The organism is Alteromonas sp. ABH4_453 (assembly GCF_056160665.1).
Map to the genome: position 1 here is coordinate 288,357 of NZ_JBSWXP010000004.1, position 115,343 is coordinate 403,699.

The window sequence follows — 115,343 nt, forward strand, 5'->3', positions numbered from 1 at the left end:
AACTCGAAAGTGCTTTGCTTCCTCTAAGGAATTGACGTGCATAGTCTCTTTTCGCTTTAAGCGGATAAGCGAAGCTTGCATATGATTAACTGAAGAAAGCCACGTAAAATCACTTTCTCTGTTTGATGTTTTTAATAGAGATAAAAGTACAAGGTTGGGATTGTCTCGGGTTTCTTGTAATGCACGCGCCCACGGCAAATGTTCTAACGAACTACTAAATGGCAGTAAAGGCTGAAGTGCGTTAGCGAGGTCTACGTTGACGCCCTGTGCTTTTCCATTCTCGTCAATCCAGTAATAGGGCGGCGTAACCTCGCTCAAAAAGTAGACATGGTTCGAAGAACCAAAGGTAGATGAACTTGCAATCAGCAACAAAAAAATCCAGATACTACGAAACATAACTACTGTTGAGAACCTACAGAAATAACACCAATTGAGGGTTTTAGATAAGGAAAAGCTAATGCGCAGTATATCCGTTTTATAGGCAAATAATACTGATATTTGCCTATAAAATGCTCAGTTCGAGATATTGATAGCCGATATGTGTTTATTCCACAACAGGGTGTAACTGTTCGATATCAGGTACAACTGTGAGTTTTAAATCAAGGGCTTTCCAATAGTGGCTTTCACGCAGTAGATCAGCAGAAATAATGGGTTTCTCATCTAACCAGCCTTCTGGAAAGGTAATGGTAAGTTCGTTCTTTTCTACATTTATAACGAGGTCAGGTACAAAACCCTCTTGGCGTTTAATATTGAGTAGCACACCCAAACGCAGTAAGGCGATTAAGTGCTTAACTGACTGCTGATCGAAAAGATTAAACGTAGGCAGTTCATTGATGCGAATCTTCTTTCTATGGAACCGTACGAGTGTAGCTAGCAGTAACTGCTGTTCCTGCGTAAACCCAGGCATATCCACATTGCCAAGAATATAAGCGCTATGTTTTTGTATACCTCGTGAGTTAATTTGCATGCCGACTTCATGAAGCAATGCGGCCCAGCCAAGCATGCTTTTAAAGTCGCGGCCTTTAAGTTTCCATGCTTTTTCAACATCACTGAAAAGTGAGAGGGTTGTGTTAAGCACCATAGTGGCTTGGGATGTATCTACATCGTAGCGCGTTGCCAAACTACTCGCCGTTCTGCCGCGAATATCAGCGTGATGAAGCTCATCTTCCATCTGATAAAGCACGCCTTCACGCAATGCGGCAGGCGAGTACACCAAGCCTTCAATTTCTAGTGCTTTGAATACGGCGATAAGAATAGCAAGGCCGCCCGCGATAACCACGCGGCGATCTTCACTTAAATCTGGGAAACTTAATTTGTCGATATGGCCGGCGCTTATGAACTGCTTCATCAAATTGCGTAAGCTTTTAAGCGTTACTGGGATATCGTGACCGTTGGGTCTGTCTTGCTGGCAAAGAGTAGACAGTGAGCGAATGGTACCAGACGTACCTATACACTGAACCCATCCTAGCCTGCGATATTTATTGTCAATTAACTCAAGCTCTTGCTGTGCGGCGGTTATAGCGCGATTGAACGCTTTGGACTTTAGCTCACCGTCAGGGAAAAATCGTTTGGTATAGCTAACGCAGCCCATTTGAAGGCTTCGGCAAAGTAGGGGGGTAAAGCCTTTACCAATAACAAATTCGGTAGAACCACCGCCTATATCAATAACCAATTGTTGACCGTCTGCGTGGTTGGTATGAGCAACGCCTGAATAAATAAGTCGGGCTTCTTCTACACCTGAAATGACCTCGATAGGGTAGGGGAGGATGTCTTTTGCTGCGCTGATAAAATCGCGGGCGTTACGCGCTCTGCGCAACGTGTGGGTGGCGACAATTCTCACCGAGTCGGGCTCAAAACCTTTTAGGCTTTCCGCTACCACTTTAAGCATAGCAAGCCCACGCTCCATCGCTTCATCAGACAAAATATCGTCGTCGTTTAGACCTTCTGCCAAACGAACTTTTTGTTTCACTCTATGCAAAATCTGCACAGACCCAGCAACAATACGTGCTACTACTAAATGAAAACTATTCGAGCCAATATCGAGTGCTGCGACTTTATTAACATCGCGGGTTTCCACACCATTAAAAACTGATTCATGCTGGGTCATGTACTGATTAACTATCCTACAAAGTGTCTTCTAGCTTCTTCAAATAGTCATAAATTTCTATCTGCGAGCGAAGTTTTTTACGATTTCCCCTGGGAACGTACTTGTTGCTCTGATCCTTGTCAATCACTCGCGCCTTCAGGGTGTCTTTAAATTGTAGCTCCATTATATCAACAATGCGCTGTTGAAGACCTTTATCATACACTGGGCAACCTACTTCAATGCGGTTGTCCATGTTGCGGGTCATCCAATCTGCAGATGATATGTACACTTTTCTATCGCCGCCGCCTTCAAAAATCATTACGCGAGGGTGTTCAAGGAACCGATCGACAATAGAGATAATTTCGATGTTTTCGCTTATTCCTTTTAACCCTGTGTTAAGCGAACACATACCGCGCACTATACCGCGGATCTTAACGCCAGCCTGGCTGGCTCGGTACAAATCATCAATCAGTTCTTTATCAACAAGGTTGTTAATTTTGAAGGTGATTTGAGCCTTTTGACCTTGGTTGAGGTGCTGAATTTCTTGGCGAATTAGCGACTGAATTTTTGTTCTCGCGTTTAACGGCGATATTTGTAGGTGCTGGAATTTATAACGTCTATAAGGGTATTGAATAAGATCGAATACCGCCACCCCTTCATTGGCCAATTCTTGATTGCGAGTAAATAAGCTGTAGTCGGTATAAATTTTCGCGGTTTTCTCGTTGAAGTTACCGGTACCGAAATGCGCATAATTAACCAAACTTCCCCGTTCTTCACGGGTCACAATACACAACTTAGAGTGAATTTTAAGGGTAGGCACGCCAAGTACAACGCGTATACCTGCATCGGTCATGCGCTTAGACCATTCAATGTTGGCTTCTTCGTCAAAACGGGCGCGAAGCTCTACGACTACGGTTACTTTTTTTCCGTTATCTACCGCGTCAATCAACGAGTTTACAATGCGAGAATTACTAGCAACACGATAAATATTGATGCGTATAGCTTTTACATTTGGGTCGAAAGCCGCCTGTCGAACGAATTCGGTGAAGTGCAGGAAGCGATGATACGGGTAATATAGCAGTATATCCCGTGCAGTAATTGCATCAAATACCGTGTTGTATTGAGAGAACGCTTTGCTGTCGATGGCCGGCAGTGGCGTGTGCTCTAAATATTCTCGACCCACATTGGGGAAGCCAATGAAGTCTTTAAAGTTACGGTAGTGTCCCGCAGCGTGCATGGTATCAAGTTTGGTTATTTTGAGACGTTTACGAAGGTCTGACTGCATATCTTCTGGCATGTCAGTGTCGTAGATCACGCGTACAGGCTCTGCAATAAGGCGCTGTTTCATACTTTCTGACATTTTCTCAACGAAACTTTCGTCAATTTCTTCGTTAATCGAATACTCTGCGTCACGGGTCATTTTGAATGAAAAGGCTTCGATTTCGTCAAACTTTACGAAACCGCGGAAGATATCTTCAATACACAACTGAATCATGTCATCGAGCATAACGATGCTTTTTTTCTTACGGCTTTTTTGCGGTGGGATAAGCATAAAGCGCGACATTTCAGAAGTAGGAACTTGAATAACGGCGAACTTCGGGTTGCGTTCTTTTCTGCGTAGCGCAACGTACAAATAAACGGAGTTACCATTTAAGCGGCTTAACAGATCTGTTTTCTTATCAATAAGAATAGGCGCAATATGACGCAGTGCCTTGTTGATAAAATAATTGCGTACCCACTGCTTTTGATAATCGTCTAAGTCATCTTTGCGTAGGATATGGATGTTGTATCGAGCAAGGGATTTGACAACATCCTTGTGTATTTGATCGAACTTTTCAGAAAGATGCACTACTTTCTTTTGAATTTGTGCCATCAAGTTTATCAGGCGCTCGGCTTCTTCTTCGTTTCCATCGTTTTGTGCAATAGTGATAAGGCGCTTAACATCCGCAGCACGTACCCGATAGAATTCATCAAGATTATTAGAATAAATACCAAGAAAGCGAATGCGTTCTATAGCAGGGTTATTTTTATCTGCGGCTTCTTGAAGTACACGTTCGTTAAACGCAAGCCAGCTTAATTCCTTGGGATAATATAAAACGTCGTTATCCATAATGTCTCAATTCACGCTCATAAAAATGGTCAAAGACTGCCATCAGTCAGTGACACTACTGTGACAACTCGTATTCTGGTATTAAAACCTATTCAATACGATGCGGTGATCCCTTTACCTTTCAATGGTATGGGCTTTGTTTCGAGACACTGCCACGCTTGCTGGTGCGCACTTGAAATTAAGCCCATAACCTTACTATTATCGCTTCGCAGTAATATCGACCACCAAATCGTTAGCTAATGACTCCAGTGAGTCTTGCAGTGCGCCGTCGTCAAAATCTTCTGGCACCGCGATCTCTGCTTTTGCTTTGAAGATTAGACTTCCCCAGTTAGGCGCGCTTTCACAATGTGAAGCAAAGGTGACAATATTCAAGTTGAACTGGTTTAGAACAGAAGTAAGCTCTTGAACAATGCCGGTTTTGTCATTGCCCATCACATCAACCGTCAACTTGGTAGTGTTATTGCTGTCATTACTAGCAACCGCTACTGACTGCACTGACAAATCTTTAATGGCGTCTAATGCATCAATTAAGCTTTGTTTGTTGTTATCGGTAACGTGAACTTCAACAAAGCCGGTGAACATACCAGCCATATGCGCAAAACTCGACCCTTGCCAATTGCCTTCATGTTTGTACACACACTTAGCTAGTGCATCTACCAAACCAGGCTTGTCTTTACCCATGATGCTGATAACCAATGATTGCATGCGGTGCTCCTTATTGGGCGTGTAGAGAAAAACTTTGATCGTCTTCCTGTTGGGTAATACCATAGGCGCAGAGTGGGTTGCGCATAGGTAATGCTATAAAATTTCACTTGCTATTAGCATAACAAAACTTACACTGCTCACCAGTGCAATTTAGGGTTATTCTTCTTAAAAATGAAGAATTTCGAGAATAAGAATTACTAAACAGCCCCATGACTTTCGACAGCAACAGCACAAACAAAAAACGCCAGCGAAGCGATAGGTGGTCACGTTATGTCGTGACCGGCTTTGGCGGCCTTGTTTTGTTAACTCTGGTTATTCTTATTACCCACCTTATTAGCCAAGCTCTACCGTTGGCCTATACTCCTAGCTTAAATCATCTGTTGAGCTTGAAAACGTCTGATAATGAAAAAATTATCAGCGCAGGCGACATCATTAACAGTCAGCCAATGTTGGTTAGAAAGTCTGACTGTCGATTGGGGTTAAAGTTGCTTCAAGGCAATGCTTTAGTAAGCAATCACGATTACATTCGTCCTTGCGAGCATAGTTTGTCGAGCTACAGCGTGATGGGAGAGAATTATATTGTTGATGTCTCTCCCAATGCACAAGTAAGGGTTTTACCGGTTAGGTCATTCAATGTGACAGATGGCGGCGCAAAAGTTACCGCTACAAGTACGCCACAAGCTGAATTGTCGAACACTATAACCTTTGCGCTTCCTAAAGAGGAATGGGAAAAACGCACCAGCTGGAGTATGGCACTGTCTTCAAAATGGGCGGTAGTTTCTATCGTACAGGGCAATAATGTATTTATTCGTTGGGTAAATCGGCGTAGTCCTACGCAAGTGGTGGATAAGCGGTTTCATAATATAGACAGGCTCGTATTGTTACCCGGCAGCCAGAGCCTGTTGCTCCAAGTGAATGATACCCTTTTCCTCAATAGGCTCACGGATGAAGGGGCGTCATTACTTCCTGTAGCAGAAGATATCGCCATGTCATTAAATGAAAAGATTGTGTTTCCTCTTGCTAAAGACCGCACATTCTTCTTAATGAACAGTGAAACACAGGCGCTTACTCGCTGGGTTTTGAGCAAGAGCGATAAAGGCCTCACCTTTGAAAAAACCTACCAAGTAGCGCTACCAGGAGAGAAAGTTAGGGATGTGGCAGAACATGCCAGTATGAACTTAGTGGCTGTACTGACCGATAAGGCAAGGGTGTTATTGGTTAACCGTGTGTCTGGCGATGTGGTGGCGTCACAACAGATAGAGCGCTCGGCTGAGAATATTATTTGGTACGGCAATAAGCTGTACGGCTATTCAGAAAGTACCCTATCGGTATGGGAAGGTAAGCACCTAAGTGGCATTACTACATGGGCCTCTTTATTTGAACCTCAGCACTACGAAGGATATGAAAAAGAAGAAACCGTATGGCAAACTACCAGTGCGTCAGATTTTCAAGAAGCCAAATTTAGTTTAACTCCGCTATTGATCGGCAGTATCAAAGCATCACTTTTAGCGCTGCTTATTGCTATTCCGGTTGCTATTGGCGCGGCGATTTACACTGCGTTTTTCGCCAAAAGCCGATTGCGCAATTTCGTTAAACCGGCTATCGAGCTTTTAGAAGCTATACCCAGCGTGCTAATCGGCTTCATTGCTGCCATTTGGTTGTCGCCGAAAGCCGAGCAGTTTTTGTTTTCTTTTGCTTTTTTCCTTATCGTTATTCCTTTTGTGCTTATTCTTGTTGCCTTAGTTCAGCGCCCTGTTGCAGAGTATTTACCAAAGAAGTTACGACATGGTGCAGAGCTACTTTTTGCTATAAGCGGTGTGTTTGTTTTAGGTTTCATAAGTGTGGAATATGCGCCTTCACTCATTTTTTCGGTTATGGGGGTAGACGGATTTACTTTGCTTGCTGCAGAGTCCGATAGCCCCATAGGAAAAACCACAATAGTGGTTGCGTTAGCCTTAGGCGTGGCCATATCACCTAGTATCTATTCCCTCGCTGAGGATGCGATTAACGGCGTTCCAAGTGATTTAAAACACGCCTCTTTTGCTTTAGGCGCCACACGACTACAGACCTTACTTCATGTTGTTCTTCATGTTGCACTACCGGGTATTGTTGCAGCGATTATGCTAGGTTTCGGCCGCGCGTTTGGTGAAACCATGATTGTTCTTATGGTGACGGGAAATACGCCGATCTCCAGCTGGGGACTTATAGAGGGTTTGCGAGCACTTACTGCTAACTTGGCTATAGAACTTCCAGAGGCTGATGTATCATCAGCGCATTATCAAATTCTATTTTTCACCGCGTGTATTTTGTTCCTGTTTACCTTTTTGGTAAACACCATGGCAGAGCTATTGCGACAACGCATAAGACGTAGAGCATACTATGGTTAATCAAACGATGTTTGGATTAAGTGCGGTTCAGCGGCAATCATTAGTCATTAGCTTAACGGCTTTCTTCACCAGCCTGTTGCTTATTGCGCTAGTTAGCGTTCTCATACTTATTAGTTTTCGCGGTACGGCATATTTTTGGCCAGAACCTATCTACACGGTCACAGGCAAGCACCAAGACGGCAGAAAGTTTTCTGTACTCGCTAACGTGTTCGATAACTCGGCAAATGAAGATGTCATCCTTAAGTATTCCGACACACTGCATCCTTATGGTTTTCAAGTTGAGGTCTCCCGAGAGGAGATAGATATCACGCAACTAGCGAGAGAAAGTGCAGAGATTAAGCTATTAGACGGCAGGCGTGTGTTAGCAATTCCTGAATATCTCGTTGTGCCTTCTTCACCACCTCAGCCTCTTAGCAAAATTGATGCGGTGCTAGAGGAAGTGGCTCAAATAAGTGCCCAAATCGAAGATTTAAATACGCGGCATCTTGCACCTATTCACGAAGCGCTATCTCAGTTCGATAAACGCAACGTTGTCGCCGATGCGCCGGCCAGAGAGCGCTTAGTCGCCTCGTTCAAAGAATACCAAAAGCGAGTAGAAGCGCTAGAGGCAACACGGGCCGAATATACTTTATTGGTAAGCTTTGCAGACGGGGCGTCGTTTGTGATCCCTATTTCCAGTATTCAAGATGTCGATTTCGTCAGTCGTTTGAGCACCTTTGAAAAATGGAAAGTGGTGTTTTCAGAGATTGGCGTATTCCTTACCGATTCCCCTAAACAAGCAAACACCTCTGGTGGCGTTTTCCCAGCTTTATTTGGCACCGTGCTTATGGTGTTTTTAATGACAATCATCGTAACGCCATTTGGTGTATTGGCCGCTATTTATTTAAGCGAGTATGCACCTAACACAGCGTTTACAACCATTATTCGCGTTAGTGTAAGCAACATGGCGGGGGTACCTTCTATAGTTTACGGCGTATTTGGACTTGGTTTCTTTGTTTACACCCTAGGCGGCAGTATTGACGAGCTATTATTTAGTGAAACACTGCCAGCGCCAACCATGGGAAGTCCAGGGGTATTCTGGGCTGCGTTGACCATGGCGATTTTAACGCTCCCCGTGGTTATTGTTGCCACTGAAGAGGGCTTGCGCCGAGTGCCAGAAGGGTTAAAAGCCGGCAGTTACGCATTGGGGGCAACCAAAATTGAGACTATAGTGCGCACCGTATTGCCCATAGCGTCACCCGGTATTATGACTGGTGTAATTCTCGCCATTGCGCGGGCAGCAGGTGAAGTTGCGCCACTCATGCTGGTTGGTGCGGTTAAGTTTGCGCCAACGTTGCCAATAGACGGAGAATTTCCTTATCTCCACCTCGATAGGCAGTTTATGCACTTGGGCGTGCTTATATACGACGGTGCGTTTCACAGCCAGACCGATGGAAAAAGTGCAAGTATGATGTTTGCTGCTTGTTTGCTTTTACTCGTTGTGGTGTTTGTACTAAATATTCTGGCAGTTTTACTAAGAACGCGTCTGCGCAAGCGCTACCTTAAAGGATAAGGCAGGTTTTGTAACATGTTGAAGTTGTTTGAACACAATACGTTAAACGTTAACGACATTAGTGAAGCACAAACCGCGGTAGAGGTGAAAAACCTTAACCTATGGTTTGGTAGTAAGCATGTGTTAAATGACATCAGCATGCGAATACCTAAAAACAAAATAACGGCGCTAATCGGGCAAAGTGGCTGCGGCAAATCAACGCTCATCAGCTGTTTCAATCGTCTGAACGATTTGTATGACGGTTGCAAATATAATGGTGAAATTATTATTGATGGCCGAAACATCAATGGCCGCAAAGTAAACGTGTCTCGTCTTAGAACAAATGTGGGTATGGTCTTTCAACGTCCGAATCCCTTTCCTATGAGCATTTATGAAAACGTGTGTTATGGGCTAAAGCTGCAGGGCGTGAAGGTTCGCAGACACTTAGACGATGCTGTTGAAAGCGCATTAAAACAAGCGGCACTTTGGGATGAGGTAAAAGATCGCCTGTTTGAATCTGCCCATGTTTTATCTGGCGGTCAGCAGCAGCGCTTGGTTATTGCAAGAGCACTGGCGTTGAAGCCCGACATTCTGCTTCTTGATGAACCCACCTCAGCCCTTGATCCATTAACCACACTTTTCATCGAAGAGCTTATGGAGGCATTAAAGAAACAATGCACCATTATTATCGTGACGCACAACATGCAGCAAGCGGCTCGGGTAAGCGACTATACCGCCTTTTTCCATCAGGGTAGGCTGATAGAATATGCTGATAGCGACACGCTGTTTACTATGCCAGAGAAGAAACAAACCGAAGACTACATAACGGGGCGTTATGGATAACCAAGCTGTGGACACGTGTCCCAACGTGGACTTACGCCGTAACGCTATAATTTGTTTTGGCGTTGCTGCGTGTTACAAGCGCGTAGCAATGGGCGTTGGCTCCTTGTATTGCCGTTATCCATTCAGCTTGAGCCGTGAGGGGGAATCACTATGCGACAGGTAGCGTTAAATACGCATATCTCGGGTACGTTTAATATCGAGTTGGAAAACTTGCGTAACTCGGTATTAACCATGGGAGGTGAAGTTGAACAGCAGCTGGTCGATACCTTAAAAGCAGTGAAGCACAATCACGCTGCTTTGGCTGAAAAAGTGGTGTTGAACGACCTGAAAATTAACTCCATGGAAATTCAAATTGATGAAGAGTGCTTACGCATTATTGCAAAACGCCATCCCACTGCTAGCGATCTGCGTTTAATTATGACGATTTCCAAAGCCATTACCGATATTGAACGTATGGGCGATGAAATAGAGCGTATCGCCAAGCTGGTAACGCGCAATAAGTTACCTAGCTCAGATACAATCAAAAGCAGTATGCTGCTTATTGGTGAGAGGGTTGCCGCCATGATGCGCGGCACATTTGACGCTTTTGCCCGTCAGGATGAAGCAGCAGCACTAGAGGTGTACGATCAAGACAACCGCATTGACAGTGAATACAAGCGCCTGCTGTCGTATACCACCTCTGAAATGCAAAAAAGTACCGACGATATGCAGGATTGGCTAGATGTATTGTGGGCAATGCGCTCGCTAGAGCGAATCGGTGATAGATGTAAAAACGTGTGTGAGTATGTTGTTTACCTTACTCGCGGTACAGATGTTAGGCACAGGCCCCTGGAAAATATGCAGCAAAAATTGGAAGATTTGACGTAATCCTGTCCAAATGGTCAGTGCGATTTTGCGTATTAATACCCCAACATGGATGTTTGTGAAATTTATTTGTCATAAAACTGAAATATTTGGTGGATTTATCATCGCATTCAAATAATTCCGTATACTTTTATCGTTTTTCAGTGATTTTCGCTATGGCTTCTAACATGATTACGTTATCATGCGCCGCAGCCAAGAACAGATCGTGCAAAATTTAATCGAACCATATGATAAAACACAATTTGTCTTTAACTTCATTCTCTAGCCTAAGTGGTGAAGAGATCATGCTACTTACTCAAGTAGCGTCCAGCCTAAATCGCGTTTAGATCGGGAGCGATTATCCGTGGAATTTTTTGAAAGTTATGGCCTAATTCTTATAATCCTTGCCGCCGGCGTTGGTTTCGTCATGGCATGGGGTATTGGAGCGAATGACGTTGCCAACGCAATGGGTACGTCAGTAGGTTCTAAAGCTTTAACCATTAAACAAGCCATTATCATTGCAATGATATTTGAGTTTGCTGGCGCCTACCTAGCTGGTGGCGAAGTAACATCTACCATTCGAAAAGGGATTATCGACTCAACCTTCTTTATAGATATACCTGAATACTTAGTATTAGGCATGATTTCGTCACTACTCGCGGCTGGAATCTGGCTAGCAGTAGCGTCATGGTTAGGGTGGCCTGTATCTACAACTCACTCAATTATCGGTGCCATTATCGGCTTTACGGCAACTGGCGTCAGTATGGACGCGGTAGCATGGGATAAAGTCGGCGGTATTGTAGGTAGTTGGGTAGTTACCCCTGCTATATCAGGTATTATTGCTTATCTTATCTTTATGAGCGCGCACAAGCTCATCTTCCAAACTGCCTCTCCGTTTGCCAACGCCAAGCGTTACGTACCCTTCTATATGGCATTAGCTGGCTTTGTGATGTCGCTTGTTACTATCAAGAAGGGCCTTAAGCACGTTGGTTTAGAGTTAAGCGCCGTTAACGGATATCTATTGGCTATTGGTATTGCCGTAGCGTTAGGTTTCTTAGGCAAGTGGTTTATCGGCCGTATGAAGTTCAGCGGTTCGGAAGATGCAGACTTACAAGCGGCTAACGTTGAAAAAGTATTCGCATTGCTGATGGTAGTAACAGCCTGTTGTATGGCATTTGCCCATGGTTCAAATGATGTAGCTAATGCGATTGGCCCTCTTGCGGCTGTAGTAAGTGTCGTTACCAGCGGTGGTGAAATTAACTCAAGCACAACACTTGCTTGGTGGATTTTACCATTAGGTGGGTTAGGTATTGTTGCCGGCCTTGCGTTATTTGGACATCGCGTAATTAAAACCATAGGTCAAGGTATTACGCACTTAACGCCAAGTCGCGGTTTTGCAGCAGAGCTTGCTGCAGCTTGTACGGTGGTTATCGCATCGGGTACAGGTTTACCTATTTCGACTACACAAACACTGGTTGGCGCAGTATTAGGTGTTGGTCTGGCACGTGGCGTATCAGCACTTAACCTAGGCATCGTGAGAAATATCGTCGTATCGTGGATTGTTACTTTGCCTGCGGGCGCAATTCTTTCGATCATCTTCTTCTTTATTCTTAAAGCGTCGTTTGGCGTAGCATAGAACATAGCGCTTCCAAACGTTCGTATTAAGCGAAAAGAAATAAAAAAGGCCGTGCTTTAAGTGAAGCACGGCCTTTTTGTTGTCTTTACTCTTTGTTGTGTCAGCTTGATGTAGTATACCTGCGGCAACACGCCGCGATTACGAACATTTTAACTCTGCTTGGTGGGTAACTATCTATGCGGACTGGTATAACAGCCTAATCAATAGAGATAGGTGTTTCAAAGCCACGGGGTTTAACACCGACCACGGCACACTTTAGCTGATGAATCGTTTCTTCAGCCGTATCACCCATGATATAGCCAGGAACACCTAAACGTGCCACAGTACCCATCACAATAATGTCGGTATCAAGCGATGTGGTAGTAGCTGCAATTTCTCTTCTAGGATAACCGTGAACAATGTGTTTCTGAGGCTTTAAGTACTCTAATACGTTGTCATCGAGTTCATTACCCAGTTCTTCAAGCAGCCTGTCTAGTTCAGCTTCACGTTCGGCATGAATTTTAGCAAGATCAGTTTCCATTCTATCGTTATCGACAGTAATAAAACCGTCTCTGGCGATATTTTCAGGAACCGCATCAAAAACGTGAACAATGTGTAGCTGTGCAAACTCTAGCAGAGCTATCTGGCTAGCGTGACGCAAAATGTCGCGGTTAAGGTCGCGTCTAATTGATACTTCATGCTGAGGGTAGTGATAATTCAAATCCAGCGCGGCCACGACGTTTTTGTACTGACTGCGAGGCTTGTGATTAATGATCCAAACCGGGCAGGGGCACTTGCGGAACAAGCGCATATCTAAGCTTCCGAATAACTTATCTAGAAAGCTTTCTTCAGCGCGTTTAATCACTAAGTCGATATTATTCTTCTGTACGTAGCGTACAACATCAATAAGTGGTTGTCCGACCGTTACCGCGGTAGATACAGGATAGTGTTTGCCCCAGCTTTCCGCTTGTTCTTTTAACCAGTGCTGGGCTTGGGTTTCCATGGTTTGCTGAGAATCAACGTAAGAGAAAGACTCCATGACCATACTGGCGTTGGGCGGCAAAGATTCTAGCGAAAGCATAACGGTAAGAGAAGCTTGATGTGCTTTGGCGATATGCAGTGCTTGGGCAACCGTATCATCTTGTCGGTGAGAATCGCTCAATACACACAAAATGTTTTTATAATGTCCTTTCATACTGCCCTCAATGGTTTATCGCTCTATTAGCTAGATCATTCAAAAGCGAGTCTTACTTCGCTGAAAAAATGTGACGGTTATTGCGGTTTAATTTAATCCTAACGCTACTTGTGGGGGCTTTCCAGCAAGAAACACCAATTTCTTAAAAGCTTCTTATAGTTTGTAAAGTAAAAGGCAAGCTCACCTTCTTTTAGAGCCTGCTTGATATATATGGATGCAGATGAAACAAGGTAGTATTGGTTAACTAAGCGCTACAACTCTAGGCGCTATTTAATCTTTATGTTAGATTAATCCAATATTTTTTAATCCCTTTTTAAATAATTGTGAGATGCCCATGAAATGGCCTAATCTTAAGCACCTGCACTATTTAGTGACGCTACATCAAGAGCAACATTTTCACCGTGCTGCCCAGCGCTGTAACGTAAGTCAGTCAACTTTGAGTACGGCCATTCAGAACCTTGAAGAGCACTTCGGAAGCCAACTTCTTGAGCGTGAACATAAAACCTTTGTGTTTACGTCTTTGGGACTAGATATTGTTGAACGCAGTAAAGTGCTGCTACAAGAAGCCAATGAACTGGTGGAGTACGCGCAAAATGCGGGTAACTGGCAACGAGGTACATTAAAGTTAGGTGTTATTCCTACCATCGCGCCGTTTCTTTTTGAAGGCATGATGGGGGCGTTTTCTGCGTTTCTGCCCGAGATCAACTTGGAGATGCAGGAAGACACAACGGAGAAGTTACTACAGCAATTGACCGACGGCAGATTAGATTTACTGATCTTAGCGCTGCCAATGGAAACTCCTGGGTGTAAACAAAGGGTCTTGGGGCACGACCCGTTTCATCTGATAGCTCACGAGGATATAGCCGAAAAATTGCCTAATCCTGTGGATATTTCAACCTTGCCTAAAAAGAGTATCTTTTTACTTCAGCAAGAACACTGTATGACCGGCCACGCAGTGAGTGCGTGTAACCTTCAGCATAGTGACCAAATTAGCAGCGTGGCAGCAAGCAGTCTCCATACATTGGTGCAACTAGCGAACAGTAAAATGGGCTACACCTTCTTACCTGAACTTGCGATAAACCAATCTATTCTTGAACACACTGGCCTTAAGAGCTTCCCCGCTGAAGAGCAGGGGTTTCGTGAGATTGGCTTAGTATGGCGTTCGGGCACTACACGTATGCAGCTGTTTCGTCGTATAGGTGAAATTATCTCGCCCCTGCTGCCCATTCCCACACTAAAATAATCTTGGCGCAGAGCGCGCTACCTTTCGTATTTAGCTAAAGCGGTTGAACTCTTGTGCTCAGCCGCTTTTTTATTGCCGACATCAATTATTGTCTTGGTTGTCCCTAAAAAGAGTTCCCCATCCTCTATCTATGCGGATTGGTATGAAGCACAGTTTCAGCGAACTTACTCCTTAACTGGCAATTTATTTATCAAATAAACAAACTTTTTTGCAAAGCTTATCGACTTAATGGTTAAGTAAAAAACAAAGCGTAAAAACGGGGAATGGCGTGTTTAAAAAACGAGATGAAAAACTCGTGGAACAGGCATTAAAGGGTAATAAAAAAGCGTGGTTTACGCTTATATCTCGCTACGAAACCGCTATGTATCAATACGGTATTCGAATGACAGGGAATAGCCATGATGCAGCAGATTTGATGCAGGAGATTTTTATCTCTGTGTTTCGCAGTCTTGCCTGTTTTAAAGGTAAGGGCAGTTTTAAAAGTTGGCTCTATCGCATTGCCCACTGTCGCTGCGTTGAACTATATCGCAAGCGAAAGCCGCATTCTGACATTGACGATATACAGGCCCCACTTTGCAGTGCGCCATGCCCTGAAATGCAGCTTTATAGCGATAGAGAGAGTAGAGCGTTAACGCAGGCTATGCAGACCTTACCTTTGGGCCAAAAGGCGGTGGTGGAATTGAAATTCTTCGGCCATTTCACGTTCGAAGAAATTGCACAGCAAATGGATATTTCAGTAAATACCGCTAAGTCGCGACTTTACGCAGCCTTAGCAAAGTTGAAGTTGGAGTTGGAATAATGACCTTATATGAAAAAGAAGCCTTATTCTCAGCTTATCTGGACAACTCGCTTGATAGCGAGCAGGAAAAGCAGTTTAACGCGTTGTGTGATTCAGATGCTGAGTTCGCGCAAGCGGTAGAAAATAGCGTTCGTTTGAACAGCGCAAGTTCAAGCTTCGTTGCTCCGGCGCTTCCCCAGTGGGACAAAGAACAGACCTTTTTTAAAAAAGATGAACCACGTTCGCTGTCGTCTTGGTTTAGCTTGCCGTCGTGTGCCATGGCCATGTCGGCGTGTGCGCTATTAGCCGTACTCACCGGTGCAAAGCTGTCGTATAGCGATAACGGTATAGCGCTTACGTTTTCAAACAAAAGCGCCAACACAGTGGATGAAATGGTTGAGCAGCGCGTTACGCAAGAAGTTGCTAAAGCTTTAGGTGAGCAACGTGATTTCTATCAACAAGCAAACCAAACACTGTTCAAAGAATACGCTCAGGCGCTATCTACACAGCAGCAACAAAGTAGTGCAGAGCTTACTAAGTACTTATTAGCGTCGAGTAGAGAAGAACGCAAACACGACTTTGCTGAGCTTATTAAATTTATCAACGAGCAGCGTATTGATGATCAAAGATTCTATGCACGCCAATTTACGCGTCTACAGGATGAAATCGATGACATTGAAATAGGCTACAGCGCGGTAAATTTACCTAACAGCCGCTCTGAAGTGCCATTAACCATGCCGTATGAAACAAACAATCCACAGTCGTCGCTAGATGATTAATGTAATTAGGTGAAATTATGAAACGTTTATTAACTGCTTTACTACTTTGCTCTGCTGCTGGTGGTCTTGCGAACGCACAAAGTGCGCAAAAGTATGACACGCTATCGAATGAATTAGAAATAATGTCAGGGGTACTCAAAACGTCCTTACGACAAAATGCCGCGACAGATTCTTGGAGAGTGAGTCAAATTGAAACTAGCTATCTTGCGGGGCAGGGGGCAGTATTTACTTTTTCGGTGAGAGGGCAAAGTGGTAACTGGGTGCGAGAGATAGAAACACTGGTAGAAGGTTTGGTTGGTGCTGTGCCACCCGCTCCGTCAGCACCACCAGTCCCGTCTGTAAATTCGTTTAGTGATGTAGATGACATAGTGTTTGAAGCAGCCAGAGAGTGGGAAGCTTACGCAGAAGAAACCAGCCATCGTTTTTCTCAGGCGTTTGCTGACAACAACAGTCGCTTACGGGACCTACGTAACATGCAGCGTGAACTTGCTTGGGAAGCAAGAGAAGTAGAACGTGAATTGCGAGATATTACCTTTGAATTGCGTCACGCAGACGAGGCGCGAAAAAAAGAATTACTCGCGCAAAAAGAGCAGTCTGGAGAGCAGCTTAAGCAATTAGAAGCGAAAGAAAAAAGCATGAAGGACGAGCTCAAAGCAATTGAGAAAGAGCAGACTAAACAAATGGAGGCGCGAAAAGCACAGCAGCAGCAAGCTTATAAAACGTTTCTGGCTGGTTTTGAGTCGGGCATGAGCGAGACCCTATGCCGATTTGGCTCAGGCTTACGTGGTCTGCCGGAAAATGAACACATCAGCATGGTGCTAAAAGATTTCGAAATGGGCGAAAGTCGAGAGCGCAAGGATCGGATCTACGTATTCACTCGTGCTGATATAGTGCGCTGTGTGCAAGAAAAAATTGATGCGAATAAACTTCTTACCAACGCTAACATTTATCAATTTTAAACAAAAAGATAGGGCGCTGTAGGTAACAGTTAGCCTAAACGCTTTGATTGATTAAAACATATCGCGCGCCTAGATTGACTAAATTGTTAAGAAGGGTGCGTTTTTTATCGCCTAGATTTTAGGCGCAATATGCCCCAATTCTGCAGCCCATGTGAGCTCGGATCTTACTAAGTTATTCGCCGCGTTTGCGCCAAAGCTATGCAGCGCATTATAGGCGCTATTAGATGGTATTCGACAATAGTGGCAAAGTGCGTAGAACAATAAACTACAGCGATGCTGTGAGCCATCGCAGTGCAAATATATCTTCGCTCCCTCCGTCAGCATTTGAGACAGTTCATGAAGATATTGATGAAGGTGTACATCTTCGGTGGGGGACTCTGACGACGGGTGTAAAAAGGGAACCCATAACCATTCTAACCCAGCCGCATTCGAGCTATCGCGAATAACCGGTGCTTGTTCTTCACTGGTTTGTACCGTTGCAATATGGGTAACGCCCAGTGACTTAAGCCGTTTAAAATCACTTTCTACGGGCTTTTTCCCCAAGCATATTTGACCTGCGCGTAGTGAAAACCACGCGATATTCGGGTTTGCTGTTGTACTGTGCTCTTTTTTCTCAGCGTCTCGCATAGCTGCGTTATCTAAAACCTCTTGTTAAACGACGAAATAATAAATAGAAAAGTAATGGCAACTGCATCCACCAATTACGAATAAGTGCCAGATTGCGTGCGTATATTTTACCTTTTTTGCCACGTAAAAGCACACGCCTACGCTGAAACACAGCCCACCTGCTACCAATAACCATAGTCCAGCACCTGGCAGAGCGATATAGAGTGGGTAAATAAGGCCTAGAGCAATCCAGCCCATTAATAAATAGGTCATTACTGACACCTTTGGAAACCTGTGCTGAGCGATAAGTTTAAATGCGACGCCACCTAGCGCTAAGCTCCAAATAATTGCGGTCATGGTAATGCCTAATATGCCGCCAATTGAAACTAACAGTAAGGGTGTGTAAGTACCTGCTATCAATAAATATATTGCACTATGGTCGAATAACTTAAGCCAGCCCTTAGCCTTTTGATGCGAAATTGCATGGTAAAGCGTAGAACTTAAAAATACGAGAATGAGGGTAGAGCCGTAAATGGCGGCGGTGGTTAATGCGAGCGTATCGTCAGCGCGGTACAACATAAATATTAAACCCACGATGGCCGCAATAAAGCCAATGCCGTGAGTAATACTATTCAGCCACTCTTCTAAAACGGAGTAAGCTTTGGCAGTAATAGCTTTTGTTTGTTCCTTTACGTCTGTCATCACGTCGCCTTTTTTGTAATCAGTAGAAATATGCACACCTCTTGTCTTTCTATTGGCATATCTATTTTGACAATTATAGCGCACACTTGTTCGCTCAATGTGAGAATATTAACAGAAAACGTTAATAGCCTGATGACGATAAGATTACAAAGGGATTTACAAATCTGTACTTTCGAAGCAGCCGCCCAATTTGTCCAGAAGACATTTTAATGTTTGGCTTTCTTCTGTACTCATACCGTTGAACTTGCAAAGCATTTGCGCGGGTACTTCTTCTGCTATGGCTTTCTGCTCCTTACCCATATTTGTTAGTTGAACGCGCTTAACGCGTTTGTCGGCTTTATCTTTAGTGACAACTAAAAAGCCTTTGTCCTCTAATTTTTTAAGAATCAGCGACATAGCACCACCGTCTATGGCCGTTCTCTCTAAAAGCTCGGCAATAGTAATGTCGTCATCTTCCCAAAGCGCCATTAAAGTCACATATTGAGGATAGGTGATATCCAGCGCTTTAAGAAGGGGGCGGTAAGCACGAGTGAATGCATTCGACAGCGTATAAAAACGGTGGCAAAGCTGATTTTCCAACTTTAATAATTCTGACATAACACTTAACCCTTATTGACACTACTTTTTGAATGCGATTTATATTTTGCATACAAAGTACTTGATCCGCAACTTGGTTCGGTGCTAATTTATTTTGCATGCAAAGTAAATGGTCATTTCACAATTAGGAGAGCAATTATGCATAAACTTCAACAAGTCGTTTATACCGGAACAGCAACAGCAACCGGCGGTCGAGAAGGTACAGCAAAATCAAGTGATGGTAAGCTAGACCTTAAACTCTCTACACCCAAAGAGTTGGGCGGTGCAGGTGGAGAAGGGACGAACCCTGAACAAATGTTCGCAGCGGGCTATTCAGCGTGCTTTATCGGTGCGTTAAAGCATGTGGCTGCATCGCAAAAAATTAAGCTGGCCGATGACATTAATGTAACTGGCAACGTTGCAATTGGACCTATTGAACAAGGCTTTGCTATTGCTGTAAAACTGACGGTAGATTTGGGCGATATGGACAAAGCACAAGCACAAAGCTTAGTCGAGACTGCTCATCAGGTATGCCCATATTCAAACGCGACCCGCGGTAACATTGAAGTAGATATTAGTCTTGCTTAATTAAACGGCAAACGAGTCAGCGGTTAACGCAGTTAGTTAATGCCCTCGTCAGACAGCAACGCCTTCGTCAGATGGCGTTGCTGTCCTGTACTTATTCATGTTAACCCTTACTGCTTTTCGAAATATAGCGCAGTTACAACGCAGCTCTTCGAATTAGAGTCGCCAGTCATATAACAGATTGATACACTGAGATCGTATCAATCATCCTTTAGGAAGTTATATGAAAAAATACGGATTACTGGCTACATTCGTATGCGCGCCTGTTTTGTTCGCATGCAGCGACAACAGCAATGTAGACGCAGCCAAGACAGACAAAGATCAAGCCGTCAGCGTAGGCTCGACTTCAGACACCGAAGCACAAAATGTTGCAGTAGCAAACCAATCTGATGCAGCTATTGCCTCTGGCGTAGATTATCATTCTTTCGCGAACCCAAATGAGGTTCGGGTAACCCATCTAAGCCTAAACCTAACTGCAAACTTTGAGACCAAGCAGCTTGTTGGCGACGTAACGCTTGATGTAAAGCGTGAAAAGCCCGACAACAATACCTTGGTGTTAGATACGCGCGCTTTAAATATTCAAAGCGTTACGGTTGATGGTGAAAGCGTGCCCTTTGAAATGGGGGAGATTGACCCTGATTTAGGTACACCGCTTACGATTACACTACCTAGTACCGCAAACGCAGTAACGGTTGCGTATTCAACCTCACCTGAAGCGTCTGGCGTACAATGGTTAACACCAGCGCAAACGGCGGGTAAAAAGCACCCGTTCCTGTTTACCCAAGCGCAAGCGGTTCACGCGCGAAGCTTTATTCCGCTTCAAGACTCACCGCAAGTGCGCGTAACCTATGACGCGACAATAAAAACGCCTAAAGCACTGCTTGCAGTGATGAGTGCGTCAAACGATCCTACCACCGAGCGAGACGGAGAATATGAGTTCACCATGCCACAGCCTATCCCATCGTATCTTATTGCGTTGGCCATAGGTGATTTGGAGTTTAAATCCATGGGCGAGCGAACCGGGGTATATGCTGAGCCAGCGCTACTTGAAAGTGCAGCTAGAGAATTTGAAGACACTGAGGCGATGTTAGAAGTAACAGAAGAAACCTATGGGCCCTACCAGTGGGACCGTTACGATCTTCTCATTCTGCCGCCGTCGTTTCCTTTTGGCGGTATGGAAAACCCTCGTTTGTCGTTTATCACACCTACAGTTATAGCAGGTGATAAAAGCTTAGTGTCGTTAATTGCTCATGAACTTGCGCACAGCTGGTCTGGTAACACAGTAACAAACGCGACATGGCGGGATCTGTGGTTAAACGAGGGCTTCACAACCTACTTAACTTACCGGATTATGGAAATGATCTATGGTCACGACCGTTTCAAAAAAGAAGCTGTGCTGGGTTATCAAGATCTAGAGAATGATATTGCAGCTTTAGATGAGAATGATGAGATCCTTGCTATCGATCTTCGTGGTCGTAATCCGGACGATGTTTTCTCAAACATACCATACGAAAAAGGCGCACTGTTCTTACGTGAAATTGAACAAAAGATTGGTCGAGAGAACTTCGACGCGTTCTTGATGCAATACTTCAAAGACTTTGCCTTTAAGAGCATTACTACCGACACCTTTATCGCCTATTTAGACGACACGTTATTGAAGCAGTACCCAGATAAGCTAGACGCAGAGCGAATTCATACTTGGATCTTTGAACCTGGTATTCCAAAAGGCGCACCGCAGCCAGAATCTGATGCCTTCACTAAAATTGATGAAACACGAAGCGCTTGGCTTTCTGGCGACGTGAAAGCAGCGGATATTGAAACCACGCAGTGGACAGTGCACGAGTGGCTATATTTTCTTAACAACATGCCTGAATCGTTAAGCAAAGCACAGCTGGCAGAGCTAGATTCAGCGTTTTCGCTTACCTCGACGAAAAACAATGAAATTGCTCACAGCTGGTTGATGATTGCAGTAGAGAGTAACTATCAGCCTGCTTTTGATCGTTTGTATAGCTACTTGGTGTCAATAGGTCGTAATAAGCTTGTTAAGCCGCTTTATCGCGAGCTATCAAAAACACCTGAAGGCAAGGCGTTTGCTAAACGCGCATTTGAAGAAGCCAAATCGGGCTACCACCCACTTACGGTGAAAGCGAATGAAGGCTATGTGAATTAATCATCAGTCGTTCTGTTAAGTTAGTAACAATTAAAGCAGCGCATTAGGCGCTGCTTTCTTATTTATAGCAAGAGCAATACTTATACATAAAAAATTGAACGATTGTTCAAAAGGGCGATCTTAAAGTTAGGACAAGCGTACTAACGTTTACCTAGTGTCGTTTACCTAGTGTCGTTTACCTAGTGTAATTCAAGTGTAGCTGAGCAGCTTACTTGCTAGCCGCACGCTGAAGGATTTGAATTAATCGTTAAGGAGTTTTTATGTATACACAAAAGATGCACCCAGCTACTACTTTTCCTGAAGTAAAGGCAACGCTATCAACTGGCGAAACTATATCGCTGGCAGACAAGGGCGACGGATGTGACTGGAAAATGGTGGTGGTATACCGTGGTAAGCACTGCCCGATTTGTACCAAATACTTAAACAAACTTGAAGATTTTACGGGTCGACTACGCGAGCTTAATATTGATGTTGTTGCAGTAAGCGGCGACAGTAAAGCTCAGCTTGAAAAGCATTTGGACGATTTATCGATAAACTTTCCCATTGCGTACGGATTGTCACAAAGTGATATGGAAAAGCTAGGGTTATATATTTCTGAGCCGCGTTCAGAAAAAGAAACGGATCATAACTTTGCTGAGCCTGCCTTGTTTGTGCTTAATGGAGATAATGAAATTCATATTGCTGAAATTGCTAACGCGCCTTTTGTTCGCCCTGATTTAGAGCAGCTTGTATCTGGTCTAGAGTTTATTCGAAACCCAGAGAATAACTACCCTATACGTGGCACGTTTAAAGGTTAGGATTAACGAGTCAATAATATTAATATGCCGTAAAAAGTAAGGCTCTAGTGTTTACTAGAGCCTTTTTTATTTACGTGCTAAAAAAAACTATAGCTACTTATGAAGTTAGTGTTAGCTTCTAATTTTCTAGAGCTCACTCGTTTTTAGCAGATATTGAAAAAGCAATGGGGGCCATTTGCTTTCTAAAGTCACTTAGTGCATCTAAAGGTAGCTCAACATCAATTTGTACACTGCTTCCATAGTTGCAGTTGGCAACCTTACCTTTAGCTTGTTCCACCAAATGACGTACGAACTGTTCGTGTTTGAAATCAATGTCTACACTAAGCGGTTCTAGCTTTACCTCTTGTCTTACTTCAAGAGCATCAATGGCTTGCTGAGCTGCAGCAGAATACGCTCGAACCAGCCCTCCAGCCCCTAATTTAACCCCGCCAAAATACCGCGTAACAATAATCATAATGTCGCCGATATCTTTGTGCTGGAGTACATTTAATATGGGTTTACCGGCAGTGCCGCTAGGCTCGCCGTCATCAGCCATCGCCGCGCTACTTGGCGAGTTAGGGTTGCCAAAAACATAAGCCCAGCAATGGTGTCTGGCGTCGGGATACCGTTGTTTCACACTATCTAAAAGCGCCATTGCACTTTCACGAGAATTTGCAAAGCCGGCACAAGCAATGAATTTGCTTTTCTTAATTTCGTACAGGGTTTCAACCTGTTTAGCTGGAACGGGATAAGTCATCAGCGCATTGTAAGCTAAGACAATTTTTTATTTAAGCCAAATAAGGTAAGCAGTGTGTTTTATCGCTAAATAAAACGAAATTTTCGACGGCGATAGGCTCAGATAGAACGCAGTGGTCAAAAATACTACTATTTGGCGAATTATCTTGAAAGGTCGTATTTTGTTTACCGTTCTAGCGGGTGATTATTTCTGAATTTGAAGTTAAGTTTCTGAATTTAAATAGTTTTGTAAAGTTGGCGCAGTGATTGTAATAGTAAATATGAGTGTGGCCAAGGCGTTACGCCACAACAACGTAACTTCGTCCCAATAAGGAAATCATGCTATGAAATCACGTATTACTGCTATCGCTATTGTTGCTCTTACCTCTGTGTTCACTGGAAGTGCTTTAGCTTCTGTAGAATTTAATACTACCGACGATTCGGTCACCTCTAACCTTTGCGTTGCGGCCGCTACCGGGAACAAGTGGAAGCTACATGAACAAATTAAAGAATCTGCGCTAGATAAAAAGTACGTAGCACAGGACATGACGTGTAACGGGCTATCGGTCGCAGCGTTTGTTGATCAATATGGCAAGAACGGGGACAGCATCAAGAAGTACCTGAATATTCAACAGCAGCAGATTGCTAGCGTGGTGCACACAAAATAACCCCCACAATTAAACGGTGCTAGGCTTGTACGTATGCGTACACGAAAAATCGTTTGTGTGAAAAAAGCGGGTTAAAAAAAGGGCTGTTGATGATACAACAGCCCTTTTTCCTAATTAAACATGACTGCTAGCGTAGAATACCTGATACAGTTTCAGATACATTCAATGCGCCTTTTTGAATTTCATCAATTATGCTTTGAACTTGTGCAATTTGCTGACTGTTTTGGTCTACGCTATCTTTTACGCCTGACATTTTCTTCGTCGACTTGTCAGCAAGCTTCCTGTTCTCTGCCACTACACTTTCAATTTCCACAGTCGAATCGCTGGTACGTTGCGCTAGCTGCCTCACTTCATCGGCTACAACGGCAAATCCTCTACCTTGATCGCCAGCTCGTGCTGCTTCAATGGCAGCGTTTAGTGCTAACAGGTTAGTTTGCTCAGCAATACCACTAATGGTTGTCACAATAGTTTCAATCTTAAGTGACTGTTCACTGAGTTCATGCATTAGCTGGTTGGTTTCTTCAACTTCCAAAAGAGCAGCGTCGAAAGTTTCTACGCTTCGCTGCAAAGAAGAGGCACCATCTGCAGCAATTTGTGAAGTCTCTTCAGCGGTTGACACTGCTAATTCAGCTGCTTGAGCAATGGCATCTTTCTCATTCACTGCGTCGGTTATATTGGATGCAAATTTAATCACTTTCACTACTCGACCAGATGCGTCGAAAACGGGATTGTATGTTGCTTCTAACCACAGTGCATTACCGTTTGAATCTACGCGCTCAAACTGACCCGAAGAGAAATTACCCCGAGCAAGGTTATCCCAAAAATTGGGGTTCTCTTGGTAGAACTTATCGCGGCAGAACATGCGGTGGTGTTTACCTTGAATGTCAGTCAAACTGTATTTGACTGTGGCCGTGAAGTTGTCATTCGCTGTGATAATAGTGCCGTCTGGCTCGAATTCGATAACCGCCATCGATTTGTTTAACGCATCAGTGACTGCTTTACCTTCAAAATACGCCGTTTCGTGTTCAGTAATATCGTGATAGATGGCGTGTATTTCCACGCTACCGTTTCTATTAACAGTAACATAACTTGCCTTAAGCCATTTGGTTTCACCTAGCGCTGATTTTCTTGCAACCGTTCCGCTGAAACTGCCACCATTGACGAGCTGTTGCCAAAACGTTTTGTATTGGGGTTCAGCTTCAACCCCTTCAACTCGCATCGTGGCATGAGAAAACGATGCTACTGTGGAGTTTGGATAATTCAAAATGGAAAGTAATGCTGAAGAGGCATAGGTGCACTGTCCATCAGTATTGTAGATGGCATAAGCCGTATTATTTTTAAACGCATCCAGCGTACCAAGCAAACCTTGACTCTCGTCCCTAAGAGCCGATATGTCATTATTGTATCGAGAGCTTGATACAAACATAATGTCTCCTTAAGTTACATGCATATTTTTGAACGCGCGCAGTATAGATGCTCTTTGTTGAAGAAATATTTCGTTTAAACATTTAGCGGATTTCACGAGCTAGGTATTATCCATTGGGCTTAATTCCGCCAAGAATGGTTGTATTTTTATTACAGTGCAGTAACTATCCGCAGTGAACAAGAATTAATAAAACTGATAAGACCACCTGATGCCATTAGAACGATTTATTCCCTTTCGTAAGCATGATGTCGCTACTTTATGTGAGGGGTTACTTTCTTACGATTCCGAAGGTTTGCGGACTCTCTCTACGCTGTTATTCAGCCGTATACACTACCAGTACCACGAACAACTAGAAGCGCTGAAAAATACCTATAGCCATTTCGATCCAAATAAGGACACTCGTGAATTGCAGCCTTCGGATGAAAGCGTACGTAAGCAGAGCCAAAGAGCCTTTGCCAAGGGTTTTGCTAGCCTCTTAAACGCTGCTAATTTTGAGAAAGTCACAGATGATGATTTGGAAGCTGCGCTGAATGAGGAATCCTTGTTCAAGGTGCGTCTCGCGGTAAGTTTCGATGACTTTGAAGATGTGGTGTTTTATCGACGGGGCGAGTCGGTAAAAACGGAAACCGTACGTACGTTTTTCGCGTTACGAAAAAAGCAGGTGTCGTTTACCAATTACGACAAAGTAGCCGTTTATATTACTTTTAAAGATGAGGCTTACTTCAAAAGTAAGGGCCAAACACCGGTAACCTTTAAACCTGGCTCAACCATAGTAAAGCTTTTTCAAAATGTACCTAAAGCAGACTTGGAAATGCTGTTTCCAAACAGTGAAGTCAAAATGCGTCCGCTAGATAAGTTGATTATTAGTGCGTCGGCTGCAATAGGTGGCACCGTGGTACTAGTGACTAAGTTAGGTGCGTCCTTACTTCTCATGGCGTCTTTTCTGGCCTTTTGGCTGGGCTTTAAAGACGACGAAGTGGAACTGACCAAGCAAAGCCTAATAACTTTTGGTATCGGCATGGGGGTATTCGGTAGTTTTATCTTTAAAGAATGGACGAAGTTTAAAAACCGAAAAATTCGGTTTATGAAAGCCTTGTCTGACAATCTGTATTTTAAGAATTTGGACAATAATGCAGGCGTATTTCATACGTTAATTGACGCGGCAGAGGAAGAAGACTGCAAAGAGGCTTTGTTAGCCTATACGTTCTTGCTTAAATGTAGTGAAGTGTCTGTAGAAGGTGATGCTGCATTCTGCACTCAGCGCACAGAGCGGGAAATTGCCGCGGGCGGGATGACACTAGCAACCCTAGATAGTGTAATAGAAAATTACTTTTCAGAAGAGCTTGATTGTGCGCTCGATTTCGACGTTACTGACGCTATTACTAAGCTGGTGAACATGGAACTAGTCGAACAAAACGGCGATGTTTTTGTAGCGCGTGCGCTTAACGATGCTGTGAAGATACTTGATGACTACTGGGATAATATTTATCAGCCTATTTGATTGTTTCTTGTACCGTCTAGTAGATTGTCCAAGCTAGGTTTTACCGTATGGTATCCTTTGCGAGGCCTTTGATTTTAAATAATCGAGGCTAAGGAGAAAAATAAGACCGGCAACGTAAGTTCCAAGCCATTGTCATAAAACCACAAAATCTCTATAGTTGCTGTACGGTGCGTTGATCAACATCGACACTCCATAACAGCAGCGCTATTTCGCCGAATGCGTTTCTCTATCTCCAATGCAACAAGCCTGGTTCACTTCTACATGAAAATATTGCATACGTCTGACTGGCACTTAGGTCAGAGTTTTTTTACGAAAAGTCGCAAAAACGAACATGCCGCTTTTCTTAAATGGCTTCTTCAACAAGTAGAAGCGCATCAAATAGATGCGATTATTGTCGCAGGTGATGTGTTTGACACGGGCACGCCGCCTAGCTACGCCAGAGAGCTCTACCATGCGTTTATCGGTGAATTGCAAGTCATGCAGTGCTCATTGGTGGTGCTGGGGGGAAATCACGATTCAGTGTCGGTATTGAACGAAAGTAAGGCGCTACTGAAATACTTAAATAGCCACGTAATTGCCAGTACATATGGCGATTTAAGTGAACAAGTCATTACGCTTAACGATCGCAAGGGGCAGCTCAGTGCCGTACTGTGTGCCGTACCCTTTATTCGCCCACGTGATGTACTTGTCAGTGAAGCAGGGCAAAGCGCCACTGACAAACGTCAAGCGCTGGGCTATGCGATAAAACAGCATTACGGGGCACTTTATAATGAAGCCCTGTCACTGCGTGCTTCAATTGAAGAAAAACAAGCAGAGCAGGGCAGTAAAAATAGCGCTGCCATTCCTATTATTGCTACAGGGCACTTAACCGCTTTAGGCGTGAGTCAGTCAGAAAGTGTGCGTGATATCTACATTGGCACCCTTGAAGGCTTTGACGCCAAAGGGTTTCCGCCCGCCGATTACATTGCACTTGGGCATATTCACAGGCCACAGAAAGTCGCAAAGACAGAACACATTCGCTATTCAGGCTCACCCATACCGCTAAGTTTTGATGAACTAAACACACAAAAGCAAGTGGTGTTGGTAACGTTTGAATCTGAAAGCACAACGCCAACTATCTCAACGCTTGCGGTACCGCGCTTTCAGGCCATGGAAGTAATAAAAGGCGATTTACAAGCGATTGAGGCGGCCATTAATAAAAGCGAAGCCGTCACCTTGGCTTCTCAAGCAGATGAAGCCCTTAGCGAGGTTAATAAACCCCTTAGCGATGTGGATAAACCCCTTAGCGCAACGGATAACGCCATTAGCTCTAAAGACCCAGTGTGGTTATGCATTGAAGTTGAAACACAAGACTATCTGACTGATCTACAGCAGCGTATTCAGGGCTTGTTAGAAGGGAAAAACGCTGAAATTCTTCAGCTAAAACGCAAGCGTAGGCGCACAGTAAATAGCTTAACGGAAAAGCAAAACGTCCAGCTTAGCGAATTGTCGGTAAAGGATGTATTTGAAGCGCGCTTGGCACTGGAGAGCATAGAAGATAATCCAACGGGTGAGTCGGCACAAGAAACTCTTCTAGATGACGACCAAAGCACCCGAGCAATGCAAGAAGCCGGTTCAGAGAAAAGTGCTCCACGCATAAACCGGATAAGGCAGCTGTTCAATGAAGCAGTAGAGCAAGTGCACACCAATTATGAAGATGCTGAAGTACCAGTAGAGACCTCATTGGCAAACACAACAGAAAATAAAGGCGAGTAATACAATGAGAATATTGACCTTACGCCTTAAAAATCTAAACGCCTTAAAAGGGGAATGGAAGATAGATTTCACCCAGTCGCCGTTTATCGACAATGGCCTGTTTGCCATAACTGGCCCAACAGGGGCAGGTAAAACCACGCTACTTGATGCCATTTGTTTAGCGCTTTATCACCAAACCCCTCGCTTGGGGCCAATTTCAACGTCTAACAACGACATCATGACCCGCGGCACAGCGGAGTGTTTGGCGGAGGTTGAGTTTGATATTAAGGGGAAAGCATACCGTGCGTTTTGGAGTATGCGTCGGGCCAGAGGGAAAGTTGACGGTAACCTGCAAAGTGCCGATGTTGAGCTGGCCGAAGTTGAAAGTGGCAAGGTATTGGCTACCCAAGTTAGGCCGAAAAGCGAAGAGATTGAAAAGCTGACTGGCCTTAATTTTGCCCGTTTCACCAAGTCTATGATGCTGTCGCAAGGGGATTTTGCTGCGTTTTTAAATGCTAACGAGGCCGACCGAGCCGAGCTGCTTGAAGAATTAACCGGCACCGAAATTTACGGGCAGATATCACAGGCGGTACATCAGCAATTTAGTGACGCTAAACAAAAGAAAAAAGAGTTTGCGATAAAGCTGGAAGGCGTAACCTTACTTAGCGACGAGCAAATCACCCAGCTTGAAGAAGAGCAAGCACACACCAAGAGCCAAGTCGCAACGTCTAACCAAACACTTGTTCAGTTACAAAAGCAACAGCAGTGGCAACAAGCGTTTAACGCCAATGAGCTAACTATAAAAGAGGCCAGTGAAGCGCAGCAGAGCGCGAATAATGCCATCAATGAGGCGAAGCATCAGCTTGAACTTCTAACCCAAAGTGAACCGGCAGAAAAGCTTCGCCTGCCATTTTTACAAAGAAACGGGCTTCAGCAAGAGGTAACCCGTTATCAAGGCAGGCTCGATGAGAAGGTAGCTCAACTTCCGGATTTAAAAACGCAAAAAGAAAAGCTTAGCCTGGAAGTGTCCAACGCTGAACAAGCGCTAGTTCTTACAAAGCAACAAAGCAGTGAGCTTGAAAAGCGCATAAATGAGCAGGTAGTTCCGCTAGATAACCAAATAGCGCAGCTCACTACTGAACAGCAAAAAGCAAACGAAAACGCGGCACGTTTAAGGCAGTCAATAAACGCGTTAACATTGAAGCGCACAGAAATCGAAAACGCCTCGGCAGATAACAAGAACAAGCTAGGTGAACTGGAAACTTACTTACGTGAACACCATTTACTTAGCGGTATAGCGGAGTTTATCAGCGGCTGGAGTGAAACGGCGCGTTATATTGAACAAGATCAGAAGCAATTAGATACACTGACACAAAGCGTAAAGAATGATCGTCAGGCGCTTTCATCCCTAGATGAAGCTATCGCAAAAACCAATGAGACGTTAAACACCTTAACGCAGACCTTCGATGCCAAAAACGCGCTAGTTGCCGAGTGCGAAAAGGCGCTTAATGCCGCGCTATCTGATTCGCCCGCTGAAGCTAATGGTGCTGGCACCACAAGCAAAAATAGTCTTCAGCAAGAGCGCGATACCAGGCTTCATCATTGGGATAACGTATTGCAGATAGGGCATATTCAACAGCAATATTTGGCACTAGAGCAAGACAAAGTATCGCTGAGTGCGCAGAGGGAAGACTTAGCGAAGCAACTAGCGCAGCAGCAATCTGACCGCCAAACCTTGGTTGATGCTTACAAGCAAACTCGTAGTAATTTAAAAGATATAGAAGCGCTTATCGCCCTGGATGCTGAAGTGGCGCACCTGCGCGCACAGTTAAAAAGTGGCGAGCCATGCCCTGTTTGTGGGGCTAACGAACACACCACGTCTAGCGTAGCGATTGATGTACCTGAAACTATCCAAAAGCGAGATAGCTTAAAGCAGCAGTTAGATGATATTGAGCAGCAAGGGGCGCGGGCAAAAGAAAGCGTTACACACACTGAATTCACTCTTGCTCAGGTTAATAAGCAGCTAGATCACGCAAGCGGGCAACGAGATACGCTGTTAGAAAAGTGGCAGCAGATTTCAAGCGTACTTAGCGCTGATATATCGAGCTTTGAAAAGGTCGACATTAATACTTCGCAAAGCGTCGCCCAATTTACCCAGGAGTTTAAAACTCGTCTCGATGATATTAGTGCCCAATTAACTCGTTTAGAAGAGTGCGAGCAAGCTCTAAATGCTGCTTTGCAGGCTAAAAATGAAGCGCAACAGGCATTACAAGGCAAGCAGTCAGAACTTGCAGTTTCTCTGCAGCAGCGCGAAACCTTGGAAAAGCAATTCATCGAACGCAATGTAGAGCTAGAGAGCAAAACACAAGGGGTTAATAATAGTACTTTAGCGCTCAGCGAAACTATGACGGCGCACGGTGCTGACATTCACAACCTGTCTATTGATGGAATTACCACGTGGTTAAATGAAAAAGCCGAAGCGCTTAAAACCTATAAACACAACCATCAGCTACACGCCAAACTTAAAGATGAGTTGCAAGAGGTAAACAGCACCTTGCTTGTGGTTAGTCGTGATATCGAAAGCGCTGAGAATCAGCTAAAGGATGTATCTGAAGAGCTTGTGCAGCTAGATAATAGTTTAAAGGCGCTGCGAGACTCGCGCACAACAGTATTCCCTGAAGGCAATATTGCTGAAACAAGGAATAAGGCAAACGCCGCCCAAGAAATGGCTGAGCGAAATGAAAATGAATGCAAATCTCGCCTACAACAAACGGACACTATTTTGTCTCGTTTAGAAGCCGAAATTGCCCAGCTTGATGAACAAATGCGCGAAAAAGAGCAGGCACTTTCAGAGGCAACAGAGCACTTTAACCGCCAGTTGGCGAGCAGCCCATTTGCCGACGAGCACGCATTCAGCAATGCACTTTTAGACGAAGAGACCCGCAACGCCTTGCTTGAACTGCAAAAGCGATTAACTCAGCAAAAGCAACAAGCGGACTTAAAGCTAGAAAACGCGCTAGCTACCGAACAATCGCTAAAAGCCCATGCTAATGCAGTGCAGTGGCAGAGTGAGTTAGAAGAGCACGGTGCTCAGTGGCTCGATTCGAAAATCACTCAGCAAGCTCAGCAGCGTGACACGCTGTTATCGTCTTTAGGGCAAATTGAACAGCAGCTAAGCGCTAACAACCAAGCCCGCGAAAGGCAGCAGCAGCTTGTGGATGAGATGGCCGCGTACGAGGCCTATTACGACGATATTACTTACCTGCACTCGTTAATTGGTTCGGCAAGCGGCGACAAATTCAGACGTTTTGCTCAAGGGCTTACTTTAGACAATTTAGTGCAGCTTGCTAATCAGCAGCTTGATAAATTACACGGTCGCTATCAGCTAATTCGAAAAGAAAACGAAGGGTTGGGTTTAAGTGTATTAGACACCTGGCAAGGTGATGTAGTGCGAGATACCAAAACCCTGTCTGGCGGAGAAAGTTTCTTAGTAAGCCTAGCGCTGGCATTAGCTTTATCTGACTTGGTCAGTCACAAGACCAGTATTGATTCGCTGTTTTTGGATGAAGGCTTTGGCACCCTAGATGCTGAAACTTTGGATGTGGCGCTTGATGCCCTAGATAACTTAAATGCCAGCGGAAAAATGATTGGTGTGATAAGCCATATTGAAGCCATGAAAGAGCGTATTCCTACTCAGCTTAAAGTGATCAAACGCAACGGTGTGGGGTTAAGTGCACTAGAAAAACCTTATGCGGTGGGGTGAACTCACCGCTTAGGAATTAGTAGTTAAAACGTTTGCTTACAAGTATGTGCTTGGTAAATGATCGCAAGATCATGGTTTTATGATACTTTATCGTTATTAAAAGTAGATATGGACATCATAAACCGTGAAGCGATTTGCAATCCTCCCTCTTCTTGCCTCTTTCAGTACTTTCGGTAGCACCTTTCAGTGTGAAGGTGAGTTTGAGTGGCTAAAAAGCACGTTTGAAAACAACGATGCCGGTTTTCAATATACCGTAGAGAATAAAGGGCTGGACCTTTATTCCGCCCACAGTAGTGCGATTTTGGCGCGAGTACAAAGCGCGAAAAGCGAAGCGCAATGCCACACAGTGCTTAGCGATTGGCTTACGTTTTTTCGCAAAGGGCATATTGGTCTTGCGCTAAACACAAATGGCTCAGAGGAAGCGGTACGCGAATCGGTAGTGCATGATTTCGACTTATCGGCATTTAAACAACATTTGAAAAGTCAACGTGACGAAACTCTTGAGGGGATTTGGCAATTCTCAAACTATACGGTTGCGTTAAAAAAAGAAGGTAATGTCCATAAAGCTTATATCGTTGAAAGTACCAACCCTTCATGGAAGGCGGGACAAGTAAAGTTCATCGTTAACGACCCTGAAGACAACAATACTTCAAAAGTGACGTTTTTTATGGGCGATCACTCCGCCCGACAAATCGATACCATGACGCTCTTAGGTAACAATGAGGTGGTGTTGGGCAATAGCTTTATTGTTATGTCGCGAGAGGAACCGCGACAAGAATCGTCGCCTGAAATAACGCGCTATGTGCACCTGCTAAGTACAAACACTCCGCTATTTGAGAAAATTTCACAAGACACAGTGTTAGTTCGCATACCGGCTTTCGATCATGCCTTCAAAAAAGACATCGACGCGCTTATCGCTAAGCACCTAGACACAATTTTAAAAACTGAAAACCTCATTATCGACATCCGAGGAAACGGTGGTGGTAGTGACGTAAGCTATGCGTCTTTACTCCCTATTTTATACACCAATCCTATTCGCACTGTAGGCATGGAATACCTATCTACCGAGCTTAACAACTCTAGAATGCTTGGCTTTTTGGAAAACCCTCATTTTAGTGAAGAAGAAAAGCAGTGGGCAAAAGACGGGTACGACATTCTTCAGCAACATATCGGCAGCTACATCAATATTGAAGAAGACATAACGGTGGAGACATTCGATAAAATTGAACCCTTGCCGAAGAGTATTGGCGTACTTGTTGATTCAAGTAATGGCAGCACCGCTGAGCAGTTCTTACTGGCGGCTAAACAAAGCAAAAAAGTAAAGTTGTTTGGGCAAACCACCGCAGGTGTACTCGATATTTCTAACATGTATCAAACTGATTCGCCGAGCGGTACTTTTACTTTGTACTACAGCCTGACTAAAAGTTTACGTATTCCGCATATGGCCATTGATGGGGTAGGCATTCAGCCAGACTATTATATTGATGGAGAACTTCCTCTTTACCAGTGGACGTCTTATACGCAAAAGATACTTGAAGGCATGTAAACCCTTATAAACGGCAAGCATACGGTTATTTGCGAGTAACTAAGACCAAACTGGTTCATTTGTGTAACGTTATCCTTTATGGTGCGTCGTCAAAATAATAATGGACCAACATTTATGGATTCATCGTCACGCCCCAGCCTGTTTCAGCGCTACATGAATGGCAGTTTGGTACTGCAAATTATCATTGGTATCGTATGCGGTATTGCGATAGCGAGTTTTTCACCTTCAGCTGCTCAATCAGCAGGGCTATTGGGTAACTTATTTGTAAAAGCCTTAAAAGCAATTGCTCCTTTATTGGTTTTTGTTTTGGTCATGGCATCCATTGCCAACCATAAGCAAAACGAGCAAACCTTTATCAAACCCGTGCTTGTGCTTTATTTGTTGGGCACACTACTGGCCGCAATCACCGCCGTGCTGGCAAGCTTTGCTTTTCCTACAAGCTTAAGCTTAGTGACTTCAGAAGTTAGCCAAACTGCACCGAAAGGTGTATCGGAAGTGCTTACCACCTTGCTTTATAACATGGTGGATAACCCGGTGAATGCATTAGTAAATGGAAACTACATCGGTATTCTTACTTGGGCTGTAGGTCTAGGCTTAGGTTTACGTCATGCTAGCGAGGCAACGAAAGCCCTGCTGCAAAATATGGCAGATAGCGTAACAACGGTAGTGAGTTTTGTTATCAGGCTTGCGCCATTTGGTATTTTCGGTTTGGTAGCCAACACTATTGCTACAACAGGCTTTGAAGCTTTGCTTGGCTATTCCCATTTATTAACGGTACTCATTGGCGCAATGCTATTTATCGCACTTGTGACCAACCCCTTGTTAGTATTTCTGGCAACCAAAAAGAACCCTTATCCTTTGGTGTTTAAATGCCTGAAAGAAAGCGGCATTACGGCATTCTTTACTCGTAGTTCGGCGGCGAATATTCCGGTAAACATGGCGCTGTGTAAACGCTTAAAGCTTGATGAGGACACCTACTCGGTATCCATTCCGTTAGGCGCCACCATTAATATGACTGGGGCTGCGATCACAATTACCGTGTTGACGCTAGCTGCGGTTAATACTTTGGGAATTGCTGTAGATTTCCCTACTGCCGTATTGTTAAGTGTTATCGCTGCGGTGTCAGCATGCGGAAGTTCAGGTGTTGCTGGGGGGTCGTTATTGCTTATTCCGCTTGCCTGTAGTCTGTTTAATATACCCAATGAAGTGGCTATGCAGGTGGTTGCGGTGGGCTTTATTGTTGGCGTACTGCAAGACTCTGCTGAAACAGCATTAAATAGCTCCACCGATGTCTTGTTTACCGCCGCTGCGTGTGAAAGGGCAGGCGGCCAATAAACATAAAAGCGTCATACGTTAAAGCGTTAACTCGTTAAGTGTGCGTGCTTATTGCATCTACTGCTTCAAAAATTAGCCGTGCAGCCAGCTTTGCTGTGCGGCTATCAATATCATAATTGGGGTTCATTTCCGCAACGTCACACAGTCTCCATCGGTATCCATAAGTACTTTGGTGCTGTGCTAAAAAGTGCAGCGTGTTAATAACAAGCGTGGGGGAAATCCCCAACGCACTGGGCGCGCTAACGCCAGGTGCCTGTGCTGCTGGAAATGCATCTAAACATACGGTGACGTAAAGCTCATCGATGTCTTTTAGCATCGGCGATAGTAGCTCATCTATTCGCTGCATACACAGTGATTCATCATTTAACGCCACATCGGTTAAATAGCGCGTGTTGGACGTATTGGCAAAGTTAAACAGCGCTGGTGTATTGGCTGCTTTCGATACGCCCAAACAAGCATAATGAAACGGTGTACCGTGTAACTGGCAGTGATCATACACTTGCCTGAACGGCGTACCAGAGCTGGTGTTTGGTGAAGGCTTTCTTAAATCAAAATGGGCGTCGAAATTAATAATACCAATGCGGGCACTTTTCGACTTAGCATTGAAAACCCCTTGATAGCTACCCCATGCAATTTCATGTCCCCCTCCCAGCCCAATGACCAATCCATCATTTTGCTTGAGCGCATAACAAATGGCGTCGGCATATTGGGTTTGTGCCTGGGCTAAGTTCTCTTTAGCGGTAACATTCCCTAAGTCAGCCAATGCTGCGCTTGGCCAGTGCCAGGGTAAGTTTGAAAGGGCCTGGCGAATAGCGTTTGGACCAGCAGCTGCACCTACGCGGCCTTTGTTAAATGCCACACCTAAATCACTCTCAAAACCAACAAGGGTAACGGAGTTGGCTAATGAATTATCTTCGCCCACTTCAAGTTCGTTAACTTTTTGATGCCAACGCAAACCATCAATTCCGTCTTCACTATCTACTCTGCCTTGCCACTTAAACATGTTTCCCCTCCTTGTACACAGCAATAGGGCGATGGCCATTAATGCAGTAGGCAAGTTCTGCGGGCGTTTCGATATCCCATAAGGTGAGGTCTGCCAGCTTCCCTATGTCGATAATACCTCGGTCGTTTAGCCCGAGTGCGCTAGCCGCGTGCATCGTAGCGCCGCGTAGCGCTTCTTCTGGGGTTAACTGAAACAACACGCAACTCATATTCATCGCGGTAAGGATTGAGGCTAGCGGTGAACTACCTGGGTTAAAGTCAGTGGCTAAGGCCATGGGCACATCGTGTGCCCTAAGGGCGTCTATCGGCGGCTTTTGCACTTCACTTAAATAATAAAATGCGCCCGGTAAAAGCACAGCAACCGTGCCACTTTGAGCAAGTAAGGGAATATCGCTGTCAGCTAAGTATTCGATATGATCTACAGATAGTGCGCCGTACTTTGCTGCTAGCACTGCGCCTTTGCTGTCGCTAAGCTGCTCTACATGAGCTTTAATGGGTAAACCGTGCTGCCGTGCGCAGCTAAACACGCGCTCCGTTTGTGATGTTGAAAAACCAATAGTTTCACAAAATACATCAACGGCATCAGCCAAGTTTTGCGAAGCAATATGAGGAAGTGCCTCGTTGCAAATGAAATCGATATACCCGTCTGAGTCCTCAGCAAATTCATTGGGCAGGGCGTGAGCACCTAAATAAGTGGTTTGAATGCTAACAGGAAGGTGTTGTTCAAGTGATTTAGCCACGCGTAACATGCGCACTTCAGTGTCTAAATCCAGCCCGTAACCTGATTTAACTTCAATGGTAGTAACACCTTCTTCGCACAGTCGCTTTGCTCGCTTTATCGCGGTATTAAGCAAAGCGCGCTCATTAGCACATCGCGTTTTTTCCACTGTACCCTTAATGCCGCCGCCTCGCTGGGCTATGTCAACGTAACTTACGCCCTGCAAACGCATCTCAAATTCTTCGGCGCGGTTACCTCCGTACACCAAATGGGTATGGCAATCGATAAAGCCTGGTAATAGCCATGGGAGCTTGGCTTTTGCATCATCATCTTCTTTTTTTGCAACAAGGGAAGCGGCATCTATTACGTTTTGGGCCTGCTTAAACACTTCGCTCAGTGAGTGGTCGCAAGAAATTAATGCAGCAATTTTGCCGTCTTTTATAGCAATGGCGTGTGAAGGCAATTCGCCATAAGGCAACCCATTGTCTTGCATAGATGCAATGCGAACGTTGTAAATAAGCGTGTCGTACTGATAACCCATATTGCGCTCCACCTTAAGTCACCTATTGCCTAGCTCTTTGCCTACTTCTGCCCAGTGCCTTCACTGAAACAATGTGCAGATTTTAAAAGTCAGTGTACTTGTGCATACTTGTATATACAAGTATGCTGTTAGCATATTATTAACAATTTAGTTGTGAATGGCCACGATATGCAACCTAGATACAGGGTAATTAAAACAGCAATTTTGGATGCCATCGAAAACGGTGTAATGAAGCCAGGTACTCAAGTGCCTTCAGAAAACCAACTTGCCCAGCAGCACGGTGTAAGCCGAATGACTGCTAGAAGAGCGTTAAGTGAAATGGTGGACGAGGGCATTTTAATGCGCAGCCAAGGGATTGGCACGTTTGTGTCAGATAGTCGCCCTATGAGTTCAATGCTTGAAATTAAAAGCATTCGCGATGAAATAGAGCAGCGGGGGCATAGATACACTAACGAGATATTGGTGCTGGAAACTGCGCCTGCCAGTGATGCTATTTCACAACGCCTAGCCGTTGATGTAGGAGAGCTTGTATTTCACAGCATTATTGTGCATTGCGAGAACAACTTGCCTGTTCAGTATGAAGATCGGTGGGTTAACCCAGCTTGGATTGACGACTACCTAGATAAAGACTTTAAAGCGCAAACTGCAAACTTTTATCTAAACCAAGTCGCGCCTCTCTCTCAGGCGGACCATAGTGTTGAAGCTGTAATTGTTGAAAAAGATATTGCACAAGCGTTACTGATAAAGCCTAAAGAGCCCTGCCTAAAGATTACTCGGCGAACATTTTCTCGTGGAGCGGGGAAAGCAACTGATGCAAGTGCTGTGGTTAGCCACGCCGTGCTGCTCCACCCTGGCAGTAGATACCGACTGGGAGGGCACTTGGAGTTTTAAGTGTAAACGCGCCTAAGACGCTAATTCTAAAGGCGCTTTTTATAAAGATACTGATTCTTATAACACTAATATTTCAGTAAAAGAAAAAGATGCCTAGGAGAAGTTTATGAAACGCCTCGACCCTACAAGAGAAATTCGTGCCCCAAGAGGAAATACGTTAAACGCAAAGAGTTGGCAAACCGAAGCGCCGCTTCGCATGTTAATGAATAACCTAGATCCAGAAGTGGCGGAACATCCACAAAACTTGGTAGTTTACGGCGGCATTGGGCGAGCGGCCCGAGACTGGGCGTCATACGACAAAATTGTTGAAGTGCTTAAGCGCTTAAATACTGACGAAACATTGCTTATCCAGTCAGGCAAGCCGGTTGGCGTATTTCCAACCCATGAAAACGCACCTCGCGTGTTAATTGCTAATTCTAACCTTGTTCCGCACTGGGCTAACTGGGAGCACTTTAACGCGCTGGATAAAGAAGGCTTGATGATGTACGGGCAAATGACGGCAGGGTCGTGGATATACATAGGCTCGCAAGGCATTGTGCAAGGCACGTATGAAACCTTTGTGAGCGTGGCAAAAACACATTTTGAAGGAAGCGCTGAAGGACGTTGGATTTTAACAGGCGGCTTAGGCGGTATGGGTGGGGCACAGCCCCTTGCGGCTACTATGGCCGGCTTTTCAATGGTGGCAGTGGAAGTTGATGAAACCCGCATAGATTTCAGAATACGAACGGGCTATCTGAACAAAAAAGCACATTCGTTAGAAGAAGCTATGGGCTTGTTAGATGAGGCTAAGCAAGACGGGAAACCAGTTTCAATAGGCTTGCTCGGCAATGCTGCTGAGGTATTTCCCGATATGCTTGAAAAAGGGATTATTCCTGATGTGGTAACCGATCAAACCAGTGCCCACGACCCGCTTAATGGCTATTTGCCTGTAGGTTGGACATTGGATCAAGCCGAAGCACAACGCAAGAAAGATGAAGCTTGCGTGATTAAAAAAGCGAAGCAGTCGATGGCGCTGCAAGTTAAAGCCATGCTGGGTTTTCAAAAAGCCGGCGCGGCAACGCTCGACTATGGCAACAATATTAGGCAGATGGCGCTGGAAGAAGGCATTGAACATGCTTTTGATTTTCCAGGGTTTGTCCCCGCTTATATTCGACCGCTTTTCTGTCAAGGTATTGGTCCCTTTAGATGGGCTGCTTTATCTGGCGACCCAGAAGATATCTATAAAACGGACGCTAAAGTTAAAGAGCTTATACCCGATAACCCGCATCTACATAACTGGCTAGATATGGCCAAGGAACGCATTCAGTTTCAGGGCCTGCCTGCGCGTATTTGCTGGGTTGGACTAGGTGAAAGACAAAAGCTTGGGCTTGCCTTTAACGAAATGGTGCGCAGTGGTGAGCTAAGCGCACCAGTAGTGATTGGTCGAGATCATCTAGACTCTGGCTCGGTCGCTTCCCCAAATAGAGAAACCGAGGCCATGCTGGATGGTTCTGATGCGGTTTCGGACTGGCCTTTACTAAACGCGTTATTAAACACTGCGGGTGGCGCAACCTGGGTGAGCCTTCATCATGGTGGCGGTGTAGGAATGGGCTTCAGCCAGCATTCGGGTGTAGTGATTGTTTGTGACGGCACGGACGAAGCGGCTGAGCGTATTGCTCGGGTTCTTCATAACGACCCTGCAACGGGCGTAATGCGTCATGCAGATGCAGGCTACGACACTGCAAAAGACTGTGCTACCAAGCACAACTTGGATCTTCCCATGGTCAATAACGCGACTAATAACCAAATCCCCGGTGGAACAAGCACACATTCAAGCTCGAACAAAAGCTTTGGGGGGGAGAAATAGTCATGTCGCATTCGTCTTTTTTTACTGAAAACGGTGGTGTTAAGCAGCTGAATCTTGTGCCAGGTACATTGACGTTAGATCAGTTACGGGAAATACATCGAAGTCACGTTCATTTATCGTTAGATGAAAGCGCAATACCCGCTATAAACGCTGCGGAGCAAGCAGTGCTTAATGTCATTAAAGAAAACCGTACTGTTTATGGTATCAATACCGGCTTTGGATTATTGGCTAATACACGTATTAACGTTGATGAATTAGAGTTATTACAGCGCAGTATTGTGCTATCGCATGCGGCCGGCACGGGCGATTTTATGCAAGAAGACACTGTGCGCCTACTTATGCTGTTAAAAATTAACTCGCTGGCCCGCGGTTATTCGGGAATCCGTTTAAGCGTAATAGAAGCGCTCATTACCTTGTTTAACGCACAGGTTTACCCCGCTATTCCTGAAAAAGGGTCGGTAGGGGCTAGTGGAGACTTAGCGCCTTTAGCACATATGAGTGTAGTGCTTTTAGGAGAAGGGGAAGCTTTCTACAAAGGTGAACGTATAAGTGCGGCTAAAGCATTAGAAATAGCGGGCATGGAGCCAATTGCGCTGGCACCTAAAGAAGGCTTAGCACTATTAAACGGTACACAGGCATCAACAGCGTTTGCACTTCAGGGGCTATTTTACACTGAAAATGCGCTTCACAGTGCTATCGGTATTGGCGCGCTCACGGTTGAAGCAGCGTTAGGTTCTCGCGTGCCCTTCGACGCGCGCATTCACGAGGTGCGCGGCCATAAAAGCCAATGCGATGTAGCCTCGGCTTTTAGAGCATTGCTAGATACTTCAGAGATTGGCAACTCACATCAACGATGTGAAAAAGTACAAGATCCGTATTCGCTGCGCTGCCAGCCACAGGTAATGGGCGCTTGTTTACAGCAAATGCGCTACGCCCAAGACATTTTAGTGACGGAAGCTAATGGCGTTAGCGATAACCCGTTAGTTTTTGTAGAAAGCGGCGATAGTTCAAGTGCTGGCGAAGCGACCGATGGCGATATTTTATCTGGCGGAAACTTCCATGCAGAAACGGTGGCGATGGCCTCAGACATGTTGGCTATCGCGCTGTCTGAGATTGGTGCGTTGTCAGAGCGCAGAATGTCGCTAATGATAGATACTCACTTAAGCGGTCTACCGCCATTTCTAGTTGAAAACGGTGGGGTAAACTCAGGGTTTATGATCGCACAGGTTACCTGTGCGGCACTTGCTAGTGAAAATAAAACCCTTGCGCACCCTGCTTCTATTGATTCTTTGCCAACGTCTGCAAACCAAGAAGACCATGTTTCTATGGCTACCTTCGCAGCCAGACGTTTAAGAGATATTTTCGATAACGTGGCAGGTATATTGGCCATTGAGTGGTTAGCGGCCTGCCAAGGTTTAGATTTTAGAAAGCCGCTTGCAACAAGCGAAAAGCTGCAGGTGCTGATGCAGCTATTAAGAGAGCAAGTGCCGTTTTACGATAAAGACCGCTATTTTGCCCCAGACATAGAAAAAGCCAAGCAACTGATTAAGCGATGCGACCTTATGGATAAAACGCAGTTAAACCTGTTAGGCTAGTATGATCCAGGCTTGGTGTTTCGAGTAAACACTTGTAGATCATAAATAGAGTAGAGGTGGGAATGATATGCAAACAAATGGACGTTGGTTAATTTCAAATGAGGCTCGTACTTCTATGAATCGTACTTCGATGAAACGCGCTGTGAAGAAGGGCACTTTTGTAAAAAGCACTGTGCTGGGTTTATTCGCCGCGTTGGTGTTTACGTTGGCAGGCTGTAGCGACAGCGAAGTGGGCGATGTGTCTCTTGGTCTTTTCACCACAAAAGACATTAAAATTGATGCGCTTCAAGACCCTGTTGTCACTGGCGTCACTTGTCATATTTCAAGTATAGAAGCGAACTTAGATTTGTCAGACCCGTCAGACAGTTCTATTGCGTGCAGGCAAACCGGCCCCATCACTGCCGAGATGCTAGACGTTATCGATAAGTCAGATTCTGGTGAAGTGATTTTTAAAAAATCAAAGAGCGTGTTTTTTAAGAATATGAAGCTTCGACGAATTTATGATGCTGACTCAAAAACGCTGATTTACTTGTCGTACAGCACGAAAGAAACATCGGGCAGTTACAAGCATAGCTTATCTACCGTTCCCCTGTGGGAAACACTAGCGTTTAAGAAGTCCGCGTAGGCGCGCAAGCTCACGCAGATGCTAAACCAGAAAATCAAAAATGCCCTCTAATTCGAGGGCATTTTTTGTGCTTTTTACCAGTATTGGTCCCAATTGGTTTCCGCCACTTTTGCGCACGATATGTTTAACGGCAAAGCTTCGCTTTTGCGAGTTTGGGCATATCTTTCACTTAAACTATTAGAAAAAGCGCGTATAAACCAGCATGGCACTCAGTGCTGTATCATCGTCTGTCAGCGGGCTATCGCTAATGCTATCGTCAAAGAATGTGGCGCCAACCTCTAAGCGGGTCATGCCACCCAAAAATTGGCGGGTGGAAACAGCAACGTGAACCTCAGTGTTAAGTGCGCTATCGCCATTATATGCGCTTCGCAACGCTGTGGCTTCCTCGGGGCGTACACCGTAATAATAGTCGACATAGTTGGCGTCTTGGTAGTTAACGCCTACCGATGGCTCTATCATGAAGTTATTTACTCTAAACTGTTTGCCTATTCGAGCAGATGCCTGGTAGCCATCGAACTTACCAAGAATGTCCGCGTTGGTTGACAATGAATACACCCAGCTTCCGGTATTATAATTGAGGCCAACGCCAGCCGCGTAACTAAAGTCTCTGTCTTCCATACCAGTAAACACAGCGCTGTCATCTTCTTCGTAACCTGCAAATACCGGCACAAGCTGGGCATCAAGGGTAAAGCCCTTTTCTCTAAATAGTTCGTAGCCTATGAATGGCCCGTAAACCCGAAGCTTTTCACCGGTGTAGCCAACAATAGGAATAGGCACAATGCGGTTATCAAAATTGGTATACACATCTTGGGATGCGGCGACACCAAAACCCCACATCCAGCCTTGGGGCTGTTGTGATCCCGTTGGTTGTTGTGCAGTGACAGTGGAAGAGAATGCGAGTAATGTTGATAGGCTAGCTACGCCTAAACGCTTTAGTAGAGTCATCAATAAATTTCCTTTTTTATCACAATACAGCCTAAGCTTCCGGTTCGATCATTATTGCTCGTGCTCTTTACGCTTACCTATTCAAATGTGTAATTTAAAAGGGCGATATCTTTCTCAAAGTGGGTGGAGACTAGATCAATTAACGCACTATTATAGTAACGGCGGTAATCATCTCTGTTGTTTGCTTTTCGTCTGTGAGGCAGCGCTATATTGGGTAGTGCCAACTTATTGCAAATGTGCTCAAAATCGCGGTCTAATTGCTCATAACGCCCGATAAAATCAGTAAGCAACTGCCCATGAAGGTCGATAAGGTAATCCGTTTGCAGCTGAAGCGATGTGTCTATGTGGTACTGATAAGGGCGCGAATTATCAAATTTCCATTTCATAAAGCTTTCAAAATCATCATAACCTTGCATGACAGCAGGACGCTCTCGTTTAATGTGATGATAAGAGCTTACCTGTAAATCCCAAGGGTTTCGTACCACTGCAAATTTAAATAGCTGATTAAAGTACGCTTCGGGCAACATTTCTTTTGCAGCAATAATGCGTGAGTGTCTAGGAAAACGGCTTCCGATTTTGTGTTCGGTCAATTGGCTCATTTTACTACAAATAAACTGAGGTACAGAATAACGATGGCCCCACCGATATTTACTGAGGGCGGCGCGAACACTGGTTCCACCGGTTTTGGCAATATGTACAAACAAGAATTGCTTACTATGAGATAACAGCACTGACTTCCCCGATTCGTAAAATGATATGCAGGTGATTTACGCGATGAAAATTTTCCTAACCTCAACTCAGTATGAGGAATGTTTATTACAGTGAGATTTAACGCAATATTGAAAGTTTAATAGTAAGTGATATTGCAGCTCTCATAGAAATCGAGCGTGATATAGTTAGCCTCGACCACTTGTAGAGAAGGGAAGTAAGGTTGTATTACCTTTAGCGCCATTTTATGCAAAACCAGAAGAGTATAAATTTAGTATTAAGCTTGATAGCTTTTAAATAAGGAAGTGATATGAAATTCGTGACAAGGCTTGGTGCGCTGGTTGCTGTATCAATGCTTGCAGCAGGATGTGTAACACAAAAAGGTATGGACTCAACTGATAGTATGCCTACCGAATCGAATGTCGAAACAACAAGTTCAGTTGCTAAAACAGACAGCGAAGCGTTGAAGCAAGGCGTTAATACTTCAGGGCAAGAAAGCGAAAACGCAGCCGAAACTGCTAAAAAAGCGACAGAATTACCCAAGCAGAAAGTAGGGATTTTCATTAATGCTAATGAGTCTCCCTCGCACACTCATATTGGTACTACCAAGTTTAATAACTTCACGAAAGAGTATGCATACGACTGGCAACTAGCCTCTACGTTTTTTACCAAACTAAAGACAGCGATCGAACAATCAAATCGCTTTGAAGTGGTTGACGTAACGCCAAAAGTAAAAGGTGCGTGGCAGCTAGACTTCGTGGTGAAGCAGAATGATAACTGGTCTTTTAACGAAAACCAAAACGCCCTTAGAAAGTCGCTGCTAGCTGACGGTGTTTCAAGGATCATTGTCGTCCAAGAGGCACCTACGGTAGCCATTACCGAATGCGGTACATATGGCTGCTCAGAACATGAAAGCAAAGGCGTTGGTTTATTTACACGAAGTTTTTTAGGAACCGATCATTACGTCGCGTCTGCTAGTTTTGATATAAGCTTTGAGCGCTTAGATAAACCTGTAGACATTGCAGCGCAACCCGAATTTAGCGAATTACAAGATGACGCTACGAAGAACGCGCGCATTGAAGAATTTGTTACACCTGAAAACTTCGATGAGTTTACAGAAAACGAGTTAGCGCCTATCAAAAAATCAATTATTAGTTACTTCGACCGTGTAGCTGAAACGGTGGCCAACTACTTATCAAATCAGTAAACCTAGCAAAATGTAAACTGGGCACTAAATCAAGTGCCCTTTTTTATGGTTTCCAATAAACCTAAAGGGGACGAAGGTAACGATTTTTGTATTTCTGCCTATCTGCAATTGCCTGATGAAGGTTCATTTCACCGATGGTCAAAAGGCGATATTTTAGAGTTTTTTTGTGAAAGAGGCTTATGGCAAGTTATTGGGCGATAGCTCGTCAATTCTGGCTCGTGAAGTACTGAAAATGGAAGTACAAAACACATTGTTTTTGAAGAAAACTTATGCGATTTTATCGTGATTCCTATCCATACGTTGAGAGTTAATAGAACTGAATTGGGATAGGGTGAGCTAACTGGGTTTAAAAATATAATAAAAAAGATGCAAAGGAATAAAGATGAAATTGCCGTTTAAGTTGTTTTCAATAGTTCTTATGGCCATTGTTGTGGCTGGGTGTGCGTCAACGTACGTGCCACCTACAACAGGTTATAAAGCCCCTGAAAAAAGTAAGATTGGAGTTTTGGTTGTCGCTAAAGAGAACCCTAGCCATACCCATGTTGGTACGACGATATTTAATAATTTCAGCAAAGAGTATGAATACGATTGGCAGCTTAAAAAAAGCATTTTCAAAATTTTTGAGGATAAAATTGAGAGCGGAACGACATATGATGTTGTAGACATATCAAACCTTGTTTCTGAGAGCGATACGCTTACCTTTGTTGATGTAGTGAATAAAGAATGGGTATTTAACGAAAAGAGCGCGAGCACTAGAGAAAAGCTTTTAGCTCAAGGCATAACAGCAGTTGTTATAATTAAAGAGACATCCACTTTAGCAGCAATGGAGTGTGGCATGTATGGCTGCTCAGAACATTACAGCCAAGGTTATGGACTCTTTACTAGAAGCTTTTTGGGCCTAGATAACTACATGGCCTCAGCTAGCTTTGCCATTTCCATAGAAACCATTGATAAGCCAGTGGATATCACGCGATTAGAGCATGTAAAAGAAACTCAAACATATTTGGCGAAACACAAGCCATTAGAAGATTTTGCCGATCCCGCTGACTTTGAGAATATGACTGAAGAAGAGTTAGCCCCAGTGAAAGCTGCTCTTATTGAGTATTTCGATAACCTAGCGGGTATGACTCGACAGTTTTTAGTAGGAAACGAAGAAGTTTAAGGTCAATAAAGCATTAACCTAAATGCGATAAAAAATACGTAAATATTAAGGTAGAAAAAAAGGGGCGTTGAACGCCCCTTTTAACATTACTTAAGCGTTTTCTTTATGCGCCAAAAACTCTTCGTAGTTTCCATCGAAGTGATTCAGTTTCTTGTCTTTAATTTCGATGATTTGCGTCGCCAGTGACGAAACGAATTCACGGTCGTGACTAACGAAAATAACCGTACCGTCAAACTTGTACAGTGCATTGTTCAAGGCTTCAATCGACTCCATGTCCATGTGGTTAGTGGGTTCATCCATTACTAAAACGTTGATGTCTTGAAGCATTAGCTTTCCGAACAGCAAACGGTTTTTCTCACCACCAGAACATACCTGCACGCGCTTGTTGAAATCGTCAGATGTAAATAGCAAACGTCCTAACATACCTTTTATTTGCAGGTCATCGTGTTTGGGGCTACGCCATTGGCTCATCCACTCAAACATAGTGATATCTTCGGCAAAGTATTTAGCGTTATCCTGCGGAATGTAACCAATCGCAGCGTTTTCAGCCCACTTATAGCTACCTGCGGTAGGTTCAATGTCATTAACCAAACACTTCAAAAGTGTGGTTTTGCCAGCGCCGTTCTCACCAATAATCGCCAAGCGCTGACCTGCTTCTAATAGCAAGTTCGCATTGTCGAATAACGGAAGATCTGGGTAGCTATGGCCTAAGTCTTCAAGTGTAATAGCAAGTCGGTGAAGTTTCTTATGCTGGTTAAACACAATATAAGGCTTACGACGGCTAGACGCTTTTACCTCAGCCAATTCAATTTTCTCAAGACGGCGGGCACGCGAAGTGGCTTGTTTCGCTTTCGATGCATTGGCAGAGAATCGCGCTACGAAGCTCTGTAGTTCTTCAATTTCCGCTGACTTCTTGGCATTCTCTGCATGAAGCTGTTCTTGAACTAGCATGGCAGCTTGAATGTAGTCGTCGTAGTTACCCGGATAAACGCGCAGTTCACCGTAGTCGATATCGGCCATGTGGGTGCATACAGAATTTAGGAAGTGTCTGTCGTGCGAAATAATAAGCATGGTCGACTTACGTTTGTTAAGCTCTTCAGCAAGCCAACTGATAGTGTAAATATCCAAGTTGTTAGTTGGTTCGTCTAGAAGCAGAATATCAGGCTCGGCAAATAGGGCTTGGGCTAAAAGTACACGTACTTTTTTACCTGGGGCCACTTCCTTCATCAAACCGAAGTGATAGTCTTCATCAATGCCTGCAGATGTAAGTATTTCGCCAGCGCGTGCTTCAGCTGTATAGCCATCCATTTCGGCAAACTGGGTTTCTAAGTCTGCTACGCGCATACCATCTTCTTCGCTCATTTCAGCCTTGCTGTAAATAGCGTCGCGTTCTTGCTTAACTTCCCATAGTTCTCGGTCACCCATGATCACGGTATCAACCACACTGTATTCTTCGAAGGCAAATTGATCCTGACTTAAGATACCTAGCTTTGTGCCAGGCGCCATAGAAACGTTGCCCGACGAAGGGGTAAGTTTACCGCTTAGAATTTTCATAAAGGTAGACTTGCCACAACCGTTTGCGCCAATCAGGCCGTATCGGTTGCCGTTGCCGAATTTTGCGGAAATATTTTCAAATAATGGCTTAGAGCCAAACTGCATTGTGATATTTGCGGTGGTAATCAAAACAGGTATCCAGGGGTAAAACGATGAGAAGAGATAATAGTGAAAGCGGTTGTCACTTCACTAATATATAAAAGCGCGCGCACTATAAGGAATTGAGGGCTACATGTCGAGGGAATTTTGAACAGTTTTGGCGCTGATGTGCTTTTGGCTAAGCTTATCAAGTATAAACTCGATTGCCTGAGGGCTTTTGAATGAGTTATGTGACGAGTTAACAATTGCTGTGTCTTTTGCCTCAGGTAAATATGCGCTGCTATAACTGACGACAGAGTCAGTTATAGCAGCGCATTTTGTTTCTGACTGGCAATACAAGGTACTGGTTGAGCCAATAATAGAATAGCTCTCGCCTTCTACAGGAATGTCGGCTAACGCTGTCATCAGCGGGTGGTTGGGGCGCAACACTTGGACGCTATCTGGCCCGTAGTTTTGCAAGAAAGGAAGCATAGCAGCGGTTAATCTGCTCACGCCTACTTTTTCGATAAAGTTTTTAAATAGCGCTTTAAAACTAAAAGGGAGTGTGATGAGTGAAGAGCCTAACGATCCTATAAGGCTATTAGCTATTTCTGAGCCTCGGTGTGGAGTGTCGAGAAAAAACACCGTATTCTCTTTATACACAGGATTAAATATAAATATATCTCGCAACATTTCATCGCCTTCAGCAAGTAGCGCTTCTGGAGGCTCTGTGAAAGTAGTATCCCATAACGTGTTATTTGAATGCGTTGAAATCAGCTTTGCGATTACGCCGCCCATACTATGCCCTATCAATACCGCAGATGAAGAAGCGCCTTCCGATGACTCTATCCGCTGGTTTAGCTTGTACAGTAAATTGCGAACTCGCATGGCGTTATAGAAAGGAGGAGGGCCTGATGGGTAGTACACGTGCAATATCTGATAGTGTTGAGATAATTCTTCGTCATTGAAAATAGCCATTGTGAGATACCGCCAAATTAGCGGGTCTGAATTGAGGCCATGAATCATAATAATCGGGGTTTTGACTGAAGAAAGCTCTCCAATACTAAAGACTCCCATTCTCTTTTCAGCGTCTTGTGCATTAATAAATCCTAGCCAGCTGAAATTATGGATGTCGGCATTTTGTAATAGGGAAAGGTAAGCGGCAGCAGGGGAGTACCGCTGTGTGTATGTGTTGTTTCCAACAAGCATTTCGGTAGGCACATCGACATGTTGGGCTTGCAAGGATATGTGAATTCTAAGCCCTTTCAATGCAACCGACTCAACTTGAAGGGAGTAAGGCGAGTAGATACCTTCTAGTGGATAGTTTAGGTCAAGGCTACGGCCATTCTGTGCTTGGTTGCTAATTCGAGCCACTGCAGCACCGCCAAGTTCACCAAATACCTTAGGAGAGAGGCGATCGTCTAAGGCTTCTATTTCTGAAACTAAATCGAGCTCGCTTGGGCCCGAGTAGTTAACCTGAATTAAGTTGTCAGATGTGTGTCTAAGACGGAATAACTTGTTTACTGCGAGGTTATACCCGTCGATCCCTATAGCACGATGCGCATCGGAAAGACTGTCTCTTTTTAACAAGGTAATGTAGCAATCGAGCGCAAGCGCGATATCTAATGTAGTACTTTGCTCGTACGACGTGCACCGAGCAGCCAGTTTTATGTTGTCGAAGTGGCTTAAGTCGGGCAAATAGCCATATCCGTATGCACCGGCCAAATACAAAGGGGATACTTTTTTACGCATAAACTTATCTGAACTGCATGCACTAATACAGCAGACAGTCGCTACCAATACCCAATAAATGAGATTCTGCTTGATGCGCATTTCACCCAAACGCTAAAAAAAGTATTAACCTTTTATAGCGTGTTTTTGTCAAAAATTGCACCTGAAACTTAACTCCATATGGTATGAGGCGTGAAACAAGCGTTTCGAATCCCCCGCTCATTCTACAGATTGCACCTTATTGTTTGTTGCTTCTTTTATATTAGCGGCAAGCAAATAATTCCAGCATAAAGAAAATGTTACATAAAAGTCAGCGCGCGGTGATGCATCGATGCAGAGTTAACGAACAAAGCTTTAATCACCATTTTTCGCATAAAGGTCACTTAAATCGTTATTTTAAAGAGAAAAAATGAAACCTTGTCTATTATGAAAAAAAGGCCTTTTTAGTTGGTCTTAATCTTGCTGTACTTTTCTACTGAAAATAAACCGCAGAGCGCAAATGCGTCTGCTGAATCAGTGCGAAGTTTTATTTCATTCTAGTTTATCGTGAGTTAGGTAACGCAAAAGAAGAATAAAACTGGGCATTTTAAAGAGGGAAACATCATGAAATTTTTGAAAAAAATTGCGATTGGTTGCTTTTCGGCAACGGTTTTAATGTCTGGCAGCGTGCATGCAGAAGCAATTAGCTCAGATTCCGTAATGCAAACTCAAGCCGCTCACTACAATAAGCAGCAGCTAATTGACATGGTTAACCGTTCAGACGTACAGAGCAAATTGGTAAGCTTAGGTGTAGATAGCAACCAAGCTATCGCCAGAATCAACGGCATGACCGACAGCGAAATTGCCCAATTAAATGATGAAATTAATCAAGCGCCAGCGGGTGGCGTTGTGGGCGCAGTGCTTACCGTACTTGCTATTATCGCAATTCTAGACCTAATTGGTGTAACTGACGTTTATCCATTTATTCGTCCAGTGAACAGCTAATTAATGATCAATTCAGTTAAAAAGGCCTGCGCGTTAGCAGGCCTTTCGCTTCTATTTTTGCTTTCAGGCTGTCAGTCCACACCTCAAGCTGACAAGCTGAGGCAAGAGGGACTTGCCTCTTTACCTGAATCTCACACTATTCAATCTGTACCGTTTTTTCCCCAAGAACAGTTTTATTGTGGGCCTACCACACTATCTGAAGTGTTTGGTTACTATGGTGAAAGCACCTCTCCAAATGACATTGCGCCTAAGTTATTCATTCCCAATAAAGAAGGAAGTTTACAACTAGAAATGGTGAGCGCTACCCGACAATTTGGTTTCTTGCCATATACTGAGCGAGGGACACTACTGTCAATAATGTCGTTAGTGAAACACGATATCCCAGTGATTGTTTTTCAAAATCTATCCATTCAACTAATACCCCAGTGGCACTACGCCGTTGTTATCGGGTTCGATAGTGATAAAGGTACGGTTACTTTGCATACGGGCCTTACGCCCAATCACGAAATGTCGCTTGAGCTTTTTGAAAGAACGTGGGGAAGAGGAAATTACTGGTATTTGGCACCAGTCCCTCCTAATGTAACTTCGTCTGAGATGACACCTTTCACTTATGTAAGTGCGGCTTACGACATGCTTAAAGTGGGAGATAAAGTGCGCTCATTGGCGTTTTTGGAAACCGCGTCGCAAACTTGGCCAACGTACTGGTTAAGTTATTTCTTGATTGCTAATCATTACTTAGAGAAAAACGACAGTCAAGCAGTGGCTTGGTTTAAGAAAGGCTATGAAGTGGGGCAGAATCAACATGTTTATGTTAACAACTACGTATTAGCTTTGCGACAAAATAATCTGCAAGTAGAAGCAAATGCTATTTTAAAGCAAGGGCTTGAGCGATTTCCTAACAATGAAGCACTTTTGAAATTGACTGATAAGTAATTTTAAATATCGAGCGAGTTCGCATTTTCTACAATTTATCGGCTACTATTAATTTAGGAAGTAACCGTGAAGGTAGGCAATGTCGAAAAAACTAAGCTCATCAACAATCTCATATCAAAATGGAATAATCTTCAGTCGACTCCATGGCGCTTTCAATGAAAAAAGTGCCGAAGAATATAGTGAAAGTCTGTTTAAATTAGTCGTAGGGCTTAATAAAAAGCCCTTTTCCCTTTTGGCGGACATCAGCCAAGTCGAGGGGGCGACTCCTGAGGCCTTCGACATACTCAAGCGTATTATAAAACGCCTCCCTGAAATGGGGTTAATAGCGAAAGCTTATGTCTATCGAGGACCTGTTATACGCGGAATAATGTTTCAGAGGATCCCCGAACTCAAAAATATGGATTATCTGTTTTTTACGGATATTGAAGATGCTTCTTCATGGTTGTCTTGCGAACATGAACGCAAATCAACTCTTCTTTCTGATGCGTACTAAGCCAGAAATAAGCTAATTGCACGCTCAACTATCTCATTTCTCAAATCTGGTTGGTGCAGTTAACCACTAACGGTAACTAAGCGCTTTGCTAAAGACGTTTAAAACAAAGCCCTAAGTTGTGAGAATTGCACTTTTTGCTAGCGTTAGTTTAATTGCTGGCAGATTGAATAAACATTGTGAGTAAATAACTGGTGTGCCTTTTGCGTCTTCTTTCCCGTATTAACGTATAGCTTATGTTAAAGCGCCATACTTTTTTACGCAGGAGCACCGTCAGTCGTGGATAGCACCCAACTTCTTGAAAATAAGCAAGTACTAGCAATAGCCGGATTAGTCGGTGTTGTTATTGTGCTTTTCATCATCAAGCGCCTTATATTGGTGCGCTTGAAAGCCAAGGCGCGTTCTGAAAGCAGCAGCATGTCTGATATTTACCGCGTGCTAGTTCTATCACTGAATGCCCCGCTGAACTTGCTTATTTGGGTTATCTTCCTGCAATTAGTTAAAAGCATTATTTCAGTTTTTCAGATAGAAGATGAGAGGGCTATTGAGGCGTTAACTATTGTTATTGAGGCAGGTCTTATAATTACCCTGTTTCTTTTTTTCGAGCGCTTTGTTACCTATTCCTTAAGTCGTTATCGCGACCAATCAACCATTGTGAAAAACACCAGCGCTATTGCTGGCGGTGCAGTAAGGGCTGTGTTTGCCGTACTCGCCATTTTAATTATCTTAAGCACAATGGGCGTATCCATAACGCCTATCGTCGCTTCTTTGGGTATTACTTCGCTTGCAGTCGCGCTAGCGCTTCAGCCCACGCTTGAAAATTTCTTTTCTGGCATTCAGTTAGTAATGGATAAGCCCATTCGTATTGGCGACTTTATTGAACTGGATTCGGGGGAGCAAGGGTTTGTTGAGAAAATAGGGTGGCGCTCTACGTGGGTTAGAATGCTGCCTAATAACATTGTAATCATGCCAAACAGTAAGCTTTCAAATTCCAAACTAATTAACTACTACTATCCCGAGCGCGAACTGTCGGTGCCCGTAGAAGTTGGCGTGCACTATAACTCTGATTTAGAGCACGTTGAAAAGGTTTGTTTAGACGTGGCCAATACTATTTTAAAAGAGCACGAGTACGGTGTTAAAACCTATCAACCCTTCGTCATTTTTCACACCTTTGATAATTCCAGCATTAACCTGACCATAATGCTGAGAACCCGTGAATACTTTAATCGCTTCTTCATTAAAAGTGCGTTTATAAAAATGCTGAAAAAGCGGTTTGATGAAGAGGGGATCGTAATACCCTTCCCAATTACCGCGCTCAATGTGGAGCAAGAAGGCGCGGCAAGTGTCTTGTCGTCAGCGCATGTGCACGAAAGGCAAAAAAACTGAAAAAAAGAGATGGCGTCAACGTGACGTTTTGTGAATTGCAAATTCGTTCCGTGTCATTTATCGGTGAGTATTAATAACTGCTGGGCATAAAAAAGCCACGTTTAAAAACGTGGCTTTAAAGCGGTTATGTCTTCTTACTGCTAGAGTATTAGAAAGTGTAGCGCGCTGATACACCTAGTAGGTCTACATCATCAGCGATGACATAAGTAGCGCCAAATGAAAACTGTGGCGTAAAGAAGTAGTCTGCGCCAACTTCAAAGGCAGTATCATCTTCTTCGATATCGATATAGCGAATTGCACCGCGAAGCTCAAATTGTTCTGAAAGCATTGAACGAATACCAGCAGTAATGCCATAGCCATTGTCGTCAGCTGCTGCAGAAGCGAAACCTGCATCCACATCAATATCTACATATTCGTAGGTTAACTCACCAAAGAAATCAGTTGTTGCAGTTAAACCATAGCGGTATCCAACACCTGCAGAAATGTAGTCTAGTTCGCCGTCAACGCCATATTCGTCTTCACTTAGCTGGCCATAGCGTCCTGTAAGGTACACGTTTTCGTTAAGCGATTTAAAACCTTGAATCTGAAAGCCTGTTGGCTCGAAGTCGCCTGCGTCTTCGATATCTGCTTGTACATACCCAGCTTTGATAAAGTCATAAGAAGGCGAAGCTGCGAAAGCATTTAAAGAAAGTGCGCCAAAGATACTGGCGAGAATAGTACGTTTCATTGTATCTAATATCCTTTTAACAATAATCACTTCCAACCACTTTGGAAGTTTCAACATTATGGGGATAGTTTTTAAAAATCAAATGGGAAAGGTGTCTAAGATTGCGAAGAGAGTATCATTTGGTCCAATTAACGGTGACTAAATACTGTTGTTGCATACGTGATTAGTGCTTTTTTAACGTTACGCAAATAATGATACTCGCTAAGCTCAATACGCAAGTCGCTAAGCTAAAAGCGACGGTAGGTTCTAACGTAAGTAGTGTTACCGCGTAAGCACCTATTGCCGCCCCTGTTAAATGGAAAAAACCAGTGAGGGCAGCTAAAAATCCCGCAGATGTTTTTGAGAAACCAAGCATAATTGTAACGCTGCAAGGCATGGCGATTCCGATAAAAAAGAACACCATGTAGCAATAAGCAAGAATGATGGGTAAATCATTGGCGAAACCACAGAAAACGATTAACCCAAAAAGTACGGAGAGCGCGGCAATAAACAAACTTGATTGCTTGAACTTTTGCAGAGGGGACAAAGACACCAAACGAATATTAAGTAAGCTCCCAACAACAAATGACAGCGTAGCCATCAGAGAGTATATGGAGAACAGCGTTTTAGTAAGCCCAAACTGCTGCATAACCATTGATGGCGCGCTTGTAATAAAGCAAAAGACCATGCCATATAAAAGCCCGCTTGCCATGCCTATAGAGACGATTTTTATTATTGTGCTTTTAATAAGAGCTAACGTATCGCTTAAGACATTCTCTGTGGCCGGCAGCATGTATTGAACTAGTTTATGATAAACGGAAGAAAGCAAAATTAAAGCTAAAAGGCCCAACACTAAAACGAAATAAAAAATAGCGGAAATACCGAAGTGCTCTCCAATTAACGTACCGACCAAAGGCGCGATTGATGGCGCGATAGCAAAGGCAATATTGATGAGGGAAAGTGAAGTGTTTAGTTCTTTTTCGTTAAAGATTTGACGCGATAAGCCTCGCGATACCGACACACCAACCCCACCACCTAGGCCTTGAACGACTCTGCCTATTAGAAAAGTCGCTTGATCGCTTGCGAGCGCCACCATAAGCGTACCTGCAATAAATACCAATATTCCAAAGAATAAGAATGTTTGCTTGTTTACATAGTCACACACTATGCCCGATGCTAACTGTGAAAGTGAGAACGCAACTAAAAACACCGCTACGCTTTGTTCGATTATGCTCACCAGACTGCCGTACACAATTGCTAAATCAAAAAAGAAGGGGCTATAGATGCTGGTAGAAACCTGACCTAGAATGGACAAAATAGTGAAGGTAACCGTTAGCGAGTAAAACGCATGGCGCGACATGGTGTGCTTCATCTAATAAGAAACCGCTAAATGGCTAAAGTAATAATAGCCAAAGACTACAGGTGAGGTATTACAGTTTTAATAAAGGGGCTTTTTGGGTTTGAGCAGAAGTGCACAGCAATTGGTATTAATTGGGGGGGGGGGATCAGTTGATGATGCTGGAGAAAGAATGGTGGCCCCACCCTGACTTGAACAGGGGACCTGCCGATTATGAGTCGGATGCTCTAACCAACTGAGCTATGGGGCCATATTAGATGCGCTGCGTCGATTTCATTGCAAATTGCTTTGCATAACAACCACAAGCGAGCGCAAGTATAAGCAGTTTTATTTGCCTTGTCACGTCTCGCTTGTGGCTTTGTGATTTGTTTGCTTTATTTTTGTTCACTCACCTATGAGTTGTGTATTGCTTTCTGCTGTCGAGCACGGCGTAACCGAACTCCAAAAGCAAGTACCAACATGCTCAATAAAGTGGTTGAACCACCCCCGCCAGAACTATTTGAACTATCCTCAACAGGTACACTTGCTACGCTCTCATTTACATTTACTGTAACGGTGTCTTCGGTACTAATGCCAAATTCGTCGGTTGCACTCAATGCAAACGTCAAATTACTTGCAGTAGCTGGGGCTGTGAAAGACATAGTCAGCGTGTCTGAATTTCTGATAGTGACCGTTTCGCCTGCGGTTTGTGTCCATTCTAGGCTTGTAAGTGCACCTTCAGGGTCTTGCGCGCTACCTGTTAGCTCAACGCTTGCTCTTACATCGGTTTCAACATCTGTTCCTGCGTTCACAACGGGGGCTTCGTTGCTCTCATCGTCTTTTATTGTAATGAGAGTTTCAACAACGCCGCCTAATATGTTGGCATCTTGTGCGGTAAGCACTAAACGGAACTGTTCATTTTCTTCTTCCACGCTGTCGTTAATCAGCGTTACTGTCACCGTCTTATCGGCAACATCGCCATCACTCCAAGTCAGCGTGCCGGTTGCAGTCGCGAAATCTTCATCGTTTATTGCAGTGTCGCTTTCCAGTGAATAATTTACGCTAACGCTGCCTTCACTTCCGCCTTGACGAACAATATTTAGGGTAAGCTCAGGATCGGTTTCCAGTACAGCACGTTCAGATACGCTCAATTCAACTTTTCCTTGTTGCGCTGTACCCAGTATTGTTACTTGCGTATAGCCGTTGCCTGAGGCGATACCGCCGCCTTGAGGGTTAAAAAGCCTGACAAAAAACAATTCGTCACTTTCTGTATCAGTATTAGTGCTAACACTTAATGCAATGTTCTTTGTTTCAGAATCATTTGCGCCCCAGGTAAGCTCGCCAGAAGTAAACAAAACATCATCGCTAAGGGCCGAGCCAGCTAATACCTCATAGGCCACCGACATGGCACTGTCGCCGCTTTTATTAACAGGAAGGTTGAATGTTGTACCGGCTTCTGTCTCATAATTATTCTGTGAAAACGCCGCAACAGTCGCCGCGGTAAGCGTATTGTCTTTTAAAACAAACAAACCACGCTGAATATCGCTAACTAAAATATTACCGCTAGGTAAAAATGGATAAACTCCCCAAGCACCATTGAAGTTTGTGCTGTTAAAAGCAGGGTAGGTGTCGAAGAAACCTACTTCTTCAGCTGCGGTAGGGTCGGAAATGTCTAGTACGGTTAAGCCACGTTCGTAATTCGACATGTAATAGCGGTTCCCTCTTACGTAGCCGTTGTGATCGATAGTGCCGTTGTCACTAGTCCAAATACCGGCCAGTACAGGCGCAGTCAGTGATGAAATATCAAAAATCATGACCCGGGTATTTAAGCTAAAGTTGCGCTCGTCCAGTTCATCGTGGACAAACGCGTATTGTTTATCTTCACTAAACCAGCCGCTGTGCGTATAGGCAACCTCGTTGTAGCTAGTATTACTTAGTTCTGACGTACTGTTAGTATTAGTATGGTCCCAAAGGCGCATTGAGTTTTCGTTGAAGTCGAGCATTACGGTACATCCTGATGCGTTGGCATTTACGCAATCAGTTTGAGCTCGTGCATCTGTGATATGCATTGAAGATGCGTCATGTGTGTAGTCTGCTCGGTCAAGTCCATTGGGTATATAAGAAGGTGTGGGTGCTTGAGGCGCGCTTAGCGCATAGGAGCGAAAAGCACCGCCATTACTATCTTGGCCCACCAAATGAAGTTGAGATGTCGCGCCTGTCAGTGGAGTATTTAGCGTGTAGTCTACGTTTGATATATAGATATTGTGTGCACGGTTGTCGTCGGTATTACGTCTAACTAGGCTAACGCGTTCAGGTAAGTTATTTAGGTCTATTATGCTAAACCCTTCAGTTACGCTGTCTGCACTGGCGTAGGCATAGGCCTTAAATCTGCCTGATGTACTATCAAAATACTGATAGACCTTGATGTCGCGCCACGTTGTGCTTTGCCCTGTGATTTCGCCTACTACTTTTGGAGACGTTGGCTCAGTTACATCCACTATAGCGATACTGGCCTGCATGCCAACAATGGCATACTCTCTTCGATTGTTTAAATCTACATGCCCCCAAATATCATTTGCGCCATTAGAAACTGACGAAAGCGCGGCAACTGGGACGTGAGAAAGTAAATCAATATTGCTACATGGATAATTTCCAGCCATTCCATTGTTACAGCTTTCATTTGCGCTTACCGTGGTGTTCAGCTCCATATGTTGTGCGGCTAATGAAGTAAGTGGGGAAGCGGCTTTACCGTCAACAATTGTGTCGAACCCTTTATCATAAAGAGGTTTTGATAAAAAGGCAGGTACGTTAAAAAGTAAGGTTTTGTGTAAAGCGGGTTTTTGCGCTTGAAAGTGATCGTTACGAGAAAACCCGCCAAGCACGGGTAGAAGACTGTCGTTTAGCACTTGTGCTTGCTGCGTGTTGTCGAAATAATACTGACCTTCAGCGACGAGAATTTTATCGCCTTTATTGGCCTGCCTCGCTGCGTATGTCAAGGTTTTGCAGGGTCTGAAACGGTTGTCACACTTTCCTGTGTCAATGCCGCTTTCGGCAACAAAGCGCGCTTTGTCGTGGTCGGTATGAGCGTGCACAGCTTGACTCACAATCGCTAAAAGCAGCACTATTGGCGTAATTTGCAATGCATTCATCTTGTCGTCCGAGCAAGTGTTAAAAATCGCTGGTTTGTTTAAAAAACTACCAGATAATTAAAGGAAGTACATAAATAAATGAAAATGCCTTTTCGCATGTGTGTCATGCCTTCGTTACTCTTGGCGGTTTTGGTATCGATAACTGGGTGTGATGTAGTAAGTTTCAAAGGACGGGAGCCCGGTGAGATCCCGTTTAAATTGGTTGGGGTAGATACTGGGGCTTGTCCCATGATTATGAGTATTGGGCAGCAGCGCTGGAATGTTGATTATTTTGGCTTTTACCTCAGTAAGCCTGAAGTACGTATTGATGGAAAGTGGCAGCGGGTAAAGTTTAAACAAACCCAATGGCAAACGCCGAATGAAGCGTTGTTAAAATTTCATAACAAGTGCAGCAACCCCGATGATGCTAATAGCAAAATTGTGCTGGATGTGTCTGAGGAGTTATTGAAATTATCAACGAATTTGCGTTTTACCATGGGACTTCCCTTCGACGTTAATCATGCTAATCCACTTACACAGCCTTCGCCATTAAATGACAGTTCAATGTTTTGGAGTTGGCAAAATGGGCATAAATTCTTGAGACTAGATGTGTCTAAAAGTGGCGAAGAAGCGCGAAAATGGTCTTATCATTTAGGCAGTGTTGGCTGTAACTCCGAATCTGCTGTTAGATCACCGGAAAAATCCTGTGCCTTCACCAATCGCGTCGAGTTTATTTTGCCGATGACCCAGCTTGATACGGATTTAGATTTAGAAGTCTCGGTGTCTAACATAGTAGCGCAAGTTGATTTAAACGAAGCAGCAAGCTGCATGTTTGAGTCTCCGGAAACAGAACCTTGTAAAAAACTTATTCAAAATCTTGTACATAGGCCTTGGATTAAGTGGCAGTAAAAGTGCTCCCTCGGCGTTTTAAAACGCGAGCCCCTAATACACGGGAAATGGTGTGTTCACTTTGCATTGTGGTAGGGGGAAGTGCGTGTTCGAAAGCACCCACCCCGTACGAGTGGAATCTGCCAAAGCATATACCTGCGCCAACGGTTCCTGCCGACAACCCAATGACAGTGGAAAGCGTTAAATTGGGGGGCAAGCTGTTTTTTGATACGGCATTAAGCTCGAACAACACGACATCATGTAGTAGCTGCCATGATCCTGAAAATGCCTTCGCAGAATCTAGAAAAGTGTCTGTAGGCGCACATGGCGAAGAACTCAACCGTAACGCGCTGGCGCTTATTAATGTGGCTTACAATGCTTCATTTACGTGGGCGCACAACAACTTAGACAGTATTGAAAAACAACTACTGATCCCGCTCTTTAACGAACACCCCGTGGAAATGGGCGTAACTGGCAATGAAGATGTCATTTTAACGCGCCTTGAGCAAGGCGATTACCCTGCACTATTTAAAGCCGCGTATGGTGACGCAACCCCTAGTGTGAACAACATTGTAAAAGCATTAGCGAGTTATGTAAGAAGCCTAGTGTCTTTTAATAGTGCGTTTGATGCTTATGCTTATCGACAAGAAGACAGCGCACTAACAGCGCAACAACTTGAGGGCCTAAACCTCTTTTTTTCTGAACGCACGGAGTGTTTTCACTGCCATGGAGGCGTGAACTTTACGCAGTCGTCTAAACATAGTTTTCAACCATTTGGTGCGCAACCATTCCATAATACAGGTTTGTACAACGAAGATGGTGCGGGCAGTTACCCGAAGACAGATATGGGGCTGTATAGTGTGACCTTTAACAAGCAGGACATGGGTAAGTTTAGAGCGCCTACCTTGCGAAATATTGCGCTCACGGCACCGTATATGCACGATGGGAGTATAGCCACCCTTGAAGACGTTATTGCGTTTTATGCCCGAGGTGGCAATGAAGCTGAAAGCCCCAACCCCTATCGTAGCCCATTTATTAAAGGCTTCAGTATTTCTGAAAAAGAAAGAGCAGCACTGGTGGCATTTTTACAAAGTTTAACTGACGAAGAGTTTATTGAAAAACACGATTCACGCAAAAATAAGTGATTTATTGCTCATTTTGTGTGTTTTATGTTTATACTTTGCACACAAATATCAACCAAATGCTTATGTGCTGTTTGTTAACATCGTGATAGACTCGACTATTACATTCTTTGTTAATAATTAAAAAAGCAGGTATGCGGTCGCGGAGATGAGAATGACTGAAAAACCGTTTATTACAAGTGGTCGAAACACCATCATTCATAAAATTAGAAAGTTAGATCTTTTGGTTATTAATGGCGATGAAAACCCGCCTATTATTGTAACCTATAAAGGCATTAAGCAATACGAAGGTAAAGTACCTGAGAATAAGCGCGATGCAAAAATGATGGATATGGAACTAGTCGATGTAACGACTAGCGATGTTTTCGGTGACGAAAAAACCTTAGTGTTCATTCAAACGCTAAATGGGAAAGAATATAAGATTGACTACTCGAAAATTGGTACGGGTATGTTTATCAAAATTCACCAAGATAGTATTTTCTAAAAATTCACTTACCTACCACAGGCAGTGATGTTTTTAGGTATCGGGGCTAGGCAATCTGGCCCCAGTTATCTGGTTTTAGCGAGTTAAAGCCGCCAATTAACCGTCCTTCACCTTTAATCTGTACATAACGTTTTTTAAAGATGTTGAACCGACAGATGTCAATTGGGGTTACCTCGGACGCGTTCACACCTCTAATGATCCCTGCTGTTTCTAGTCCTTCTGCGATAAGCTCCGAACAGAACCAACTACTGAAATCCTCTTGATTGTAACTAATGCTGCCAAAAAGCGGGTGCTCATCGATAGCGTCTACCGCAGAGCCGAAAAGCTGCAGAGCGTCGTAGGGCTTGCCTTCTTGCTCTTGCATAAAAGTAAAAAAATCACCTCTGTTTTGTTCGAATATGCTGCGCGATGTACGAGAGAGTGGTAGCCACCAAATATCCCCATCATAAGACGCCACGCGTTCACTCAGGCGATTCGTCATCACGCCTCGTTTGCCCTTATAATACGTAGCTTCCATAACTTGGTTATAGTAAAGAGCTGTTTTACTGTCTTGCATTTTGGTTTGCATGACAACTGCTACATGGGTAACGGCAGAGCGAGTAGTAAGTTTTGTCCAGCGGGAGAATAAGCTGTTTCCGCCAAACGCAATGATATCGCCGGGTTGCATATTCTCTCTTACAAGGTGATACCGTTGCTGCTCTAACATAGTTCTTCCTTGAATTGATGTTAATGGTGTACCGTGTTGTCACGTTTTTAATTTAGGCTAGCCTATACTTTAGCGGCTCTTTGCAATGTGGAACACCCCTGCTTTTCAAGAATGTTGCAAAGTATGTATTAAGCACGACTAATAACCGTTCAGACCGATAGTTAAACCTCGCCTTTTGTGTACTTATCGCAACGTCTCAAATAACCGTACTTTAACGTTTCTGTAGCGTAAATATCATAAACCTAACTTAGCTTATTGGTGCGGCGGCATGTAGAGGTCGTCACCGCGTTGCCTAATATTATCAGAGGAAATTGTTATGTTTACGTTACGCCGTGTTACCCAATTTGCTTTACTAGGAATGACCCTTTCTTTAACCGCTACAAACGCAAACGCTGGTTCTTACCCAAAAGAGCTAGAAGGTAGTTTAATTGCTGTATGCAAAGCAGTTAAAAGCGATAGCCGCTTAAAGTTGCACCGCGCTGTAAAGGCAACGGGTTTAAATATGAGAGATCTTCACGAAGGTCTGGTATGTAACGGACAAGATATGCTGACTTTTGCGACTACTCACAATGCGTCTGAAACCGCTCAGCATATTGCGCGTCGTATCAATGCAAGCCCGAGCATATTGACCGCTAAACGCTAATTTGAGTTTTTGCCCTGGACTTAGGGCTATGTGATGCATAGCCCCTTTTTTTCACCTTTCTTCAGCTATTTCTTTAAACCTCAGCGCAATTCGGCCTAGAAAGTTATAGCACCAAGTAAATTGCAAAGGGAGCGCAGATGATTTCATTAGTATTCTTACAATCTGCATCTAAGCAACAATCACTTTGCAAAATACTGAAGCAGCTAAACGTTTTTAGCCATGTTTTTGGAGCAGAGTCGGTCGGCCATTGTTTAGCTTTGGCTGAAAAGTACCCTCAAGCCATCGGTTTCTATTCGGTTTCAAAGTCGTGCCGTAATCTTGCTTCAAAGTACTGGATGGCGGTAGGCTGCAAGGATGAAGAAGCACTTCTCGCTTTTTCGTACAACGCCTCTGGTTTTATCACACCGCCTTTTAAAGAAGATCAGCTAATACGTGCAATCGGATACGTTAAAAGCCAATTCGACTGTTTTGAGCGTGATTTTCAATTCAACACAATGGTAGAAGGACTATGCAAACAGTACGGTGTATCTAAGCCCGCGTTATTGGCGACACTACGTCAACAGTTAAACAAAACCACTAAGCCTAATATGGTTGGTATTAGAACTGAGAACGGGTGGTGCTGCTTAAATCCCGCAGACATTAAATGGATAGAAGCTGCCGGCGATTATATGTGTGTCTACACGCTGTCTGAAAGCTATGTAGTTCGAACAACACTATGTGAACTGTTGAAACGACTTGGAGAGCAGCACTTTAAGCGCTGTAATCGTTCAGTTGCGGTAAATGCGAAATACGTTACACATTTAGAGCAAAGGCTTAATCAGCAAAGGGTCGTCATACAAGGTGGTGAGTCTTTCAAAATTACTCACAAATATTACTATCAGTTCTGGCAAGTCGAGCAACGCTAAGTACAAATAACACCACAAAATACCCATTTACAGCTCTATACGACCATGGTCCTGCTGGTGGTTGAACTTTCAAATCGCTACACTTGGTGTTTTATATCGTGTAATAAGGACAGATAGTGCGAGATGTAAGCAAGGCGATAGTGGGGGCTATAGTAGTTTTCGCTGCGTATTATCTTGGACTTTTCGCCGTCAGCGCTATGGACTTACCTATACCTGGCGCGCTTGTGGGGCTTTTTCTTCTGCTTGGTATACTTCTTACATTTCCAAAACTTGAAGCACAGACAGCGCGATTTGTTTCCTTCCCTTTAAAGCATATGTCTTTGTTTTTCGTTCCAGCTGTACTGGGCGTATCCATTTATTGGAACGATATTCAGGCTAATGCTTTAGCAATCTTTATTGCTATTTTTGTTACCACATCACTCAGTCTAGGTTTTACTGCTTGGTTTGCCCAGAAGCTATTTTCTAGCAAACTGGATAACAGCTCCGACGCTTCACAAAAAGGCGGGGGTTTTGAATGATTAATGCACTAAATCAGTCGCTTACCTTCAGCGGGGTATTATGGCTTTGCGTTTCTATTATGGGCTATATTATTGCGCTGTGGGTTAATAAAAAATGTAATGGTCATCCGGTTGCACACCCGATTATTTTTACCGCTGCTTTTGTTTCCTTAGGCCTTTATTTTTCCAATACCAGTGTTGTTGCGTATCAGCATGCTGCATCATTATTGCATTGGCTTTTAGGGCCTATAACGGTGGCGCTAGCATTGCCGATTTATCGACAATGGCAGAGATTGAAGCACTATGGGTGGAGGTTAATAGTCAGTATCGGCTTTGGGGGAATCATTGCGCCTATCACTGCATGGTTCACGCTGTTCGCGTTAGATGCACCTATGGCGCTACAAATGACGATGTTAGCCAAGTCAATCACCACACCTCTTGCAATGGAAGCAAGCACCCACATTGGCGGAATACCAGCTCTAGCAGCAGTTTTTGTTATAAGTACTGGCATAGTGGGAGCTATTGTAGCTACAGGTGTTTTCTCAGTATTTAATGTGTGGGAGCGACAGGCCCAAGGCATTGCGTTGGGTACCGTTGCACATGCAGTAGGAACGGCTAAGTCCATTCACATGGGAGAGGACGTCGCAGCTATGGCTACGCTTGGATTGTGCGTAAACGGCATATTCACAGCCCTGGCACTACCGGTATTTTTTAGTATTTTTGTTTGAACTTCGTGCTTTTAAGTTATCCACATATCACCGCTAAATAAGCGATAAGTTAATTGCCAAACACGCTGGCAATATTCCCCAAAAGTGCTATTTCTTAGTGAGGTGTTTCGTATCACCATATACAGGTTATCTGTTTAAAAAAGTCGATAAAGCAATACCGCTGGTTATATCCGAAGAAAAATCAATACTTCAGTTCACAGCGGTTGTGCCGATACAATTGAAATTGCTAGAAATTATCAGCGTTGGCTGGTTGTAAAAGCTAGGTGGTAAAAGAACTTAATGTTTTCAGTACTCGTATGTGACGACTCGTTAGTTGCACGCAAGCAAGTGGCTAAATGCCTCCCACAAGACTGGGACGTGGCCGTACACTTTGCAAAAAATGGCCAAGATGCTCTGACTGCGCTTGCCGATGGCAAAGGCGATCTTTTACTTTTAGATTTGAATATGCCAGTGCTTGACGGGTACGGCACTTTAGAGGCTATTCAACAGCGTGGTCTTAAAACAAAGGTTATTGTTGTGTCTGGTGATATTCAGCCGGAAGCGCATGAGAGAGTAACGTCACTTGGTGCGTTAGACTTTATCCGAAAGCCTGTTGACCCGGCTAAACTTGCCGAGGTTCTTGATAAATACAATATTCTTCACGTCGAAGAAGAAGCGCAAGAGGAGGTGACACCGCTTCACCCTGATATTCGCGATTGTTACCAAGAAATAACCAATATTGCCATGGGGCAAGCGGGCGACCATCTTGCCCGCACCATGGATGTTTTTGTAGAACTCCCCATTCCTAACGTAAACCTTATTGAAGTCTCTGAACTCCACATGATGCTTTCTGACATTGAAAGTCATGAACAAGTCACCGCCGTTTGCCAAGGTTTTTTAGGGCCAGGTGTTAGCGGTGAAGCTCTGTGTATTTTGAGCGATTCAAGCTTTGACGATGTGGCCAAAATTCTCAATGTGGAAGGCGAAGTTGACGACCAATTACAGTTAGAGCTTCTCATGGATGCGGCAAGTATTCTGATTGGAACCTGTTTAACAGGGTTAGCTAACCAAATGGATATTAACTTTAGTCAGGGGCATCCCATTGTGCTTGGTCAGCACCGTGCCATCACTGAAATTATCAGTATGAACCAAATTAAATGGAAGCGTACGCTGGCGATAGAGCTTAGCTATGGTCTTGAAGGTTACAATGTTCAGTGTGATTTAGTTTTGTTGTTTACGGAAGAGTCTATGAAAATGATGAATTCCAAGCTCGCACACTTGTTGGAGGATTTCTGATGAGCCAGCATTTAGATGAGTTACAAGAATTTCATTGGATGATGGACATGTTACAAACGGTAGATGTAGGTATTGTGGTTTTAGATCGCAATTTCACAGTGCAAGTGTGGAATGGCTTTATGGAAAGCCACAGTGGCCTTCTGCCAAGTGAAGTGAGAGACAAAACCTTATTTTCACTGTTTCCCACAATCAAACAAGACTGGTTTATGAAAAAAGCTAAACCTGTCTTCGACCTAAAAACGCGTGCTTTCATGACGTGGGAGCAGCGCCCTTATTTGTTCAAGTTTCCTAATTACCGGCCGATTACAGGTAGTGAGCCGTACATGTATCAAAATATCACGCTATCTCCACTTACGTCAGCAACGGGTAAGGTAGATTTTATAAGCATGATGATTTACGACATGACGGATGTTGCGGTTGGAAAAAAGCAGCTTGAGGCACTCCAGGTTACGATGTCCGAAGAGCAAGAGGCGCGATTAGTCGCTAATAGCGTGAAACGCACCTACTCATAACCGCTATATGTAAAGCAGCCTTTTTGTTAGGCACTTTGCGATTCTATCTACATCAAGTTTTTCTCGCACGGCGTCTTAAATACACGCTAGTAGTGCGACTGGAGTATGTATGCAAATAAGTATGCCCTCATTTTCAAGCTATCTCTCACACACCTTATTGCGCGGGTTAGTCATTCTTTGCGGCGCATTTGTTTTAGCTGCCTGTGGTGGCGGCGGAGGCGGCGATGGTGACGCAAGCGGTGGGGGATCGGGCAACGGTAACTTAGTTATAAATGCAGGCCTAGACGCCACTGTTACCGAAGGGGTAACCTATTCGCTGACTGCTGAGGTGAGTGGCGGCGATGGCACTTATACTTATAACTGGAGTGCGTCTCCTTCGTTAACCATTACTCATGACGACACGAGTTCTTCAGCAGCAAGTTTTGTGGCGCCGCTGGTTAATAGTGCCACTGAATATACGCTTACTGTTTCAGTTAACGACCAAAGCGGCAATACGGCAAGTGATTTTACTGTAATTACGGTCGCACCTGTGAACATTGCCCCGGAAGCGAGTATAGAAGTGCCTGCATGGGACGATTTGCCGGCCAATACATTCCCCGGGGGAGTCGAAATTGTTTTCGACGGAACCGGAAGCAGTGACGCTGATTCAACGTCAACAGCTGGGGAAATAGCTGATTACGTGTGGACTCAAACCAGCGGCACCAACGTGATAACTGGCGTGGAGACAAACCTTTCTACTTTGACTATCGTAACGCCCATTGCCAATGATGCACAGCAGCTTACGTTTCAGTTGGAAGTAACCGACAGTGAAGGGGCAACTGATACAGATTCCGTTACCATCTCTGTGCAATCGGAGACTGAAACACTGCCAGTTGTTGATGCTGGGTTTTCGCAGGGTGTTTTTAGTGGCGAAGTGGTTATTTTAGATGGCGAGGCCACGACGAGTATACCCAGTGCTCTACCACTTACCTACTCTTGGGAGCGCAGTAACAACGTTACGTCCAATAGTGGGGCAAACACAGGAGCCGCAGTTCGCCCAGTAGATGACAGCGATGCACTATCCACATTTGCCATAGCACCTTCGGTACCTTCTTCTACTGTTGTGGCCTATACCCTCACTGTGACTGATGCCAACGGCAACAGCGTTGAAGACACAATCAATGTACGAATACGTCCAATGCCCACGCCACTGTTGAACGATACCGGCTTTTTACAACAAGCTACCAATAACGCGTTAACCGAGGCGCAGCAAAACGACTTTCCTGGGCAGGACGGGCAGCGTGGCGCTGATATTATTGAGCAAAATGGCTTAATAGAAAAGGCTGGACGTGGTAAAGCTGGCTTCGACTTTACCCGTTTAAATGCCAATGGTGACGAACAAGATGCCAGCGCAGATACGTGGTCGTGCGTTCGTGATAATGTGACCGGATTGGTGTGGGAAGTTAAAACTGACGATGGTGCATTTCAAGATAAAGACTACACCTATTCTTGGTACAGCGAAGAGGTAAATGGTGGTTTTGAGGGCGACCAGACAGGCGTGAATGCAACGTGCTTACTGACCAACTGTAATACGTCAGCCTATGTTGAAGCAGTCAATACCCAAGGCTTGTGCGGCTTTTACGATTGGCGGTTACCCACTCACCATGAACTCTTTTCGTTAATGCATTTAGGCATTGCCGACGATGTAGCCATTGATGAAGATTATTTCCCTAACACAGGTGCAGTTTCTACCGAGCCACTATGGTATTGGACATCGGTACCGAGTGCCGATGGGGTTAACAGTGATGATGCACAAAATGCATGGGCGTTGGATTTCGATTCAGGTGTCGATAACTTTCTTAATAAGTCGACAGCTGCGCGTGTTCGTCTTGTAAGAGCGGGGAGATAGTCATGAACAATACAGTTAATAAACCTGTTCTAAACGCCTTGAAAAATGCAGTACTCATTTCACTTAAAATGGTTGCGGCCTCAGCGTTGTTCGCAAGTGCATCGTTTTCAGCTTACGCTCAAGAGTGCTTGTCTGATGGACTAGAAACCACGCCCAACGATAATTTTGAAGCAGTGACTACCAGTACTTTGTTGGATACCACTACAGATTTAGTCTGGAGACGATGTTCCGAAGGACAAACCTGGGATGGCTCGACGTGTAGCGGTGAAGCGGTGAAATATACATGGCAGCAGGCGCTACAACTTGCACAGCAGGCGAGTAACGAAGACCTGCTAGGATGGCGCTTGCCCAACGTTAAAGAGTTGGCCACCTTAGCGGAACGCGACTGCGTACGCCCGGCGATTAATAGCTCGCTTTTCCCAGCTACGCCTCCGGATGATTTTTGGACCTCTACCCCTTCAGCGGACGATCCAGACCGAGCATGGGTTGTTGCGTTCTTTAACGCTAGCCATTCCATTAAAGAAAAAGACCGATTCATATATGTACGTTTGGTGCGCACTTATACCGATGAATAGGTGTAGGTAAAAATTCACATCCTTTCTAATTAGCCTTTCGTCTAATATCCGACGCTTAGACTTTTTATCACCAAAGCACGCTCTATAATGCGTGCTTTGTTGTTTTAGGTCTGAACGTTAAAGATACAGATATTTATCGTTCTCATTAATGATCCATTTACGTGTTGCATAAATTGATCATCTCGACATGTTCAACCTGATTTTTAGCACGTTAGACTCATGATGGCTTTTTATTTCTTAGTAAGCTAGCCACAATGATGGTATGAAAATGATATCGCGCCTTAAGGCTTTTCTCTTCACAATTTGTTTATTCGCTGGACTTTGTACATCGGCGCAAGCTGAATATACGTGCAACATCGATTTTGCCTACGGTATTGCCGTAAATAATGCGCAGCTTCGTGTAATGGATAAAACCCGCACCGTAGTTCAGATTAACGACCAAAACCAGCTGTTTGTAGGCGGACGTTGGCAAACCTTAAGCGAACAAGAACGGCAGTGGCTAAAAGAGTATTCTTCAGGGTTGCACTATGTAGTACCAAAAATGATTATTTTGGCTACCGAAGGTGTCGACTTGGCGATTGGCACTATTGAACACGTGTATTTAGGTTTAGTTGGCAGCGACCACGACAGCTATGAGCGTTTGAATGCTGCTATGAAGCGTGTTCAAAACCGCGTGAAAGATAAATTCAGGCACGCCAGTAACCACTATTTCATTGGCCCCGGATCGCTGGAAAGCGTTGATGAATTCGTTGATAGCGAAATTGAAGCGCAGCTTGAAGAAGCTATTTCGACCTCTGTTGGCGGCATACTATCGGCGATAAGTGGCATAAACACTGGAAGCGGCGAGGTAAACCAAGAGAAAGTAGCAGAAATTACTCGTCAGCTAAATAACGTGGGCGAGGGGTTAGATGTGGGAGACAAGGCCACAACTTTGCGTAAAAAAGCAGAGTGGTTTTGTGAAAAGCTTAAACGTTTAGACGTAGCAGAAGAAAATCTTCGAGCAAATGTACCTGCTTTTGAACCATACAATATTATTACGCTTCACGATAAAAGCGATGATTAAGTATTGATGAAGAAGGGTTGACGTAAGGTCGATTACAGACTGAGTAAAATAAAAAGCCTGCGAGAGCAGGCTTTTTCGATCTAGCTTTTTGGTTGACTCAAAACGGCGAGATTATACGAAACACGACAGCAGAGAGTTAAGATATCTACGTCCTTTAGCGGTTACCTGCCAGTGACTCTCTGAAATAGACAGCAGCCCTTGGTGATGAGCATCAGACAGTGCGCGTTTAACGTCATCCGTTAACTCAGTACCTGTGAAGTCACTAAAATCACTCATCGGGCAAGGCTCAACTAAACGAAACCTGTTCATAAAGAATTCAAAGGGCAGGTCGTCTTTACTTACCAGCGTTTGCGTATCTAAATACGGGCGGCTCATTTCCATGTAGCCTCGAGGATGCTTCACTTTAACGGTACGATGAATAGTGCCATTAGCGGCATCGGTAATCTTTCCGTGGGCACCACAGCCAATGCCTAAGTAGTCGCCAAAGCGCCAGTAGTTCAGGTTATGGCGGCATTGGTGTCCTGCTTTGGCGTAACCTGAAATCTCGTACTGGTGATAGCCTGCACGCTCTAATAGGTTGTGGCCTTTTTCCTGTATTTCCCACAGAATGTCGTCGTCTGGCAGCGCTGGAGGCTTTGAATAAAAAGGCGTGTTTGGCTCGATAGTAAGCTGGTACCACGACAGGTGATAGGGAGCGAGCTCAATACCTTGCTTCAAATCTGCCATGGCATTCTCTACGCTCTGCTCAGGTAGACCATGCATGAGATCTAAATTAAACGTGGGTAGCCCCGCGCTGTGCGCTTGTTTCACCGCATTTTCGGCTTGGCTTTCATTATGAATACGGCCTAGCACCTTTAAATGCTTAGGCTGAAAGCTTTGAATACCTACCGATATTCGGTTTATGCCTGCCTGATAAAAGCCAGCGAACTTACCTGCCTCAACGGTACCTGGGTTGGCTTCCATGGTTATTTCAGCAGTGTCGCTTAAGTTAACCCGCTGTTTAACGCCGTTTAAAATGCCAGCCATGGCCTCGCTTGAAAACAAACTGGGCGTGCCACCGCCTATAAAGATTGTCTCGACAGGGCGGTCGCCAATGCGTTTGGCATCAATGGCTAAATCGTCCAGCAGATGCGCCACATACTCTTTTTCGGGCAAGTCAGACTTAAGCCCGTGAGAGTTAAAATCACAGTACGGACACTTTTGAACACACCAAGGAATGTGGATATAAAGGCTAAGCGGAGGATTACGCAAAAGTCGCTCTCATATTATCAAGCAAAATCGCTAGGGCGTTGCCGCGATGGCTAATGCGGTTCTTTTCGGCTTTCTCCAATTCTGCCGCAGTGCATCCATGAGTTGGCACGTGAAAAACGGGGTCGTAACCAAAACCGTCGTTACCAGAACGAGCAGTTAAAATTTCGCCTTGCCATTTACCTTGGCTAACTAATGGCACTGGGTCTTCCACATGGCGCATAAATACTAGAGTACAGAAGAAATGCGCTTTACGCTGGGTTTCGCCATCTAGGGCAGCTAATAGCTTGTCGATATTGGTATCGTCAGTTGCATCAGCGCCAGCATAGCGGGCTGAATAAATACCGGGTGCACCGCCAAGGGCGTCGACTACTAAGCCTGAGTCGTCAGCAATAGCAGGAAGGCCTGTTACTTGTGCCGCATGACGCGCTTTAATAATGGCATTTTCAACGAATGTTGTGCCTGTTTCAGGCACATCAGATACACCTAATTCTTTTTGCGCCACAACGTCTACACCGTAATCTGCAAACAAAGATGCGAACTCACGCACCTTACCTTGATTACCTGTGGCTAAAACAATTTTTTCTGGGAATTTCATTGTGTACTCTTTTGAACTGACGGTGAGCTAGAGCGGTGGGCTGCGGCTGCGGCCGAAACATTGCCTCCACAAACACGCGGTAAACACATCCATGTGCGCTCCGCTGAGAGGGTTTGTGTCGGCAATGTTCCACCTACATCCTGGCCCACCGCATTAACTCACTTGAATGTTACTGATCGACTATTTTCGCACTCTTTACTTTTTCTTTTTAGGCTTAGCTTTTGCCTTGGCTTTGTCTTTGGCCTTTACTTTTTTCTTTTTAGGGCCAATCTTAGGCGTTTTGTTTTTAGGGCGTAGCTCGTCAATAACGCGAGCTTTAAGTGGTTCGCCCATGTAACGTGCGGTTTTGGCTACCATGTCAAAATCGTGGGCCTCAACCAAAGATATTGCAGTACCCTTGGCACCAGCACGACCGGTTCTGCCAATGCGGTGCACATAAACGTCGGCTTTGCGCGGCATGTCGAAGTTAATAACATGGCTTACGTTGGGTACGTCGATACCACGAGCTGCAACGTCAGTTGCCAATAAGATTGGTACCTCACCACTTTTAAAGCGAGCCATGGCTGCATTACGTTTGTCTTGTGGCATTTCACCCTGTAGCCAGCACACTGGAATGTCTTTCGAGGCTAAGAAGTCCTTAAGCATTTGCAGGCGTTCGCGGGTTTTCACAAACACAACCGTTGACGTCGTCGTTTCTTGCTTCAAAATATTCACCAGCAACGCTTGCTTGTGATTCATGTCGTCAGCAAGGTGATACCACTGATGAATTTTGTTCTTTTCTTTGCGCGACGGATTCGCTTCCACAACTTCAGGGTTGTTAAGAATGTCGTGGGCGAAGGTCTTAACGCCTTTGCCTTCAAGCGTGGCAGAGAACAATAGGTTTTGCTTGCGCCAGCGCGCTTCGGCAGCAATTTGGTTAACTACCGTTGAGAAACCCATATCCAACATGCGGTCAGCTTCATCAAGAATTAAACACTCGATATCTCGGCAATCTGCGGCTTCTTTTTCGATATGCTCAAGCAAGCGACCTGGTGTAGCCACAAGAATATCAAGATTCTTGCTTAAGGTTTCTTTATCGGTACCGTAGTTAATACCACCGGTTATTACGCCGCACACAATTTGTGTGTGCTTTGTTATGGCTAAGGCTTGTTCGTAAACCTGTAGCGCTAACTCGCGGGTAGGTGTTAGGATCAAAATGCGTGTAGCACCAGGCTGTCTGCGCGGGTAATCAAGTAAAAATTGGCACGCAGGCAATAAGAATGCGGCTGTTTTACCGGTACCTGTAGGAGCAGAGGCCAAGATATCTCGTCCATCTAACGCATGCGGGATAACCAGTTCTTGAATGCTAGTTGGAGTTTCAAACCCCATATCGGCAGCTGCGTGACACAGTGCTTCGTCTAATTCGAGTTCTTCGAAAGTCATAGTATAAAAAACGCTCTAAATGAATGGGGCGTATTGTAGCATTGCTATACCAAAACATTGAGAAAAACTGGCGTTAAATTCGCACACCGTAGGTAAATACACATTCTGACGCTAACGGGTTGGTACAGTTGGCGTTAAGTAAGTGCAAGTGCGTTAAATCGAGCTTACTCACTTTATCCTCACTTTCAACCCGTGAAATTTCGAAGTAGTAGTTGGCGTACGGTGAATTGGGTTCTTGAAGCTCTAGGTAAGGAAACTGGCGATACTTCCATTTACCCTTTACGTCTTCTGAAGATATGGGCGTTTGAAGTGTGAGGGTATACGTACCGTCTCTATACAGTGTGAGGCGCTGGCCGTTCCCACATCCATTGGCGATATAGCTATGGATAAGATCTTGGGCAAGGAGGGTTCCGTGGGGGCGATTGCCGTCAGGGAACACGAACAGCGCCAAAGAGTTTTTAGTATACCAATGATTGCCTTGAGTGAGCGATTGGACACGGTTTATAGAGTAACCCGCATGCTCTGCGATGCTAGTGGTATTGTCGATTGCTTCTGGTGATTGTAGCAGCAATGAATAGAGCAACGTATTAGTAGACACGGATGTAGGAAAATCAAAGTCGTTCACTTCAACATTCAAGCCTTGATCCGTTAACTGTTCAGATAGGGCTTGAACTTTGGACGGCTCAAGATATTTGCCATAAAGGTAGACGGTTGGGGGGCTTGCACATCCACTAACTACAAGGGTAAAAGCTAAAGTTATAAGGTACGTTATTATTGTTTTTTTCACTTAAGAATCTCCAAGCCGATGCCAGATTTTTTCATTTAAAAGGGCGAATCGTTTGTTTAAAGCGAAGCGCGCTTTGAAGTTGTTATTTAACGAGCTGCGAACAAGCAACGAATAACTAGCGAGAAACTGTTGCACAAGAACGCACAAATATAGTTGAGGATTACATTTGTAATCTAAATTCGATAATAGCGACATGCTTAAGTTGTGTAAACGAAAACTTGTTAGCAAGAAGGTGGGGCAAAGGCTGTGAGGGACGGTATAAGCATTAGGTATATCACAGTGATGTAACCAGTGCGCGGTAATCCCAGCTTTGAAGCACGCCATTAGAGGAGAGGGTAACAACATCACCATCCTCATTAAGTGTAATAGCGTGAGTGGTGGCTTCGCTTGAGTAGCGCTTAATTTCCCATGAGGCTATCTCCTCGCAGTGTTAGCGTGTCATAGCGTCACCACTGATTTGGGTGATGTTGCTAAGTAGTTTTCTTTCGATCATTGCTTTAGCACAATTATGTATTAATAGAGGCAATAGCGGATAGCTTTGCCCGGTTAAGCGCGTCTTTTATTTCAGGGCCTTTAACGCCCGTGGCAATGATATCTTGCACGTTCACTTGGTTGGCGGCTGATAATGCATTTTCGATGCGCTTTTGTTGATGTTGCCAATCTATGCCCTTGTTATGAGCATAAGGCGCAAAAGCGCTAAGTAATAATGTGAAACGTTCCTCTCTACGCCATGCATCACAGCCATTGAATAAGGCAAGTAAATCGACGGGCGAGTTCTGCGTATTTAATAGAAGATCTTTAAACTTACAGGCAAGGCTGACGATTTCACTAACTTGGTTTTGCACTTTGAGCAGACTGCATAACTGTTTCGCTTCTTCCTCACTGAGGTGAGTGAGCAGGGCAGTAAACCTTGTTATCAGCCTAGCAGTTTCTGAATCGCTGCTTTCAGGTAATGGGGTTTCTAAACCCGTGTCTTTAACAACGCTTTCGTTTTCAGCCTTTTCTAGGTCTACCGCCGTTTTTAACGTTTCCAGAGCAGTATCTATGTTTCTTTCAAGCTCAGTAAACCAGTCATTGAGGCCATGGGCTTGGTTTAATACAGTGAAAAAAACATGCGGTGTTTTCTCTAAAAGACTACGCTTTGTTTCTTGCCATACCCGCTCAGCACTTAGCGTGCTTAACTCGCCGCTTTCGGCCATGGATTGCATAAGTGCCATGGTTTCAGTGGCGATGGTAAACCCTAAATAAGCATAGCGGGTTGCAAACCGAGCAACGCGAAATACGCGTAGAGGATCTTCACTAAAGGCTTCAGATACGTGGCGAAGTACGCGGTTTTCTAAATCTTTTTTACCACCATAGGGGTCGATAAGGTTTCCAAGGTTGTCTTGCGCTATCGCGTTAACGGTAAGGTCCCTGCGTAACAAATCTTCTTCTAACGTCACCGAGCTTGACGCATCGCATACAAAACCGGTGTAACCTTTTCCTGACTTACGTTCTGTACGTGCAAGTGCGTATTCTTCCTGTGTTTTAGGGTGTAAAAAAACAGGGAAGTCTTTGCCTACTTGGGTAAAACCCTGGCTGAGCATTTCTTCTGGCGTGGCGCCCACCACGACATAGTCGCGTTCAACAACTTTTCTGTTCAACAGTGCGTCACGCACTGCGCCACCAACGAGATATATTTGCATGCTCTTCCAACGATTTTTTAGTCAGTAATACTTTTTAGATTGGGAATGCATCGACTTTTGACGTGTAACGAAAATCAACCTTCCCAAGGTAACAGAGGCGCAGTATAGCAATGTTACAAATAAAATTCGTCGCCACATCGTTATGCGCTTTCACTTCAAGGTTGCGTCTGGTAGTTTAATCGTCGTTAAAAATTAAAACAGATAGGCGCTTCAGCAACCATGTATTTGAACTACTTCGGGTTAAATGACAATCCTTTTTCGATTGCGCCTAACCCCGATTATTTGTATATGAGCCCAAGGCACAAAGAGGCTTTGGCCCATTTGACCTTTGGCCTCAGAGAAAGCGGTGGTTTTGTAATGCTCACCGGAGAAGTGGGCACGGGAAAAACAACGGTATCGAGAAAACTGTTGCAGCAGCTACCCGATAATACGCAGGTAGCCATGATTTTGAATCCTACCTTATCCGCCCTTGAACTATTAGCAACGGTATGTGATGAGTTAGGCTTGGCTTATACACCTGAAAAAGTAAGCCTTAAGTACTTCACCGATTTGATTTTGTCTAAGTTAGCAGAGAATCATCAGTCAGGCATGAATACGGTACTAATGGTTGATGAAGCTCAGCATCTGTTGCCTGAAGTGCTAGAACAACTTCGTTTATTGACCAACCTTGAAACAAACCGTGAAAAGCTGTTGAAGGTCGTACTGATTGGTCAGCCTGAATTACAGCAGTTGTTAAAGCGTAACGAATTACGCCAGCTGGCCCAACGCATTACCGCTCGTTATCATCTGCTGCCCTTAACTGCGCCAGAAGTTAGTGCTTACATAGCACATCGCTTAAGCGTGGCCGAAGGTGATATCAGTATTTTTAGTAAGTCTACATTGCGCGCGGTGCATCAAATTACCGGTGGGATTCCAAGGGTAATTAATTTGCTGTGTGACCGAGCGCTAACCTTATCTTTTACTAAGCAGCATGCGGTTGTGCAAAAGCCTATATTCTTGGCTGCGGCCGAGCAAATTCTAGGTGCAGATGTTGTCAGTCAGCGCGTGCAAAGCCAGCGTAAATGGTATCTCGCATCGGCGTTTGTTTTGGCCATCCTATTCGGCTACGGGTTAGGGAGTTTGTATGTCTAATATCGTTGCCATTGAAAATTTAATGCCCGGTATGGTGATTGTTCAAATTACCAAGCAAAATGGGCCGGTTAAAATTAGAAAGTCGGGTTTAGTGACAAGCGACGCCATGGTGCAGGGCTTGTCTGAAATGGGCGTACAAGAGGTAGAAATAGACCCTGAGCAAACCGTGGAAATAGCGCCGGCAGTTCATCATAGAACACAAACCCAAGCTTTGCTTCGGGGCGAGCACGATACAAGCGCCACGTTTGATAAATCCCTTAATGAGCAGTTTAATCGAAGCTTGTTTTTACCCACAGTGGAAGGACTTCCGTCAGCATGGAAGCTTTACACCAAGCAAGCTGCCCTTTTTGCGGTCGTTATTCTTGGCGGTTTATGCATTGGCTTTTCCGCCGCTACGGCAAAACGCTGGTGGCCAATGCTAACTGCACCCGCTGCTGTACCGGTGGCAGACTCTGAAAGCTCAGTTTCACAGGTTGAAGCAAGCGGAGGCGCTTCAGCGCTTACGACCACGCAAAGTAGTAATGAAGCACCAGGCACTTCAAGCAACGAAAGTGAACAGGTATCTTCTAACATTCAGGGAAGTGGGCAAAGCGCAGGTTTAAATGAAACTGCTAACACGGCGGTAAATGCAAACATGAGTAACGGCAATGCAGCTCAGCAAGGCACGCAAGCGAACGCTATGGTAAATAACCAGTCTGTTGGCAACTTAGCTGCAACGCAAAATACTGATTTAGGTGCAGTTCCAAATACAAACCCAATCACAAATACAAACCCAAACACAACAGGTACTCAGAATCGCTACAATAACGATGTGTCCCAACGTTCTGGCGCCGAGCCAAGTAGTGGATATGAGCGTAGCTCTTCAATGGATACAAGACAAACTGAGACTTCAGGGAATTATGAAGGGAAAGTATTAAATGAAGCTGCGTCTCAATCTGACGTATCCGTGTCACCAGAGCTCATGGCCCGTTTTAATGCTGCCGTTGAAGCGCTAGACTCAAAGGCACAAGATAATACACCCGCTGAAGAGCAAACAAGGGTGACGGTTAAAGACGAACTACCCCGTGTAGATCAGCTACCAGTTCGCTTGTTAACACGACTTCCTACCATGAACTTTAGCGCGCATATGTATGCGTCTCGGCCTGCCGATAGATGGGTGAGAGTCAATGGCCGTCAAATAGGAGAGGGCGACTGGATTGCCGATAGAGTGCAGATCGTCAATATTGAAGCACAGCGTGTGGTACTGTCTTTTGAGGATGAACTCTTTACCATGGCGGCATTAACTGACTGGTAGTTGTTTTCATCGCACTCACAGAAAATAGCCACAAATAAGTTAGTGTATGAGACCCGTAAAAAAAGGCCCTGAATCAAGGGCCTCTGTGCAGTGCTTTTCGTTACCGATAATGGAGCAGTAAGGGGCTATAGCGGCATTTGGTTCACAAATACTTCTTTAAAGAATTTAGGTAAGTTCAAACTAAACTCTTCGGGGCGAACGCCTGACACAATCTCATCGTCGTACTGACTTAAATCAACGCGCTTAACTTCATTGAAATGCTGCGACGTAACGCTGTAAAAGGTCATAACGTGAGGGCTTACGGGGTCTTTAGGGTTGATCTTGCTCACAATACCTAATTTGCCGCTCTTTAATCTAACTAAAGACCCAACAGGGTGCACGCCAATACACTGGATAAATTGTTTTACCAATTCTTGGTCTAAGTTATCTGTCGCAGTTAGTCGCTTTAGCGCCTGAGTAGGCGTGATACTGTTTTTGTGAGTACGGTTAGATGTCATGGCATCGTATGCGTCCACAATGGCAGCAATACGCGCGAATTCTGAAATTTCGTCACCAACCAATCCTCTCGGATAGCCGCTTCCGTCAACGCGCTCGTGATGCTCTTCAATGATACGTAGCGATAGGTCAGAAATATCGCCACACTGTTCAACTAGGTCTGCACCAATTTCAACGTGGGTTTTCATCACTTCCCAATCATCACTGGAAAATTCGCCTGTGTTATTGCGAATTTCGTCTGGCAGGGAAGACATCCCGATATCCATCAACAGGGCACCTAAACTCACTTGCTCTGTGGTATCTCTGTCATAGCCAAGAAACTCACAAAAAATACCGCTTAGTACGCTGCAATTAATACTGTGCTCAAGAAGATACTGGTCGGTATCTTTAATCATAGTCAGGCAGCTCAGCGCATCTTTATTGTCGAATACACTTTCGATGAGGCTGTGCGACAGCGACTCCATCGGCGATAAATCTTTCACCGCCCCGTTTTTAAGCGACTTCAAAAAGCTACTTTGTATGGAAAGCGCACTGTCATATAGCTCGCTGGCTTCGGTAATTGAATCACGACCGACAGGTTTAACAACCGGTTTAGTCACTTCAGCCTCTTTTTCTTTATCTGGCTCGGGTGGCACAGCTGTCTCGGGCAGCTTTGACTTCGCAAGGTCTACCTCAACAATGATAATGCCTTTGGACTTAAGACTATTAATAATGGCTTGGGTTTTCACAATGCCTTTAGAACGCATTTTAAGTGAACCTGTTTGTTCAAGTACTTGATTGACGTACATTCCGGGCTGCAAATCATCAATGGGTACCTGTTCTAGCATTATCTCTCCTGTGAGGCACAACGTTGCCATAGCCTTTAATTACAATAGAAACGAATAGTACGATATTCCAGTGAAAAAAGTGAGGAGTTTATTAGCCTTTAGTATAGCTAGAGTCTGCGAGTATTCGATTAATGAATTCGTGAGAGAACGTGTGACGTGTAAATGTGCCGAAAATTAACTGATAGTTCAAATCAGGCGAACGGATATTCTCTATACCCAACGGTAATAGGTATCTTGATGCGGAGTTAGGTTCGAGGTATGGAGGAGAGAATTAAACAGGGTACCATCTCGCGACAGTACCCATGTGTCATATTAGGGCTTTGTTAAGCGCTAAAGCCCCACGCTTTTACAACCACGCAGGCTGTTTATCCTCGAAGGCTTCTATAGCACTTGTGAGTTCAAGCGTTTGACCGATAGCATCTAAGCCTTTAATAAGGTTGTTTTTGTGATGCTCAGCAATATCGAAGCTGAAGCTTGTATCGTTAAAACTTACCGTTTGCGCTGGAAGATCAACGGTGATCTTAGTTGCTGGGTCTGCCTTCACTGCAGCAAACAAAGCGTCCATTTGCTCGCTTGATAATGCCACAGGCACTAGCTGATTATTAATGCAGTTGCCGTAAAAAATATCAGCAAAGCTGGTGGCAATAACCGTTTTAAATCCAAAGTCGGCAAGTGCCCACGGCGCGTGTTCTCGGCTTGAACCACAGCCAAAGTTTTCGCGAGCCAGCAACAGACTTGCACCTTTGTGCTCAGGCTTATTCAGCGCGAACGCTGGGTTTGGCTCTTTCTCTTCTAAATCCAAATAACGCCAGTCGTGAAACAAATGTTTGCCGTAGCCAGCACGCGTTACGCCAGTTAGAAACTGTTTTGGAATAATTTGGTCGGTATCGACATTGGCCTGATCAAGCGGCGCAGCAATGCCTGTGTGTTGTGTAAAACCTTGTTCAGACATAACTTACTCCTGATAATCTCTAACGTCAGCAAAGCGACCGGTAATTGCAGCTGCGGCAGCCATTGCTGGGCTTACTAAGTGAGTACGCGCACCACGGCCTTGACGGCCTTCAAAGTTACGGTTACTGGTAGAGGCACATCTATCGCCTGCCACTAGCTTGTCGTCATTCATACCAAGGCACATAGAGCAACCTGGCAAACGCCACTCAAAGCCAGCATCGATAAAGATTTTATCTAAGCCTTCTGCTTCAGCCTGGCGTTTAACATTGCCTGACCCTGGAACGACAATCGCGGTAATTGAATCGGCGACTTTACCGCGCTTGGCGATTTGTGCCGCTGCGCGCATATCTTCAATACGACCGTTGGTACATGAGCCGATAAATACGTGGTTTACTGCAACGTCGGCAAGCTTTTCACCGGGTTTTAATCCCATATATTCAAGCGCTTTTACTGCGCTCTCTTTTTCAATCGGATCACTGAAGTCTTCAGGGGCAGGTACCGGTGTGTTTACGCCAATAACCTGGCCTGGGTTGGTGCCCCACGTAACCTGAGGAGCGATATCTGCCGCTTCAAGTTCAACCACAGTGTCAAAGGTTGCGCCTTCTTCGGTATAAAGGGTTTTCCAATAAGCGACAGCGTCTTCCCAGTCCTGTCCCTTAGGTGCGTATTCGCGGCCTTCAAGGTAGGCAAATGTTGTTTCATCAGGTGCTACAAGGCCAGCTTTCGCGCCAGCTTCAATACTCATGTTACACACCGTCATGCGCTCTTCCATGCTCAAACCGCGAATAGCTTCACCTGCGTATTCGATGACATGGCCAGTGGCGCCAGCGTGGCCAATTTTGCCGATAATGGCAAGAATGATGTCTTTTGCGGTGATACCGACAGGAAGCTTGCCATTTACGTTGATAAGCATACTTTTCGCGCGGCTTTGCTTTAGCGTTTGCGTTGCCAATACATGCTCTACCTGAGAGGTACCAATACCAAATGCCAGCGCACCAAATGCACCGTGGGTTGCAGTGTGTGAGTCACCACACACCACCGTCATACCAGGCTGAATTAGACCTAATTCCGGGCCCATAACGTGCACAATACCTTGCTTTTGGTGACCCACGGGAAATAGCTGAATGCCGTGTTCTTCACAGTTTTTTGCTAAGGTTTGTAGCTGAAGCGCATTCGCCGGACCACAGGCATCGATTGCCAATGAACGGGTTGAAATGCTGTGATCCATAGTGCCAACAGTGCGATCAGGGCGTCGAACTTTTCGGCCTTTTTCATTAAGGCCTGCAAATGCCTGCGGTGACGTCACTTCATGAATTAGGTGACGGTCGATATAAATTAAGCTGTCTTCACCGATTTGGTCAATAATGTGGGCTTGCCACACTTTGTCATATAAGGTCTTGGCCATGAGGTTGTTTTACTCCTGCGCCATTAATTGTTTAACGATTTCATCGCCTACTTGCGACGTGCTTGCCGCTTGGCTGCGTTTATCGGCAGGTAATAACTCGCCTGTAAGTACACCTGCTTCTAGTGTTGCCACTACCGCCTTTTCAATTGCGTCGGCAGCGTCATTCAAGTTCATGCTGAAACGCAGCATCATGGCGGCCGATAAAATTTGTGCGATAGGGTTAGCAATGCCTTGCCCTGCAATATCTGGGGCCGAACCGCCTGCTGGCTCATAAAGGCCAAAGCCTTCTTCGTTCATGCTTGCCGATGGCAACAAGCCCATAGAGCCCGTCATCATAGCGCATTCATCAGAAACGATATCGCCAAAAAGGTTTGAACACAGCATCACATCGAACTGCGCTGGATTCTTCATTATTTGCATAGTGGCGTTGTCTATATAGATGTGGTCTAGCTCTACATCTGGATAATCTTTTGCTACTTCTTCAGCAATTTCACGCCATAGGCGGCTAGTAACCAGTACATTAGCTTTATCGACTGAGGTAACTTTGCCACGGCGCTTTTGCGCTGCTTCAAATGCTGCAATAGCAATACGGCGAATTTCGCGTTTACTGTAGCGCATAGTGTCATACGCGAATTCTTCTTCGCCTTCACCTTCTCGGCCCTTCGGCTGACCAAAGTAGATACCGCTGGTTAGCTCACGCACAACCAAAACATCTACGCCTGATTTAGCAATGTCTTCGCGAAGGGGAGATAGGCTTTCAAGGCCCGGGTAAATACGAGCAGGGCGTAAGTTGCTGAACAGATCAAAATGGCTGCGAAGGGTAAGCAATGCTGCACGCTCTGGGCGTTGTTCTAGCGGCAAGGTGTCCCACTTAGGGCCACCGATACTGCCAAACAAAATTGCATCGGCTTGCTCGCAGCCCAATAGCGTTTTTGAGGGTAGCGCTTCGCCTTCAGTATCAATGGCGTAGCCACCCACAGGATATGCAGTTCGGTTTAGGGTCACGTTAAACTTCTTTTCAACAGCATCTAAAACCTTATTGGCTTCCTGCATAACTTCTGGGCCGATACCGTCTCCGGCTAATACGGCAATTGAATACTGGCTCATTTATACTCCTGCAACGCGTTCTTGTTGATTTTTTTGCTGATCAATTTGATCGGCTAAATAAGTGTTGTTTAATACGAAGATAAGGGCTTTTACGCCGGCTTCTACAATGTCTGTAGCCAAGCCGATTCCGTGGAAACGACGACCTTTGTAGGTAGCGATTACGCTCACCTGTGCTAGAGCGTCGGCACCTTCACCTTTTGAATCTAATTTGAAGTCGACAACTTCTAAATCTTCGTGACCTAGTATAGACATTATGGCTTTATACGCCGCATCTACAGGGCCATTACCAATGCTTGATTGAGTAATTTCTTCGTCGCCCACTTTCATTTTGACCGTAGCGCTTGGGATTATTTCACGGCCTGAGTTTGCTTGAAGGTAAAGCAACTGGAAGTGTGCTTGGTCGTGCTTTTGCTTATCGAAGAATAATAATGCTTCAAGGTCGTAGTCGTATACTTGACCTTTCTTGTCCGCTAACTTCAAGAAAGCGTCGTAAACGGCCTCTAGGTCGTAGTCTTCCGCTTTATAGCCAAGTTCAGTTAAGCGGTGCTTAATCACATGACGGCCAGAGCGAGACGTTAGGTTTAAATTGTTTTTATTAATACCCACACTTTCAGGGGTCATAATTTCATAGGTATTTTGCGCTTTTAAGACACCGTCTTGGTGAATGCCTGATGAGTGACTAAACGCATTCGCACCTACAATAGCTTTGTTGGCCTGAACCGGCATATTACAAAGCTGGCTAACTAATTTAGAGGTGCGAGAAATTTCGGTTGAGTTGATATTGGTATCAATGCCCAACATGCTCTTACGGGTTTGCAAGATCATCGCGATTTCTTCAAGCGATGCATTACCAGCACGCTCACCAATTCCGTTTATAGTACATTCAACCTGTCTAGCCCCTTGCTCAACAGCTGCTAATGAATTTGCTACCGCTAAGCCCAAGTCGTTGTGACAGTGAACTGAGATTGTCGCTTTGTCGATATTAGGAACACGGTTAAACAATTGCTGGATAATACCGCCGAATTCTGTAGGTGTGGTGTAGCCCACTGTATCCGGGATATTAACGGTAGTTGCACCAGCATTAATCGCAGCTTCTACCATGCGGCATAGATAGTCGATGTGCGTACGACCGGCGTCTTCACAGGAAAATTCAACGTCATCTGTGTATTGACGTGCATGCTTAACCGCCTTCACCGCCATTTCAACAATTTCATCTTGTGACTTGCGAAGCTTGGCACCTACGTGAATCTCTGATGTTGCGATGAAAGTATGAATACGGAATTGTTCTGCGACGCTTAGCGCTTGACCACAGGCATCAATATCGCCTGGCAAAGCACGAGATAGGCCACAAACAACAGAGTTTTTAACCTCTTTCGCAATCATTTGCACAGAGCGGAAGTCACCAGGAGAAGATACGGGGAAACCCGCTTCAATAATATCTACGCCCAAGCGTTCGAGCGCCAGCGCGATCTGTAATTTCTCTTTGGCACTTAGGCTTGCAGGTAAGGCCTGCTCACCGTCTCGCAATGTGGTATCAAAGATCTTCACTTGATTTGTCATGACGCTCTCTCAGTTTAATAGTTAAAAAAAAACCCGTGCTTGGCACGGGTTTTTGTGAAATTAAATCGCTGGTCGCAATCTACCCGTGCAGTCTGGCTGCCATAAGGAGTAGAGATAGAAGAAGGAAACGAATACGCATTTGTTGTTTCTTTGCTGACCAAGTTGATAGCGACAATGTACCCATGTGGCATGAAGAGGTCAACCATTGTTTACAATAATGAGTATATTTTTAGTGTATAAGAGGGTGATTTTAATTATTTAGGATAGTTATCCTAACTTTTATTTGAGGAAAGTTGTTTTTGTCATTTTAATTGCTTTTAAATAGACATTTAAGCGGGTGATTTTTGGTTTTTAGGACAGGAATACTAAATTTTAAGTTTTTCGGGTAGGGTTGATTTTGGTTTTTTATTCATTATTTATGATTTTATATTTTCGTAACGTTATATGTTTGCTCCTCAAACGATAGGGCGGGTTCTGTTTGACTGCGAAAAGATGAGTTATCTACCGAAGCTTTAATTATAACTTTTTTGAATTTTGTCTTGAACATATTGCGAGAGTGCTTAATTTTTGTGTAGCTTCTGGGCTAGACTTTTTTTGAAGTGATAAGCTGTATCAGCTCGTAGTGGCTTGCAGAAAATACTTGGATGTTTTTTCACCAAGATACTTTATTGAAACAGAACGGATGACTGGGTTATTCATGAATTTGATTGATTATAAAAAAACAGTATGGAAATACATTACTATAATGATTTTTTTGATACTGTCTTCCTCTACTAGCGCAAATGAAGACATTACTTGTGTGGAAGTGCTAAGTACGATTCAAGGTTACAGTTTAGGGCACAGTGCGTGTTATAACGCTGATGCATGCTTCCACGCTGGAGTGCTGTTCTCGGATAGCAAATGTGAATTGTATGACCCTACAAAAGCTGTCAGTTTCTTACAAAAAGCCGCAGACATGAATCATGTAAATGCGCAAGATTACCTAGCAAGTTTACTTTCTTCCAACGAAATCCCTCCGGATTATGAACGTGCAGTAGCGCTTTATGAAAAAGCCGCCAATCAAAATCACTTAAGATCTCAATTTGTGTTGGGAGGAATTTATTTAGTTGGCGACTGGGTAGAAAAAGATCTAATAAGATCGGCTTACTGGTATCAAAAGGCCGCAGAACAGGGCCATGCTTCTGCCCAATATTATCTTGGTTTTTTCTATATTCAAGGTGTTGGAGTAGCCAAAGATAATGATAAAGGTATAGCATTATTGCAAAAATCAGCAGCCCAAGGGCATCAAGGAGCAGCAGAACTACTGAATAAATTGGGTATGTAGCAATGGCTTCTTTCGTGGTTTATAAGAAATATGTTTGTCGCAATGAGTGCTAGATTACATGCGCATTTTTCGTAGAATTTTTAATTTTTCAAAAAAACTAACTGTTACGTCCAATTCCGAAGTATTGGTAGAGGATATAAGGGCGACTCTTGCTGAGGTAATGGAACAAAACCAAAATATTGTAGGGCAGAGTTATACGACTTCAGGCTTCAACAATCATGAGTTAGTAAGTGATGCAGTATACTTTGTTTATGATTGCCTCGAAGGTATTAAATTTGAGTATTCAGACGCTGAACTGGTGGCAGCAGTACTCGCTGAAATTCGAAGTAAAAAGCATGTCTTTGAGAGTAGAATCTACGACCCAGATGGCATCATTTCTGGGACGCTAGTAGACATCGAAAATGCCTTGAAGCAAAAATTTAGTCCTAAAGCGTTAGATTAGAAGTGACTACACCAGTATGTGCATATTGACCTTACAAGAGCAGACAGCTGAAACATTTGCCAATGACATGAAAAGCCTTGGCTTTGAATGCAACTTTTCGTTGCATAGCCTTTTGAATGATATTGATGGGATGCTTAATTCTTCTAGGATATCATTGGATGATAAGAGCCCTTCTGGTTATACGTATCTAGCGGGCATTCAGGCATATATTGGCGAGACATTGAAAAGGCTCTATAGCGGTGAGTGGCAAGGTAAATTTATTATTGATACACCCGAGTCCAATTTTTACACGGCCTACTTGAGTTTTGGAGAGTTTAATTTCTATCCTGCGCGTTTTCTCTCTTATCGTTTAGGAAATGGAGAGGCTCTCGAAGGAACATTTAAGGATTATCTCGAGCGAGTTTTACCTAGCATCATCGGCGAAAAAAATCCCCAAATTTCTAGTCCACAAATAAAAGAGATAAAACTAAAACGTATTGCACCTATGGTGCTAGTCGTTCTCTCTTTGTTCGGCGTGTTGACTGCAGCATTCAATGATGTGGGTAAGCAGCAGGCAATTATCAATTGGCCAGAAATTGATGCCTTTAAAGCTGAAATGAATATTTTGTCGGTGCACCCTGATGACGGCTATGTATACAATCGCTTCGTTGTCATGTCTGAAAGAATACCTGAAATTTTAAGTCTACATAGAAAAAGTTCCAATTATGATCCGGATTTTGTAGCTACGCTGAGTACATGGAAAGCGAGTGTCGATACTGCAAGAGCGTTTAATTCTCAGGTGCCTAAAGATTGCGAAACATGGGAGGCAGTATTTAAATTGACTTGGGGGGAAGACGAGGTTTTATGGGATGATGACACAAATAGCCTTTGGGCGTTGGTTTTGCAGTTTTGTGAGGTGTCGCCACCTTTGATAGAGAGATAGACGCATTCTAGCCATTAACACTACTCGATAGGAAGCTCATTATGTCATCGATAACTCTTCATTTTGACTTGACTTACCAAAAGGAAGAGCACGCCCGATTAGTATTTGAAGCATTCAGCCAATGGCCAACTTTGACAATCAGGAAAAAGAAGCCTGATGTAAGGCGGCTTACTATCATAGAACGCAGTATGACATGGATTGGTTATGAGTTTAATCATATATATCGGGAAGTATTTGAAAAACAAAATGTGATTCTAGAAAGGCCACCAAGGAGGGAGCAAAATACTATCTCACTCTTGTTTTATTGTAGCAAAATAAACGGATATCACTTTTTCCATTTATTCTTTGAAGAACTTTCTATGTTACCGGTCACGATAGCTGGATATTTACATAATGATATGGACGGATACACAGAGTCGAAAATCATCACAGTGCTGTAATAATTTTAGGTAAAAAACTTTAGTGCAACTCTAATCTCAACCTAACACCTACCGCTATTGCCACCTTGTTGTCGTACCGAAGTATCTCATTTTCTCAATAAAGTAAACTGTTTCCAGTTTACTTGCGTCGACAAGCGCATTTCTCTGAGCGTGAGCGAACGCGGTGAACGCTTGGATTTAAAACTCCATGCGTGGCCACAGCATGCGGTGGTCATTATCGCTTTTGAAGGCCGCAGCAGTATTTTATTTTGAACTGAAAGTGACGTGGCCTCTTCAAATTCATCGCGCTGTGTAGTTGAAGAAATGCACGCCCCTGTATTAGTAAACCATCCATTTTTGTTCAAATGGAGCTGGGTGTTGTCTTGATTTACCATATCAATGGAATCAAGCTCGATGTGAGAGCCTTCCATATTTAAGACTAAAACCGGTACAACAAGGCCGTACTTAGCGTTCTTTGTATACCATTCTTCTCGTTTTTCTACATCGTCTAGATGATTAATGCCCGGACACTTCGCAGATTGCTTGGCATACCAACTTCCATTATGAGTGTCTGTTTTTAAGGGAGATGGATTAATTGTGTTGCCGTTATCTACCATATATCGAGCAATGGCTTTTACGTGGTACGGAAGGCCGCCCATTCGGCGTCTGAGTAATGACAAGTTTTTTATCTCACTATGAGCGAGAGAGATAATTTCTCTTTCATACAGAGCAGTACATATTTCATTGAATTGAGGGTGGCTTCCGCCGAGTTCACCAGCTTCACTGAAAAAGCCAACTTGGGAGTTGGGTGCAGAGTGGGAAAGTTTGTCGCCTGAAGCCATCGGGATTATCAAATACCTGTCTAAAGTCTTTTAACCCTAGCAAGATTAAGCGCTTGTTGCTACACGGTTTCGTTAAACAATGCGAATAATAGACACAAAAAAGCCGCTATATAAAGCGGCTTTTCATCATTTTCTTAGGCGTAAATTATTGACCTTTGATTTCGCTGCGGCCTTTGTAAGTTGCAGCGTCACCAAGTGCCTCTTCAATGCGCAGAAGTTGGTTGTACTTAGCAACACGGTCAGAACGACATAGTGAGCCCGTCTTAATTTGGCCCGCCGCTGTACCTACTGCTAGGTCAGCAATGGTCGCATCTTCAGTTTCGCCAGAACGGTGAGAGATAACTGCTGTAAAGCCAGCGTCTTTCGCCATCTTAATTGCGTTAAGGGTTTCAGTTAATGAACCAATTTGGTTGAACTTGATAAGGATTGAGTTACCAATACCGTTATCGATACCGCGCTTAAGAATTTTAGTGTTAGTTACAAATAAGTCGTCGCCAACTAGCTGTACTTTGTCACCAATTTTCTTAGTTAGGCTTGCCCAACCGTCCCAGTCGCTTTCGTCTAGTCCATCTTCAATTGATACAATTGGGTACTGTGAAGAAAGGTCTGCAAGATAATCGCCAAACGCTTCTGAATCGAAGCTCTTGTCTTCGCCAGAAAGTACGTATTTGCCTTCTTTGTAGAATTCAGACGCTGCACAGTCTAGTGCTAGCGTAATGTCTTCATTCATCTTGTAGCCGGCATTTTCAACGGCTTCAACGATAACTGCTAGTGCTTCAGCGTTTGAGCTAAGGTTAGGTGCAAAACCACCTTCGTCGCCAACTGCTGTATTAAGGCCTTTAGCAGAAAGTACTTTCTTAAGTGCGTGGAAGATTTCAGCACCCATACGTAGTGCTTCTTTGAAGCTCTTCGCGCCAACTGGCTGTACCATGAACTCTTGAATGTCTACGTTGTTGTCAGCGTGCTCACCACCGTTGATGATGTTCATCATAGGTACTGGCATAGAGTATTGGCCAGATGTACCGTTTAGGTCTGCAATGTGCTCGTAAAGCGCTACGCCTTTTTCCGCCGCAGCCGCTTTAGCTACAGCAAGAGAAACTGCAAGAATTGCGTTTGCGCCAAGGGTCTCTTTGTTTTCTGTGCCATCAAGGTCAATCATGATGCCGTCGATATCAGCTTGTGCTAGTGCATCTTTGCCGATAAGTGCTGGCGCGATGGTATCGTTAACTGCTGCAACTGCCTTTGTTACACCTTTACCTAGGTAACGAGACTTGTCGCCGTCGCGTAGTTCTAGTGCTTCGCGGCTACCAGTAGAGGCACCAGATGGTGCTGCAGCTCGGCCCATTACGCCCGATTCTAAATATACGTCTGCTTCTACAGTAGGGTTTCCGCGTGAATCTAAGATTTCGCGTCCGATAATGCGACTAATTTTCGCCATGTTTTTTCCTCAACAATTGAATGGGGTGCAACGGGAGAGAGCACCCCTTTTATTAGAAATTAGTGATTTTCTTTCTGGTATTTTCCTGCCGCAGCAACGAAACCAGTAAATAGTGGGTGTCCATCCCGAGGAGTTGATGTGAACTCAGGGTGGAATTGGCCCGCAATGAACCATGGATGATCAGGGATTTCCACCACTTCTACAAGTCGCTTGTCAGTGGACAAACCACTTACTTTCAATCCCGCCGCTTCAATTTGGTCGCGCAAGTTGTTGTTCACTTCGTAACGGTGACGGTGACGCTCGTAAATCTCGGCATTGCCGTACATCTCGTGAACTTTCGTGCCTTCGATAAGGTGGCAAAGCTGGCTACCTAAGCGCATAGTGCCGCCCAAGTCAGACGTTTCGGTACGTACTTCAGTGGTACCCGCGGCGTCTAACCACTCGGTAATAAGACCTACAACCGGATAAGGTGTGTCTGGATTAAATTCAGTACTGTTCGCGTTTTCCATGCCGGCAACATTACGTGCGTATTCGATTAGCGCGACTTGCATACCTAAGCAAATACCTAAATAAGGCACTTGGTTTTCACGGGCATAACGGGCAGCAGCAATTTTACCTTCAATACCGCGTTCACCAAAACCGCCAGGTACTAAGATAGCGTCTAACTGCTCTAGAATTTGTGTGCCTTTGCTTTCCACATCTTGCGAGTCGATGTGATGAATGTTCACGGTAAGACGGTTTTTAAGACCGGCATGCTTAAGCGCTTCATTAACCGACTTATAGGCATCAGGCAATTCAACGTACTTGCCAATCATACCGATGTTTACTTCAGCCGTCGGGTTAGACTCTGCGTAAAGTACTTGCTCCCACTCAGATAGGTCTGCTTCGTTGCACTCTAAACCAAAGCGGTCTACAACCAGTTGGTCCATACCTTGCGCTTTAAGTGCAGCAGGAATACGGTAAATGCTGTCTACGTCTTTAAGTGAAATAACAGCTTTATCAGCAACGTTAGTGAACAGCGCGATTTTCGAGCGCTCACTAGCCGGCAATGCACCCACTGAACGGCATACAAGAATATCTGGCTGAATACCAATAGAGCGCAGTTCTTTTACCGAGTGCTGTGTAGGCTTAGTTTTTACTTCGCCTGACGCTGGCATATAAGGTACAAGAGTTAGGTGCATGAACATAGCGCGTTCACGGCCTACTTCGGTACCTAGCTGACGAATTGCTTCCAAGAAAGGTTGTGACTCGATGTCACCTACGGTTCCGCCCACTTCAACAATAGCTACATCATGACCTTCAGCACCTTCAATTACGCGGCGCTTAATTTCATTGGTGATATGAGGGATAACCTGAATAGTTGCACCTAAGTAATCACCGCGACGTTCACGCTTAAGTACTTCCTCATACACACGACCAGTAGTAAAGTTGTTGCGCTTTGTCATGCGGGTGCGAATAAAACGCTCGTAGTGACCAAGATCGAGGTCGGTCTCAGCGCCGTCATCAGTAACAAATACTTCACCATGCTGGATAGGGCTCATAGTGCCCGGGTCGACATTGATGTAAGGGTCGAGTTTTAACATGGTTACGGTGAGACCGCGAGCTTCCAGAATTGCGGCCAGCGATGCTGCAGCAATACCTTTACCTAGCGATGAAACTACACCACCTGTGACGAAAATATAATTTGTCATGCGAAACCTAGAACGTTTGGGTTGTATGGTAAATATAGGCTGAGTTTAGAACAAAACCAGCTACACTTTGGACGGGGCGATAGTATACGCAAAATCATGTGGGCAGACAATCAATTTGCCCACGTGATGCGCAATTTATACGCGCTTAAGCTTAGTTCAAGATTGGCTTAGGCGCTTGAGTGTGTAGATAAGGTCTAGCGCTTGGCGCGGTGATAACTCATCGGGTGATAAGTTTTCAAGAGTTTCTACAACCGGGTGTGGCTTATCAGGGAACAGCATTTCAGCTTGGCCTTTGGTATTTGATGTGTCTTTACCTGGTGCGCTCGGTTGATTTCCGCTTTGCTGTGAACTCTCTGATTCAGATGGCTTTTCACTTAGTTCGCCTTCATCGCTGGTCATAAGGTGTGATGATTCCAACACCGCAAGCTTTTGTTGGGCCGCTTTTATTACCACCTTGGGCACGCCTGCAAGTTGCGCAACCTGTAAACCAAAGCTTTTGCTCGCCGCGCCTTCTGATACGGTATGCATGAAGCGTATGGTATCTTCAAACTCCATCGCGTCTAAGTGCACGTTCACCACGCCACTTTGTGTTTCAGGAAGTTCAGTCAGTTCGAAGTAATGGGTAGCAAAAAGCGTATAAGCATTCAGCTGCTTTGCTAAGTAACTTGCACAGGCCCAAGCTAGTGATAAACCATCATAGGTACTAGTACCACGGCCTATTTCATCCATTAATACCAGCGAGTTTTCTGTGGCATTATTTAGAATGTTCGCCGTTTCTGTCATCTCAACCATAAAGGTTGAGCGACCTGAGGCTAAATCATCTGATGCACCAATACGGGTAAAGATGCGGTCAAGCTTTCCTATATGGGCATTTTCAGCAGGCACAAAGCTACCGATACAAGCTAGTAACGCAATCAGCGCGGTTTGGCGCATATAGGTTGATTTACCGCCCATGTTGGGGCCGGTAATGATTAACATGCGGCGTTCGGTATCTAGCTGAAGTGGGTTAGCAATGAAAGGGTCTTTCATTACGTTTTCAACCACTGGGTGGCGACCAGCGTCATAGGTAAGTGCGCATTCTTGGCTTAGGTTTGGGCGATACCAATCAAGGGAGACTGCACGTTCGGCAAAACAGCACAGCACGTCGAGCTTGGCAAGCGCTGCGGCGGTCTCAATTAAGTTATTTAAGTGTGGAGCAAAGTTGTCGAACAAGGCTTCATAAAGCTGCTTTTCAAGAGCAAGGGCAGCGCCTTGACTGCTTAACACTTTATCTTCGTGCTCTTTAAGTTCTGGCGTTATATAACGTTCAGTGTTTTTAAGGGTTTGTCTTCGAATATATTCAGCAGGCGCTAATGCACTGTTCGCTCGGCTAATTTCAATAAAGAACCCGTGAACCTTGTTGTAGCCCACTTTTAGCGTAGATATACCCGTGCGCTCGCGCTCGCGTTGCTCCATAGCATCTAGGTAGTCGGTAGCACCTTGTGATAGCTTGCGCAACTCATCAAGTTCGGCGTTATATCCCTCGGCAATTACGCCGCCATCCCGTATTACCACTGGCGGGTTATCGATAATAGCATCGTTTAACAGGGCTTGAAGATCAGGGTAAGTGCCAATGGTCTCGCTAATACTTCTGACTTGGCCTGTATCGAATCGAGCTAGAGCATCTTGTAAGTCAGGCAGCGCATTAAATGCATTTTTTAGGCGAGCAAAGTCACGTGGTCTGGCTGAACGAAGGGCTAAGCGCGCCATAATACGTTCTATATCACCAATGTGTTTTAGCGCTAGTCGAATATCTTCAGGGTCATCATTAATAAACGTTTCAACAGCATCTAAGCGGCTGTGCAGTTCATGCTGGTCGGTTAAAGGCGAGTGAATAACGCGCTGTAGCATACGACTACCCATGGCCGTAGTGGTGGTATCCATCACGCTGAATAGGGTATTTTCCTGTCCACCCGACAAATTGTGGGTAAGTTCTAGGTTCCTGCGGGTGGCCGCATCAAGCTGCACACGACTGTCTTGCTGTTCGGTTTGAATGCGTCGAATATGCGGCAGAGCAGTGCGCTGGGTATCCTTTACATATTGTAAAACGCACCCGGCTGCGCCTAAGCCTTTAGTGACGCCCTTAATTCCAAAGCCATCTAACGTTTTGGTTTCAAACTGTGCGTTTAATTGCTCTGTGGCGGTATCAATGTCGTATTCCCATTCAGGACGGCGTCTAAGCCCTTTACGATTTTCAACCAGAGCCAAACTTTCAAACCCTTCAGGGTAGAGGAGTTCTGCTGGGTTAATGCGCTGAATTTCAGCAAGTAAGCTTTCATCGCTGTCGCATTCAAATACAACAAAACGACCGCTAGTGACATCTAGGGTTGCCAGACCATAATGCATACTATGACCGAAAACAGCGGCTAGGATATTGTCGCGGCGTTCTTCTAACAGCGCTTCATCGGTCACTGTACCAGGCGTAACAATACGTTGTACTGCACGTTCAACAGGGCCTTTACTGGTGGCCGGATCGCCAACCTGTTCACAAATGGCAACCGACTCGCCCATCTTGACTAAGCGTGAGAGGTAGCTCTCCACTGCATGATAGGGCACACCCGCCATTGGGATAGGCTCGCCGCCAGATTTCCCTCTTGCTGTTAGTGAGATATCCAGTAATTCCGCAGCTTTTTTGGCATCGTCGTAAAACAACTCATAAAAGTCGCCCATGCGATAAAACAGTAATATATTTGGATGCTGCGCCTTAATAGTCAGGTACTGGCGCATCATAGGAGTATGTGATTCCAAAAAATGCCTCTGCGAATTTGTTGCTGGGTTTAATGCCTGTTAAGGGGAATAAATGATAAACTCACGCCCACTAAGATCAAGCGAAGATCTGATAAAGCACAACAGGTGTAATTAGGTATATTCAAATGAGCACAACATTTTCAACTGATTTGAAAGCAAACGCCACCCCTTTAACGCTTGATAGCGCATTATCTGCGCAAGTTCAGGTGTTAGGCGACGCACTTAGAGCAAAAGGTTGGACTTTGTCTAGCGCAGAATCCTGTACAGGTGGGGGAATTGCTTATGCTTTAACCAGTGTTTCAGGAAGCTCTGACTGGTTTAATCAATCTTGGGTGACGTACTCAAATGATGCGAAAAAAAGCGCTCTGGACGTAACAGAACAGACGTTAAAAGAGTACGGTGCAGTGTCGAAGCAAACGGTAAAAGAAATGGCAGAAGGCGTGCGACGTAATAGCGGTGCGCAGCTAGTTGTGACCGTAAGCGGTATCGCTGGGCCTGGCGGAGGCAGCGAAGCAAAACCGGTGGGCACTGTGTGGTTTGGTTTTTTGTGTGGAGAGCAAGAAGCGCAAATCAAACAGGTTTTCAGCGGCAATCGCGACGAAGTTCGTCAACACGCTATTAGCTTTGCTATTACTCAGTTAATAAAAATGTTGAGTGAAAATTAAAAACACTGGTTGAAACTGTATGCTTGTACAGTATAGAATGTGATCATTATTTGGTAACTTCATACAAAATATGGAAAGTACCAAAACAGAATTTAACCGCAAATCCTAGAGGATACATACGTGGACGATAACAAATCAAAAGCTTTAACCGCCGCAGTTGGCCAAATTGAAAAGCAATTTGGTAAAGGCGCTATCATGCGCTTAGGCGATAACCAAGCCATGGACATTGAAGCGATTTCTACTGGCTCACTTACCATTGATATCGCTCTAGGTATAGGCGGTTTGCCATGTGGACGTGTAGTAGAAATTTACGGTCCTGAATCGTCTGGTAAAACAACGCTTACGCTTCAAGTTATTGCTGAAGCGCAGAAGAAGGGTAAAACCTGTGCGTTCGTAGATGCTGAGCACGCTCTAGACCCAGTTTACGCTGAAAAGCTTGGCGTAAACATCGACGAACTATTGGTATCTCAGCCTGATACTGGTGAGCAAGCGCTAGAAATTTGCGACATGCTAGTACGTTCAGGTGCGGTAGATGTTGTTATCGTTGACTCGGTAGCAGCGCTTACACCTAAAGCTGAAATTGAAGGCGACATGGGTGATTCTCACGTTGGTCTTCAGGCCCGTCTAATGTCACAAGCGTTGCGTAAGCTTACTGCTAACATTAAACGCTCTAATACGCTGTGTATCTTCATTAACCAGATTCGTATGAAGATTGGTGTAATGTTCGGTAACCCAGAAACTACTACTGGTGGTAACGCGCTTAAGTTCTACTCTTCTGTTCGTTTAGACATCCGCCGTATCGGCGCAGTGAAAGAAGGTGACGAGGTAGTAGGTAACGAAACCCGTGTGAAAGTAGTTAAGAACAAAGTCGCGCCTCCGTTTAAGCAGGCCGAGTTTATGATCCGCTACGGTGAAGGTATTAGTAAAGAAGCTGAACTTATCGACCTTGGTGTTAAGCAGAAGCTTGTTGATAAAGCCGGCGCTTGGTACAGCTACAAAGGCGATCGCATTGGTCAAGGTAAAGCAAACGTTATGAAGTTCTTGAAAGAGAACCCTGAGATCGCAAACGAAATTGAAACCAATATCCGCCAAGAACTTTTGCTTTCTAAAACGATGAAAGCGGAGGAAGGGATACCTCAGCAAGAAGACGATGTGCTTCCTGAGTAAAATTAGCGTTTAACCGAATATTAAGAACCCACCGCTTGGTGGGTTTTTTTATGGCTTAGTTAAAGGGTATATTAAGAAATATTTACTAACACTTAATGTACGGCTGAAACTTGTACAACAAATAAAAACAAGGAATGCTGTAATAATTATTTGTAAGTACAGACTACTACGTTGCAATGGCCATCACTGCCAAAGCTAGTTAATACGCTAAAACGACTTTAAACAAATAGAACGGCATAATTTGCGGTTACAGCAAAGCAAGCCTACAACAATAATGAACGGTGCTACTGTTCACACGTGAGAAGAGGGAAGGGAAATGATTGAAATATCAGGCCTTGCTAAGCGTTTTGAGGTGGAGAACCCGAAAAAGCTTAGTGAACAGGAAAAAAAGGACCCGCGACTAAAAGGACGCTATTTCCAATCGGTAAGGGATGTGTCGTTCACTTGCGAAAAAGGACAAGTACTTGGGCTGTTAGGGCCAAATGGAGCAGGCAAAACAACTACACTTCGCATGCTTTCAACAGCACTAAAACCTGATAGCGGACAAGTTATTATTGGTGGTGAAGATGTGCTGTCTAACCCTAATATTGCGCGTAAAAAAATTGGCTTTTTATCTAGTTCCACTGGCCTTTACGGCCGTTTGAGTGGCCGGGAGAATATTAGCTACTTCGGTGAGTTGCACGGTATTCCAAAAAATGTCATTAACGCGCGTATTGAAGAGTTAGCTGACTTACTCGATATGCAAACTTTCCTTGATAGAAGAGCCGAGAATTTCTCGTCAGGGATGAAGCAAAAAGTCTCTATTGCTCGCGCTGTTATACACGAACCTGAACTAGTGGTACTTGATGAACCCACTACCGGCCTTGATATTATGGCAACCAGTACCGTGATGGAATTCATTCAACGCCTTAAGGATAAAGGTACCCCGGTTATTTTCTCTACTCACCATCTTGATGAGGTGCAAACCCTTTGCGACAAGGTGACAGTGATTAACCAAGGTGAAACGGTATTTAACGACTCGCTTGCTGCCTTCAGTGCGCTTTCTGGTGGGCAAATGCATAAGAGCTTCCTACAAACATTATCAATGGATTCTGAGGAGATGGGCAATGTGGTTAATCTTTAAAAAGGAATTCAAAGAGCTATTACGGGATAAGAAAACCATCATATTTATGATTGGTTTACCGCTTTTGCTATTCCCAGCTATTTTTGGTGTCGCGTTCTTCTTCATGAGTTCAGCGGCGGATAAAGCGGAAAATAAAGTACTGAAATACGCGATAGTTGGTGAAGCGTATGCACCAGCAATTGTTCAGTCTTTTAACGGCGCATTAGATAAATTCGAATCGGTTGCGATTGGCGGTGAGACTGACTACGCCAAACTCATCAAAAACGAAACATTAGATTTTGTTTTGGTTATTCCCGAAACCTTTGATAGCGACGTTTTGCGTTCAGGTCAGCATAAAATTGAGCTTTACCTCAACGATGCTGGTTTAAATAAGGTGATGGGGCGTGTGTCCAACATCATTGATGAATATACTGATGCTTTCCAACAAACCGCTTTTGCGCAGCTTAATTTAGATGAAACTCAGCAGGAGGCCTTGCTGAAACCAATCAAAATAGAAAAGCAAAACGTCGCCGACGATCGTGAAGTGTGGGGTGAACGCTTAGGCGGTATGCTACCGTACTTTATCTTTATATTATGCCTTCAAGGTGCTATGGCCCCTGCGGCTGACTTAGGTGCTGGTGAAAAGGAGCGTGGTACATTAGAAACGCTACTTATATCGCCGATGGACCGTCATAAACTGGTACTGGGCAAATTCTTTACTATCGCAACTGCGGGCATAATCACCGCGCTGATTACCGTTTCTTCCATGGCCATATGGGGGCTGGTGTTATCGCAAGGCATGGCCGTTGAGTTTGTGGTTAAGATCATGTCGATGATTGGCCTTGTAGACTTCTTACTGATCTTCCTAATGTTAGTGCCGGTGGTGGCAGTGTTCGCCGCTATTCTGCTATCACTTTCAATTTATGCTCGCTCGTTTAAAGAAGCGCAAAGCTATATGGGGTCACTGATTATGGTGGTTATTTTCCCTGTAATTATAGCCATGATGCCGGGTGTAGAGCTTAAAGGGGGCTGGGTTTGGGTACCGCTGACTAACGTTGCTTTGGCGATGAAAGAGCTGTTCAAAGGTACCATGGATTACTTTGCACTCTTTGGCATATTTACGTCTACCGCAGTGATTGCAACCGGATTGATTTTCTTCTGTATCCATTGGTTTAACAAAGAGAAGGTTCTGTTTAGATAACAAAACTGCTTACCTAGCACCATGAAAATGTTTAGCATCTTTGTAATATGCCCGCTAAAAGCGGGCTTATTCTTTATGGCAGCGAGGTTTTTTATAAGGTGGACAATTTAACACTTGAAGCACAGGTTCAATACGCTTTAGTTTTGTGTTTACTACACTTCAAAGTCGATACGCTTGATAATTCCCTCCCAACCAGGAGGGATTTTTCCTTGAAGGACATAAGAATAGGCGAGTAACTCGGCAATTACATAATACAGCGATTCAGGGATATCTTGCCCCACATCAAGGGTAGCGAGGACTTCGCTTAAGTAAGGGTCTTCGTGAATTAATATCCCGGTTTCTTCAGCCATGGCTATAATGGCTTCCGCCAAATCTCCATAGCCTTTCGCAACCACTTTAGGTGCGTTTTTCTTATCGCCCCCGTCATACTTTAGGCCGATGGCGCGTTTTGTCTTTTGTGAATCAGTCATAAACGCTTTACCTAAACCCTAGTTTCAAAGATTTGATGAGGGCGCGAATTTAATGTGTCCGGCATGTGGCCTCGCTGGTAGCTGGTATTTTCAACAACCAGGCCGAGGGAAGTAAGGCGTTTATGTAAATACGGTAGGGTATCGCCAATACGCTTGAGTACTTCATCGTTCGATGCATATAAGTCTAAAGTAATGGTGCTTTTATCAATTTTTGATTTTGCCAACACTTGTCCGCTGTCACCAATATCCAGTTTCATCGTGATATTCCAAAGAGAACGCTGGCCTGTTTGTGCGTGCTTGTTGCTCTGCCCACCTTGCTCTCGTTTTATCAAGAGTTCTGGCGGACTGTGGTGCTGTGAAAGCGATGGCAAAATGTAATAAAAACTATCTTGTCCTTGAATACGGCTGTCTACATTAGCAATTTTGTTTTGCTGGTGACTACTTAACAGCGTTTTAAGTTGAGAAAGAACCTGTTGTCGGCTGTCTAGCTGGTGGATGTCTTGGCTAAGACGACTTGGTTGAGCGGTTACCCCCATATTCGCCAACGTTTTTGAAACAATAGAGTCGGGCGCGTCTATTTGCGCTTTTAAGTTAGGCTGGCGCTGCAAGGCGCGACCCGCCATTGCCAATTGAACTAAGGCGACTAGCCCTTGAACAAAGCTGGAAGCGTTTACAGGCGAGGTTAAGTTTATAGGTGTGGTAACTAGTGCCTGCGTGGATATCAGCTGCTGTAAGCGTTGCGACAAGCCTTGTTCATTCATATCTAGCGCGAGTTTCTTTGTTCCGCTTTTTACCCCCTCGATAGCAGGTTCGCTCTCGCCAGTTACGCTCTCATTTGTTTTTGCCCCTGCTAAACTGGCGTGACTATCTAAAACCACTGATGGTATCTCTGCGCCTTTACCATGTGCAGCAGCCAGCTGAGCAGCGATGTTGCTCAGTAAGCTATTTGATAAGCCTTTGGCCTGTGAGCTTAACGCTTGTGCGAGAGAGGCAAGTGATACAAGAGAGGATTTACTCCCACCGTCTTTTCCTTGCATGCCATTATTCTCTGCTGAAGCGGTATCTTTCTCTTCAGTCAATATAGCTTTTGCTGTTGTAAGCAGTTGTTCATTAGATGGCTTGGGCGGGCCAATAAACTCGCCGTTGGATACCTTGGTTTGAGAAGGCTTTGCGTTGAGTGCATCAAGGCCTTTTAGGTGCTGCAAAATTTTATCAAAGTGGTGGGCTTCATGTGTCTTGGGCGCACCCTGGCTGGGCAATAATTTTTCATTCTCCACAATAGCTATGAGCTGATTTAGTGCTTGGTTGGTACTGCCTGTTTGACTCAGTAATACTCGAGAAAGTGCAGTGATTGCATTGTGAACATCTGTCCCTTTAAGCGATGTTGGAATTTCAGTTTTAACGTTTGGTGGGGAATACGAGGGTAAGCTAGCACTATTGCCAACGATGGCTTCTAGCCCTTTCGCTGCCGCTTTTGGTAAAGTCGAAAGGTTAAGTTTATTTACCTGTTCCTTTGTCAGAGTCGGGGCTGCAAGGGAAGGGCTCTTGCTCTGAGGTAGATCAATTTGTAATACCGCGCCTTGTTGTGATGTACGAATCGAAAGCTTGTTGTCGGTTAAGGTCAACGCAGAGAGCACTTTTAACGCGTTAGTGTCGGCACCAGAACCTTTTAGCAGCGCGTTAAGTTGAGGCGGGTTACTCAAGTTATGTTCAACGGCTACGCCACCTTGCTTGAGCGAGCTTGAAATAAGCTGTTGTTGTAAGTTGGTACTTACATTTTTATGGGTTATGGCGATCAACTGATTGTGGTTGGCTCGTGGATCTGTGCTTTGATTGGACAAACCTTGAGAAATTTGCAGAGCGATTCCACCGTTGTTTGCTCGGCTTAGCCCTATTACAACCTGTTGTCCAACTAGCTTTTGAAGCGCTGCTTTAGCCGTGCTATCCAGCTTTTCAGTGTTTATGTCTGTTAGGGGAACAACCTCGTTTTTAACCGTGGTGAGCAAGAGTTGCCCGAAGTTTTCACTCTTTGTAGAAATAGACAGCTGACCTTTAAGCGTAACGGCGGCGTTATTTGCAGCAAGCGCTTGTGCCACGGCTTTCAGTAGTTCAGCTTTATCGGGCGCTGACAATGACGCGCTTTGTTGAGACAAACTTGTAGAAAGGAGCATTGCAGACTGAGCGCCTAACAGACTCTGAGAAGCATTTTGAACACTTTTCGCTTCTGGGTTTGAGACCTGGTCAGAGGTATTAGGCAAAAGTGCAAGCTGTGCATTATTAATCGCTTGGTTGGAAAGCTTGGCGCTGACATCTGCGGGCAAGACAGCGTTCAATACTTGCGCCGCCGACGGCGCTAAATTTGACGATGCATTACTCGATGTTATTGATATCGACAGCACTCGTTCAGGCAAGCGTTCAACTATCACTTTCGCGGCATTGTCTAACGCAGCAGCCTGCGACAACGCGGTATTGCCTAGAACAGGCATTGCTCCTCGACTCGCACCTTGAGTAGTGGAATCTGAAGATGATAAAGCGGATGCCAATAGAGATGATAGTGGTGTTGTCATAATTGAGATATCGGCAATGTCGCGCTTTTCCTTACTTATTTGAGTATAGCAAAGCTCTGTTTGGAAGTTTCGTTATTGGGCCTGTCGATGAGATGAAGCAAAAGAATTCATCTTTTAGGCAGCTGGGCAACGCTTACTCACGACGGATGGCTGCCAGGAAAAATGCCTTTGTCATTGAAGTAAATCATATTTAATTGGAATTCGCGACTGCGAAAAAGCGTTCATGTGGTAGACTAGCGCCATTTTTTAGAACCTCTTTTTAAGGTTGGAGTAGCCAAGTAGTGTTAGAGGCGCGCGGATTAACCTGCAGCAAACGAGATAGAACCCTTTTTGAAGGGCTTTCACTGGTTGTCGAACCCGGTGAGTTGCTGTATTTACGCGGTCCTAACGGTGCTGGGAAAACCAGCTTACTTCGCATATTAACTGGGTTGAGTGCACCTGAGTCGGGCGCCGTTTTATATAACGGTGTAAACATTTCCGAAGACAAAACCGGCTATTATCGCGATCTTTTCTATTTGGGGCACAAGAGCGGTACTAACGGCAGCCTTTCAGCCTTGGATAACTTATCGTTTTGGTTAGCCCAACACAGTATATCGATGCAAGAAAATACGCTGTATGACGTTTTAGCAAAAGTGGGACTAGTTGGGCTTGAAGATGTGCCTGTTAGGTATTTGTCGGCCGGTCAACAGCGTCGTGTGGCGCTATCAAGGTTATGGCTTAAGCCAGCAAAGGTGTGGATTCTGGACGAACCGTTCACAGCGCTTGATGTAAAAGGGGTTCACATGCTTGAAAAAAGTATGAATGAGCACGTTGGTCGAGGCGGTCTTATTATTACTACTTCGCATCAACCCCTGTCAGAAACTGCAGGGAAACACCGTGTATTCGATTTGGAGTACCGCTTTTAATGTCACTTTATCAAGGTATTTTTAAACGCGATATGCACATTGCGTTCAAGCAAAAAGCGGAATTGGTGCAGCCACTAATGTTTTTACTAATGGTGGTAACCTTATTTCCTTTAGGTGTAAGCCCGTCTCCCGACACCCTTCAGCGCATTGGGCCAGGGGTAATATGGATTGCGGCGATTTTGTCATCGCTCATGGCGATGGAAAGGCTGTTTCGCGATGACTTTCAAGATGGGTCGCTAGAACAGTATATGCTTTCTGGTATGGCGTTGTCGGCGGTGAGCGCAGTGAAAGTGGCTGCCCATTGGCTGGTTAGCTTCGTGCCGTTATTGCTCTTATCTCCGCTATTAGCCATGTTTTTGAATTTAACGGTCGATATGTATATCGCCCTTGTCTTAACCTTGTTATTGGGCACGCCATTACTGTCCTTAATCGGTGCTATTGCGGTAGGGCTTACCGTTGGATTGCAAAAAGGCGGGGTGTTGTTGGCACTGCTACTTATCCCTGTCTTTATACCGTTACTGATATTTGCCACGTCGGCTGTGGATTCTGCCGCACTGCAATTACCTTATCATGCGCAACTTGCTATTATTGCGGCCATGCTTTTATTGGCTGCGGCATTGGCACCGTTTGCCATCGCGTATTCTTTAAAAGTGAGTCAAAACTAATGTGGAAGTGGTTACACCCCTACGCAAAAACAGAGCGAGCCTACCAGCTTTGTTTAACTTTACAGCCTTGGTTTTGGGTTGGTGCTTTAGTGTGTTTAAGCATTGGTACCGTGTGGGGGCTGGCATTTGCGCCTCAAGATTATCAACAAGGCGATTCATTCAGAATTATTTACATTCACGTACCTAGCGCCATTTTGTCTATGGGCACTTATGTAGCCATGGCGATTGCTGCCTTGGTGGGAATGGTGTGGCAGTGGCGCACTGCCTATATGAGCATGATTGCTATGGCGCCAGTTGGTGCAGTAATGACGTTTGTCGCTCTGTTCACCGGCGCCGCCTGGGGCAAGCCAATGTGGGGCGCTTGGTGGGTGTGGGATGCACGCCTAACTTCAGAGCTTATTCTGCTTTTCTTGTACATGGGCGTGATTGCACTTTACGGTGCGTTTGAAGATAAGCAACAGGCGGGCAAAGCCGCGGGTGTAATGGCGCTTGTAGGCGTAGTAAATATCCCCATTATCCACTACTCGGTAGAGTGGTGGAACACGTTGCACCAAGGTGCGACCATTAGTAAGTTCGACAATCCTTCGATTGCTCCTGAAATGCTGTGGCCGCTGTTAATCAACTTGCTGGGTTTCGCGCTTTTTATCGGCGCGGTAACGACAGTGCGTTTACGTAATGAAATCGTGTTGCGAGAGTTGCACAGACCTTGGGTACAAGCCTTGGCAACAGCGAAAGTGTCGAAACAGACCAATGGCTCACCTAACGTCAATTTAAAAGAGGGCAGTTAACATGCAGTTTGACTCCTTTGCCGATTTTTTAAATATGGGCGGCTATGCATTTTATGTATGGCTTTCGTTTGGCGTTACGTTCTTAGCAATGGGCATTATCGCCATTCAGAGTTTTATTAAGCACAGCACCCTCTTAAAGCAGGTTGTAGTGGAACAAGAGCGCAAAGCGCGAATTAAAAAAGCGCGACAACAACAGCAAGACAGCATGTAGTGTTAATGCGAAAAGTGAACTTAGCATTCATTTGCGTTTTTATCGTTTATTAGTTTTTTCGAAGTGAGAGTTGCATGAACCCGAGACGAAAGCAGCGATTGACCGTAGTAGGAATTATCGGTTTTTTAGTAGTAAGTGCGATTGGATTGATGCTTTACGCTCTAAACGACAGTATTGACCTTTTTTATACGCCCAGCGAAATTATTGAAGGTAAAAACGGCCAGAAACCGCAGGTCGGCCAGCGTCTTCGTATAGGCGGTATGGTGGTACCAGGTAGTGTGAAAAGGGATCAAGAAAGCTTAGCGGTGAGCTTTGACCTTATCGATACTGGCCCAACGGTTACCGTAACCTATACCGGTATCCTGCCTGATTTGTTCCGCGAAGGGCAGGGCATTGTGGCAACAGGGGTACTTACCGGCGATAAAAATATCAAAGCGCAGGAAGTGCTGGCGAAGCACGATGAAGAATACATGCCGCCTGAACTAGCTGAAAAAATGAAGGGTATTAAACACGTTAAACCTGACAATATGCCTTCCTACGAGTCGTCTAACGGCACTGGAGGCAAATAATTTATGGTGCCTGAGATTGGAAATATAGCGCTAACGCTAGCGTTAGTATTGTCTATTTTATTAGCCGTTTATCCTCTATGGGGGGCGCATCGTCAGCATGAAACTTTAATGGCTACAGCCAAGCCATTAGCCATTGGCTTGTTTACGTTTACGCTTATTGCCTATGTGTGCTTGACCTACGCGTTTGTTACCGATGACTTTAGCGTGGCTTACGTTGCGCAGCATTCAAATAGCCGGCTTCCTATCTATTATAAAATTACCGCTGTATGGGGCGGTCATGAAGGCTCATTTCTGCTGTGGGTGCTGATGCTTTCAATTTGGACAGTGGCAGTGGCAATATTCAGTAAGGGGATACCTCTTGCTATGGTCGCTAGAGTACTGTCGGTATTAGGCATGGTAGGCATTGGCTTTTATTTATTTATGCTGCTTACCTCAAACCCGTTTAACAGCATGCTGCCGTTTTTCCCGGTTGACGGACGGGATCTTAACCCACTGCTGCAAGATTTTGGTATGATCATTCATCCGCCTATGCTTTATATGGGCTATGTAGGCTTTTCTGTCGCTTTCGCTTTTGCTATTTCTGCGCTTATTTCGGGTCAGTTAGATTCAACCTGGGCGCGCTGGTCAAGGCCCTGGGTTATCTCAGCGTGGGCGTTTCTCACTGTAGGCATTGCGTTAGGCAGCTGGTGGGCGTATTACGAACTTGGCTGGGGTGGCTGGTGGTTCTGGGATCCAGTAGAAAACGCCTCTTTCATGCCTTGGTTGGTCGGTACTGCGCTAATGCACTCGCTAGCCGTAACCGAAAAGCGAAAGGCGTTTAAGTCGTGGACCGTACTACTTGCTATTGCCGCATTTAGTTTGAGTTTACTTGGCACCTTCTTAGTACGTTCCGGGGTCATAGTTTCGGTGCACTCGTTTGCAAGCGATCCTACCCGAGGCTTATTTATACTGGGAATATTGATTGTACTTAGTGGCTTTGGCTTGCTGCTTTACGCTATGCGTGCAGCTTCACTTAAAAGCCCAGGCCGCTATCAAGCGTTTTCCCGTGAAGTGTTGTTAATGGGTAATAATGTCTTCTTGTGCGCAGCAACATTAGTTGTTCTTCTCGGTACCCTACTGCCACTTGTACATAAAGAGTTAGGTCTAGGCAGTATTTCGGTAGGCGCTCCGTTCTTCAATCAAATGTTCACCTTATTGATTGTGCCATTTGTACTAATGCTAGGTCTTGGCCCGCTTACCCGCTGGAAACAGCAAAAAGCCAGTGAATTACAAAAACAGCTTTTAATCGCTGGCGGTATTGCGCTAAGCGCAGGTGTACTAGTGAACTTTGCCTACGACGAGCCAACTTACATGGGCGTGTTGGGCATGGTCTTAGTGTTTTGGATCCTCGTCACCACAGTGCAAGAGGTCATGCAGCGTTTATCAGCGATGCCTTCAAGTAACTCTGATAATGCATCAGTAATAGCTAAGCTTCGCAAACTTACGCCAAGCCATTGGGGCATGGTGTTAGGGCATGTGGGCTTCGCTATTTGTATCATCGGTATTACTCTTGTTTCAAACTACGAAATGGAGCGGGATGTGCGCATGGACATTGGCGATACGGTTTCTCTAGGTGGTTATGATTTTAACTTCAAAGACGTACGTAAAGTACAAGGCCCGAACTTTGAAGCGGACAAAGGCGTATTCGACGTTTATAAAAACGGCGAACAAATAGCGCATTTAGAGCCTGAGAAACGTTTGTATATTGTTCAGCGTATGCCAATGACAGAAGCGGCTATCCATTCAAACCTAGCACGAGACTTATTTATTGCTATGGGTGAACCGCTAGACAACGGTGCGTGGGCCATTCGTATTTACATTAAACCGTTTGTTATCTGGCTATGGGCTGGCGCAGTAGTAATGGCGATAGGCGGTATTTTCTCCATTAGCGACAAGCGTTATCGTATGGCAAAGGTGAAAAATATTAAGCGAGTGTTTGGTGGCAAAGGTGAAAACGACGCTGAGCAATCTCGAGGTCAAGTATCCACTCCGTCAAATGCATCAGTGAAAGGAGGTGCATAATGAAAAAAGCACCACTCGTTGCTATTCCGTTAGTGTTGTTTTCTTTGCTGGTCATCTTTCTGTTTAAAGGGCTTTTTTCTGACCCTAGAGAGCTAGACTCTCAAGTTCAAGATAAAACATTACCTGCATTCTCACTGCCAGATCTTATGCAGCCAGATATCACCTATACCCCAGAAGATTTAAAAGGAAAGGTGACTATCTTAAATGTATGGGGTGTATGGTGCGTGACCTGCGCTGTCGAAATGCCGTACCTTACTCAGCTAAAGAACGAACAAAACGTTCACATTGTGGGTTTGTATTTCGATCAGGATTTAGACCCAGACTTTGGCACAAAAACACTCAGTCGCGTTCAGCAAGAAGTCACCAACATGCTTAGCCGCTATGGTAACCCTTACGCGTATAATATCTTCGATATTTATCGCGATACGTCGCTCGACCTTGGAGTAACAGGTGCGCCAGAACACTTTGTTATAGACGCTGAAGGCATTATTCGTATGCACCACATAGGCGATATTAACGAGCGTGTTTGGAATTCAAAAGTTGGGCCGCTTTACTATAAGCTAGTTGCCGAAGCGTCTGGCAAAGTTAGTAAAGATAGGAAAGTGGACGTTGATGCTGTAATGAGTGACGCCCCAAGTGTTCAAGGAGGTGAGTGAGGATGTTAGCTAGAAATGCTGCCCATATACCTTGTGGAGCCTATGAGGTTGATTCAGATGTACGTGATGCTGACAATTTAACTTTCAAATTTTCCGTTTTCAAAACGCTAGTGTCTAGTTTTTTTGCCCTTTTGCTGGTAATTGGCCCTTTCTCGGTACACGCCGCGAAAGATAAATTTACCTTCGACACTTCAGCACAACGTGAGAGCTTTCTAAAACTTACCGCTGAACTGCGTTGCCCTATGTGTCAAAACCAGAATATTGCTGATAGCGACGCTATGATTGCGCACGACATGCGCCGAAAAGTATACGCACTATTAAAGCAAGGCAAAACAGAGCAGGAGGTGATTGATTTTATGAAGTCGCGCTATGGCGATTTTGTGCATTATCAACCGCCGGTTACGGCTGCGACCTTGTGGCTTTGGGCTGGTCCTGTCTTGTTTATTTTTATTGCCCTTATTGTGGTGATTCGCCGCAAATCGGTAACACCACCAGAAGATATGGCCGCTAAGTTAGCCAAAGCAGATGAAATGTTGGAGCGAGAAAAAGAATGAGTTGGTCTGAGTTTTATATCATTGTTTCAGGCTTGATCACGCTTGTTCTTTTAATTATCGCTTTCCCATGGTTGCGTAATAAAAACCACGCAAAACAAGACAGTTTAAGCAATACGCAAATTGTTAGGCAGCGCCTTGCCGAACTTGACCGTGAAGTGCAAGAAGGGCTTATTAGCGAGCACGACAAGCGCCAGGCGGTTGATGAGCTTAAACTGGCACTAGTGGATGAAAGTGCATTTCAATCTCATAAAACGGGTAATGCTAAATTGCCGCTGGCAATAGGTGGTCTACTTGCATTGGTATGCGGAGCAATTGTGTACTCGCAAGTTAACCAAATGGAACGTGTTGCTAAAGCCCAGCAGGCTATTGATGCGCTACCCGAATTGAGTCAACAGCTTGCCAGCGGTAATGCGAATAACCTGACACAACAAGACATTGCTAGTCTAGCTCTTGCTATACGTCAGCGTTTGCGAGAAGAGCCCGAAGACGACACCGGTTGGATGTATTTTGGCAGATTAATGCTGAGTATTGGCCAAGAAGTACAGGCCATTGAAGCTATCGATAAAGCAGTGAGCTTGGCGCCGTCTAACGCTGCGAATCGCATTACGCTAGCTCAGGCTTTGATGACCACAGGTGATGTAAACAATCTGGAACGAGCACAATCTATCTTATTAGGCTTGCTTAATGATAACCCTGAGAATGATAATCTCGCGCTTATGATGGCAGTGGTGTCGGCTCAACTTGGTGACCTTGCTAATACCCGCCGTTTTTATCAACAAGTTGAAGGAAAATTACCAGCAGATAGCGACATGGCCCAGCGTTTGGTTGTACGCATAAAAGAACTAGAGGGAAATACCAGCGAAATGGTAGCGTTGCAAAGCTCTAATGCAGAACCTACGGGTAAGACGGATGTACAAGGCGATAACAAGGAGGCCGTTACTGGTTTTACTATCACCGTTAATTTATCCGATAACGCTAAAGAAAACGCGCCTAAAGAAGGCTTTTTAATTGTGTTTGCTCAAGATGCCAGCTCAGATAATAGAATGCCTGCTGCAGTGGTTAAGTTGCCAATAGGTGACTTTCCGGTTTCTGTAACATTAACTACCGAAAACGCTATGATGCCACAGTTTACACTTGCTGCGCTTTCTGATGTAGTGGTTACCGCAAGGCTATCGGAAGATGGCAATGTGGCGGTAGCTCAGGGAGAATGGCAGGGAAGTGTGAATGCAAGCGTTGCTGCCAATCAGCTATCTTCACTAAGCATTATTATTGATAAGGAATTATAAGTATGGACTTGTCTAAATCACTCGCGACCGGGTTGATTATTGCCGCAGGTTTTCTAGGTGGCTGTGCGACCAACAATGCGCTGCCTCAATCGCAGGAGGCTAATTCAAACGCTGCTGTAGTGGACACATCGGACCCACGGGATCCACTTGAACCGGTTAACCGTGAGATTTGGAACTTTAACTGGGATGTGTTGGATGCCTACATCTTGCGCCCTATTACAGTTACCTACGTGACTGTGATGCCTCAGCCTGCGCGAACTGGTTTGGTGAACATCACGGACAACCTACAAGAGCCTGCGAACTTTTTGAATAATATGTTTCAAGGCAAGGTTGATGATGGCTTAGATAGCTTGGCTCGTTTTTTAATTAACACCACAGTAGGGTTAGTTGGCACGTTTGATGTCGCGTCAAAAATTGGCATTGAGCGTAAACGCGAGCAGTTTGGTGAAACTCTAGCTGTATGGGGATTAGATACTGGGCCTTTCTTAATGCTGCCGTTTTTAGGCCCAAGCGATCCGCGAAGCTTTACCGGTGATTATGTTGACGGTTTTGCGTTTCCAATGTCGTTACTTGAAGGCTCTGTAAACTTAGCGCGTATCGGTATTTCGGTACTTGAAACAAGAGCGCAATTACTCGATCAAGAAGCGCAGCTAGAGCAGTCAGTTGACGATTATGCTTTCGTAAAAAATGCTTATTTTGAGAATCTAGAATTCCGCGTTACTGATGGCAAAAGTGGTGACAAAGCGATAGATGAAGAGCAGCTAGATGACTTTGCTGATTTCGAAGCCATGCTGGAAGGCAGCGACTTTGATAGCTATGAAGAAGCGTCAGAGGAAGCTGTCGAAGAGACTACAGATTCAGAAGATGCGCCTGCTTATGACAGTGAGAAAGCTAAGCTAAAAGAAAAAGACTCTAAGTCGAAAGACGGCAATTAGAGAGTAGAGTAATAAATAGGACGAATTCGGGTAAAATTCGGGGGAAGGGGTTATTTAGTATTATCTAATCTCAACCTCAACGTCACCCTAGCTATAATGCTCAAACAAAAAAGCCATGCTCAACAGCATGGCTTTGTTATTCTTGGTATGTGAACAAGCCTATTGGCAGCGTTCAAATAACAAGCTAGTCCTTTGGGTAGCCCATCGGGTTTTGCGACTGCCAGTTCCATGTGTCTGCACACATGTCTTCTAAACCTTTTTCAGCATGCCAGTTGAGCTCTGTAGCAGCTTTAGTCGGATCGGCATAACAGGCTGCCACATCGCCGTTTCTGCGCGGTGCAATCTTATATGATACGGTTTTCCCCGAACCTTTTTCAAAAGCCTTGATCATTTCGATGACTGAATAGCCCTGGCCAGTACCCAGGTTGTATTTGTCCAAGCCCATGTTGAGGTTCAGACGATCGAGCGCTTTTAAGTGACCATTGGCAAGGTCTACAACATGAATGTAGTCGCGAACGCCTGTGCCATCAACGGTATCGTAGTCGTCACCAAACACGCTTAGCTGCTCTAGCTTACCGGTAGCTACCTGAGAGATATAAGGCATTAAGTTGTTCGGAATACCGTTAGGATCTTCGCCAATTTGACCTGACTCATGCGCACCCACTGGGTTAAAGTAGCGAAGTAATACAATGTTCCACTCGTTGTCCGACACGTAAAGATCGCTAAGCATATGTTCAACCATAAGCTTCGACATACCATAAGGATTAGTCGGTTGGCCTGTGGCCATGTCTTCGCGTAGCGGTAGCGATGCTGGGTCGCCGTAAACCGTAGCAGAGGAGCTAAATACAATATTCTTTACATTGTGCTTCTGCATGGCTTTACATAGCGTCAGCGTGCCATACACGTTGTTTTCGTAATACGAAAGGGGCTTTTGTACAGATTCGCCAACGGCTTTTAAGCCCGCAAAGTGAATAACAGCATAAATATTATGCTCGCTAAATATGTCATCTAACACGGCGGTATCGCGAATGTCACCTTGAACAAATGCAACCGACTTACCTGTCAGTGCTTCAACGCGACGCAATGACTCAGCACTTGAATTAGCTAAGTTGTCGAGTACAACAACACCGTAGTTTTGTTCAAGTAACTGTAAAACTGTGTGACTACCTATATAGCCTGCACCACCAGTGACTAAGATGGTCTTCATGCATTCTCCTTGCTCGACGGTTGCGCAATGTATTTAGCGCAGATGGAATATTGAATAGGTTTTACAACCAATGGATAAACTAAAAATACCACAAAAGCCCACAGTAACGAGGTCCAATTTGACGCGGTTTGAAGAATAAACGCAAACACAGGCACGATAACGAGTAACTTTAGAACATTCAGTAAAGTCTTCTCTGGAACAGAGAGCCGCTTTGCTGCTTGGTCGAGCAACTTAACGCGCTCTGTTAAAGGGAGACCTTGTAAGGCAGGAATGTCTCTTGTAGAAAAATAAAACTTCATTGGTTTGCTCTAAGCCTTTATTTCGAAACCTTAAATAAAAAAACCGCCGGAACGTTACGTTGCGGCGGTTATTGTAGGGTAATTGGTCAGCACTTAAAACATGCTAATAATAAATTACGCCTTTTCTTCAATACCTGCTTTTTCCCAGAAACGAGATTTAAAGCTCATTAAACCAATCACGATAGCGATGGCAATGCTAAATAAGGCAATTTGAAGATACAGGTCAGGCATTTGCTCAACCTTCTCTGGATCAAAGTTACCAGAAAGCAAGCCCGCAATGATGTTTCCGATAGAGTAGGTAAGTACAAATACCCCCATCATTTGCCCTGCAAAACGCTTAGGCGAAAGCTTACTTACGGCGCTTAGTGCAACTGGGCTTAAGCAAAGCTCACCAACAGTGTGTAAGAAGTAGGTTGTAACAAGCCACATAGGCGCAACTTTGAGGCCTTGAGCAGCGTATTGTGACGCCATAAACATTACCAAAAAGCCCGATGCCATAATAACGATACCGATAGCACATTTGATGGTGTACGACGGGTCGATCATTCGCTTCGCAAGGTTAATCCAAAGTGCAGCGAAGAAAGGTGACAAAATAATGATAAATAGCGAGTTTGAAAGCTGGAACCATACTGTTGGAATAGCGTCCATCCCGAACCAAGATGTAAGTAGCGAGCCGCTTTCAAGTACGCGGTCAGTGTAGTTCTGCGCAAATAGGTTTAACGAAGAGCCTGCTTGCTCAAAACCAGACCAGAAACACGCTGAAGCAACACATACTAAGAACAGCGCCCACATGCGCTTCTTCTCGTTGTCGCTTAGCTGACCTTTGAAATAAATAAAACCGAAGTAAAGGAAGAAAATGGCGGTAAATACAACGGCAACTTGTTGAGCAAGGGCAACTGGCTCAATAACGATAGTGCCCATGTGCGCAAGCACAATGACCACAACAGCAAGGGCAACCACAGCCCAAACGCCCATCCAGGCGCGCTGTTTAGCGGCACCTTGATATGGGTTTGCAGGAGCAACAGAATCTGACGATAACGAACGGTTGCTAAAGTAATATTGAATTAGGCCGATTGCCATACCAATGGCAGCTGCACCAAATGCGTAGTGCCAGCCCCAGTTTTCCTGTAAATAACCGGTAACTAGGTAGGCAATGAGTGAACCGATGTTAATGCCCATGTAATACAGCGCATAACCACTGTCACGACGGCCATCGTCGTCGCCATATTGCTGGCCAACCATCGCAGAAATGTTAGGTTTTAGTAAGCCAGTACCCGAAGCAACAAGGATAAGACCTACGAAGAAAAGGTTTTGCAAGTCTATGGCGAGTACTACGTGGCCTGCGAAGATGATAATACCGCCGTACCATACGGCGTTCTTACCACCAATCAAGCGGTCAGCTAACCATCCACCTGGTAAGCCTAGGAAATATACCGCACCTGTGTATAGGCCGTAGATTGCGCCAGCCGTCGCAACGGTAAAGCCCAACCCTTGGGTTTGCAAGCTCGCGGTCATGAAAAGCACAAGTAGCGCGCGCATACCGTAGTAACTCATGCGCTCCCACATTTCTGTAAAGAATAGCGTTCTTAGGCCCCCTGGATGGCCAAAAAAGCTCGTATCGTTAGATGATTTCATAATTATATTTTAATTCCATATTGCTTATGGTTGTTATTGTAGAGCACTTATAGGATAGGCTCTTTGATAGTAGTCCGTAAGGCGGATAGCTTCTTATACTAGAGCTTGCTCAAAGACACAAGATTTGGGCGACAAACTTCATTAAAGCATTGTCAATCGACTAAGTCTTGAACGACTTAGTCGATTGAATCGTTTGCTCGCTGAACTGATGGAGGTACTAAAGCTCGCGGATAGTAGCCACTACAATTCTTACGATGCCGTAAATAAGCAGCAATGAGACACCGAAAAGAACCAGGTTATAGATAACCGTTGGGTAAGCATTATCATCGGGAAGTGTAGGTGATTCTACGGTTACCAAGTGTTGCAATTTTTGATATGCCTCTACGCGCGCGTTTTCTAGTGTAATAAGCGATGAAGAGTATGCTTGAATAGCCAACTGAAGCTGAACCTGTAGGTTGCTGTATTGCGCCATAAGCTCACTGACTGACAGAGCTTCACTTTCCCCTTCAGCAGTACTGATTCGCTCCTTTTGCTTTTCTACTTCTTTTTGTAGCGCAGCTATTTCTCGCTTAATGTTAATCACTTCGGGTGCAACGTTAGACATCATGGTCGACATCGTGCTTAACTCAGCTTTTTTCTGAGCAAGAGTCGCTTCCAATGAAAAAGCGATTTGCTGAAACGCTGCACCTTCAGCAGTAGGGTCTAGCACGTTGTATTTAGACTGGAACCCCAGAATTTCTGTTTTTGCTTGTTGAAGTTTTTGCTCAACAATCTCATGTTCACCTTTGGCAAAAGTGAGCTTCGATTTGGCCAAATTATTGTTGATGTTATTTATAAACTCTTCCGCTTTATCAACAATAGCTTGGTTGATTATTTGGGCGTATTCAGCGTCGAAAGCACGGGTACGCAGGCTAATTACGGAAGACGCTGAATCAACGCTTACCTCAATATGGTCTAAGTAAAACTGGTAAAAGTCTTCTTGCTTATGAGAAGACGACAGGCCGCTAAACATGTCGGCTTTGCCTGACATATAGTGTTCTCGAAGCCCAATCGTGCCATCCAGATACTTAATCATATCGGCAGATTGAATATAAGCTTCTACAAGCTGACTTTCTGTGCCGCCTGATGCACCAGAAACACCAGCAGCCATCAATAGGGAAGATGGGTCAAAGCTGCTGCCGCCATCGCTTGATTTAACGATAAGTTGGCTTTTACTTTCGTATTGTGGCGCAGCCCACAAAACCAGATAGGCGGCGTAAAGTACCCATGGAAGTACAAGCAAAAGCATTTTGTGTTTGCTTAGAAGGGCATTGAGCTGTGTAAGAGATTTTTCCACTGTGATTCGAACCTATTTAAGTGATTTCTTATTGTCTGCATCCTGCGTATAAACGTCGATGCCTTCTTCAAGATCGTGATAATAAGTGAGTCTGCCATCATCAATGATGACGGCAGAGGTACAGAACTCCCGAATTTGGTCAAGTTCATGGCTTACCATAATAACGCCGGCCTGCTCGCTTTTTTCCTTAAGCGATAAACGTGCTTTTTTTCTGAAAAGCGGATCGCCTACCGATGTCGCTTCATCGATAAGGTAAATATCGAAATTAATATTCATGCAGCACGCAAACACCAATTTGGCACGCATGCCCGACGAGTAGGTGCGAACGGGAAGATCAAAGCGTTTACCTAACTCAGCGAACTGTTGTACCTTTTCTTCGTATTCTGGGAGGGATTTAACGTTATTGATCCGTCCGACAAAGCGCGTGTTTTCACGCCCGGTCATTTGCGGGTGCACACCGGTTTGCAGAGCCACTGGCCACGACATAGATTTGTTTGTTAAAACGCGGCCTTTGTCAGGGTATTCACTCTTAGCTAGCATGCGGAAAAGAGTTGACTTACCTGCGCCATTTTTACCTAGAATTGCGACGTTATTCTCGGTTGGGAAGTCAAAATTTAGAT

The 115,343-nt window shown here is 44.6% G+C and carries 102 protein-coding genes and 1 tRNA gene (2 of these 103 cut by a window edge); 61 read left to right on the forward strand and 42 right to left on the reverse strand.

Annotated features, from left to right (window positions below):
* The 4 genes from ACXAGV_RS10000 to ACXAGV_RS10015 all read right to left on the reverse strand — a co-directional run.
* Positions 1-396, reverse strand: the 5' portion of a protein-coding gene (locus tag ACXAGV_RS10000) for a substrate-binding periplasmic protein (RefSeq protein WP_474873122.1). Its footprint begins 372 nt before the window's first position; the window shows 396 of its 768 coding nt (coding positions 1-396); its start codon is at positions 394-396; the stop codon falls past the left edge of the window.
* Positions 397-544: 148 nt separating this feature from the next.
* A complete protein-coding gene (gene ppx, locus ACXAGV_RS10005; RefSeq protein ID WP_474873123.1) occupies positions 545-2,107 on the reverse strand; it encodes an exopolyphosphatase in 1,563 nt (520 codons plus the stop codon).
* Positions 2,108-2,123: 16 nt separating this feature from the next.
* The gene (gene ppk1, locus ACXAGV_RS10010; protein WP_474873124.1) at positions 2,124-4,196 is read right to left on the reverse strand and encodes a polyphosphate kinase 1; all 2,073 of its coding nucleotides are present in this window, start codon (positions 4,194-4,196) and stop codon (positions 2,124-2,126) included.
* Between the two features lie 198 nt (positions 4,197-4,394).
* Positions 4,395-4,901, reverse strand: coding sequence for a glycine cleavage system transcriptional repressor (locus ACXAGV_RS10015; protein ID WP_474827624.1), 507 nt, complete (start codon positions 4,899-4,901; stop codon positions 4,395-4,397).
* A gap of 209 nt (positions 4,902-5,110) precedes the next feature.
* On the opposite strand from ACXAGV_RS10015, the gene ACXAGV_RS10020 reads away from it, so the two are divergent.
* The 5 genes from ACXAGV_RS10020 (at position 5,111) to ACXAGV_RS10040 (ending at position 12,141) form a co-directional block, all read left to right on the forward strand.
* Positions 5,111-7,288 carry an ABC transporter permease subunit gene (locus ACXAGV_RS10020; protein WP_474873125.1) on the forward strand — a complete coding sequence of 726 codons (2,178 nt, stop codon included), beginning with the start codon at positions 5,111-5,113 and terminating at the stop codon, positions 7,286-7,288.
* Entirely contained in the window at positions 7,281-8,840 is a 1,560-nt protein-coding gene (pstA, locus tag ACXAGV_RS10025) for a phosphate ABC transporter permease PstA (RefSeq protein ID WP_474873126.1), read from the forward strand. The genes ACXAGV_RS10020 and pstA overlap by 8 nt, the downstream gene beginning before the upstream one ends.
* A 15-nt stretch (positions 8,841-8,855) precedes the next feature.
* Positions 8,856-9,662: a phosphate ABC transporter ATP-binding protein PstB gene (gene pstB / locus ACXAGV_RS10030; RefSeq protein WP_474873127.1), complete on the forward strand. Its 807-nt coding sequence runs from the start codon at positions 8,856-8,858 to the stop codon at positions 9,660-9,662.
* Positions 9,663-9,812: 150 nt separating this feature from the next.
* A complete protein-coding gene (gene phoU / locus ACXAGV_RS10035) occupies positions 9,813-10,529 on the forward strand; it encodes a phosphate signaling complex protein PhoU (RefSeq protein WP_474873128.1) in 717 nt (238 codons plus the stop codon).
* A gap of 340 nt (positions 10,530-10,869) precedes the next feature.
* Positions 10,870-12,141: an inorganic phosphate transporter gene (locus tag ACXAGV_RS10040; protein ID WP_474827616.1), complete on the forward strand. Its 1,272-nt coding sequence runs from the start codon at positions 10,870-10,872 to the stop codon at positions 12,139-12,141.
* Between the two features lie 196 nt (positions 12,142-12,337).
* Here ACXAGV_RS10040 and ACXAGV_RS10045 read toward each other — a convergent pair whose 3' ends face one another.
* Positions 12,338-13,315, reverse strand: coding sequence for a universal stress protein (locus tag ACXAGV_RS10045; RefSeq protein WP_474873129.1), 978 nt, complete (start codon positions 13,313-13,315; stop codon positions 12,338-12,340).
* A 334-nt stretch (positions 13,316-13,649) separates the two neighbouring features.
* Here ACXAGV_RS10045 and ACXAGV_RS10050 point away from each other — a divergent pair, with 334 nt between their 5' ends.
* From ACXAGV_RS10050 to ACXAGV_RS10065, 4 genes are all read left to right on the forward strand, one after another.
* Entirely contained in the window at positions 13,650-14,558 is a 909-nt protein-coding gene (locus ACXAGV_RS10050; RefSeq protein WP_474873130.1) for a LysR substrate-binding domain-containing protein, read from the forward strand.
* Positions 14,559-14,826: 268 nt separating this feature from the next.
* Entirely contained in the window at positions 14,827-15,357 is a 531-nt protein-coding gene (locus ACXAGV_RS10055) for an RNA polymerase sigma factor (protein WP_474827608.1), read from the forward strand.
* Positions 15,357-16,115: a hypothetical protein gene (locus ACXAGV_RS10060; RefSeq protein WP_474873131.1), complete on the forward strand. Its 759-nt coding sequence runs from the start codon at positions 15,357-15,359 to the stop codon at positions 16,113-16,115. Before ACXAGV_RS10055 ends, ACXAGV_RS10060 begins: the two co-directional genes overlap by 1 nt.
* Positions 16,116-16,132: 17 nt before the next feature.
* Entirely contained in the window at positions 16,133-17,074 is a 942-nt protein-coding gene (locus ACXAGV_RS10065; protein ID WP_474873132.1) for a hypothetical protein, read from the forward strand.
* Between the two features lie 111 nt (positions 17,075-17,185).
* Here the strand turns inward: ACXAGV_RS10065 and ACXAGV_RS10070 are convergent, their stop codons facing one another.
* From ACXAGV_RS10070 to ACXAGV_RS10080, 3 genes are all read right to left on the reverse strand, one after another.
* Positions 17,186-17,701, reverse strand: a complete 516-nt coding sequence (locus ACXAGV_RS10070) for a protein-tyrosine phosphatase family protein (RefSeq protein WP_474873133.1) — start codon at positions 17,699-17,701, stop codon at positions 17,186-17,188.
* A 24-nt stretch (positions 17,702-17,725) separates the two neighbouring features.
* Positions 17,726-18,382 (reverse strand): PAQR family membrane homeostasis protein TrhA, encoded by a 657-nt coding sequence (gene trhA, locus ACXAGV_RS10075; RefSeq protein WP_474873254.1) that lies wholly within the window; start codon positions 18,380-18,382, stop codon positions 17,726-17,728.
* A 156-nt stretch (positions 18,383-18,538) separates the two neighbouring features.
* Positions 18,539-18,979 carry a MarR family winged helix-turn-helix transcriptional regulator gene (locus ACXAGV_RS10080; protein WP_474873134.1) on the reverse strand — a complete coding sequence of 147 codons (441 nt, stop codon included), beginning with the start codon at positions 18,977-18,979 and terminating at the stop codon, positions 18,539-18,541.
* Between the two features lie 138 nt (positions 18,980-19,117).
* Here ACXAGV_RS10080 and ACXAGV_RS10085 point away from each other — a divergent pair, with 138 nt between their 5' ends.
* From ACXAGV_RS10085 to ACXAGV_RS10095, 3 genes are all read left to right on the forward strand, one after another.
* Positions 19,118-19,546 (forward strand): organic hydroperoxide resistance protein, encoded by a 429-nt coding sequence (locus ACXAGV_RS10085; protein WP_474873135.1) that lies wholly within the window; start codon positions 19,118-19,120, stop codon positions 19,544-19,546.
* 220 nt (positions 19,547-19,766) lie between these two features.
* A complete protein-coding gene (locus ACXAGV_RS10090) occupies positions 19,767-21,713 on the forward strand; it encodes a M1 family metallopeptidase (RefSeq protein WP_474873136.1) in 1,947 nt (648 codons plus the stop codon).
* Positions 21,714-21,973: 260 nt separating this feature from the next.
* Positions 21,974-22,510: a redoxin domain-containing protein gene (locus ACXAGV_RS10095; RefSeq protein ID WP_474806446.1), complete on the forward strand. Its 537-nt coding sequence runs from the start codon at positions 21,974-21,976 to the stop codon at positions 22,508-22,510.
* 133 nt (positions 22,511-22,643) lie between these two features.
* On the opposite strand, the gene ACXAGV_RS10100 is transcribed toward ACXAGV_RS10095, so the two are convergent.
* Positions 22,644-23,246 (reverse strand): YigZ family protein, encoded by a 603-nt coding sequence (locus ACXAGV_RS10100; RefSeq protein ID WP_474873137.1) that lies wholly within the window; start codon positions 23,244-23,246, stop codon positions 22,644-22,646.
* 322 nt (positions 23,247-23,568) lie between these two features.
* Between ACXAGV_RS10100 and ACXAGV_RS10105 the strand changes: the two genes are divergently transcribed.
* Entirely contained in the window at positions 23,569-23,892 is a 324-nt protein-coding gene (locus tag ACXAGV_RS10105) for a DUF3718 domain-containing protein (protein ID WP_474873138.1), read from the forward strand.
* Positions 23,893-24,019: 127 nt separating this feature from the next.
* On the opposite strand, the gene ACXAGV_RS10110 is transcribed toward ACXAGV_RS10105, so the two are convergent.
* On the reverse strand, positions 24,020-25,318 hold the full coding sequence (locus ACXAGV_RS10110; protein ID WP_474873139.1) for a methyl-accepting chemotaxis protein: 1,299 nt from the start codon (positions 25,316-25,318) through the stop codon (positions 24,020-24,022).
* A 208-nt stretch (positions 25,319-25,526) separates the two neighbouring features.
* Between ACXAGV_RS10110 and ACXAGV_RS10115 the strand changes: the two genes are divergently transcribed.
* The 5 genes from ACXAGV_RS10115 (at position 25,527) to sstT (ending at position 35,197) form a co-directional block, all read left to right on the forward strand.
* Positions 25,527-26,819, forward strand: coding sequence for a TMEM143 family protein (locus ACXAGV_RS10115; protein ID WP_474873140.1), 1,293 nt, complete (start codon positions 25,527-25,529; stop codon positions 26,817-26,819).
* 261 nt (positions 26,820-27,080) lie between these two features.
* Entirely contained in the window at positions 27,081-28,574 is a 1,494-nt protein-coding gene (gene sbcD, locus ACXAGV_RS10120; protein WP_474873141.1) for an exonuclease subunit SbcD, read from the forward strand.
* Positions 28,575-28,578: 4 nt separating this feature from the next.
* Positions 28,579-32,316 (forward strand): AAA family ATPase, encoded by a 3,738-nt coding sequence (locus ACXAGV_RS10125; RefSeq protein WP_474873142.1) that lies wholly within the window; start codon positions 28,579-28,581, stop codon positions 32,314-32,316.
* Between the two features lie 124 nt (positions 32,317-32,440).
* On the forward strand, positions 32,441-33,862 hold the full coding sequence (locus tag ACXAGV_RS10130) for a S41 family peptidase (RefSeq protein ID WP_474873143.1): 1,422 nt from the start codon (positions 32,441-32,443) through the stop codon (positions 33,860-33,862).
* Positions 33,863-33,976: 114 nt separating this feature from the next.
* Positions 33,977-35,197 carry a serine/threonine transporter SstT gene (gene sstT, locus ACXAGV_RS10135; RefSeq protein ID WP_474873144.1) on the forward strand — a complete coding sequence of 407 codons (1,221 nt, stop codon included), beginning with the start codon at positions 33,977-33,979 and terminating at the stop codon, positions 35,195-35,197.
* A 34-nt stretch (positions 35,198-35,231) separates the two neighbouring features.
* On the opposite strand, the gene hutG is transcribed toward sstT, so the two are convergent.
* The gene (gene hutG, locus ACXAGV_RS10140; RefSeq protein ID WP_474873145.1) at positions 35,232-36,200 is read right to left on the reverse strand and encodes a formimidoylglutamase; all 969 of its coding nucleotides are present in this window, start codon (positions 36,198-36,200) and stop codon (positions 35,232-35,234) included.
* Positions 36,193-37,458: an imidazolonepropionase gene (gene hutI / locus ACXAGV_RS10145; RefSeq protein WP_474873146.1), complete on the reverse strand. Its 1,266-nt coding sequence runs from the start codon at positions 37,456-37,458 to the stop codon at positions 36,193-36,195. Before hutI ends, hutG begins: the two co-directional genes overlap by 8 nt.
* A 168-nt stretch (positions 37,459-37,626) precedes the next feature.
* Here hutI and hutC point away from each other — a divergent pair, with 168 nt between their 5' ends.
* From hutC to ACXAGV_RS10165, 4 genes are all read left to right on the forward strand, one after another.
* Positions 37,627-38,349 carry a histidine utilization repressor gene (gene hutC, locus ACXAGV_RS10150; protein ID WP_474873147.1) on the forward strand — a complete coding sequence of 241 codons (723 nt, stop codon included), beginning with the start codon at positions 37,627-37,629 and terminating at the stop codon, positions 38,347-38,349.
* Between the two features lie 106 nt (positions 38,350-38,455).
* Complete coding sequence (hutU, locus tag ACXAGV_RS10155) at positions 38,456-40,195, forward strand: urocanate hydratase (RefSeq protein WP_474873148.1); 1,740 nt, start codon at positions 38,456-38,458, stop codon at positions 40,193-40,195.
* Positions 40,196-40,197: 2 nt separating this feature from the next.
* Positions 40,198-41,790 carry a histidine ammonia-lyase gene (gene hutH / locus ACXAGV_RS10160; RefSeq protein WP_474873149.1) on the forward strand — a complete coding sequence of 531 codons (1,593 nt, stop codon included), beginning with the start codon at positions 40,198-40,200 and terminating at the stop codon, positions 41,788-41,790.
* 130 nt (positions 41,791-41,920) lie between these two features.
* Complete coding sequence (locus ACXAGV_RS10165) at positions 41,921-42,415, forward strand: CreA family protein (RefSeq protein ID WP_474873255.1); 495 nt, start codon at positions 41,921-41,923, stop codon at positions 42,413-42,415.
* Between the two features lie 177 nt (positions 42,416-42,592).
* Here ACXAGV_RS10165 and ACXAGV_RS10170 read toward each other — a convergent pair whose 3' ends face one another.
* Positions 42,593-43,360, reverse strand: a complete 768-nt coding sequence (locus ACXAGV_RS10170; protein ID WP_474873150.1) for a MipA/OmpV family protein — start codon at positions 43,358-43,360, stop codon at positions 42,593-42,595.
* A gap of 77 nt (positions 43,361-43,437) precedes the next feature.
* Positions 43,438-44,091, reverse strand: a complete 654-nt coding sequence (locus ACXAGV_RS10175) for a sulfotransferase family 2 domain-containing protein (RefSeq protein WP_474873151.1) — start codon at positions 44,089-44,091, stop codon at positions 43,438-43,440.
* 287 nt (positions 44,092-44,378) lie between these two features.
* Between ACXAGV_RS10175 and ACXAGV_RS10180 the strand changes: the two genes are divergently transcribed.
* The 3 genes from ACXAGV_RS10180 to ACXAGV_RS10190 all read left to right on the forward strand — a co-directional run bounded on the left by ACXAGV_RS10180 (position 44,379) and on the right by ACXAGV_RS10190 (position 46,437).
* Positions 44,379-45,275, forward strand: a complete 897-nt coding sequence (locus tag ACXAGV_RS10180; RefSeq protein ID WP_474873152.1) for a hypothetical protein — start codon at positions 44,379-44,381, stop codon at positions 45,273-45,275.
* A 45-nt stretch (positions 45,276-45,320) separates the two neighbouring features.
* Complete coding sequence (locus ACXAGV_RS10185; RefSeq protein ID WP_474873153.1) at positions 45,321-45,476, forward strand: hypothetical protein; 156 nt, start codon at positions 45,321-45,323, stop codon at positions 45,474-45,476.
* Between the two features lie 181 nt (positions 45,477-45,657).
* Positions 45,658-46,437, forward strand: a complete 780-nt coding sequence (locus ACXAGV_RS10190) for a hypothetical protein (protein WP_474873154.1) — start codon at positions 45,658-45,660, stop codon at positions 46,435-46,437.
* Between the two features lie 90 nt (positions 46,438-46,527).
* Here ACXAGV_RS10190 and ACXAGV_RS10195 read toward each other — a convergent pair whose 3' ends face one another.
* Both ACXAGV_RS10195 and ACXAGV_RS10200 read right to left on the reverse strand, forming a co-directional pair.
* Positions 46,528-48,120, reverse strand: coding sequence for an ABC-F family ATPase (locus tag ACXAGV_RS10195; RefSeq protein WP_474873155.1), 1,593 nt, complete (start codon positions 48,118-48,120; stop codon positions 46,528-46,530).
* A gap of 99 nt (positions 48,121-48,219) precedes the next feature.
* Positions 48,220-49,821, reverse strand: a complete 1,602-nt coding sequence (locus ACXAGV_RS10200; protein ID WP_474873156.1) for an esterase/lipase family protein — start codon at positions 49,819-49,821, stop codon at positions 48,220-48,222.
* Positions 49,822-50,403: 582 nt separating this feature from the next.
* Here ACXAGV_RS10200 and ACXAGV_RS10205 point away from each other — a divergent pair.
* From ACXAGV_RS10205 to ACXAGV_RS10220, 4 genes are all read left to right on the forward strand, one after another.
* Positions 50,404-50,784 carry a PA2779 family protein gene (locus ACXAGV_RS10205; protein WP_118490142.1) on the forward strand — a complete coding sequence of 127 codons (381 nt, stop codon included), beginning with the start codon at positions 50,404-50,406 and terminating at the stop codon, positions 50,782-50,784.
* Positions 50,785-50,787: 3 nt separating this feature from the next.
* Positions 50,788-51,717, forward strand: coding sequence for a PA2778 family cysteine peptidase (locus tag ACXAGV_RS10210; protein WP_474873157.1), 930 nt, complete (start codon positions 50,788-50,790; stop codon positions 51,715-51,717).
* Positions 51,718-51,796: 79 nt separating this feature from the next.
* Complete coding sequence (locus tag ACXAGV_RS10215; RefSeq protein ID WP_474873158.1) at positions 51,797-52,210, forward strand: hypothetical protein; 414 nt, start codon at positions 51,797-51,799, stop codon at positions 52,208-52,210.
* Between the two features lie 276 nt (positions 52,211-52,486).
* Positions 52,487-53,593, forward strand: a complete 1,107-nt coding sequence (locus ACXAGV_RS10220; RefSeq protein WP_474873159.1) for a mechanosensitive ion channel family protein — start codon at positions 52,487-52,489, stop codon at positions 53,591-53,593.
* A gap of 148 nt (positions 53,594-53,741) precedes the next feature.
* Here ACXAGV_RS10220 and ACXAGV_RS10225 read toward each other — a convergent pair whose 3' ends face one another.
* The 4 genes from ACXAGV_RS10225 to ACXAGV_RS10240 form a co-directional block, all read right to left on the reverse strand.
* Positions 53,742-54,320 carry an outer membrane beta-barrel protein gene (locus ACXAGV_RS10225; RefSeq protein ID WP_474873160.1) on the reverse strand — a complete coding sequence of 193 codons (579 nt, stop codon included), beginning with the start codon at positions 54,318-54,320 and terminating at the stop codon, positions 53,742-53,744.
* 163 nt (positions 54,321-54,483) lie between these two features.
* Entirely contained in the window at positions 54,484-55,671 is a 1,188-nt protein-coding gene (locus tag ACXAGV_RS10230; RefSeq protein ID WP_474873161.1) for an MFS transporter, read from the reverse strand.
* 158 nt (positions 55,672-55,829) lie between these two features.
* A tRNA-Ile gene (locus ACXAGV_RS10235) sits at positions 55,830-55,906 on the reverse strand.
* Positions 55,907-56,048: 142 nt separating this feature from the next.
* A complete protein-coding gene (locus ACXAGV_RS10240; RefSeq protein ID WP_474873162.1) occupies positions 56,049-58,784 on the reverse strand; it encodes a choice-of-anchor B family protein in 2,736 nt (911 codons plus the stop codon).
* 78 nt (positions 58,785-58,862) lie between these two features.
* On the opposite strand from ACXAGV_RS10240, the gene ACXAGV_RS10245 reads away from it, so the two are divergent.
* From ACXAGV_RS10245 to ACXAGV_RS10255, 3 genes are all read left to right on the forward strand, one after another.
* Positions 58,863-59,672: an MbnP family copper-binding protein gene (locus tag ACXAGV_RS10245; RefSeq protein WP_474873163.1), complete on the forward strand. Its 810-nt coding sequence runs from the start codon at positions 58,863-58,865 to the stop codon at positions 59,670-59,672.
* A 65-nt stretch (positions 59,673-59,737) separates the two neighbouring features.
* Positions 59,738-60,796: an MbnH family di-heme enzyme gene (locus ACXAGV_RS10250; protein ID WP_474873256.1), complete on the forward strand. Its 1,059-nt coding sequence runs from the start codon at positions 59,738-59,740 to the stop codon at positions 60,794-60,796.
* Between the two features lie 151 nt (positions 60,797-60,947).
* Positions 60,948-61,277 (forward strand): hypothetical protein, encoded by a 330-nt coding sequence (locus ACXAGV_RS10255; RefSeq protein ID WP_474808451.1) that lies wholly within the window; start codon positions 60,948-60,950, stop codon positions 61,275-61,277.
* 46 nt (positions 61,278-61,323) lie between these two features.
* On the opposite strand, the gene ACXAGV_RS10260 is transcribed toward ACXAGV_RS10255, so the two are convergent.
* Positions 61,324-61,983 carry a hypothetical protein gene (locus tag ACXAGV_RS10260; protein ID WP_474873164.1) on the reverse strand — a complete coding sequence of 220 codons (660 nt, stop codon included), beginning with the start codon at positions 61,981-61,983 and terminating at the stop codon, positions 61,324-61,326.
* Positions 61,984-62,299: 316 nt separating this feature from the next.
* Here ACXAGV_RS10260 and ACXAGV_RS10265 point away from each other — a divergent pair, with 316 nt between their 5' ends.
* The 9 genes from ACXAGV_RS10265 to ACXAGV_RS10305 all read left to right on the forward strand — a co-directional run bounded on the left by ACXAGV_RS10265 (position 62,300) and on the right by ACXAGV_RS10305 (position 70,069).
* Complete coding sequence (locus ACXAGV_RS10265) at positions 62,300-62,626, forward strand: DUF3718 domain-containing protein (protein WP_474873165.1); 327 nt, start codon at positions 62,300-62,302, stop codon at positions 62,624-62,626.
* A gap of 137 nt (positions 62,627-62,763) precedes the next feature.
* Complete coding sequence (locus ACXAGV_RS10270; RefSeq protein WP_474873166.1) at positions 62,764-63,531, forward strand: LytR/AlgR family response regulator transcription factor; 768 nt, start codon at positions 62,764-62,766, stop codon at positions 63,529-63,531.
* Between the two features lie 116 nt (positions 63,532-63,647).
* The gene (locus ACXAGV_RS10275; protein WP_474873167.1) at positions 63,648-64,049 is read left to right on the forward strand and encodes a CidA/LrgA family protein; all 402 of its coding nucleotides are present in this window, start codon (positions 63,648-63,650) and stop codon (positions 64,047-64,049) included.
* Positions 64,046-64,756 (forward strand): LrgB family protein, encoded by a 711-nt coding sequence (locus ACXAGV_RS10280; RefSeq protein WP_474873168.1) that lies wholly within the window; start codon positions 64,046-64,048, stop codon positions 64,754-64,756. Before ACXAGV_RS10275 ends, ACXAGV_RS10280 begins: the two co-directional genes overlap by 4 nt.
* A 279-nt stretch (positions 64,757-65,035) precedes the next feature.
* Positions 65,036-66,031 carry a response regulator gene (locus ACXAGV_RS10285; protein ID WP_474873169.1) on the forward strand — a complete coding sequence of 332 codons (996 nt, stop codon included), beginning with the start codon at positions 65,036-65,038 and terminating at the stop codon, positions 66,029-66,031.
* Complete coding sequence (locus ACXAGV_RS10290; protein ID WP_474873170.1) at positions 66,031-66,543, forward strand: PAS domain-containing protein; 513 nt, start codon at positions 66,031-66,033, stop codon at positions 66,541-66,543. The genes ACXAGV_RS10285 and ACXAGV_RS10290 overlap by 1 nt, the downstream gene beginning before the upstream one ends.
* A 109-nt stretch (positions 66,544-66,652) precedes the next feature.
* Entirely contained in the window at positions 66,653-68,431 is a 1,779-nt protein-coding gene (locus ACXAGV_RS10295; protein WP_474873171.1) for an Lcl C-terminal domain-containing protein, read from the forward strand.
* Between the two features lie 2 nt (positions 68,432-68,433).
* Positions 68,434-69,006 carry an Lcl C-terminal domain-containing protein gene (locus tag ACXAGV_RS10300; protein WP_474873172.1) on the forward strand — a complete coding sequence of 191 codons (573 nt, stop codon included), beginning with the start codon at positions 68,434-68,436 and terminating at the stop codon, positions 69,004-69,006.
* 268 nt (positions 69,007-69,274) lie between these two features.
* Complete coding sequence (locus ACXAGV_RS10305; protein ID WP_474873173.1) at positions 69,275-70,069, forward strand: DUF2884 family protein; 795 nt, start codon at positions 69,275-69,277, stop codon at positions 70,067-70,069.
* Positions 70,070-70,180: 111 nt separating this feature from the next.
* Here ACXAGV_RS10305 and hemW read toward each other — a convergent pair whose 3' ends face one another.
* The 5 genes from hemW to ACXAGV_RS10330 form a co-directional block, all read right to left on the reverse strand.
* On the reverse strand, positions 70,181-71,320 hold the full coding sequence (gene hemW, locus ACXAGV_RS10310) for a radical SAM family heme chaperone HemW (RefSeq protein WP_474873174.1): 1,140 nt from the start codon (positions 71,318-71,320) through the stop codon (positions 70,181-70,183).
* Entirely contained in the window at positions 71,313-71,915 is a 603-nt protein-coding gene (locus ACXAGV_RS10315; RefSeq protein ID WP_474873175.1) for an XTP/dITP diphosphatase, read from the reverse strand. Before ACXAGV_RS10315 ends, hemW begins: the two co-directional genes overlap by 8 nt.
* Before the next feature lie 195 nt (positions 71,916-72,110).
* Positions 72,111-73,337 (reverse strand): ATP-dependent RNA helicase SrmB, encoded by a 1,227-nt coding sequence (srmB, locus tag ACXAGV_RS10320; RefSeq protein ID WP_474873176.1) that lies wholly within the window; start codon positions 73,335-73,337, stop codon positions 72,111-72,113.
* 73 nt (positions 73,338-73,410) lie between these two features.
* Positions 73,411-74,124 (reverse strand): hypothetical protein, encoded by a 714-nt coding sequence (locus ACXAGV_RS10325; RefSeq protein WP_474873177.1) that lies wholly within the window; start codon positions 74,122-74,124, stop codon positions 73,411-73,413.
* Between the two features lie 506 nt (positions 74,125-74,630).
* On the reverse strand, positions 74,631-75,809 hold the full coding sequence (locus ACXAGV_RS10330) for a tRNA nucleotidyltransferase/poly(A) polymerase-related protein (RefSeq protein WP_474873178.1): 1,179 nt from the start codon (positions 75,807-75,809) through the stop codon (positions 74,631-74,633).
* Between the two features lie 219 nt (positions 75,810-76,028).
* Here ACXAGV_RS10330 and ACXAGV_RS10335 point away from each other — a divergent pair, with 219 nt between their 5' ends.
* Positions 76,029-76,940 (forward strand): ExeA family protein, encoded by a 912-nt coding sequence (locus ACXAGV_RS10335; RefSeq protein WP_474873179.1) that lies wholly within the window; start codon positions 76,029-76,031, stop codon positions 76,938-76,940.
* The gene (locus tag ACXAGV_RS10340; RefSeq protein WP_474873180.1) at positions 76,933-78,234 is read left to right on the forward strand and encodes a general secretion pathway protein GspB; all 1,302 of its coding nucleotides are present in this window, start codon (positions 76,933-76,935) and stop codon (positions 78,232-78,234) included. The genes ACXAGV_RS10335 and ACXAGV_RS10340 overlap by 8 nt, the downstream gene beginning before the upstream one ends.
* A gap of 125 nt (positions 78,235-78,359) precedes the next feature.
* Here the strand turns inward: ACXAGV_RS10340 and ACXAGV_RS10345 are convergent, their stop codons facing one another.
* The 5 genes from ACXAGV_RS10345 to leuA all read right to left on the reverse strand — a co-directional run bounded on the left by ACXAGV_RS10345 (position 78,360) and on the right by leuA (position 84,579).
* Positions 78,360-79,556, reverse strand: coding sequence for an HD-GYP domain-containing protein (locus tag ACXAGV_RS10345; RefSeq protein WP_474873181.1), 1,197 nt, complete (start codon positions 79,554-79,556; stop codon positions 78,360-78,362).
* Between the two features lie 346 nt (positions 79,557-79,902).
* The gene (gene leuD / locus ACXAGV_RS10350; RefSeq protein WP_014948483.1) at positions 79,903-80,508 is read right to left on the reverse strand and encodes a 3-isopropylmalate dehydratase small subunit; all 606 of its coding nucleotides are present in this window, start codon (positions 80,506-80,508) and stop codon (positions 79,903-79,905) included.
* 3 nt (positions 80,509-80,511) lie between these two features.
* Positions 80,512-81,912 carry a 3-isopropylmalate dehydratase large subunit gene (gene leuC, locus ACXAGV_RS10355; protein ID WP_474873182.1) on the reverse strand — a complete coding sequence of 467 codons (1,401 nt, stop codon included), beginning with the start codon at positions 81,910-81,912 and terminating at the stop codon, positions 80,512-80,514.
* A gap of 9 nt (positions 81,913-81,921) precedes the next feature.
* Positions 81,922-83,019, reverse strand: coding sequence for a 3-isopropylmalate dehydrogenase (gene leuB, locus ACXAGV_RS10360; protein ID WP_039223340.1), 1,098 nt, complete (start codon positions 83,017-83,019; stop codon positions 81,922-81,924).
* Positions 83,020-84,579 (reverse strand): 2-isopropylmalate synthase, encoded by a 1,560-nt coding sequence (leuA, locus tag ACXAGV_RS10365; protein WP_474808415.1) that lies wholly within the window; start codon positions 84,577-84,579, stop codon positions 83,020-83,022. It lies immediately after the preceding gene.
* 640 nt (positions 84,580-85,219) lie between these two features.
* On the opposite strand from leuA, the gene ACXAGV_RS10370 reads away from it, so the two are divergent.
* Genes ACXAGV_RS10370 through ACXAGV_RS10385 form a run of 4 tightly spaced genes read left to right on the forward strand, consistent with a single transcriptional unit; the run spans position 85,220 to position 87,707 of the window.
* Entirely contained in the window at positions 85,220-85,903 is a 684-nt protein-coding gene (locus ACXAGV_RS10370) for a tetratricopeptide repeat protein (RefSeq protein ID WP_474873183.1), read from the forward strand.
* 58 nt (positions 85,904-85,961) lie between these two features.
* On the forward strand, positions 85,962-86,345 hold the full coding sequence (locus ACXAGV_RS10375) for a hypothetical protein (protein ID WP_474873184.1): 384 nt from the start codon (positions 85,962-85,964) through the stop codon (positions 86,343-86,345).
* A gap of 16 nt (positions 86,346-86,361) precedes the next feature.
* Positions 86,362-87,267 (forward strand): hypothetical protein, encoded by a 906-nt coding sequence (locus ACXAGV_RS10380; protein WP_474873185.1) that lies wholly within the window; start codon positions 86,362-86,364, stop codon positions 87,265-87,267.
* A gap of 41 nt (positions 87,268-87,308) precedes the next feature.
* Positions 87,309-87,707, forward strand: coding sequence for a hypothetical protein (locus ACXAGV_RS10385; protein ID WP_474873186.1), 399 nt, complete (start codon positions 87,309-87,311; stop codon positions 87,705-87,707).
* A gap of 86 nt (positions 87,708-87,793) precedes the next feature.
* On the opposite strand, the gene ACXAGV_RS10390 is transcribed toward ACXAGV_RS10385, so the two are convergent.
* From ACXAGV_RS10390 to mutS, 4 genes are all read right to left on the reverse strand, one after another.
* Entirely contained in the window at positions 87,794-88,528 is a 735-nt protein-coding gene (locus ACXAGV_RS10390; protein WP_474873187.1) for a hypothetical protein, read from the reverse strand.
* A gap of 145 nt (positions 88,529-88,673) precedes the next feature.
* On the reverse strand, positions 88,674-89,966 hold the full coding sequence (gene eno, locus ACXAGV_RS10395) for a phosphopyruvate hydratase (RefSeq protein WP_014975823.1): 1,293 nt from the start codon (positions 89,964-89,966) through the stop codon (positions 88,674-88,676).
* A 59-nt stretch (positions 89,967-90,025) separates the two neighbouring features.
* Complete coding sequence (locus ACXAGV_RS10400; RefSeq protein WP_474873188.1) at positions 90,026-91,657, reverse strand: CTP synthase; 1,632 nt, start codon at positions 91,655-91,657, stop codon at positions 90,026-90,028.
* Positions 91,658-91,813: 156 nt separating this feature from the next.
* Positions 91,814-94,426 carry a DNA mismatch repair protein MutS gene (gene mutS / locus ACXAGV_RS10405; protein ID WP_474873257.1) on the reverse strand — a complete coding sequence of 871 codons (2,613 nt, stop codon included), beginning with the start codon at positions 94,424-94,426 and terminating at the stop codon, positions 91,814-91,816.
* 143 nt (positions 94,427-94,569) lie between these two features.
* Here mutS and ACXAGV_RS10410 point away from each other — a divergent pair, with 143 nt between their 5' ends.
* From ACXAGV_RS10410 to ACXAGV_RS10425, 4 genes are all read left to right on the forward strand, one after another.
* Positions 94,570-95,109 (forward strand): CinA family protein, encoded by a 540-nt coding sequence (locus ACXAGV_RS10410; protein WP_474873189.1) that lies wholly within the window; start codon positions 94,570-94,572, stop codon positions 95,107-95,109.
* Between the two features lie 120 nt (positions 95,110-95,229).
* On the forward strand, positions 95,230-96,276 hold the full coding sequence (recA, locus tag ACXAGV_RS10415; RefSeq protein ID WP_474873190.1) for a recombinase RecA: 1,047 nt from the start codon (positions 95,230-95,232) through the stop codon (positions 96,274-96,276).
* Positions 96,277-96,592: 316 nt separating this feature from the next.
* Positions 96,593-97,399 (forward strand): ABC transporter ATP-binding protein, encoded by an 807-nt coding sequence (locus ACXAGV_RS10420; protein WP_474873191.1) that lies wholly within the window; start codon positions 96,593-96,595, stop codon positions 97,397-97,399.
* A complete protein-coding gene (locus tag ACXAGV_RS10425; RefSeq protein ID WP_474873192.1) occupies positions 97,383-98,579 on the forward strand; it encodes an ABC transporter permease subunit in 1,197 nt (398 codons plus the stop codon). Before ACXAGV_RS10420 ends, ACXAGV_RS10425 begins: the two co-directional genes overlap by 17 nt.
* 152 nt (positions 98,580-98,731) lie before the next feature.
* Here ACXAGV_RS10425 and ACXAGV_RS10430 read toward each other — a convergent pair whose 3' ends face one another.
* Positions 98,732-99,049, reverse strand: a complete 318-nt coding sequence (locus ACXAGV_RS10430; RefSeq protein ID WP_014948509.1) for an EscU/YscU/HrcU family type III secretion system export apparatus switch protein — start codon at positions 99,047-99,049, stop codon at positions 98,732-98,734.
* Between the two features lie 11 nt (positions 99,050-99,060).
* Positions 99,061-101,616: a flagellar hook-length control protein FliK gene (locus tag ACXAGV_RS10435; RefSeq protein ID WP_474873193.1), complete on the reverse strand. Its 2,556-nt coding sequence runs from the start codon at positions 101,614-101,616 to the stop codon at positions 99,061-99,063.
* A 281-nt stretch (positions 101,617-101,897) separates the two neighbouring features.
* On the opposite strand from ACXAGV_RS10435, the gene ccmA reads away from it, so the two are divergent.
* From ccmA to ACXAGV_RS10485, 10 genes are all read left to right on the forward strand, one after another.
* Positions 101,898-102,521 carry a cytochrome c biogenesis heme-transporting ATPase CcmA gene (gene ccmA, locus ACXAGV_RS10440; protein WP_474873194.1) on the forward strand — a complete coding sequence of 208 codons (624 nt, stop codon included), beginning with the start codon at positions 101,898-101,900 and terminating at the stop codon, positions 102,519-102,521.
* On the forward strand, positions 102,521-103,186 hold the full coding sequence (gene ccmB, locus ACXAGV_RS10445) for a heme exporter protein CcmB (RefSeq protein WP_474827456.1): 666 nt from the start codon (positions 102,521-102,523) through the stop codon (positions 103,184-103,186). The genes ccmA and ccmB overlap by 1 nt, the downstream gene beginning before the upstream one ends.
* Positions 103,186-103,974 carry a heme ABC transporter permease gene (locus tag ACXAGV_RS10450; protein WP_474827454.1) on the forward strand — a complete coding sequence of 263 codons (789 nt, stop codon included), beginning with the start codon at positions 103,186-103,188 and terminating at the stop codon, positions 103,972-103,974. The genes ccmB and ACXAGV_RS10450 overlap by 1 nt, the downstream gene beginning before the upstream one ends.
* A 1-nt stretch (position 103,975) precedes the next feature.
* Positions 103,976-104,185, forward strand: coding sequence for a heme exporter protein CcmD (gene ccmD, locus ACXAGV_RS10455; protein ID WP_474827452.1), 210 nt, complete (start codon positions 103,976-103,978; stop codon positions 104,183-104,185).
* A 74-nt stretch (positions 104,186-104,259) separates the two neighbouring features.
* The gene (gene ccmE / locus ACXAGV_RS10460; RefSeq protein WP_474873195.1) at positions 104,260-104,754 is read left to right on the forward strand and encodes a cytochrome c maturation protein CcmE; all 495 of its coding nucleotides are present in this window, start codon (positions 104,260-104,262) and stop codon (positions 104,752-104,754) included.
* A gap of 3 nt (positions 104,755-104,757) precedes the next feature.
* Complete coding sequence (locus ACXAGV_RS10465; protein ID WP_474873196.1) at positions 104,758-106,815, forward strand: heme lyase CcmF/NrfE family subunit; 2,058 nt, start codon at positions 104,758-104,760, stop codon at positions 106,813-106,815.
* Positions 106,815-107,471 carry a redoxin family protein gene (locus tag ACXAGV_RS10470; RefSeq protein WP_474873197.1) on the forward strand — a complete coding sequence of 219 codons (657 nt, stop codon included), beginning with the start codon at positions 106,815-106,817 and terminating at the stop codon, positions 107,469-107,471. The genes ACXAGV_RS10465 and ACXAGV_RS10470 overlap by 1 nt, the downstream gene beginning before the upstream one ends.
* A 2-nt stretch (positions 107,472-107,473) precedes the next feature.
* A complete protein-coding gene (locus tag ACXAGV_RS10475; RefSeq protein WP_474873198.1) occupies positions 107,474-108,025 on the forward strand; it encodes a cytochrome c-type biogenesis protein in 552 nt (183 codons plus the stop codon).
* Positions 108,022-109,311, forward strand: coding sequence for a c-type cytochrome biogenesis protein CcmI (gene ccmI, locus ACXAGV_RS10480; RefSeq protein ID WP_474873199.1), 1,290 nt, complete (start codon positions 108,022-108,024; stop codon positions 109,309-109,311). The genes ACXAGV_RS10475 and ccmI overlap by 4 nt, the downstream gene beginning before the upstream one ends.
* Before the next feature lie 2 nt (positions 109,312-109,313).
* Positions 109,314-110,246, forward strand: coding sequence for an MlaA family lipoprotein (locus ACXAGV_RS10485; RefSeq protein ID WP_474873200.1), 933 nt, complete (start codon positions 109,314-109,316; stop codon positions 110,244-110,246).
* A 184-nt stretch (positions 110,247-110,430) separates the two neighbouring features.
* On the opposite strand, the gene galE is transcribed toward ACXAGV_RS10485, so the two are convergent.
* From galE to ACXAGV_RS10510, 5 genes are all read right to left on the reverse strand, one after another.
* Entirely contained in the window at positions 110,431-111,453 is a 1,023-nt protein-coding gene (gene galE, locus ACXAGV_RS10490) for a UDP-glucose 4-epimerase GalE (protein WP_474873201.1), read from the reverse strand.
* Positions 111,450-111,752, reverse strand: a complete 303-nt coding sequence (locus ACXAGV_RS10495; RefSeq protein WP_474873202.1) for a DUF6170 family protein — start codon at positions 111,750-111,752, stop codon at positions 111,450-111,452. Before ACXAGV_RS10495 ends, galE begins: the two co-directional genes overlap by 4 nt.
* 114 nt (positions 111,753-111,866) lie before the next feature.
* Positions 111,867-113,387 (reverse strand): peptide MFS transporter, encoded by a 1,521-nt coding sequence (locus ACXAGV_RS10500; RefSeq protein WP_474873203.1) that lies wholly within the window; start codon positions 113,385-113,387, stop codon positions 111,867-111,869.
* A 217-nt stretch (positions 113,388-113,604) separates the two neighbouring features.
* The gene (locus tag ACXAGV_RS10505; RefSeq protein ID WP_474873204.1) at positions 113,605-114,723 is read right to left on the reverse strand and encodes a KpsE/RkpR family capsule polysaccharide export protein; all 1,119 of its coding nucleotides are present in this window, start codon (positions 114,721-114,723) and stop codon (positions 113,605-113,607) included.
* Positions 114,724-114,735: 12 nt separating this feature from the next.
* Positions 114,736-115,343: the 3' portion of an ABC transporter ATP-binding protein gene (locus tag ACXAGV_RS10510; protein WP_474873205.1), read on the reverse strand. 67 nt of this gene lie beyond the right edge of the window; the window shows 608 of its 675 coding nt (coding positions 68-675); its start codon lies beyond the right edge, outside the window — the gene reads right to left on this strand; it ends in the stop codon at positions 114,736-114,738.

What these genes read in the sequence shown, in the direction of transcription:
- ACXAGV_RS10330 (WP_474873178.1), bottom strand. Translation starts at nt 75,809, where the DNA reads ATGCAAATATATCTCGTTGGTGGCGCAGTGCGTGACGCACTGTTGAAC.
- ACXAGV_RS10295 (WP_474873171.1), top strand. Translation starts at nt 66,653, where the DNA reads ATGCAAATAAGTATGCCCTCATTTTCAAGCTATCTCTCACACACCTTA.
- ACXAGV_RS10450 (WP_474827454.1), top strand. Translation starts at nt 103,186, where the DNA reads ATGTGGAAGTGGTTACACCCCTACGCAAAAACAGAGCGAGCCTACCAG.
- ACXAGV_RS10205 (WP_118490142.1), top strand. Translation starts at nt 50,404, where the DNA reads ATGAAATTTTTGAAAAAAATTGCGATTGGTTGCTTTTCGGCAACGGTT.
- ACXAGV_RS10495 (WP_474873202.1), bottom strand. Translation starts at nt 111,752, where the DNA reads ATGAAGTTTTATTTTTCTACAAGAGACATTCCTGCCTTACAAGGTCTC.
- ACXAGV_RS10375 (WP_474873184.1), top strand. Translation starts at nt 85,962, where the DNA reads ATGCGCATTTTTCGTAGAATTTTTAATTTTTCAAAAAAACTAACTGTT.
- pstB (WP_474873127.1), top strand. Translation starts at nt 8,856, where the DNA reads ATGTTGAAGTTGTTTGAACACAATACGTTAAACGTTAACGACATTAGT.
- ACXAGV_RS10105 (WP_474873138.1), top strand. Translation starts at nt 23,569, where the DNA reads ATGAAATCACGTATTACTGCTATCGCTATTGTTGCTCTTACCTCTGTG.
- ACXAGV_RS10085 (WP_474873135.1), top strand. Translation starts at nt 19,118, where the DNA reads ATGCATAAACTTCAACAAGTCGTTTATACCGGAACAGCAACAGCAACC.
- ACXAGV_RS10190 (WP_474873154.1), top strand. Translation starts at nt 45,658, where the DNA reads ATGAAATTGCCGTTTAAGTTGTTTTCAATAGTTCTTATGGCCATTGTT.
- ACXAGV_RS10225 (WP_474873160.1), bottom strand. Translation starts at nt 54,320, where the DNA reads ATGAAACGTACTATTCTCGCCAGTATCTTTGGCGCACTTTCTTTAAAT.
- ACXAGV_RS10095 (WP_474806446.1), top strand. Translation starts at nt 21,974, where the DNA reads ATGTATACACAAAAGATGCACCCAGCTACTACTTTTCCTGAAGTAAAG.
- ACXAGV_RS10270 (WP_474873166.1), top strand. Translation starts at nt 62,764, where the DNA reads ATGATTTCATTAGTATTCTTACAATCTGCATCTAAGCAACAATCACTT.
- ACXAGV_RS10340 (WP_474873180.1), top strand. Translation starts at nt 76,933, where the DNA reads ATGTCTAATATCGTTGCCATTGAAAATTTAATGCCCGGTATGGTGATT.
- ACXAGV_RS10260 (WP_474873164.1), bottom strand. Translation starts at nt 61,983, where the DNA reads ATGTTAGAGCAGCAACGGTATCACCTTGTAAGAGAGAATATGCAACCC.
- ACXAGV_RS10065 (WP_474873132.1), top strand. Translation starts at nt 16,133, where the DNA reads ATGAAACGTTTATTAACTGCTTTACTACTTTGCTCTGCTGCTGGTGGT.
- ACXAGV_RS10315 (WP_474873175.1), bottom strand. Translation starts at nt 71,915, where the DNA reads ATGAAATTCCCAGAAAAAATTGTTTTAGCCACAGGTAATCAAGGTAAG.
- ACXAGV_RS10090 (WP_474873136.1), top strand. Translation starts at nt 19,767, where the DNA reads ATGAAAAAATACGGATTACTGGCTACATTCGTATGCGCGCCTGTTTTG.
- ACXAGV_RS10300 (WP_474873172.1), top strand. Translation starts at nt 68,434, where the DNA reads ATGAACAATACAGTTAATAAACCTGTTCTAAACGCCTTGAAAAATGCA.
- trhA (WP_474873254.1), bottom strand. Translation starts at nt 18,382, where the DNA reads ATGACAGACGTAAAGGAACAAACAAAAGCTATTACTGCCAAAGCTTAC.
- ACXAGV_RS10110 (WP_474873139.1), bottom strand. Translation starts at nt 25,318, where the DNA reads ATGTTTGTATCAAGCTCTCGATACAATAATGACATATCGGCTCTTAGG.
- ACXAGV_RS10070 (WP_474873133.1), bottom strand. Translation starts at nt 17,701, where the DNA reads ATGCGAGACGCTGAGAAAAAAGAGCACAGTACAACAGCAAACCCGAAT.
- ACXAGV_RS10115 (WP_474873140.1), top strand. Translation starts at nt 25,527, where the DNA reads ATGCCATTAGAACGATTTATTCCCTTTCGTAAGCATGATGTCGCTACT.
- ACXAGV_RS10285 (WP_474873169.1), top strand. Translation starts at nt 65,036, where the DNA reads ATGTTTTCAGTACTCGTATGTGACGACTCGTTAGTTGCACGCAAGCAA.
- ACXAGV_RS10255 (WP_474808451.1), top strand. Translation starts at nt 60,948, where the DNA reads ATGACTGAAAAACCGTTTATTACAAGTGGTCGAAACACCATCATTCAT.
- ACXAGV_RS10345 (WP_474873181.1), bottom strand. Translation starts at nt 79,556, where the DNA reads ATGCTAGAACAGGTACCCATTGATGATTTGCAGCCCGGAATGTACGTC.
- ACXAGV_RS10060 (WP_474873131.1), top strand. Translation starts at nt 15,357, where the DNA reads ATGACCTTATATGAAAAAGAAGCCTTATTCTCAGCTTATCTGGACAAC.
- ACXAGV_RS10045 (WP_474873129.1), bottom strand. Translation starts at nt 13,315, where the DNA reads ATGAAAGGACATTATAAAAACATTTTGTGTGTATTGAGCGATTCTCAC.
- ccmE (WP_474873195.1), top strand. Translation starts at nt 104,260, where the DNA reads ATGAACCCGAGACGAAAGCAGCGATTGACCGTAGTAGGAATTATCGGT.
- ACXAGV_RS10100 (WP_474873137.1), bottom strand. Translation starts at nt 23,246, where the DNA reads ATGACTTATCCCGTTCCAGCTAAACAGGTTGAAACCCTGTACGAAATT.
- ACXAGV_RS10435 (WP_474873193.1), bottom strand. Translation starts at nt 101,616, where the DNA reads ATGACAACACCACTATCATCTCTATTGGCATCCGCTTTATCATCTTCA.
- sbcD (WP_474873141.1), top strand. Translation starts at nt 27,081, where the DNA reads ATGAAAATATTGCATACGTCTGACTGGCACTTAGGTCAGAGTTTTTTT.
- ACXAGV_RS10390 (WP_474873187.1), bottom strand. Translation starts at nt 88,528, where the DNA reads ATGGCTTCAGGCGACAAACTTTCCCACTCTGCACCCAACTCCCAAGTT.
- ccmB (WP_474827456.1), top strand. Translation starts at nt 102,521, where the DNA reads ATGTCACTTTATCAAGGTATTTTTAAACGCGATATGCACATTGCGTTC.
- ACXAGV_RS10500 (WP_474873203.1), bottom strand. Translation starts at nt 113,387, where the DNA reads ATGAAATCATCTAACGATACGAGCTTTTTTGGCCATCCAGGGGGCCTA.
- ACXAGV_RS10015 (WP_474827624.1), bottom strand. Translation starts at nt 4,901, where the DNA reads ATGCAATCATTGGTTATCAGCATCATGGGTAAAGACAAGCCTGGTTTG.
- ACXAGV_RS10380 (WP_474873185.1), top strand. Translation starts at nt 86,362, where the DNA reads ATGTGCATATTGACCTTACAAGAGCAGACAGCTGAAACATTTGCCAAT.
- ACXAGV_RS10470 (WP_474873197.1), top strand. Translation starts at nt 106,815, where the DNA reads ATGAAAAAAGCACCACTCGTTGCTATTCCGTTAGTGTTGTTTTCTTTG.
- ACXAGV_RS10200 (WP_474873156.1), bottom strand. Translation starts at nt 49,821, where the DNA reads ATGCGTAAAAAAGTATCCCCTTTGTATTTGGCCGGTGCATACGGATAT.
- ACXAGV_RS10425 (WP_474873192.1), top strand. Translation starts at nt 97,383, where the DNA reads ATGTGGTTAATCTTTAAAAAGGAATTCAAAGAGCTATTACGGGATAAG.
- hutH (WP_474873149.1), top strand. Translation starts at nt 40,198, where the DNA reads ATGTCGCATTCGTCTTTTTTTACTGAAAACGGTGGTGTTAAGCAGCTG.
- mutS (WP_474873257.1), bottom strand. Translation starts at nt 94,426, where the DNA reads ATGATGCGCCAGTACCTGACTATTAAGGCGCAGCATCCAAATATATTA.
- ccmD (WP_474827452.1), top strand. Translation starts at nt 103,976, where the DNA reads ATGCAGTTTGACTCCTTTGCCGATTTTTTAAATATGGGCGGCTATGCA.
- ACXAGV_RS10020 (WP_474873125.1), top strand. Translation starts at nt 5,111, where the DNA reads ATGACTTTCGACAGCAACAGCACAAACAAAAAACGCCAGCGAAGCGAT.
- ACXAGV_RS10230 (WP_474873161.1), bottom strand. Translation starts at nt 55,671, where the DNA reads ATGAAGCACACCATGTCGCGCCATGCGTTTTACTCGCTAACGGTTACC.
- ACXAGV_RS10290 (WP_474873170.1), top strand. Translation starts at nt 66,031, where the DNA reads ATGAGCCAGCATTTAGATGAGTTACAAGAATTTCATTGGATGATGGAC.
- ACXAGV_RS10050 (WP_474873130.1), top strand. Translation starts at nt 13,650, where the DNA reads ATGAAATGGCCTAATCTTAAGCACCTGCACTATTTAGTGACGCTACAT.
- ACXAGV_RS10400 (WP_474873188.1), bottom strand. Translation starts at nt 91,657, where the DNA reads ATGACAAATTATATTTTCGTCACAGGTGGTGTAGTTTCATCGCTAGGT.
- ACXAGV_RS10280 (WP_474873168.1), top strand. Translation starts at nt 64,046, where the DNA reads ATGATTAATGCACTAAATCAGTCGCTTACCTTCAGCGGGGTATTATGG.
- eno (WP_014975823.1), bottom strand. Translation starts at nt 89,966, where the DNA reads ATGGCGAAAATTAGTCGCATTATCGGACGCGAAATCTTAGATTCACGC.
- leuB (WP_039223340.1), bottom strand. Translation starts at nt 83,019, where the DNA reads ATGAGCCAGTATTCAATTGCCGTATTAGCCGGAGACGGTATCGGCCCA.
- ACXAGV_RS10125 (WP_474873142.1), top strand. Translation starts at nt 28,579, where the DNA reads ATGAGAATATTGACCTTACGCCTTAAAAATCTAAACGCCTTAAAAGGG.
- hutG (WP_474873145.1), bottom strand. Translation starts at nt 36,200, where the DNA reads ATGTTTAAGTGGCAAGGCAGAGTAGATAGTGAAGACGGAATTGATGGT.
- ACXAGV_RS10335 (WP_474873179.1), top strand. Translation starts at nt 76,029, where the DNA reads ATGTATTTGAACTACTTCGGGTTAAATGACAATCCTTTTTCGATTGCG.
- ACXAGV_RS10475 (WP_474873198.1), top strand. Translation starts at nt 107,474, where the DNA reads ATGTTAGCTAGAAATGCTGCCCATATACCTTGTGGAGCCTATGAGGTT.
- ACXAGV_RS10165 (WP_474873255.1), top strand. Translation starts at nt 41,921, where the DNA reads ATGAAACGCGCTGTGAAGAAGGGCACTTTTGTAAAAAGCACTGTGCTG.
- ACXAGV_RS10485 (WP_474873200.1), top strand. Translation starts at nt 109,314, where the DNA reads ATGGACTTGTCTAAATCACTCGCGACCGGGTTGATTATTGCCGCAGGT.
- ACXAGV_RS10410 (WP_474873189.1), top strand. Translation starts at nt 94,570, where the DNA reads ATGAGCACAACATTTTCAACTGATTTGAAAGCAAACGCCACCCCTTTA.
- ppk1 (WP_474873124.1), bottom strand. Translation starts at nt 4,196, where the DNA reads ATGGATAACGACGTTTTATATTATCCCAAGGAATTAAGCTGGCTTGCG.
- ACXAGV_RS10215 (WP_474873158.1), top strand. Translation starts at nt 51,797, where the DNA reads ATGTCGAAAAAACTAAGCTCATCAACAATCTCATATCAAAATGGAATA.
- ACXAGV_RS10170 (WP_474873150.1), bottom strand. Translation starts at nt 43,360, where the DNA reads ATGACTCTACTAAAGCGTTTAGGCGTAGCTAGCCTATCAACATTACTC.
- sstT (WP_474873144.1), top strand. Translation starts at nt 33,977, where the DNA reads ATGGATTCATCGTCACGCCCCAGCCTGTTTCAGCGCTACATGAATGGC.
- ACXAGV_RS10185 (WP_474873153.1), top strand. Translation starts at nt 45,321, where the DNA reads ATGGTTTCCAATAAACCTAAAGGGGACGAAGGTAACGATTTTTGTATT.
- ACXAGV_RS10305 (WP_474873173.1), top strand. Translation starts at nt 69,275, where the DNA reads ATGATATCGCGCCTTAAGGCTTTTCTCTTCACAATTTGTTTATTCGCT.
- ccmI (WP_474873199.1), top strand. Translation starts at nt 108,022, where the DNA reads ATGAGTTGGTCTGAGTTTTATATCATTGTTTCAGGCTTGATCACGCTT.
- ACXAGV_RS10240 (WP_474873162.1), bottom strand. Translation starts at nt 58,784, where the DNA reads ATGAATGCATTGCAAATTACGCCAATAGTGCTGCTTTTAGCGATTGTG.
- ppx (WP_474873123.1), bottom strand. Translation starts at nt 2,107, where the DNA reads ATGACCCAGCATGAATCAGTTTTTAATGGTGTGGAAACCCGCGATGTT.
- ACXAGV_RS10080 (WP_474873134.1), bottom strand. Translation starts at nt 18,979, where the DNA reads ATGTCAGAATTATTAAAGTTGGAAAATCAGCTTTGCCACCGTTTTTAT.
- hutI (WP_474873146.1), bottom strand. Translation starts at nt 37,458, where the DNA reads ATGGGTTATCAGTACGACACGCTTATTTACAACGTTCGCATTGCATCT.
- phoU (WP_474873128.1), top strand. Translation starts at nt 9,813, where the DNA reads ATGCGACAGGTAGCGTTAAATACGCATATCTCGGGTACGTTTAATATC.
- ACXAGV_RS10430 (WP_014948509.1), bottom strand. Translation starts at nt 99,049, where the DNA reads ATGACTGATTCACAAAAGACAAAACGCGCCATCGGCCTAAAGTATGAC.
- hutU (WP_474873148.1), top strand. Translation starts at nt 38,456, where the DNA reads ATGAAACGCCTCGACCCTACAAGAGAAATTCGTGCCCCAAGAGGAAAT.
- leuA (WP_474808415.1), bottom strand. Translation starts at nt 84,579, where the DNA reads ATGACAAATCAAGTGAAGATCTTTGATACCACATTGCGAGACGGTGAG.
- ACXAGV_RS10245 (WP_474873163.1), top strand. Translation starts at nt 58,863, where the DNA reads ATGAAAATGCCTTTTCGCATGTGTGTCATGCCTTCGTTACTCTTGGCG.
- leuD (WP_014948483.1), bottom strand. Translation starts at nt 80,508, where the DNA reads ATGTCTGAACAAGGTTTTACACAACACACAGGCATTGCTGCGCCGCTT.
- srmB (WP_474873176.1), bottom strand. Translation starts at nt 73,337, where the DNA reads ATGACTTTCGAAGAACTCGAATTAGACGAAGCACTGTGTCACGCAGCT.
- ACXAGV_RS10420 (WP_474873191.1), top strand. Translation starts at nt 96,593, where the DNA reads ATGATTGAAATATCAGGCCTTGCTAAGCGTTTTGAGGTGGAGAACCCG.
- ACXAGV_RS10465 (WP_474873196.1), top strand. Translation starts at nt 104,758, where the DNA reads ATGGTGCCTGAGATTGGAAATATAGCGCTAACGCTAGCGTTAGTATTG.
- ACXAGV_RS10180 (WP_474873152.1), top strand. Translation starts at nt 44,379, where the DNA reads ATGAAATTCGTGACAAGGCTTGGTGCGCTGGTTGCTGTATCAATGCTT.
- ACXAGV_RS10210 (WP_474873157.1), top strand. Translation starts at nt 50,788, where the DNA reads ATGATCAATTCAGTTAAAAAGGCCTGCGCGTTAGCAGGCCTTTCGCTT.
- ACXAGV_RS10265 (WP_474873165.1), top strand. Translation starts at nt 62,300, where the DNA reads ATGTTTACGTTACGCCGTGTTACCCAATTTGCTTTACTAGGAATGACC.
- leuC (WP_474873182.1), bottom strand. Translation starts at nt 81,912, where the DNA reads ATGGCCAAGACCTTATATGACAAAGTGTGGCAAGCCCACATTATTGAC.
- ACXAGV_RS10385 (WP_474873186.1), top strand. Translation starts at nt 87,309, where the DNA reads ATGTCATCGATAACTCTTCATTTTGACTTGACTTACCAAAAGGAAGAG.
- pstA (WP_474873126.1), top strand. Translation starts at nt 7,281, where the DNA reads ATGGTTAATCAAACGATGTTTGGATTAAGTGCGGTTCAGCGGCAATCA.
- galE (WP_474873201.1), bottom strand. Translation starts at nt 111,453, where the DNA reads ATGAAGACCATCTTAGTCACTGGTGGTGCAGGCTATATAGGTAGTCAC.
- hutC (WP_474873147.1), top strand. Translation starts at nt 37,627, where the DNA reads ATGCAACCTAGATACAGGGTAATTAAAACAGCAATTTTGGATGCCATC.